The sequence below is a fragment of the Streptomyces sp. NPDC002092 genome (assembly GCF_053593775.1).
Map to the genome: position 1 here is coordinate 1 of NZ_JBSFDG010000024.1, position 113,820 is coordinate 113,820.

General features: G+C 69.4%; 93 protein-coding genes and 3 pseudogenes. 30 read left to right on the forward strand and 66 right to left on the reverse strand.

Annotation, left to right across the window (positions count from 1 at the left end; genetic code table 11):
• Positions 1–269: 269 nt before the first annotated feature.
• From ACWCRD_RS38975 to ACWCRD_RS38995, 5 genes and pseudogenes are all read right to left on the reverse strand, one after another.
• A complete protein-coding gene (locus ACWCRD_RS38975; protein WP_450970423.1) occupies positions 270–1,955 on the reverse strand; it encodes a ribonuclease J in 1,686 nt (561 codons plus the stop codon).
• Between the two features lie 141 nt (positions 1,956–2,096).
• Entirely contained in the window at positions 2,097–2,996 is a 900-nt protein-coding gene (gene dapA / locus ACWCRD_RS38980; RefSeq protein WP_450970424.1) for a 4-hydroxy-tetrahydrodipicolinate synthase, read from the reverse strand.
• 210 nt (positions 2,997–3,206) lie between these two features.
• A pseudogene (gene thyX, locus ACWCRD_RS38985) lies at positions 3,207–3,656 on the reverse strand (FAD-dependent thymidylate synthase); the annotation flags it as partial.
• 3 nt (positions 3,657–3,659) lie between these two features.
• Positions 3,660–4,586, reverse strand: a pseudogene (locus ACWCRD_RS38990) (HNH endonuclease); the annotation flags it as partial.
• Positions 4,566–4,856, reverse strand: a pseudogene (locus ACWCRD_RS38995) (FAD-dependent thymidylate synthase); the annotation flags it as partial. The pseudogenes ACWCRD_RS38995 and ACWCRD_RS38990, both read right to left, overlap by 21 nt.
• Before the next feature lie 202 nt (positions 4,857–5,058).
• Here ACWCRD_RS38995 and ACWCRD_RS39000 point away from each other — a divergent pair.
• Positions 5,059–5,295, forward strand: a complete 237-nt coding sequence (locus ACWCRD_RS39000) for a hypothetical protein (RefSeq protein WP_389078662.1) — start codon at positions 5,059–5,061, stop codon at positions 5,293–5,295.
• Between the two features lie 90 nt (positions 5,296–5,385).
• Positions 5,386–5,937: a PH domain-containing protein gene (locus ACWCRD_RS39005; RefSeq protein ID WP_450970425.1), complete on the forward strand. Its 552-nt coding sequence runs from the start codon at positions 5,386–5,388 to the stop codon at positions 5,935–5,937.
• 82 nt (positions 5,938–6,019) lie between these two features.
• Here the strand turns inward: ACWCRD_RS39005 and ACWCRD_RS39010 are convergent, their stop codons facing one another.
• From ACWCRD_RS39010 to eccD, 7 genes are all read right to left on the reverse strand, one after another.
• Positions 6,020–6,472, reverse strand: a complete 453-nt coding sequence (locus ACWCRD_RS39010) for a tetratricopeptide repeat protein (RefSeq protein WP_099931721.1) — start codon at positions 6,470–6,472, stop codon at positions 6,020–6,022.
• A 7-nt stretch (positions 6,473–6,479) separates the two neighbouring features.
• Positions 6,480–7,232 carry a 4-hydroxy-tetrahydrodipicolinate reductase gene (gene dapB / locus ACWCRD_RS39015; RefSeq protein ID WP_450970426.1) on the reverse strand — a complete coding sequence of 251 codons (753 nt, stop codon included), beginning with the start codon at positions 7,230–7,232 and terminating at the stop codon, positions 6,480–6,482.
• A 25-nt stretch (positions 7,233–7,257) separates the two neighbouring features.
• Positions 7,258–8,637 (reverse strand): M16 family metallopeptidase, encoded by a 1,380-nt coding sequence (locus ACWCRD_RS39020; RefSeq protein WP_450970427.1) that lies wholly within the window; start codon positions 8,635–8,637, stop codon positions 7,258–7,260.
• Positions 8,634–10,880 (reverse strand): polyribonucleotide nucleotidyltransferase, encoded by a 2,247-nt coding sequence (locus ACWCRD_RS39025; protein ID WP_450970428.1) that lies wholly within the window; start codon positions 10,878–10,880, stop codon positions 8,634–8,636. The genes ACWCRD_RS39020 and ACWCRD_RS39025 overlap by 4 nt, the downstream gene beginning before the upstream one ends.
• 312 nt (positions 10,881–11,192) lie before the next feature.
• The gene (gene rpsO / locus ACWCRD_RS39030) at positions 11,193–11,480 is read right to left on the reverse strand and encodes a 30S ribosomal protein S15 (RefSeq protein WP_028802543.1); all 288 of its coding nucleotides are present in this window, start codon (positions 11,478–11,480) and stop codon (positions 11,193–11,195) included.
• Positions 11,481–11,665: 185 nt separating this feature from the next.
• On the reverse strand, positions 11,666–13,183 hold the full coding sequence (locus ACWCRD_RS39035) for an outer membrane protein assembly factor BamB family protein (protein ID WP_450970429.1): 1,518 nt from the start codon (positions 13,181–13,183) through the stop codon (positions 11,666–11,668).
• A gap of 126 nt (positions 13,184–13,309) precedes the next feature.
• The gene (gene eccD, locus ACWCRD_RS39040; RefSeq protein WP_450970430.1) at positions 13,310–14,773 is read right to left on the reverse strand and encodes a type VII secretion integral membrane protein EccD; all 1,464 of its coding nucleotides are present in this window, start codon (positions 14,771–14,773) and stop codon (positions 13,310–13,312) included.
• A gap of 271 nt (positions 14,774–15,044) precedes the next feature.
• Between eccD and eccCa the strand changes: the two genes are divergently transcribed.
• The 3 genes from eccCa (at position 15,045) to ACWCRD_RS39055 (ending at position 19,896) form a co-directional block, all read left to right on the forward strand.
• The gene (gene eccCa, locus ACWCRD_RS39045) at positions 15,045–18,989 is read left to right on the forward strand and encodes a type VII secretion protein EccCa (RefSeq protein ID WP_450970431.1); all 3,945 of its coding nucleotides are present in this window, start codon (positions 15,045–15,047) and stop codon (positions 18,987–18,989) included.
• Between the two features lie 149 nt (positions 18,990–19,138).
• Positions 19,139–19,525: a hypothetical protein gene (locus ACWCRD_RS39050; protein WP_450970432.1), complete on the forward strand. Its 387-nt coding sequence runs from the start codon at positions 19,139–19,141 to the stop codon at positions 19,523–19,525.
• A 77-nt stretch (positions 19,526–19,602) separates the two neighbouring features.
• The gene (locus ACWCRD_RS39055; protein ID WP_389078686.1) at positions 19,603–19,896 is read left to right on the forward strand and encodes a DUF397 domain-containing protein; all 294 of its coding nucleotides are present in this window, start codon (positions 19,603–19,605) and stop codon (positions 19,894–19,896) included.
• A gap of 64 nt (positions 19,897–19,960) precedes the next feature.
• Here ACWCRD_RS39055 and ACWCRD_RS39060 read toward each other — a convergent pair whose 3' ends face one another.
• Positions 19,961–20,395, reverse strand: a complete 435-nt coding sequence (locus ACWCRD_RS39060) for a hypothetical protein (RefSeq protein WP_450970433.1) — start codon at positions 20,393–20,395, stop codon at positions 19,961–19,963.
• Positions 20,396–20,846: 451 nt separating this feature from the next.
• Here ACWCRD_RS39060 and ACWCRD_RS39065 point away from each other — a divergent pair, with 451 nt between their 5' ends.
• The 7 genes from ACWCRD_RS39065 (at position 20,847) to ACWCRD_RS39095 (ending at position 31,588) form a co-directional block, all read left to right on the forward strand.
• Positions 20,847–26,381, forward strand: a complete 5,535-nt coding sequence (locus tag ACWCRD_RS39065; RefSeq protein ID WP_450970434.1) for a toxin glutamine deamidase domain-containing protein — start codon at positions 20,847–20,849, stop codon at positions 26,379–26,381.
• A 16-nt stretch (positions 26,382–26,397) separates the two neighbouring features.
• Positions 26,398–27,216 (forward strand): immunity 49 family protein, encoded by an 819-nt coding sequence (locus tag ACWCRD_RS39070; RefSeq protein WP_450970435.1) that lies wholly within the window; start codon positions 26,398–26,400, stop codon positions 27,214–27,216.
• Positions 27,217–27,258: 42 nt separating this feature from the next.
• Positions 27,259–27,585, forward strand: coding sequence for a hypothetical protein (locus ACWCRD_RS39075; RefSeq protein WP_450970436.1), 327 nt, complete (start codon positions 27,259–27,261; stop codon positions 27,583–27,585).
• Positions 27,586–27,625: 40 nt separating this feature from the next.
• Positions 27,626–29,524 carry an ATP-binding protein gene (locus ACWCRD_RS39080; protein ID WP_450970437.1) on the forward strand — a complete coding sequence of 633 codons (1,899 nt, stop codon included), beginning with the start codon at positions 27,626–27,628 and terminating at the stop codon, positions 29,522–29,524.
• A 137-nt stretch (positions 29,525–29,661) separates the two neighbouring features.
• Positions 29,662–30,417 (forward strand): immunity 49 family protein, encoded by a 756-nt coding sequence (locus ACWCRD_RS39085; protein ID WP_450970438.1) that lies wholly within the window; start codon positions 29,662–29,664, stop codon positions 30,415–30,417.
• A 169-nt stretch (positions 30,418–30,586) separates the two neighbouring features.
• Positions 30,587–31,297 carry a hypothetical protein gene (locus ACWCRD_RS39090; RefSeq protein WP_450970439.1) on the forward strand — a complete coding sequence of 237 codons (711 nt, stop codon included), beginning with the start codon at positions 30,587–30,589 and terminating at the stop codon, positions 31,295–31,297.
• Positions 31,298–31,372: 75 nt separating this feature from the next.
• Positions 31,373–31,588, forward strand: a complete 216-nt coding sequence (locus tag ACWCRD_RS39095; RefSeq protein WP_450970440.1) for a hypothetical protein — start codon at positions 31,373–31,375, stop codon at positions 31,586–31,588.
• A 50-nt stretch (positions 31,589–31,638) separates the two neighbouring features.
• Here ACWCRD_RS39095 and ACWCRD_RS39100 read toward each other — a convergent pair whose 3' ends face one another.
• Genes ACWCRD_RS39100 through ACWCRD_RS39110 form a run of 3 tightly spaced genes read right to left on the reverse strand, consistent with a single transcriptional unit; the run spans position 31,639 to position 33,574 of the window.
• Positions 31,639–32,028 (reverse strand): hypothetical protein, encoded by a 390-nt coding sequence (locus ACWCRD_RS39100; RefSeq protein WP_450970441.1) that lies wholly within the window; start codon positions 32,026–32,028, stop codon positions 31,639–31,641.
• 53 nt (positions 32,029–32,081) lie between these two features.
• Positions 32,082–33,227, reverse strand: a complete 1,146-nt coding sequence (locus ACWCRD_RS39105; protein ID WP_450970442.1) for a WXG100-like domain-containing protein — start codon at positions 33,225–33,227, stop codon at positions 32,082–32,084.
• 20 nt (positions 33,228–33,247) lie between these two features.
• On the reverse strand, positions 33,248–33,574 hold the full coding sequence (locus tag ACWCRD_RS39110) for a hypothetical protein (protein WP_450970443.1): 327 nt from the start codon (positions 33,572–33,574) through the stop codon (positions 33,248–33,250).
• Between the two features lie 168 nt (positions 33,575–33,742).
• Between ACWCRD_RS39110 and ACWCRD_RS39115 the strand changes: the two genes are divergently transcribed.
• The 5 genes from ACWCRD_RS39115 to ACWCRD_RS39135 all read left to right on the forward strand — a co-directional run bounded on the left by ACWCRD_RS39115 (position 33,743) and on the right by ACWCRD_RS39135 (position 36,910).
• Positions 33,743–34,279 (forward strand): hypothetical protein, encoded by a 537-nt coding sequence (locus ACWCRD_RS39115; RefSeq protein WP_450970444.1) that lies wholly within the window; start codon positions 33,743–33,745, stop codon positions 34,277–34,279.
• 31 nt (positions 34,280–34,310) lie between these two features.
• A complete protein-coding gene (locus ACWCRD_RS39120) occupies positions 34,311–34,898 on the forward strand; it encodes a hypothetical protein (protein WP_450970445.1) in 588 nt (195 codons plus the stop codon).
• Positions 34,899–35,027: 129 nt separating this feature from the next.
• Positions 35,028–35,504 (forward strand): hypothetical protein, encoded by a 477-nt coding sequence (locus tag ACWCRD_RS39125; protein ID WP_450970446.1) that lies wholly within the window; start codon positions 35,028–35,030, stop codon positions 35,502–35,504.
• 21 nt (positions 35,505–35,525) lie between these two features.
• Positions 35,526–36,653: a WXG100 family type VII secretion target gene (locus ACWCRD_RS39130; RefSeq protein WP_450970447.1), complete on the forward strand. Its 1,128-nt coding sequence runs from the start codon at positions 35,526–35,528 to the stop codon at positions 36,651–36,653.
• On the forward strand, positions 36,650–36,910 hold the full coding sequence (locus tag ACWCRD_RS39135) for a hypothetical protein (RefSeq protein ID WP_450970448.1): 261 nt from the start codon (positions 36,650–36,652) through the stop codon (positions 36,908–36,910). Before ACWCRD_RS39130 ends, ACWCRD_RS39135 begins: the two co-directional genes overlap by 4 nt.
• A 71-nt stretch (positions 36,911–36,981) precedes the next feature.
• Here ACWCRD_RS39135 and ACWCRD_RS39140 read toward each other — a convergent pair whose 3' ends face one another.
• Together ACWCRD_RS39140 and ACWCRD_RS39145 are read right to left on the reverse strand one after the other, a co-directional pair.
• The gene (locus ACWCRD_RS39140; protein ID WP_450970449.1) at positions 36,982–37,746 is read right to left on the reverse strand and encodes a hypothetical protein; all 765 of its coding nucleotides are present in this window, start codon (positions 37,744–37,746) and stop codon (positions 36,982–36,984) included.
• 404 nt (positions 37,747–38,150) lie between these two features.
• Positions 38,151–38,465 (reverse strand): hypothetical protein, encoded by a 315-nt coding sequence (locus tag ACWCRD_RS39145; protein WP_450970450.1) that lies wholly within the window; start codon positions 38,463–38,465, stop codon positions 38,151–38,153.
• 437 nt (positions 38,466–38,902) lie between these two features.
• Between ACWCRD_RS39145 and ACWCRD_RS39150 the strand changes: the two genes are divergently transcribed.
• The gene (locus ACWCRD_RS39150) at positions 38,903–39,166 is read left to right on the forward strand and encodes a hypothetical protein (RefSeq protein WP_450970451.1); all 264 of its coding nucleotides are present in this window, start codon (positions 38,903–38,905) and stop codon (positions 39,164–39,166) included.
• Complete coding sequence (locus tag ACWCRD_RS39155; protein WP_450970452.1) at positions 39,163–39,534, forward strand: hypothetical protein; 372 nt, start codon at positions 39,163–39,165, stop codon at positions 39,532–39,534. Before ACWCRD_RS39150 ends, ACWCRD_RS39155 begins: the two co-directional genes overlap by 4 nt.
• Positions 39,535–40,306: 772 nt before the next feature.
• Here the strand turns inward: ACWCRD_RS39155 and ACWCRD_RS39160 are convergent.
• From ACWCRD_RS39160 to ACWCRD_RS39185, 6 genes are all read right to left on the reverse strand, one after another.
• The gene (locus ACWCRD_RS39160) at positions 40,307–41,011 is read right to left on the reverse strand and encodes a hypothetical protein (RefSeq protein ID WP_450970453.1); all 705 of its coding nucleotides are present in this window, start codon (positions 41,009–41,011) and stop codon (positions 40,307–40,309) included.
• Positions 41,012–41,576: 565 nt separating this feature from the next.
• Positions 41,577–42,281: a hypothetical protein gene (locus ACWCRD_RS39165; RefSeq protein ID WP_450970454.1), complete on the reverse strand. Its 705-nt coding sequence runs from the start codon at positions 42,279–42,281 to the stop codon at positions 41,577–41,579.
• On the reverse strand, positions 42,278–43,303 hold the full coding sequence (locus ACWCRD_RS39170; protein WP_450970455.1) for a WXG100 family type VII secretion target: 1,026 nt from the start codon (positions 43,301–43,303) through the stop codon (positions 42,278–42,280). Before ACWCRD_RS39170 ends, ACWCRD_RS39165 begins: the two co-directional genes overlap by 4 nt.
• Complete coding sequence (locus ACWCRD_RS39175; RefSeq protein ID WP_450970456.1) at positions 43,300–43,680, reverse strand: hypothetical protein; 381 nt, start codon at positions 43,678–43,680, stop codon at positions 43,300–43,302. Before ACWCRD_RS39175 ends, ACWCRD_RS39170 begins: the two co-directional genes overlap by 4 nt.
• A 335-nt stretch (positions 43,681–44,015) precedes the next feature.
• Complete coding sequence (locus tag ACWCRD_RS39180) at positions 44,016–45,206, reverse strand: S8 family peptidase (RefSeq protein WP_450970457.1); 1,191 nt, start codon at positions 45,204–45,206, stop codon at positions 44,016–44,018.
• 8 nt (positions 45,207–45,214) lie between these two features.
• Entirely contained in the window at positions 45,215–45,913 is a 699-nt protein-coding gene (locus ACWCRD_RS39185; RefSeq protein ID WP_450970458.1) for a hypothetical protein, read from the reverse strand.
• Between the two features lie 691 nt (positions 45,914–46,604).
• On the opposite strand from ACWCRD_RS39185, the gene ACWCRD_RS39190 reads away from it, so the two are divergent.
• The gene (locus ACWCRD_RS39190) at positions 46,605–47,135 is read left to right on the forward strand and encodes an SUKH-4 family immunity protein (protein WP_450970459.1); all 531 of its coding nucleotides are present in this window, start codon (positions 46,605–46,607) and stop codon (positions 47,133–47,135) included.
• 51 nt (positions 47,136–47,186) lie between these two features.
• On the opposite strand, the gene ACWCRD_RS39195 is transcribed toward ACWCRD_RS39190, so the two are convergent.
• Together ACWCRD_RS39195 and ACWCRD_RS39200 are read right to left on the reverse strand one after the other, a co-directional pair.
• Positions 47,187–47,396 (reverse strand): DUF397 domain-containing protein, encoded by a 210-nt coding sequence (locus ACWCRD_RS39195; RefSeq protein WP_450970460.1) that lies wholly within the window; start codon positions 47,394–47,396, stop codon positions 47,187–47,189.
• An 8-nt stretch (positions 47,397–47,404) separates the two neighbouring features.
• Positions 47,405–48,256 (reverse strand): helix-turn-helix domain-containing protein, encoded by an 852-nt coding sequence (locus ACWCRD_RS39200; RefSeq protein WP_450970461.1) that lies wholly within the window; start codon positions 48,254–48,256, stop codon positions 47,405–47,407.
• A 234-nt stretch (positions 48,257–48,490) separates the two neighbouring features.
• On the opposite strand from ACWCRD_RS39200, the gene ACWCRD_RS39205 reads away from it, so the two are divergent.
• Positions 48,491–48,898, forward strand: a complete 408-nt coding sequence (locus tag ACWCRD_RS39205) for an ATP-binding protein (protein ID WP_450970462.1) — start codon at positions 48,491–48,493, stop codon at positions 48,896–48,898.
• 66 nt (positions 48,899–48,964) lie between these two features.
• Here ACWCRD_RS39205 and ACWCRD_RS39210 read toward each other — a convergent pair whose 3' ends face one another.
• The 12 genes from ACWCRD_RS39210 to eccB all read right to left on the reverse strand — a co-directional run bounded on the left by ACWCRD_RS39210 (position 48,965) and on the right by eccB (position 60,818).
• Positions 48,965–49,516 carry a hypothetical protein gene (locus ACWCRD_RS39210; protein ID WP_389078764.1) on the reverse strand — a complete coding sequence of 184 codons (552 nt, stop codon included), beginning with the start codon at positions 49,514–49,516 and terminating at the stop codon, positions 48,965–48,967.
• Complete coding sequence (locus tag ACWCRD_RS39215) at positions 49,513–50,139, reverse strand: hypothetical protein (protein WP_450970463.1); 627 nt, start codon at positions 50,137–50,139, stop codon at positions 49,513–49,515. Before ACWCRD_RS39215 ends, ACWCRD_RS39210 begins: the two co-directional genes overlap by 4 nt.
• A 15-nt stretch (positions 50,140–50,154) precedes the next feature.
• Positions 50,155–50,865, reverse strand: coding sequence for a hypothetical protein (locus ACWCRD_RS39220; protein WP_450970464.1), 711 nt, complete (start codon positions 50,863–50,865; stop codon positions 50,155–50,157).
• Between the two features lie 23 nt (positions 50,866–50,888).
• Positions 50,889–52,151 (reverse strand): tropomyosin, encoded by a 1,263-nt coding sequence (locus ACWCRD_RS39225; RefSeq protein ID WP_389078771.1) that lies wholly within the window; start codon positions 52,149–52,151, stop codon positions 50,889–50,891.
• Positions 52,151–52,471 carry a hypothetical protein gene (locus tag ACWCRD_RS39230; protein WP_389078773.1) on the reverse strand — a complete coding sequence of 107 codons (321 nt, stop codon included), beginning with the start codon at positions 52,469–52,471 and terminating at the stop codon, positions 52,151–52,153. Before ACWCRD_RS39230 ends, ACWCRD_RS39225 begins: the two co-directional genes overlap by 1 nt.
• 816 nt (positions 52,472–53,287) lie before the next feature.
• Positions 53,288–54,634, reverse strand: a complete 1,347-nt coding sequence (mycP, locus tag ACWCRD_RS39235; RefSeq protein ID WP_450970465.1) for a type VII secretion-associated serine protease mycosin — start codon at positions 54,632–54,634, stop codon at positions 53,288–53,290.
• A gap of 88 nt (positions 54,635–54,722) precedes the next feature.
• Complete coding sequence (locus ACWCRD_RS39240; protein WP_450970466.1) at positions 54,723–56,267, reverse strand: hypothetical protein; 1,545 nt, start codon at positions 56,265–56,267, stop codon at positions 54,723–54,725.
• A gap of 37 nt (positions 56,268–56,304) precedes the next feature.
• Positions 56,305–56,673 (reverse strand): hypothetical protein, encoded by a 369-nt coding sequence (locus ACWCRD_RS39245; protein ID WP_450970467.1) that lies wholly within the window; start codon positions 56,671–56,673, stop codon positions 56,305–56,307.
• Between the two features lie 93 nt (positions 56,674–56,766).
• Positions 56,767–58,068: a type VII secretion-associated serine protease mycosin gene (gene mycP / locus ACWCRD_RS39250; protein ID WP_450970468.1), complete on the reverse strand. Its 1,302-nt coding sequence runs from the start codon at positions 58,066–58,068 to the stop codon at positions 56,767–56,769.
• A gap of 189 nt (positions 58,069–58,257) precedes the next feature.
• Positions 58,258–58,548: a WXG100 family type VII secretion target gene (locus ACWCRD_RS39255; protein WP_115905531.1), complete on the reverse strand. Its 291-nt coding sequence runs from the start codon at positions 58,546–58,548 to the stop codon at positions 58,258–58,260.
• Between the two features lie 114 nt (positions 58,549–58,662).
• Positions 58,663–58,974 carry a WXG100 family type VII secretion target gene (locus ACWCRD_RS39260; protein WP_115905532.1) on the reverse strand — a complete coding sequence of 104 codons (312 nt, stop codon included), beginning with the start codon at positions 58,972–58,974 and terminating at the stop codon, positions 58,663–58,665.
• 266 nt (positions 58,975–59,240) lie between these two features.
• The gene (eccB, locus tag ACWCRD_RS39265) at positions 59,241–60,818 is read right to left on the reverse strand and encodes a type VII secretion protein EccB (protein ID WP_450970469.1); all 1,578 of its coding nucleotides are present in this window, start codon (positions 60,816–60,818) and stop codon (positions 59,241–59,243) included.
• 419 nt (positions 60,819–61,237) lie between these two features.
• Between eccB and eccE the strand changes: the two genes are divergently transcribed.
• The 3 genes from eccE to ACWCRD_RS39280 all read left to right on the forward strand — a co-directional run bounded on the left by eccE (position 61,238) and on the right by ACWCRD_RS39280 (position 66,350).
• Positions 61,238–62,563 (forward strand): type VII secretion protein EccE, encoded by a 1,326-nt coding sequence (eccE, locus tag ACWCRD_RS39270; RefSeq protein ID WP_450970470.1) that lies wholly within the window; start codon positions 61,238–61,240, stop codon positions 62,561–62,563.
• Positions 62,563–63,408 (forward strand): hypothetical protein, encoded by an 846-nt coding sequence (locus tag ACWCRD_RS39275; protein WP_450970471.1) that lies wholly within the window; start codon positions 62,563–62,565, stop codon positions 63,406–63,408. The genes eccE and ACWCRD_RS39275 overlap by 1 nt, the downstream gene beginning before the upstream one ends.
• 218 nt (positions 63,409–63,626) lie before the next feature.
• Positions 63,627–66,350 carry an SCO5717 family growth-regulating ATPase gene (locus ACWCRD_RS39280; RefSeq protein ID WP_450970472.1) on the forward strand — a complete coding sequence of 908 codons (2,724 nt, stop codon included), beginning with the start codon at positions 63,627–63,629 and terminating at the stop codon, positions 66,348–66,350.
• A 90-nt stretch (positions 66,351–66,440) separates the two neighbouring features.
• Here the strand turns inward: ACWCRD_RS39280 and ACWCRD_RS39285 are convergent, their stop codons facing one another.
• The 9 genes from ACWCRD_RS39285 to rimP form a co-directional block, all read right to left on the reverse strand.
• Positions 66,441–67,388: a bifunctional riboflavin kinase/FAD synthetase gene (locus ACWCRD_RS39285; protein ID WP_450970473.1), complete on the reverse strand. Its 948-nt coding sequence runs from the start codon at positions 67,386–67,388 to the stop codon at positions 66,441–66,443.
• Positions 67,389–67,503: 115 nt separating this feature from the next.
• On the reverse strand, positions 67,504–71,187 hold the full coding sequence (locus ACWCRD_RS39290) for a trypsin-like peptidase domain-containing protein (RefSeq protein ID WP_450970474.1): 3,684 nt from the start codon (positions 71,185–71,187) through the stop codon (positions 67,504–67,506).
• A 363-nt stretch (positions 71,188–71,550) separates the two neighbouring features.
• The gene (gene truB, locus ACWCRD_RS39295) at positions 71,551–72,456 is read right to left on the reverse strand and encodes a tRNA pseudouridine(55) synthase TruB (protein WP_450970475.1); all 906 of its coding nucleotides are present in this window, start codon (positions 72,454–72,456) and stop codon (positions 71,551–71,553) included.
• Positions 72,453–72,899, reverse strand: a complete 447-nt coding sequence (rbfA, locus tag ACWCRD_RS39300) for a 30S ribosome-binding factor RbfA (protein WP_450970476.1) — start codon at positions 72,897–72,899, stop codon at positions 72,453–72,455. The genes truB and rbfA overlap by 4 nt, the downstream gene beginning before the upstream one ends.
• A gap of 32 nt (positions 72,900–72,931) precedes the next feature.
• Positions 72,932–73,225: a DUF503 domain-containing protein gene (locus ACWCRD_RS39305; protein ID WP_030944944.1), complete on the reverse strand. Its 294-nt coding sequence runs from the start codon at positions 73,223–73,225 to the stop codon at positions 72,932–72,934.
• Positions 73,226–73,369: 144 nt separating this feature from the next.
• Positions 73,370–76,492, reverse strand: a complete 3,123-nt coding sequence (gene infB, locus ACWCRD_RS39310; protein ID WP_450970477.1) for a translation initiation factor IF-2 — start codon at positions 76,490–76,492, stop codon at positions 73,370–73,372.
• Between the two features lie 147 nt (positions 76,493–76,639).
• Positions 76,640–76,918, reverse strand: a complete 279-nt coding sequence (locus ACWCRD_RS39315) for a YlxR family protein (RefSeq protein ID WP_185124210.1) — start codon at positions 76,916–76,918, stop codon at positions 76,640–76,642.
• A 101-nt stretch (positions 76,919–77,019) separates the two neighbouring features.
• Entirely contained in the window at positions 77,020–78,030 is a 1,011-nt protein-coding gene (gene nusA / locus ACWCRD_RS39320; protein ID WP_450970478.1) for a transcription termination factor NusA, read from the reverse strand.
• 2 nt (positions 78,031–78,032) lie between these two features.
• A complete protein-coding gene (gene rimP, locus ACWCRD_RS39325; protein WP_450970479.1) occupies positions 78,033–78,536 on the reverse strand; it encodes a ribosome maturation factor RimP in 504 nt (167 codons plus the stop codon).
• Positions 78,537–78,884: 348 nt separating this feature from the next.
• On the opposite strand from rimP, the gene ACWCRD_RS39330 reads away from it, so the two are divergent.
• Genes ACWCRD_RS39330 through ACWCRD_RS39340 form a run of 3 tightly spaced genes read left to right on the forward strand, consistent with a single transcriptional unit; the run spans position 78,885 to position 80,788 of the window.
• A complete protein-coding gene (locus ACWCRD_RS39330; RefSeq protein ID WP_450970480.1) occupies positions 78,885–79,397 on the forward strand; it encodes a hypothetical protein in 513 nt (170 codons plus the stop codon).
• Complete coding sequence (locus ACWCRD_RS39335; RefSeq protein WP_450970481.1) at positions 79,394–79,852, forward strand: ferritin-like domain-containing protein; 459 nt, start codon at positions 79,394–79,396, stop codon at positions 79,850–79,852. Before ACWCRD_RS39330 ends, ACWCRD_RS39335 begins: the two co-directional genes overlap by 4 nt.
• Before the next feature lie 27 nt (positions 79,853–79,879).
• Positions 79,880–80,788: an aminoglycoside phosphotransferase family protein gene (locus ACWCRD_RS39340; protein ID WP_450970482.1), complete on the forward strand. Its 909-nt coding sequence runs from the start codon at positions 79,880–79,882 to the stop codon at positions 80,786–80,788.
• Here the strand turns inward: ACWCRD_RS39340 and ACWCRD_RS39345 are convergent.
• The 10 genes from ACWCRD_RS39345 to ACWCRD_RS39390 form a co-directional block, all read right to left on the reverse strand.
• Positions 80,785–82,296 (reverse strand): sodium:solute symporter family protein, encoded by a 1,512-nt coding sequence (locus tag ACWCRD_RS39345; protein ID WP_450970483.1) that lies wholly within the window; start codon positions 82,294–82,296, stop codon positions 80,785–80,787. The genes ACWCRD_RS39340 and ACWCRD_RS39345 overlap by 4 nt on opposite strands.
• Positions 82,293–82,490: a hypothetical protein gene (locus ACWCRD_RS39350; RefSeq protein WP_450970484.1), complete on the reverse strand. Its 198-nt coding sequence runs from the start codon at positions 82,488–82,490 to the stop codon at positions 82,293–82,295. The genes ACWCRD_RS39345 and ACWCRD_RS39350 overlap by 4 nt, the downstream gene beginning before the upstream one ends.
• Positions 82,472–83,698 (reverse strand): M20 metallopeptidase family protein, encoded by a 1,227-nt coding sequence (locus tag ACWCRD_RS39355; RefSeq protein WP_450970485.1) that lies wholly within the window; start codon positions 83,696–83,698, stop codon positions 82,472–82,474. The genes ACWCRD_RS39350 and ACWCRD_RS39355 overlap by 19 nt, the downstream gene beginning before the upstream one ends.
• Before the next feature lie 211 nt (positions 83,699–83,909).
• Positions 83,910–85,613: a proline--tRNA ligase gene (locus tag ACWCRD_RS39360; RefSeq protein ID WP_450970486.1), complete on the reverse strand. Its 1,704-nt coding sequence runs from the start codon at positions 85,611–85,613 to the stop codon at positions 83,910–83,912.
• Between the two features lie 73 nt (positions 85,614–85,686).
• Complete coding sequence (locus ACWCRD_RS39365) at positions 85,687–86,253, reverse strand: GNAT family N-acetyltransferase (protein WP_450970487.1); 567 nt, start codon at positions 86,251–86,253, stop codon at positions 85,687–85,689.
• A 78-nt stretch (positions 86,254–86,331) separates the two neighbouring features.
• Positions 86,332–87,180 (reverse strand): GNAT family N-acetyltransferase, encoded by an 849-nt coding sequence (locus ACWCRD_RS39370; RefSeq protein WP_450970488.1) that lies wholly within the window; start codon positions 87,178–87,180, stop codon positions 86,332–86,334.
• A 302-nt stretch (positions 87,181–87,482) separates the two neighbouring features.
• The gene (ispG, locus tag ACWCRD_RS39375) at positions 87,483–88,640 is read right to left on the reverse strand and encodes a flavodoxin-dependent (E)-4-hydroxy-3-methylbut-2-enyl-diphosphate synthase (RefSeq protein ID WP_344404769.1); all 1,158 of its coding nucleotides are present in this window, start codon (positions 88,638–88,640) and stop codon (positions 87,483–87,485) included.
• A 214-nt stretch (positions 88,641–88,854) separates the two neighbouring features.
• Positions 88,855–90,147 (reverse strand): M50 family metallopeptidase, encoded by a 1,293-nt coding sequence (locus tag ACWCRD_RS39380; RefSeq protein WP_450970502.1) that lies wholly within the window; start codon positions 90,145–90,147, stop codon positions 88,855–88,857.
• Between the two features lie 8 nt (positions 90,148–90,155).
• Complete coding sequence (dxr, locus tag ACWCRD_RS39385) at positions 90,156–91,421, reverse strand: 1-deoxy-D-xylulose-5-phosphate reductoisomerase (protein ID WP_450970489.1); 1,266 nt, start codon at positions 91,419–91,421, stop codon at positions 90,156–90,158.
• Positions 91,422–91,756: 335 nt separating this feature from the next.
• Positions 91,757–93,700: an acyl-CoA dehydrogenase family protein gene (locus ACWCRD_RS39390; RefSeq protein ID WP_450970490.1), complete on the reverse strand. Its 1,944-nt coding sequence runs from the start codon at positions 93,698–93,700 to the stop codon at positions 91,757–91,759.
• A 299-nt stretch (positions 93,701–93,999) separates the two neighbouring features.
• On the opposite strand from ACWCRD_RS39390, the gene ACWCRD_RS39395 reads away from it, so the two are divergent.
• Positions 94,000–95,016: a LacI family DNA-binding transcriptional regulator gene (locus ACWCRD_RS39395; RefSeq protein WP_450970491.1), complete on the forward strand. Its 1,017-nt coding sequence runs from the start codon at positions 94,000–94,002 to the stop codon at positions 95,014–95,016.
• 54 nt (positions 95,017–95,070) lie between these two features.
• Entirely contained in the window at positions 95,071–97,146 is a 2,076-nt protein-coding gene (locus ACWCRD_RS39400) for a glycoside hydrolase family 31 protein (protein ID WP_450970492.1), read from the forward strand.
• Between the two features lie 96 nt (positions 97,147–97,242).
• On the opposite strand, the gene ACWCRD_RS39405 is transcribed toward ACWCRD_RS39400, so the two are convergent.
• From ACWCRD_RS39405 to ACWCRD_RS39440, 8 genes are all read right to left on the reverse strand, one after another.
• Positions 97,243–97,821, reverse strand: coding sequence for a chorismate mutase (locus tag ACWCRD_RS39405; protein ID WP_450970503.1), 579 nt, complete (start codon positions 97,819–97,821; stop codon positions 97,243–97,245).
• Positions 97,822–97,856: 35 nt separating this feature from the next.
• The gene (locus ACWCRD_RS39410) at positions 97,857–98,570 is read right to left on the reverse strand and encodes a glycoside hydrolase family 12 protein (RefSeq protein WP_450970493.1); all 714 of its coding nucleotides are present in this window, start codon (positions 98,568–98,570) and stop codon (positions 97,857–97,859) included.
• A gap of 38 nt (positions 98,571–98,608) precedes the next feature.
• Positions 98,609–100,804: a glycosyl hydrolase family 95 catalytic domain-containing protein gene (locus ACWCRD_RS39415; protein WP_450970494.1), complete on the reverse strand. Its 2,196-nt coding sequence runs from the start codon at positions 100,802–100,804 to the stop codon at positions 98,609–98,611.
• A 20-nt stretch (positions 100,805–100,824) separates the two neighbouring features.
• Positions 100,825–102,795, reverse strand: coding sequence for a beta-galactosidase (locus ACWCRD_RS39420; RefSeq protein ID WP_450970495.1), 1,971 nt, complete (start codon positions 102,793–102,795; stop codon positions 100,825–100,827).
• A complete protein-coding gene (locus ACWCRD_RS39425; RefSeq protein WP_450970496.1) occupies positions 102,795–105,014 on the reverse strand; it encodes a 1,4-beta-glucanase in 2,220 nt (739 codons plus the stop codon). The genes ACWCRD_RS39420 and ACWCRD_RS39425 overlap by 1 nt, the downstream gene beginning before the upstream one ends.
• Before the next feature lie 103 nt (positions 105,015–105,117).
• Entirely contained in the window at positions 105,118–106,053 is a 936-nt protein-coding gene (locus ACWCRD_RS39430) for a carbohydrate ABC transporter permease (protein ID WP_450970497.1), read from the reverse strand.
• Entirely contained in the window at positions 106,050–107,084 is a 1,035-nt protein-coding gene (locus ACWCRD_RS39435) for an ABC transporter permease (RefSeq protein ID WP_450970498.1), read from the reverse strand. The genes ACWCRD_RS39430 and ACWCRD_RS39435 overlap by 4 nt, the downstream gene beginning before the upstream one ends.
• Positions 107,085–107,111: 27 nt before the next feature.
• Positions 107,112–108,806 carry an extracellular solute-binding protein gene (locus tag ACWCRD_RS39440; protein ID WP_450970499.1) on the reverse strand — a complete coding sequence of 565 codons (1,695 nt, stop codon included), beginning with the start codon at positions 108,804–108,806 and terminating at the stop codon, positions 107,112–107,114.
• A gap of 326 nt (positions 108,807–109,132) precedes the next feature.
• On the opposite strand from ACWCRD_RS39440, the gene ACWCRD_RS39445 reads away from it, so the two are divergent.
• Positions 109,133–111,973: a glycoside hydrolase family 3 C-terminal domain-containing protein gene (locus ACWCRD_RS39445; protein ID WP_450970500.1), complete on the forward strand. Its 2,841-nt coding sequence runs from the start codon at positions 109,133–109,135 to the stop codon at positions 111,971–111,973.
• A gap of 110 nt (positions 111,974–112,083) precedes the next feature.
• Here ACWCRD_RS39445 and ACWCRD_RS39450 read toward each other — a convergent pair whose 3' ends face one another.
• Positions 112,084–113,544 carry an aldehyde dehydrogenase family protein gene (locus ACWCRD_RS39450; RefSeq protein ID WP_450970501.1) on the reverse strand — a complete coding sequence of 487 codons (1,461 nt, stop codon included), beginning with the start codon at positions 113,542–113,544 and terminating at the stop codon, positions 112,084–112,086.
• Between the last annotated feature and the right edge of the window lie 276 nt (positions 113,545–113,820).

The window sequence follows — 113,820 nt, forward strand, 5'->3', positions numbered from 1 at the left end:
GTCTTGCGTTTCCGACTCTATCAGACCGTTTCCCGATCCGATTTCCTCGGTGCTTTCCAGGTTCCCGCTTTCGCGTTTCCCTTTCCGGCGGCTCCGACTTTATCAGAGATTCTGAGTCGGATTTCCCGCCCCGATCGGGGACTGGTTCCGGCGCACGAAGCGGCCGGGTTCCCGTTCTGGCGGAGCCGTAAACGTACTGGAGCGGGGCGCCCCGATGCAAATCGAGGCGCCCCGCTCCGGGTTCACACGTACGAGGGTTCGTACGCCCGTCAGACCTCCACCACGACCGGCAGGATCATTGGCCTGCGCCGATACGTGTCGGAGACCCACTTGCCGAGGGTGCGGCGGATGAGTTGCTGCAGCTGGTGCGGCTCCACCACCCCGTCCTGGGCCGAGCGTTCGAGCACCTCGGTGATCTTCGGGATCACGTCGCCGAAGGCCGTGTCCTCGATACCCGAGCCGCGGGCCTGGATGTGCGGGCCGCCCGTGATCTTGCCGGTGGACGAGTCCACCACGAGGAAGACCGAGATGATGCCCTCGTCGCCGAGGATCTTGCGGTCCTTGAGCGCCGGCTCGCCCACATCGCCGACCGACAGCCCGTCGACATAGACGTAACCCGCCTGGACCTTGCCCGAGATCTTGGCCTTGCCCTCGACGAGGTCGACGACCACGCCGTCCTCGGCGATGACGATGCGGTCGTGCGGCACGCCGGTCATGGCGCCCAGTTCGGCGTTGGCGCGCAGGTGGCGCCATTCGCCGTGGACCGGCATCAGGTTCTTCGGGCGGCAGATGTTGTAGAAGTACAGGAGCTCGCCCGCGGACGCGTGGCCCGACACATGGACCTTCGCGTTGCCCTTGTGGACCACGTTCGCGCCCCAGCGGGTCAGGCCGTTGATCACGCGGTAGACCGCGTTCTCGTTGCCGGGGATCAGCGACGACGCCAGGATCACCGTGTCGCCGTCGACGATGCGGATCTGGTGGTCACGGTTGGCCATGCGGGACAGGGCCGCCATGGGCTCGCCCTGGGAACCCGTGCAGACCAGCACGACCTCGCTGTCGGGCAGGTCGTCGAGTGTCTTCACGTCGACGACCAGACCCGGCGGGACCTTCAGGTAGCCGAGATCCCGGGCGATGCCCATGTTGCGGACCATCGAGCGGCCGACGAAGGCGACCCGGCGGCCGTACTCGTGGGCCGCGTCCAGGATCTGCTGGATGCGGTGGACGTGGCTGGCGAAGCTCGCCACGATGATCCGCTTGCGGGCGCTCGCGAAGACCTGGCGCAGGACGTTGGAGATGTCGCGCTCGGGCGGGACGAAGCCGGGGACCTCCGCGTTCGTCGAGTCGGCGAGGAGGAGATCGATGCCCTCCTCGCTCAGTCGTGCGAAAGCGTGGAGGTCCGTCAGGCGGCCGTCCAGCGGGAGCTGGTCCATCTTGAAGTCGCCGGTGTGGACCACCATGCCCGCGGGTGTGCGGATGGCCACGGCGAGGGCGTCCGGGATGGAGTGGTTGACCGCGACGAATTCGCAGTCGAAGGGGCCGACGCGTTCGCGGTTCCCCTCCGCCACCTCGAGGGTGTACGGGCGGATGCGGTGCTCCTGGAGCTTCGCCTCGATCAGGGCGAGGGTCAGCTTGGAGCCGATCAGCGGGATGTCCGGCTTCTCGCGCAGGAGGTAGGGGACGCCGCCGATGTGGTCCTCGTGGCCGTGCGTGAGCACGATGCCCTCGATGTCGTCGAGGCGGTCCCGTACGGACGAGAAGTCCGGCAGGATCAGGTCGATCCCGGGCTGCTCCTCCTCGGGGAAGAGCACGCCGCAGTCGACAATCAGAAGACGGCCGCCGTACTCGAAGACCGTCATGTTTCGGCCGATCTCGCCGAGACCGCCGAGTGGGGTGACCCGCAAGCCGCCTTCGGGGAGCGGCGGGGGCGGGCTGAGTTCAGGATGCGGATGACTCAAAAGACTCTCCTCACCACACGCGCCACGTACCGGTGGGCACGTGGCGCGCGTGACGTTCGTGCATGAGCAGTTGTCGTTGTGGGGTGCGGGCACCGGTGGCCCGCCTATTCAGTTGTGAAGCCTGTGGTGCCAAGTCTGGTGTCAGAGCTGTACCCCGCCTGCAGCAAGATCGATCTTGAGCTGGGCGATCTCTTCGGGTGTGCACTCGACCATGGGCGCGCGCAGCGGCCCCGCGGGCAGGCCTTGGAGCGTGAGGGCGGCCTTTGTGGTCATGACGCCCTGGGTGCGGAACATGCCCGTGTAGACGGGGAGCAGCTTCTGGTGGATCTCGGTGGCCTTCTGGACGTCCCCGGAGACGAACGCGTCGACGAGGGCGCGCAGGTCCGGAGTGACCACGTGGCCCACGACCGAGACGAAGCCGACCGCGCCCACCGAGAGCAGTGGCAGGTTCAGCATGTCGTCGCCGGAGTACCAGGCGAGCCCGGAGCGGGCGATCGCCCAGCTCGCGCGGCCGAGGTCGCCCTTGGCGTCCTTGTTGGCGACGATGCGCGGGTGCTCCGCGAGCCGGACCAGCGTCTCGGTGTTGATCGGGACGCCGCTGCGCCCGGGGATGTCGTAGAGCATGACCGGTAGCTCGGCGGCGTCGGCGACGGCCGTGAAGTGCCGGTAGAGGCCCTCCTGCGGGGGCTTGTTGTAGTACGGCGTCACGATCAGGAGGCCGTGTGCGCCGGCCTTCTGGGCGGCCCGGGCCAGCTCGATGCTGTGGTGGGTGTCGTTGGTGCCGACACCGGCCACGACGTGGGCGCGGTCGCCGACCGCCTCCAGTACGGCCCGTACGAGCTCCGATTTCTCCGCGTCGCTGGTGGTGGGGGACTCGCCGGTGGTGCCGTTGACGATCAGGCCGTCGTTGCCTGCGTCCACCAGGTGGGCGGCGAGCCGCTGCGCGCCGTCGAGGTCGAGTGCGCCGTCCGCCGTGAAGGGCGTGACCATGGCGGTGAGGACCCGCCCGAAGGGGGTCTGCGGAGTCGAGGTCGGAGCCATGGGTAACACGCTACTCGGTGCTCAATGCGCGGTCTGCCCTTGGGGTGCGGGATAAGTCCGGACAAATGCGGAGCCCGGTACTGCCTGCTCGGGGGTTCAAGCAGTACCGGGTCCGTTTGATCAGGCTAGATGAACTTCTCCAAATGCCGCAATACGGACACTTCACCAGGCTGACCGTACGGGGCTGCCCGACCGGTGAATGGCGGTGTGCTACGGCGCCACACGGCCGTTCGCGTTGAAGGCGGCGTAGGTGAGCGGCATGAGCCTGGCCCACTCGGCCTCCATCTTCTCGCCGACCATCTCGATCTCCCGCTGCGGGAAGGACGGGACCTTCGCCAGCTCGTGCTGGGTGCGCAGGCCGAGGAAGTGCATCAGCGAGCGGGCGTTGCAGGTGGCGTACATCGAGGAGAACAGACCGACCGGGAGTACCGCACGGGCGACCTCGCGGGCGACGCCGGCGGCGAGCATCTCCTGGTAACGCTCGTAAGCCTGGATGTACGACTCTTGCATCGAGCGTTCCACGATCTCCTGCTGGGCTTCGGTGCCCTGCACGAACTCGTACTTGCCGGGTCGCCCCTGCTGTACGAGTTTGCGGTCCTCTCCCGGCACGTAGAAGACGGGCTGCAATTCCCGGTAGCGGCCGGACTCTTCGTTGTAGGAGTTGTGGACGACGACTCCGTTGGCCAGGAAGTTGTGCCAGGGGCCTTCCACGGTGAGGTCGTACGTCATCTCCTCACCGTCGTCCTCGATCGAAACGACCGGATCGGGAACGGCCACAGCGATTTTTCCGCCGCCACGGGCGAGCTTCTGTTCCGTCGCACTCTTGGTGGCATGGCAGGGCTCGCAGGCGGGTGCCAGATTCCGCTCGTCGAGCGCGCGGGTCAGGTCTTCGGCCACAGGAACGACGTGATCGAGAGCAAGCTGCTCGCGAGGGAAGGACTGTCCGCAGAGGTGGCAGAGATCGGTCTCGCGAATCAGGCGGTCGCGCTGCATCGAGGTCCAGACTCCGACACCGCGACGAAGGCTCGGGGGAACGAGCCTCTCGGAGGGGCGGGGCGCCGTCCCGGCGGACATGACCGCGTCGCCGACCGCCAGCTCACCGGCCTTCCGCCAACCGTCCGGAGTGAGCACCGCGTGGTCGACGGTGGAACGCAGAACCTTGCCACCCGCAGTGGTGATCTTGATCAGTGGCTTGACGCCCGACTGGACGACGTCGAGGATCTGGGCCCGCTGCGCGGTCAGCGTCTCCTCGTCGTAACAGCGGACGTGATTGCGCCGCACCGATTCGAGCTTGCGCAGCCGGGTGGACGGGTGTTCTTCGCGGAATTCGGCGACAGCGGAGTCGGCCGCCTCGCGGTTGTCGTACAGCCCGAGGTAGTGGTTCGTCTCTCCACGACGGACCTGCGCCATCCACTTCTGTGCGCGTGCGTGCCAGGTCACGCCACCCGCCGAGTGCGGCAAGCGGTCCTGCACGCCGAGGTGCCACAGTTTGTAAAGATCCTCGATGGAGCGCCGCCGCAGATTGCCCGCCTCGCTCACCAGCGTGATCTCCGTATCACCCGCGACGCACCAGCCGACGCGGTGCCGCATGAACTCGCGGAAGACGAAGATCGGGGCGCTGACGAAGAACGTCATCGAGTTGTGCTCGAACGGGCTGCCGTGCCGGTCGCGCATCAGGTAGTTGATCAGGCCCTTGGAGCGCTCGGGGTCCTTGCCCAGCTCGTCCAGGGACTGCTCGCCGATGGTCGAGACGCGGGCGGCGAAGAGCACGTCGGCGTCGGACGCGGTGTGCTTGACCAGCTCGACGGTGACGTCGCTGCGGAAGCTGGGCTTGAGGTCGTCGGCGGGGGTGTCGGTCACGACTCGGAGGGTCCCTTCCATCACTTCTCTCGGGCGGCGCCCACTCTACGACCCGGCACTGACAACGGGGCGTTCGGTGCCGGGTCGCGACATACGTCGGCGAATTTCTGTGAATTCGGCGAAACCGGGCACCTTTTGGGGCACTCGACCGTCTGTGTAGATGACAGTCACTCGTTCGATCCCGAGAGGAGAAGCTCCCCTCATGTTCCGTCGGCGTGAACCCGTTCCGTTCGCCTTCGTCGCCGAGGCCGACAGGTTCCGCAGCAATGTCGCTCCCCCGCCCCGTCAGCGGGCGTCCGCCGGTCAGATAGCCGGGCGCTGGCTGCTGGGACTCACCATCGTCGCCGGACTGGTGGGCTCGCTGGTTCTCGGTATGCCCGCGCTGTCCAGTCCCGCTGCCACGCCGGCTCAGCAGTCACAGGCCTCCCAGGGGCACTGACTCCATCCGGACCCCACGAGTGGTGAGCAGGAACACAGACGGATAACCTCACCGGGCACAGCCCATGCATGGATTGAGTGAGGACCAGCCGTGCCCCTGCCCTTCCTGACGGCCGACCGTGCCTATGAGCCGGCGGACGATGCGCTGCCCTTCGACGACCGCGACCGCTGGCGGCGGCCCTACCGCCCCGGGCCGTGGCGCGTGGGTGTGGCGGCCCTGTGGCTGCTGCTCGCCTCCTTCGTGCTGTTCGCCGCGGTCATCATCGCGTTCACCGCTTCGGCTTCCGAGGCCGGTGTGGTCTTCGGTGTCGCGCTGGCCGTCATCGGGGGTTCCCTCAGGCTGCTGCGCGTGGGCGTGTGGGTGAGTGCGCGCGGGCTGCGCCAGGTGGGCTTCTTCGGTACGCGTACGACGCCGTGGGAGCGGGTCGCCGCCCTGCGGACGGTTCAGCAGCCGGTGCGCTGGCTCGGGCTGCCGCGCACGGTGCAGGGGCAGGCCCTGATCCTCGTACGCAGTGACCGTCCGGCGCAGGACGGGCCGGTGCTGCTCACCACGCACGGCGTCGACTTCCTGGCGCGGGCCGGGTCCTTCGACCGGGCCGCGGACACGATCGAGGCGTGGGCGGCGGAGAACAGGCGCGGCTGACCCTGCGCTCGTACGAAGGGGCCGGTCCGCGGTGAGCGCGGGCCGGCCCCTTCGGCGTACGGCTGAGGTGTGGTCGTGGGTCTCAGGCCTCGACCGTTCTGCCCTCGTGCAGGGCGATGGCGCGTTGCATGGCCTTGCGGGCGCGTGGGGTGTCACGGGCGTCGTGGTAGGCGACCGCGAGGCGGAACCAGCTGCGCCAGTCGTCGGGGGCCGCTTCCGTCTCGGCCTTGCGCTTGGCGAAGACCTCGTCGGCCGAGTCGCGGTCGATACGGCCGCCGGGTGTGCGCTTCAGCTCGTCGACGGGCAGACCGCCCTCGGCGTCGAGTTCGGCGGCGAGGGCGTTGGCCTTGCGGACGAACTGGGTGTTCTTCCACAGGAACCACAGGCCGATCACCGGCAGGATCAGCACCGCCACACCGAAGGTGACGGTGAGGACCGTGCCGGACTGGATGAGCATGACGCCGCGGCTGCCGACCAGGACGAAGTAGAAGACCAGGACGGCGGCCGTTATGGCGTAGGACAGCTTGGCTCGCATGACGGTGTCAGCCCAGGTCCAGGAAGTGTTCCAGGCCGAACGTCAGGCCCGGGGCGGTCACCACACGGCGGGCGCCCAGCAGGATGCCCGGCATGAAGCTGCTGTGGTGGAGCGAGTCGTGCCGGACGGTCAGCGTCTCGCCCTCGCCGCCGAGCAGGACCTCCTGGTGGGCCAGCAGGCCACGCAGGCGGACGGCGTGCACGGGGATCCCGTCTACGGTCGCGCCGCGGGCCCCGTCCAGTGCCGTCTCCGTGGCGTCCGGCGCCGGTGCCGAACCGGCGGCGCGCCGTGCCTCGGCGATGAGCTGGGCCGTGCGCGTGGCGGTCCCGGAGGGGGCGTCCACCTTCTTCGGGTGGTGCAGCTCGATGACCTCGACGGACTCGAAGTAGGGCGCGGCGATCTGCGCGAACTTCATCGTCAGTACGGCGCCGATGGAGAAGTTGGGCGCGATCAGCACGCCCGTCTCCGGGGAGGCGGCCAGCCAGCCGCGCAGCTGCGTGAGGCGCTCGTCGGTCCAGCCCGTCGTACCGACGACCGCGTGGATGCCGTGGCTCACGCAGTACTCGAGGTTGTCCATCACCGAGGCCGGCGTGGTCAGTTCGACGGCGACCTGGGCGCCGGTCTCCGCCAGCGTCTCCAGCTTGTCGCCGCGGCCGAGGGCGGCCACCAGCTCCATGTCCTCGGCCGCCTCGACGGCCCGTACCGCCTCCGAGCCGATCCGGCCCTTGGCACCGAGGACCGCCACGCGCAGCTTGCTCATCTTCTTGCTTCCTTCAGGAGGGGACTTACGCGACCGCTTCGTTCAGGCGGGACGCCTGCTTGTCCTTCAGCGGGCCGATGACCGACAGCGAAGGCCGCTGTCCCAGGATGTCGCGCGCGACCGAGCGGACGTCGTCCGGGGTGACCGAAGCTATCTGGGCCAGCATGTCGTCCACGGACATCTGTTCGCCCCAGCACAGCTCGCTCTTGCCGATACGGTTCATCAGCGCGCCCGTGTCCTCCAGGCCCAGGACCGTCGAACCCCGCAGCTGGCCGATGGCGCGGCCGATCTCGTCGTCGGACAGGCCGTGCTCGGCGACGTGGTCGAGTTCGTCGCGGCAGATCTTCAGCACGTCGTGGACCTGCGAAGGCCTGCAGCCGGCGTACACGCCGAACAGGCCGCAGTCGGCGAAGCCCGAGGTGTACGAGTACACGCTGTAGGCCAGGCCGCGCTTCTCGCGGACTTCCTGGAACAGGCGGGACGACATGCCGCCGCCGAGGGCCGTGTTCAGCACGCCGAGGGCCCAGCGGCGCTCGTCGGTGCGGGCGAGGCCCGGCATGCCGAGGACGACGTGTGCCTGTTCGGTCTTGCGGCCGAGCAGTTCGACGCGGCCCGCGGTGCGGATCGTGCGGCGGCCGTCGCGCGGGGCGATGGGGGCCGCCGCGTCGCTCTTGAAGGCGCCCGCCTTCTCGAAGGCCGCGCGGACCTGTCGTACGACCTTGTTGTGGTCGATGTTGCCGGCGGCCGCCACGACCAGGTGGGTCGGGTCGTAGTGCTTCTTGTAGAAGCGGCGGATGCGGTCCGCGGTGAGGGCGTTGACGGTGTCGACCGTGCCGAGGACGGGACGGCCCAGGGGGTTGTCGCCGAACATCGTGTGCGCGAACAGGTCGTGCACACAGTCGCCCGGGTCGTCCTCGGTCATCGCGATCTCTTCGAGGATCGCGCCGCGCTCGACGTTGACGTCCTCCTCGAGTATCAGCGAGCCCGTGAGCATGTCGCAGACGACGTCGATGGCGAGCGGCAGGTCGGTGTCGAGCACGCGCGCGTAGTAGCACGTGTACTCCTTCGCCGTGAACGCGTTCATCTCGCCGCCGACCGCGTCGATGGCGGAGGAGATGTCCAGCGCACTACGGCGGGAGGTGCCCTTGAAGAGCAGGTGCTCCAGGTAGTGCGTGGCGCCGTTCAGGGCCGGGGTCTCGTCGCGGGAGCCGACGTGCGCCCAGATGCCGAAGGTCGCGGAGCGGACCGAGGGCAGGGTCTCGGTGACGATGCGCAGGCCGCCCGGGAGGGTGGTCTTGCGGACCGTGCCGATGCCGTTCTCGCCCTTGATCAGGGTTTGGGTACGGGCGACGGCCCGCGCCTCCGAGGAGGTGCGGGCCGTCGCCTTGAAGCCACGGGGCGTCACTTGTCGCCGTCGTCCTTCTTGCCCGCGGCGGAGCCGCTGTCGGATGCCGTGTCGTCGCCTTCTTCGCCCTCGATGACCGGGATCAGGGAGAGCTTGCCGCGGGAGTCGATCTCGGCGATCTCGACCTGGACCTTCTGGCCCACGCCGACCACGTCCTCGACGTTCTCCACGCGCTTGCCGCCCGCGAGCTTGCGGATCTGCGAGATGTGCAGCAGACCGTCCTTGCCCGGGAGCAGCGACACGAACGCACCGAAGGTCGTCGTCTTCACGACGGTGCCCAGGTAGCGCTCGCCGACCTCCGGCATGGTCGGGTTGGCGATGCCGTTGATCGTGGCGCGGGCGGCCTCGGCGGCCGGGCCGTCGGCGGCACCGATGTAGATGGTGCCGTCGTCCTCGATCGTGATCTCGGCGCCGGTGTCCTCCTGGATCTGGTTGATCATCTTGCCCTTGGGGCCGATGACCTCACCGATCTTGTCCACGGGGATCTTGACGGTGATGATCCGCGGGGCGTTCGGGGACATCTCGTCCGGGGTGTCGATCGCTTCCATCATCACGTCGAGGATGTGGAGGCGAGCGTCACGGGCCTGCTTCAGGGCCGCGGCCAGGACGGAGGCCGGGATGCCGTCCAGCTTGGTGTCCAGCTGGAGCGCGGTCACGAACTCCTTGGTGCCGGCGACCTTGAAGTCCATGTCACCGAAGGCGTCCTCCGCACCGAGGATGTCGGTGAGGGTGACGTAGTGCGTCTCGCCCTCGATCTCCTGGGAGATGAGGCCCATGGCGATACCGGCGACGGGGGCCTTCAGCGGCACACCGGCGTTCAGCAGCGACATGGTGGAGGCGCAAACCGAGCCCATCGACGTCGAGCCGTTGGAACCGAGGGCCTCGGACACCTGACGGATCGCGTACGGGAACTCCTCGCGCGTCGGCAGGACCGGCACGAGGGCGCGCTCGGCGAGGGCGCCGTGGCCGATCTCGCGGCGCTTCGGGGAGCCGACGCGGCCGGTCTCACCGGTGGAGTACGGCGGGAAGTTGTAGTTGTGCATGTAGCGCTTGCGGGTCACCGGGGAGAGGGTGTCCAGCTGCTGCTCCATGCGGAGCATGTTGAGGGTGGTGACGCCCAGGATCTGGGTCTCGCCACGCTCGAACAGTGCGGAACCGTGCACGCGCGGGATGGCCTCGACCTCGGCGGCCAGCGTGCGGATGTCGGTGACACCGCGGCCGTCGATGCGCTTCTTCTCCTTGATGACGCGCTCACGGACCAGGGTCTTGGTCAGCGAGCGGTACGCGGCGGAGATCTCCTTCTCGCGGCCCTCGAACTCCGGCAGGAGCTTCTCGGCGGCGAGCGCCTTGACGCGGTCCAGCTCTGCCTCGCGCTCCTGCTTGCCGGCGATGGTCAGCGCGGAGGCGAGCTCCGGCTTGACGGCACCGGTGAGGGCCTCGAGGACGTCGTCCTGGTAGTCCAGGAAGATCGGGAACTCGGCGGTCGGCTTGGCGGCCTTCGCGGCGAGGTCGGCCTGGGCCTTGCAGAGCACCTTGATGAAGGGCTTCGCGGCGTCCAGACCGGCGGCGACGACCTCCTCGGTCGGAGCCTCGGCGCCGCCCTTGACCAGCTGGATGGTCTTCTCGGTGGCCTCGGCCTCGACCATCATGATCGCGACGTCGCCGTCCTCCAGGACGCGACCGGCGACGACCATGTCGAAGACGGCGTCCTCGAGCTCGGAGTGCGTCGGGAACGCGACCCACTGGTTGTTGATCAGCGCGACGCGGACGCCGCCGATCGGGCCGGAGAAGGGCAGACCGGCCAGCTGCGTGGACGCGGACGCGGCGTTGATCGCCACGACGTCGTACAGGTGGTCGGGGTTGAGGGCCATGATCGTGGCGACGACCTGGATCTCGTTGCGCAGGCCCTTCTTGAAGGACGGGCGCAGCGGGCGGTCGATGAGGCGGCAGGTGAGGATCGCGTCCTCGGAGGGGCGGCCCTCACGGCGGAAGAAGCTGCCGGGGATCTTGCCGGCGGCGTACATCCGCTCCTCGACGTCCACCGTCAGGGGGAAGAAGTCGAGCTGGTCCTTGGGGTTCTTGGAGGCGGTGGTGGCCGACAGCACCATGGTGTCGTCGTCCAGGTACGCCACGGCGGAGCCGGCGGCCTGCTTGGCCAGGCGGCCCGTCTCGAAGCGGATGGTGCGGGTGCCGAAGGAGCCGTTGTCGATGACGGCCTCGGCGTAGTGGGTCTCGTTCTCCACTAGCGTTTTCTCCGATACTTTTCGTCTTTTGTCCTGGTCTGCCCGTGTGGCAGGAGGACCGTCACGGAGAAGCGCTCCACTGGTGCGGGCCGGTCTTCGATCGAAGCACCCGGGGTCTCTTCCCCGGGGGCCACTACCGAGGACCGGCGGCGGCGAGGTGCGCTTCTCGCTGTGTCGTACGTATTGCGTTGTGCTACCACACTACAAAGGGGCAGTGACACTCCGCATGTTTCCGTGCGTACGGACGGTTCCGCACGTACGGCAAAGGGAGCGGTCCCGACCCTTCGGGAACCGCTCCCCCTGCACGGCGTCTTACTTGGCGCCCGCCGCACCACGGCGGATGCCGAGGCGGTCGACCAGCGTACGGAAGCGCTGGATGTCCTTCTTGGCGAGGTACTGCAGCAGGCGACGGCGCTGACCGACCAGGATGAGCAGACCACGGCGGGAGTGGTGGTCGTGCTTGTGGGTCTTGAGGTGCTCGGTCAGGTCCGAGATCCGGCGCGAGAGCATGGCGACCTGGACCTCGGGGGAGCCGGTGTCGCCCTCCTTCTGGCCGAACTCGCTGATGATCTGCTTCTTCGTAGCGGCGTCGAGCGACACTCGTACTCCTCGTAGTCTTCAAGGTTGCCACCGAGTGCCCCCGGTCTTTGTCTCGGGGGAGCTTCCGTTACTCGGGAGGCGGGGATCCGCTGGGCGCGGCCTCCAGGTCCTGCAGGTGAACCTGCGGGGGTTCCGGGGGTGCGTACACAAACGGCCGTCACACAGCGTACCAGCCGGTGGGGCCGCTACTTCACGGCCATGCTCTCGATGCCCAGGACGAGATACACCCACTTGGGCTGTCCCTTGGCGGGTCCGTCGACCTTCTTGACGCCGAAGAAGATGCGGCCGTCCTGGACGACGATGTCGTTGTAGTCCGTCATCGTCATCAGATCGGCCTCCTGAGGGAGGTCGAAGTAGAGGTACGGGTTCTCCGTGCCCTTGTGCGGGTCCAGGCTGACCAGTCCCGACGGCATGACGTGCTGGTCGGTCACGCGTACGGCCAGGAGTGCGTCACCGCTCATCCGTACCGGGTACAGCAGGGAACCTGGGCCGGAGTCGAACTTCTTGGTGGTCTTTCCGGTCGCCAGGTCGAAGCCGATGATCCAGTTGGAGTTGATCAGCTCGCCTGAGTCCTTGCTGCGCAGGAAGACCTGGCCGTCGCCGACGGCGATGGTCGGGCAGTCGTCGGCGGTGAGGAAGTCGTCGTACGAGCACTCGCCGACGTAGGTGCCGTTCTGGAGGCGGATGACGGCGCGGGGCTTGCCCGAGGTGTCCAGGGACAGCATCTCGGAGATGCCGATCCCGCCGGCCTGGACGGCGAGGACGGGCGGCTCGGCGGAGGGGATGTTCAGGTCGCGGATGCCCTTCGCGGCGGAGTACGTCCACAGGACCTTGCCGGTTGTCGGGTCCACCCTGCGTGCCTTGTAGGTGGTGGCGTCCGTGGAGTCGGCGGGGGCCTTGTCGTTCCAGCACTGCTGGCGCACCAGCAGGGCGCCTCCGCCCGCCGCCCCCATGTCCTGGCAGGAGCCGGCGGAAATCGTCTCCCACGCGCGCGTGCCGTCGTTCATGCGGTACGCGTCCGTGCCGCCGCCCCAGGTGACGACGACCGTGCCGTGCACCAGGGTCACGCTCGGGGTGTCCTGGGCATCGCCGCCCGTGGCCATGCCGTGGCCGTCGCCCAGTTGGGAGACGGGGAAGTCGGCGTCCCAGATCTCACGGCCGTCGTCGAGGTCGAAGAAGGCCACGTGGTTGCAGAAGGCGTTGCCCCGGTCGTTGGCGCGGAACAGGACGGCCGTGCGGTGCTCGTTGGTCACGTGGCGGGTGTAGCCGCAGATCGGGCCGTCGAGGGGGAGCTTCCACCTCTCGTCGCCGGGCGCGGCGTCGGTGCCTATGCGCAGGCCGACGACGGTCTTGTTGATGCCCTTGGCGATGATCTTGTCCGTGGCCCACATGCCGGGCATCTGGTAGTGCTCGCCCGGGCTGAGGCCGTCCACGGAGAAGCGGAAGGCCATCTTTCCGGTGGGGTTCGCGGGCTTCTTCTCGACGGTCTCCCGGATGTCGCGGGGGCCTTGGCGGGTGGCCGCCCCGTTCGAGGTCTTCGTACCGTCGCCTGCGGCCCACAGCAGCCGGCCGCCGGTGCCGAGCGCCGCGACCAGCAGGAGCGCGAGCAGCGCCACGGGACACCCCGGGCGGTGCTTGTGCCGTGGCGGCTGCGCGGGCGGGGCGGGCTGGGCGTACATGGGAGGGGGCGGGCCGAAGCTCACGCGCGGGTCCTTTCCCTGTGGAGTTTTCCTGTGACCGGGGGTGCGGATTCCGGTGCCGTGCTCACGCCGACGCCCCACGCCCTGCGTGCAGGGTGTGGGGCGTCGAGGTCTGTCGCCGGGCGGGTCTCAGTTCCCGATGCCGCCGCGGACCTTGCCGTAGACGTCGAGGACCGCCAGGCAGACCGGGACGAGGGAGAGCAGGACCAGCGAGTCCGCGAGGTCGAGCATGCGGCCCCAGAACGGCGAGAGGCCCTTCTGCGGCACGATCAGGGCGATCGCGATCAGGAGCAGCACACCGGCCGCGACCGAGGCGCCGAGCCACAGGGTCCGTACGTCGACCGGGCCGTGGTTGTTCTGGAGCAGCTGGATGATGATGTCGGCCGGCGGCGAGATCGCAAGGCCGAGGACCAGCAGGCCGAGCGTGATGACACCGGCCACGAACAGGCAGGTGACCTGGGCGGTGTAGCGGAACAGACGCGCCCGCAGCATCGCGGCGAGGCCGGTGCACAGGGCCAGCAGCTGGGCCCAGCCGCTGTCGCTGAAGCCGAGCACCGCGCCGCCCGCGCCGACGATGACGGCGGCGCATCCGCCCACCAGGCCGAGCAGCAGTTCGTGGCCGCGGCTGGTCTGGGCGACGATGCGCTGGACGTCGACGGCTTCGAGGTCGCCCTCGCGGCCCTCACGGCGGGCCCGGGCGAGGTCCTCGGGGTTGCGGAAGCCGATCGGCAGCTTGGCGAACCGGGCCGACCAGCCGGGCAGGAAGCCGACGACCGCCAGGGCGACCACCGAGGTGCCCGCGGCGATCTCCCGCGGCGCCGCGTCGGTCAGCACACCGCAGAACACGGCGAGCGTACCGATCACGGAGGCCAGCGCGGCGGCCACGAACGGGGCGTCGCCCTGCGGCAGCAGCATGATCAGCACGACGGAGAACAGCAGTACGGCGACGCAGCCGACGAGGAACTGGAGCCTTCCGGGGCCTTCGTGCGCGCCCTGCGCGAGGACACCGGAGCCCGCGATGAGCGCGTGCGGCAGCGCCGAGATGCCGAGCGCCACGGCGGAGCCCCGGTCGTCGTAGACCCGCGCCCGTACACCGGCGAGTGCCGTCAGGCCGAGCGCGGTCACGCCCGCGAGGATGCCCTGCAGGCCGTGCATGTCGTGCCGGATCGGGTCCGCGAACCAGAAGACGAAGCCGAGCATGACAAGGAGCAGCGAACCGGCGACGAGACCGGCCACCCGCATCAGGTTGTCGTTCCAGCTGCGGATGTCCTGCTTGACCGCGGCGGCGATGGCGTCCACGACGTCGTCGTGGACGGCCGGCGGCAGGGAGTCGGCGAAGGTCCGCAGCAGCAGCACCTCGCCGTCCCTGACCCGGTGCTCCAGCAACGAACGGCTCGCGTCGAGCACCTGACCCTCGCGGGTCACCAGGTGATAACCGGCAAGACTGGTGTCCGACTGGACCAGGCCCGAGAGCCTGATGATCTCAGGAAAGAGGTCCTGGATCGGCAGGTCCTCCGGCAGCGCGACATCGACTCGGCTGTCCGGCGCTGCGATGGTGATTCGGCAGAAACCTGTCGAAGTCCCCGTGCTCACCTGGTGTTCCCCCTGCTAGACAAGGCTGCTTCATGCAGTTCGTACGACGCGAAGCGCCACCCTATCCCTTGCTCTGCGGGGTGTTGGGGCTGCCTCCCTCAATTCTCCCCGTACCCCCTCCGCATCTCCATCCTCCTGGCTCTCCTGCTGACCGGGGGCATCAGTAGGATCGACGACTGCACGCGAACGACGCCTACGCGAACGGGAACACGTCGCGGTACACGGGGGCGTCGATGCCAAGACGTTTCAATCACGAAGGATGAGTGCATCGGTGAGCGTCGTCATCATCAAACGGCCACCGCGGATACCACCCCCGGTGGTGCCGGACGGCGAGGTCAAACTGGAGACGCCCCCCGAGATCCCTCGTGAGGGCGACGAGAGCATGCTGATGAACCTGCTGCCCATGATGGGCATGCTGGGTTCCGTCGGCTTCTTCTTCATGCCCAACCTCCCCCCTTACATGAGGGTGGTCGGCGGGCTGATGCTCGCCTCGACGCTGGCCATGGCCATCGCGCAGTTCGCCAAGTCCCGGCAGGGCGGCGGCGCGGGGATGGCGCAGGACCGTCGTGACTACTTCCGCTATCTGGAGCAGGTCCGCAAGGACGTGCACAAGACCGCGGAACTGCAGCGGCAGAGCCAGCTCTTCCAGCACCCGGACCCGGAGCAGCTGTGGGCGGTGGCCGCCGACGGCAAACGGCTGTGGGAGCGGCGCCCGACCGACGCGGACTTCGCCTCCGTACGGATCGGCCGCGGCATCCAGCAGCTGAACACGCCGCTCGTCGCCCCGGACACGGCGCCCAAGGAGGAGCTGGAGCCGCTGACCGCGGCGGCCATGAAGGCGTTCCTCGACGCCCACGGCAGCCTGCACGACCTGCCGGTCTCCATCTCGCTGCGCGCCTTCTACCACGTGACGATCGCCGGCGACACGGACACGGTCTACGGCAACGCCCGTGCGGCCATTTGCCAGTTGGCGACGCTGCACTCGCCGGAAGACCTGATGGTCGCCGTGGTGGCACACCCGTCCGCGGCGGCGGACTGGGACTGGATCAAGTGGCTGCCGCACAGCCAGCACCCGAAGGCCAAGGACGGAGCGGGCTCGGCCCGGCTCCTCTTCGACGACCTCGGGGAGCTGGAGGAGGCGCTGGCAGGCCAGTTGGACGACCGGCCCCGCTGGAACCGTGAGGCGACCCCCGTCTACGACCAGCCACATCTGATCGTGGTCCTCGACGGCGGCACCGTGCCGCCGGACTCCGAACTCGCCAGTTCCGAAGGGCTCCAGGGCGTCACCTTCCTGGAGATCGCCCCGGGCGAGCTGGAGGAGGAGCTGCGCGCCGGTCTGACGGCGTATGTGAAGCCGGAGCGGATGCAGCTGTTCGTCGGCCACGAGTCGGCGTACACCGGCAAAGCCGATGTGCTGAAGACGGAGCAGGCCGAGTCCCTGGCCCGGCAGCTGGCGCCCTTCCGGGTCGGTTCGGCGGAGGAGGGTGAACCCCTGCTCTCCAACCTGGACTTCACCGACCTCATGGGTATCGGCGACGCGGGCACCGTCGAGGTCTCCCGCACCTGGCGGCCGCGCACGCTGCACGAGCGGCTGCGGGTGCCGATCGGTGTCGGCGAGAACGGCGAGCCGGTCATGCTGGACCTCAAGGAGGCCTCGCAGGAGGGCATGGGCCCGCACGGCCTGTGCGTCGGCGCCACCGGTTCCGGCAAGTCCGAGGTGCTGCGTACGCTGGTGCTCGGTCTCGCGGTGACGCACTCCTCGGAGACGCTGAACTTCATCCTCGCGGACTTCAAGGGCGGTGCGACCTTCGCCGGTATGGCGGACATGCCGCACACCGCGGCCGTCATCACCAACCTCGCCGACGACCTCACCCTCGTCGACCGCATGCGCGACTCGATCATGGGTGAGACGCAGCGCCGCCAGGAGCTGCTGCGCTCGGCGGGCAACTACGCCAACCTGCACGACTACGAGAAGGCCCGGGCCGCCGGCGCCGCCCTCGAACCGATGGCGTCGCTGGTGATCGTCCTCGACGAGTTCTCCGAACTCCTCACCGCCAAGCCCGACTTCATCGACATGTTCATCCAGATCGGCCGTATCGGCCGTTCGCTGGGCATCCACCTGCTCCTGGCCTCGCAGCGCCTGGAGGAGGGCAAGCTGCGCGGCCTGGACACCTACCTGTCGTACCGGATCGGTCTGCGGACCTTCTCCGCCGCCGAGTCGCGTACGGCGATCGGTGTCCCGGACGCCTACCACCTGCCGTCGATCCCCGGTTCCGGTTATCTGCGCTACGACACCGACACCATGGTCCGCTTCAAGGCGGCGTACGTGTCGGGGCCGTACCACGGCGAAGGCCCCTCCCGGGTGCACCGCTCGACGCAGCTGCGGCCCGCGCTGTTCACGGCGGAGCATGTGGCGCTGCCCCCGCAGCCGGTGATCGAGGAGCCGGAGCCCGACAACCGGGTGGACGACGCGCTCGCCGACACCGTCCTGGACGTCCTCGTCGGCCGGATGGTCAACCAGGGACCGCCCGCACACCAGGTGTGGCTGCCCCCGCTGGAGGAGGCGCCCTCGCTGGAGCAGCTCCTCCCCCAGCTCGCCGTGCACCCGGAGCGCGGCCTGACCGCGCCCGACTACACGGCGCTGGGCCGGCTCAATGTGCCGGTCGGCCTGGTGGACAAGCCGTTCGAGCAGCGGCGTGACGTGCTCTACCGGGACTTCTCCGGCGGTGCCGGCCACGGTCTGTTCGTCGGCGGCCCGCAGTCCGGCAAGTCGACACTGCTGCGTTCGCTCATCTCGTCGTTCGCGCTCACCCACACCCCGTCCGAAGTGCAGTTCTACTGCCTGGACTTCGGCGGCGGCTCCCTGATCGCGATGGAGGACCTGGCGCACGTCGGCGGGGTCGCGAACCGTCTCGACGCGGAGAAGGTGCGCCGTACGGTCAGCGAGGTCGAGGGGATCCTCAACGCGCGCGAGGAGTACTTCCGCACGAACAACGTCGACTCGATCCAGACCTACCGGCAGCGCCGGGCCGCGGGCCATCTGCCCGACCAGATCTGGGGCGATGTCTTCCTCGTCATCGACGGCTGGGCCACCTTCAAGCAGGACTACGAGCTGCTGGAGTCCACCGTCACGGAGATCGCGACGCGCGGTCTCGGCTTCGGTGTGCACGTGATCCTCACCGCGAGCCGCTACACCGAAGTGCGGCCCGCGCTCAAGGACATGCTGCAGAACCGCATCGAGCTCAGGCTCGGTGACCCGACGGAGTCCGAGGTCGACCGCAAGATCGCGCAGAATGTCCCGGCTGCGGTGCCGGGCCGTGGTCTGACGCAGGAAAAGCTGCACTTCATGACCGCGCTGCCCCGGGTCGACGGCTCCTCGGCGACCGAGGACCTCTCCGAGGCGACGTCGATCCTCATCCGCGGCATCAACGACAACTGGCAGGGCAACCACGCTCCGGCCGTACGGCTGCTGCCCACCATGCTGTCCTCGGACCGGCTGCCCAAGGGGTTCGAGCACCCGGACCGCGGTGTCGCCATCGGCATCGACGAGTCCTCGCTCGCGCCGGTCTTCGTCGACTTCGAGACCGACCCGCTGTTCATCGTGTTCGGTGAGAGCGAGTCCGGTAAGTCCGCGATGCTGCGGCTGCTCATCAAGCAGATCACCGAGCGCTACACGCCGGACCAGGCGAAGATCGTCATGGGCGACTACCGGCGTGCGCACCTGGAGGGCGTGCCCGACTCGCATCTGTCGCGGTACTGCGCGTCGGCGCCCGCCCTGACGGAGACGCTGGAGGGCCTGGCCGGTTCGATGCACCGGCGTATGCCGGGCCCGGACGTCACGCCCGAGCAGCTGCGCAACCGCTCCTGGTACAGCAGCCCGGACGCGTTCGTCATCGTCGACGACTACGACCTGGTGGCGACCGGCGTGAACCCGCTGGCCCCGCTCCTGGAGTACCTGCCGTTCGCCCGTGACGTCGGTCTGCGCATCATCATCGCGCGATCCTCGGGCGGTGCCAGCAGGTCGCTGTACGAGCCGGTGATGCAGCGGATGCGCGAGCTCGGCGCCCAGGGTCTGGTGCTCTCCGGCGACCGGTCGGAGGGTGCGCTGCTCGGCAACATCACGGCGTCCCAACTGCCGCCGGGACGTGGGTACTTCCACACGCGGCGACGCGGTGGACAGCTGATTCAGACGGGCTGGCTGCCGGCCCGGTTCTGAGGCTGCGGTTGCAGCTGTGGCTGCGGGAGGGGGCGGTACCCGCGCGGGTACCGCCCCCTCCTGCGTTGTCAGTGCAGGCCGCTAAGGTGGCGTTGCAGGAGAGAACATGAACGGACGAGCCACGGGGGGCAGTTGTGCCGTCGGACCACATGGATTCCGATCCCAAAGTCCTCAAGACCGAGGGCTTCAACATGTACTCGGTCGGCCAGGACTTCTCGAAGGCCGTGACCGCGCTGCAGAACGGACTGACAGCGCTGGAACAGGGCGACACCCCGCCGTGGGGCGACGACGACATCGGCGAGAAGTTCGGCGTCGCCTACGAGGGTCTGCGCGACGGCATGTACCAGTCGATGGGCAGCCTGGCGGAGCGGCTGGCGGGCATGGGCGTCGCCTTCACCAAGATGGGCGTGGCCCACGAAGAGAACGAGGCCGAGCAGGTCGACATCTGGCGGAAGACGACCGCAGAGTTCGACGGTCAGGTGAAGCTGCCGCCCGGGGTATCACAGACCATGGTCGTCAAGGCGCAAAACACCTGATCCACGGCGGATGCGTGGTGCCCGCACGTAGGGTGGGACGCGTACGTGGTTCACATGTCAGGAAGAGGCCCCGCACCATGGCGGAGACGGCAGAACAGATCAAGGCGCGCAAGGAGCGGGAGCGGGACGAGCTGTACGCCCTCGACATCTCCGGCGTGGAGTGGCACAGCGCGCCCGGTACCGAGGAGCACGAGGAGCGGGTCGAGATCGCGTACCTGCCCGAGGGCGCCGTGGCCATGCGGTCGTCCCTCGATCCCGACACGGTGCTGCGGTACACCGAGGCGGAGTGGCGGGCGTTCGTACTGGGCGCACGGGACGGGGAGTTCGACCTGGAGCCCGCCCCGCACAACGGCGGGGTTTCGGCCGACTAGACACTACGGCCCCGCGTCCCCGAGGGGGCGGGGCCGGGCACGGCGCCGCTGGAGGATGCGGTGATCAGTACAGCGAGAAACCGCCGCTGTGGCGGCCCTGGTTCTTCTTGCCGGTGGGTGACGACTGGCCCTCCGCCTCCGGCCTCCTCGGCTCGGACGGGTCGCCGGGCCGGCTTGCGCCGGTCAGCGGCTCACCGTGCCTGACCTGGTCGCGTTCCTCCTCGGAGAGCGACTCCCACTGGCCGCGCAGGGACGCCATGCCACCGCCCAGGGCGCGGGCCACCGCGGGGTCGTCGAGGGCGTCGCGCAGGGGCAGGCGGCCGGAGAGCAGCTTCTTCGCCGCGTCCTGGAGGTCCTTTCCGACGCCGTCGTTCTCGGACAGCTTGCGCAGCGCGGAGTTCAGGGAACGAATCTGCTCCGGTGCGAGCGCCTCGTCCAGCACGCCTCGCTCCGGCGAAGAGCCGGACGGGGTCGGTGAGTTCTCGGTTCGCCTGGTCATGTCGCTCCGCTTCTCTCGCCGGCGTCGTCTCTCGGACGTTCTCGGACACCGGCAGTATCTCGCGTCACGCGCGAGTGTCGTGCGGGCGGCGTGGGAACACGCCGGCCGCGGCGTCCGCGCAGGCCTCCCAGGACGCGACGCACGACCCGGACTCGGCGACTGCAACTCCCCTGAGGCCGAGTACAAGACGGCCCACACGCTGCTCGGCACGACCTGAAATGCGACTCCAAGTACGTCCACGGGATCCAGGTCCGCCGAAGCCATCACGCGCCGAACACACCGTCAGGATCTGCGCAGGACCTGCGACGGATTTGTGACAGCAGTCCTCTGAAGTTGTCCACGGGTGATTCCGTAAGCTTTACCAACGGCTGTACTTCTGTGTGACTTCCCTTGACCGATGAGGGAGTTGTACGGCCGTGTCATCTGACGGGGGGGACTTTCTGCTGTGTCCATGATGCTGCCGGACGAGCTCGAATGGGTTCTCGAGATGCTCGGCTACAACTGGCCGACGGCAGACGAGGACAAGCTCAAGGACTGCGCCAAGCTGTGGCGGAAGTTCGGCGACGACGTCACCGAACTGCACACCAAGGCGAACACCAGCGCCCGCCAGGTGGTGGCCCACAACGCCGGTGAGTCGATCGACGCGTTCACCAAGACGTACGCCAAGTTCGACGGCGGGGGCGGTGGCGGGTACCTCCAGAACGCCGCCCAGGCCGCGTACATCATCGCGACCGTACTGGAGGCGTGCGCCTACCTCGTCGAGTTCGCGAAATGGGCGGTCATCGCCCAACTCATCGCCCTGGCCATCGAGATCGCCGCGGCCCAGGCCGCCGCGCCCTTCACCTTCGGCCTGTCCGAGGTCGGCGCGCTGGGCGCGACCCAGGCCGCCCGGCTGATCGTGCGCCGGCTCCTCAAGGAGCTCAAGGACGCGCTGCTCGAGGCGATCGTCGAGGCGATGAAGGAGCCCGCGATCTCGATGATCGAGGCGATCATCACCGACCTGATCCGCCAGACGGTGAACGTCGGCTTCGGCGCCCAGGAGGGCTACGACCTCGCCACCACCGCCAAGCAGGGCGCCGGCGCCGGCTGGGACGCCATCAAGCAGACCCCGCAGACCCTTGCCGAGGGTGTGCGGGACAGCCTGGGCGAGAAGGCGGGGCATCGGGCCCACCATGCGATCGACAGCCGGATCGACGGGCACGGCGGGGGGTCCGAGGGCGGGCACGGGGACGGGGACTCGAACTCGTCCGACGCTGATGGTGACTCCAACTCATCCGGCGGTGACGGGAGTTCGAACGGGGCCGACTCGTCGGTCGGTGAGGGCGGTTCGAACTCGTCCTCCGACTCGTCCTCGTCCGGCTCCGACTCCAACGGCTCGCACTCGTCGGGGCCGGACTCCTCGACGTCGACGCGTTTGGGCGGCGATGTCGGCACGAACATCGGTGGCGGGATATCCGCCGACACCGGCGGCAACGGCATCGGCGGGCCGGATCTGGGAGCGGGGCCGGGATCCGACTCGGGACCGGACTCCGGATCCGGCACCGACTCGGGTACCGGGTCCGACTCCGGGACCCCGAGGCCGACGCTGTCCCACTCGGGTCCGACGCTCTCCGACTTCGATGATCCCTCGCCGGACGGAGCGTCCCCGGGCGGCGCGGACTCCGGGGGCGCGTCCGACGGTCCGGGCGCCTCCGGTCCGTCCCACTCCGGCGGCGGCTCGTCCGTGTCCGGCCTCTCGTCGCCGACGGTGCATTCCGTGGCGGCCTCCGCATCGTCAGGGGGGATGCCTCCGTCGACGTCGACGGGCGGCCACGGCGGAATCAGCACCAACATCGACAGCCTGGCCGCCAGCACCCCCACGCACACCACCGCAACGCCCACCGCTGCTCCGACGACCAGTGATCCTTCCCCCAACGGTGGGGGCCCAGGCCGCGCGGACGGCGGCTCCGGCATACCGACATCGCCCGTCGCGCCTGCCACGGCAGGAGGGGTCGGCGGCGGCTCGCACCACGGCGCTGCGGCCGGCAGCAGCGCGCCGTCCGGCGCGAGCCCGAGCAGCTCTGCGCCCAACTCCGTTACAGCAAATACCACTTCGGCTACGGGGTCCGGTACGACCGCGTCGGCATCGGCGTCAGCGACGACGGATGGTCGCGTCAGCGGTGGTGCGGGTCTTCGTGTCTCCGGTACGGGGGACGGGCGCATCCCCGGTACGACGGACGGCCGCACTCCCGGCACCCCGGACGGGCGGACACCGACCCAGCGCACCCCCGGAAGCACGACGCCGGGGGACGGCACGACACCGAGGAACACGCCCGGTACGAGACCGGGCGACGGCACCACGCCGCGCACCCCCACGGACACGAGGCCGGGCGACGGCACCACGCCCCGCACCACTCCCGGCACAAGGCCGGGCGACGGCACCACGCCCCGAACCTCCGCGGACCCGACCGGTAGCACTCGTCCCAGTACCACCGGCCCGGCCGGTAGCACCCGTACCAACACCACCGACCCGACCAGCGACGCTCGCAGCAACGCCACGGGGCAGAGCTCGAACCCGAGCACCGCGACTCAGAACCCGGCCCAGTCCTCGTCCTCCAGGACCACATCGCCGTCCACCGGCACCTCCACGACGACGCCCTCCACCTCGACCGGCTCCGGTTCGGATCGCACCTCGACGCCGGGCAACGGCACCTCGGGCTCGTCGGCGCCGAGCGGTCGTACGCCCAACTCCTCGAACCGGCCCGGCCCCGCCGACACCCCCGGCACGCCTGGCGGCACGTCCAGCACTCCCGGGTCCCAGAACCGGCCGGGCACCGGGGCCGACCCCACTCCCAACAGGCCGCCGCAGCAGCCCGCGGGCAGTCCGCCCGGCTCCCCGCCGCAACCGACCGCGCAGCCCAACAACCCGCAGCAGCACCAGCAGCAGGTGACGCCGATCCCGGTCCACACCGTCGTCCGCACCCCGGCGGCACCGGCGGCACCGTCGCACACGGGCCTCGCCACGCCGCAGGCACCGGGCTCGCCCCAGGCCACCCCGGGCGACGCCGGCAACCAGCAGCACCCGCAGCAGGACAGCCTCCAGGACATCCGTTCCGACCTGGACCACCACCCCGGAGGCCTGACGGAGCCCGACCCCGCCGATCAGCAGGCGCTGGTCGACGCGGTGCCGCACAACGAGGACGGCACCCCGCAGCGCTTCCCCGACCCCTTCGAGGGCAACTGGTCCCAGCTCCAGAACGACGGCGGCGTCAACGTCCCCGGACGCAGCAACAACTGCGCCGACTGCTCCCGTTCGTTCCTGGAGACCTGGTACGGAAACCCGCAGGTCTCGGCCCCGCGCACCCTGGACACCGACGCGAACGGCAAGCCGGACCACTGGTCCCCCGAGGACGACGCGAACGAGAACCAGATCCGCTGGACCGGCGCCGCCCACACCTACGCCGGTCCCGGCGGTGACCCCGCCACCGCCGACAACATCGCGAACACCCTCCAGCAGGCGGGCCCCGGCTCGGCAGCCATCGTCCAGGTCGACTGGCCGGGCGGGGGCGGCCACGCCTTCAACGTGGTCAACCACAACGGCAACATCGTCTGGGTCGACACCCAGAGCGGCCAGGTCAGCAGCCAGCCCCTGCACATCGACCAGGCGGCGCACGTGTGGCACATCCCGCTGGACGCCGACCGCAACCCGATCGACACCGGCCAGCCGCAGACGAACGGCACGGAGAGCCAGAGCGGCGAGTCGCAGAACGAGAACGGCGACGGCTCCCAGCCGGACAACGCCCAGAACGACGGGCAGCAGGAAAACGGCCAGGCCCCGCAGAACGAGGTCTCGGCCGACCCCCCGAAGCAGCACGACGACACCGACACGGGAACCGACGCCCCTGCGGCGGCGGACCAGGACTCCTCGGCCGACGCCGACCCCGCCCAGCCGTCGACGGCCGACCCGAACACCTCGTCGCCGGACCCGGCGAACAGCGAGCCCGGCGACGAGAACGGCCGCCCCCGGAGCGAGACACCGAGCACCCCGGACCAGCAGGCGCACCCGAGCGAAGTGGCGCATCCCGACGAGCGGGACCACACTCTCCGCAAGGACGAAGAGCAGCCGACCGCGACGACCGAAGCTCCGTCCCGGCCCGACCCCTCTCCCGAGCAGCGGCCACCCGCGCACGCCACGTCCGACGCCACCGACAACGGCACCCCGGACAAGACCTCCACCCCCGCCCGGACCGAGACGGACACCCCGACCGACCCCACCACGGACCGGCACACACCTCAGCAGACCACCGCGCCTTCGGACCCGCGCACCACCGACCCGCGCGCCGCGGATCCCCGTGCCCAGGACCCGCGGGCGTCCGACCCTCACAGCCCGGATCCCCGCGCGCACGACCCCCGTACGTCCGATCCCCGTACGTCCGATCCACGTACGTCCGATCCACGTACGTCCGATCCACGCGTTCAGGACCCGCGCACCTCGGACCCGCAGACGCATACCCCGCCACGGAAAAGCCCGGAGACCGACGAGCGGTCCGACGGACGGCGTGCGGACAACGAGCCGATGCCGGACCGGGAACACCCCGATCACGCCGAAGATCCGCGGCCGGCGGCACCGGACGCGGACCGGCCCGACAGCTCGGACCACACTCGTCCCGAAAGCCCGGACCAGTCCCCTGCCGACGACCACCGCGACCACCCCGGCAACATGACCAAGGACTCCGCGGTTCCCCAGCGCGAGAGCCCGCCGGACGGCAGGAACGCCGATGCCGCCCACTACGTCAAGGACTCCGTCAACGGGAAGAAGCCGCTGTACGGCGACATCGCCGCCGAGCAGTCGGCGCAGCCGCCCAGGCCCGCGCACCCGGAACACCCGTCCGGTCCGGCGGAGCCCGCAGGCGACGGTTCAGGCGACCCGGACCAGCGCAGGCAGCGTGATCTGGACATGCTCGCGCGGGCCAATTCGAACGACCCGAAGGACAGGGCCTGGTTCGAGAAGTACTACCACCCGAGGAGCGGCTACCGCCGGAGCGTGACCGCACCCGCCGAGGACGGCCGTCCCGTCCCGCAGTTGCATCCCACGAACGATCCGAACGCTCCCTGGATGCTTGCCAACGACGCACCGGAGGCCGATCCGGAGTCCTATATCGACGAGGGCGCGGGTTCGGGTGAGCGGCACACGGAGATCTCCGACGACAACCTGAAGCGGCTCGACCGGGCCGCCAAGGAACGTCAGGATGCGATCGACGCCGACAACCAGCCGCACAAGGACCGCAAGGCGGCCAAGGACGCCTACGAGGCGAACAAGACCCCGGAGAATCTGAAGAAATTCGAGGAAGCCGACGCGAGGCACAGTCCTCTGCACGGGAAGATGACGCGGGCCAGTGAGGACTACGGCGAGGCCGTCGCCGAGCACCACGTGATGCCCCGGCACTTCCCGGACTACGACCGCGTCGACGACCGGGCCATGGGAAACAACCGGTTCGACCAGATCTACCGGGACCCGAACACCGACCCGCCCCACTTCGTCGTCGTGGAGGCCAAGGGCTCCCTGACCGCCGATCTCGGCGAACGGCGGGGGCTCGCGCCGGAGACCGGCTCCGACCAGTCCGTTTCACCGGACGATCCGGGCCAGAACCAAGGCGACGGCGCGCGGAACGACGACGGCCAGGACAGCCAGAACGCTCCGGGTCCCGGTGTGCCGAGGGTCCGGCAGGGCACTCGCGCGTACTTTGAGACGATCCTGCATGAGATGGATGCGCGCGCACGCCGGAACCTGGACACGGCCCGGACCGACGCCGATTTGGATGCCGCCAGCGCGGAGCGGCAACTGGCACGCGACCTCAGAAAGGCGCTGGAAGCGGACCCGTCGCGGGTGAAGTACATACTCGTCAAGGGCAACTCCTCCGGGGGCAAGCACCAGGGTTACGAGATGAAGCAGTTCGACATCAGAACGGAAGAAGAGAAGGCACGCGATGCAGATTCCGCGACATGATTTCCCGACGCGAAACATGGCGAGGATCCTCCCGACTCTCACCGACGACTTCTGGGAGGACGTCGACGGACTGCAGAACCAGCCCTCGTGGTTCTCGAACGTTCTGGCAGACGCCATCGGGCTGCTCGGCCGGCACTGCGTCCTGGACCCGGAGTCCGACAAGCTCGAGACCTGGGAGGCCTGCGTCACCGCGATGCAGGTCGGCTCCGCCCTCTTCGTGTCGGCACAGGCCCCGGCCGGCACCGCCTTCGAGTACCGCATCGGTCATGAGATGCGGACCGTCCGCGCCGGCGCCCTGCCCCGCGCCCACGCCGGCAACTGGCTCAATGCCTTCTGGCTCGCCTGTGTCTGCCGTGAGAAGAAGCGGATGACCGAGCTGTGCCACTTCCCCGTCTCGCGTCTTCGGCAGGCCGACGGGGTTCTCGACGAGTACGTCTACGACTGGGTGGAAGCGCTCCAGGCCTATTGGCTCAAGCGCCCGGAGTTCGGCGACAAACTGGTGGCCGCGGTGGAGGGGACGGATCCCGCCGCGCTGCGGCACGCGCCGCGCGACGGCGTACTGCAGATCATGTATCCGCCGATGAACCTCCTGACCCAGCTGGCGCGCGGTGACCAGGAGAGGTTCAACGCCGAGCTGGCCAAGGCCGTGGAGTGGCACAAGGAGTACTGGACCCGTGACGAGGACCGCGAGCTGACCACCGAGGGCCTCGTGGCCCTGGGCCCGCTGGCCGTGTCCTGCCTCGCGGTCGATGCCGGCTTCACCATCACCGTCGAGTCCGAGTACCTGCCGAAGCATCTCCTCGAAGGTGCCTGGATCAACGAGTTCCCCACCTGACCCCAGCCGCCCCCGCCCCCAGGCGCCAGACGAAGGAAGCCCATGACCTCGGACACCCCGCCCCCGGCACCCCACACCCCGCCCACCACCCCGGACCAGGCCCTCGGGATCGTCCGCTCGCGTTACGCCGAGCCCAAGCTGCCCGACGGCACGCCCGCCGAGCTGCGGGTCCACGAGTTCGACATCGGCTACCTGGTGTACGCGGTCTTCCCGCCCACCACGGACGCGGCCGGCCGGCCCCGGCCCGCCCCGCCCGGCGGAGCCAAGATCGTGGTCTCGAAGGAGACCGGCGAGAGCGTGACCGTCCCCAACTACCCGACCGAGCAGGCGATCGCGCTGTACCGGCAGAACCTCGGTCGCAACTCCTAGCCTTCGTCCACCACTCCGGCACCCGCGAGGTCCCCCACCGATGACCGCCCCGACCAACGGCTACGCACCCCATCCCTACCTGGGCGGACGCACCGCCGTACTGCGTGCGCTCGCCGCCTGGCGGTCGGGCCGGCCGGATGCACCCCGGGTGATCGTCCTCACCGGCAGCCCGGGCAGCGGGCGTTCGCATCTGCTGACCGGCTTCCTGATGCTGTGCGACCCGGAGTTCCGCGGACGGCTGCCGCTGTCGGACCTCGACCCGTCGACCGTGCCGCCCGACCTCCCCGCCCCGGCGGTGCCGAGCGCGGCGGGGCTGACCGCGGCGCAGCTCGGCTGGCTCATCGCGGACCACTACGGCCTCCGGGCCGGCCGCCTCGAAGAGGTCTACGCCGCCGTCGGCGCCCTCGGCCGGACCGAGACGGTGGTTGTGCCCGATGTCGACCGGGCGGGTCCGGTGCGTACGGCGGGCGAGCCGGCCCGCGTCGTACGGGAGGTGCTGAGGCCGCTCGCTGCCACCGCGAACGTGCGGCTGCTCGCGGACGTACCGCGCGAGCTCGTCACCGAGCTCGAAGGTGAACTCCCGCCCGGCACGGTGCAGATCATCGACCTCGACGACCCGCAGTGGGCCGACCCGCGCGGTCTGGTGCTGCAGGCGTACGCGCTGCTCAGACCGGAGTCCGGCGCCCCGGAGCCGCCCTTCGCCTCGGACGCTGCGGCGAGGCGGACCCTGGCCGAGGCGATCGGACGCCGGGCCGGAACGAGCCCCCTCACCGTGCAGCTCGCCGTCCGGAGCCTCCTGATGAGTCCGGGCTCGGCCGCCCCGTACGACGAGACCCTCCTGCCCTCATCCCTCGGCCAGGCACTCGACCTGCACGCCCGGCGCCTAGGAGCGGACCCGCTGGCTCTGCGTCAGCTCCTGGCGCCGCTGGCCCTCGCGGAGGGCGACGGTCTGCCCGTCGACCTGTGGACACGGCTCGTCAACGCCCTTGCGGACAAGGACATGAGCGGCGTCCTCGCGGACAGCGGCGCGCTGGCCGGCCCGTTCGTCGAGTCGGTCCGGCGGGACGGGGACGGCAGTACGCGGACGCTGCTACGGCTGCTGCACCCGGCCATCGGCGAGGAGCTGCGCGCCGGCCTGCCGAGCGTCCGTGCCGCCCAGACGCAGATCGCGATGACGCTGCTGGAGGCGGTGCCGGACCAGGACTGGAGCAGGGCCGACCCGTATGTACGGGACCACATCGCGGGCCACACCCTGGAGGCGGGCCTGCTGCCCCAACTCCTCACGGATCCCGGGCTGTTCGTCCACGCCGCTCCGGTGCCGCTGCGGGCCGCCGTCGAGGCGGTACCGGCCGAGGAACTGGGTGCACCGGCCAGGACGTACCTGCGTACGGCGGCCCTGCTCACCCGCACCCAGGTGCCTGCGCCGCAGCGTGCCGCCCTGCTGGAGACGGCCTTCGTGGAGGACGGCCTGCTCGAGTACGCCGACGCCATCCACGGGCGGCTCGGCCTCGACCTGCCCTGGCAGACCCTGTGGAGCCTGCCCGCGCCCGGCATCAGCGCGGTTTCCGCCGGCAGCCTGCCCGGGGCCGAGGGACAGCCCGTCCCGGTGGCCGTCCTCGTCGTACCGGCCGATTCCGCGGTGCTCGTGCACCGCCTCGTCCGATCCGACGACTCCGGCCCTGACCCCGACCCCGGGCAGGTCCAGCACCCGTCCGAGGAGGAGCGGGCCGCCGCCCCACTGGGCCTGAGCCGCGGCGCCGACTACGTGCGCGTCTGGGACCGGGCAACTCGCAAGGTCGTGGCAGAGCTGCTCTCGGACGTTCCCTTCACGGCCGTGGACCTGTCCCCCGACGGCATCCTCGTCGCAGCCACCGAACGCAGCGCGAAGGCCCTCCGCATCCAGCCGGCGGCTGCGGGAGCCATGCGGCGGGCCGCGTGATCTCTCCTACTCGGTTCAGATCCGAACAGGCGGAAATGACTACGCAAGTCACACGACATGAAGTGCCTGCCGACCGTGTTCTCGGTGCGCAAGCACTCGTTGACGACGCCGAGGCGCGGGTCCGGAAGCTCGAGACCATGCCCAGCACGTTCAACACCGGTCTGAACAGGGCTCTCGCGAACGCCAAGAGCCATTGCGCTCTTGATCCCCGCGCCGCCCGGATCGAGACCTGGGAAGCCTGGGCCGCGGCCATGCAGATCGGCTCCGCCCTGTTCCGGTCCGCCACCTCACCGGAACCCACCGTGGAGTGCCTGATCTCGGGTATGCCGCGCACGATCCGCGCCATCAGCCCACAGCCACCCGCCAACGCGGGCAACTGGCTCACCGCCTTCTACCTGGCGCTCGTCTGCCGCGAACGCGAACGGCTCACAGAACTGAGCAACGTCCCCCTCTCGCTGCTGCGCGAGTCCGGAGCGGTGTTCGACGAGTACATCTACGACTGGGTCGACACGCTTCAGACGTACTGGAAACAGGGCCCCGGCATCGGCGACAAGCTGATGGCCGCAATCAACGGCACCGATCCGGACGCTCTGCAGGTCGCCGACCGCAGCCTGATGCTGCGCATCCTGTACCCCCCGCTCAACCTGTTCCACCGCCTGGTCACAGGCGACAGCGAGCGCTTCGATGTCGAACTGGTCAAGGCCCTGGAGTGGCACAAGGAGTACTGGACCGCGGAGGAATCCACGGCCGCCCAGGTCAGCGGCCTTGTCGCACTGGGACCGCTGGCCATGGCCTGCCTCGCCCACGACGCGGGGGTCCCCATCGACGTGGAGTCCGGCTACATCCCCAAGTACCTGCTGGCACGCGGCCGGGTCGGCGACTTTCCGACCTGACGAGAGCCGGTTGCTCGTCGAACCGGTCGACCGGCGCGGGCCGCTCCGGCTCGACACTCGACGAGCCGGCACCCTTCACGCAGCCCGCTCCTGCTCCACCACCCCCCTCCTGATCTCACTGATAACTTGCTGCTTCTGCCAGTCAACTCCATTGAGTCCACGGGGAACCATGAGCCAGCCGCCCTTCCAGCCGCCGCCGCAGCCACCACAGCCGCCGCAGAACCACCCGAATCCCTACGCCCAGCCCGTCCCCCCGCAGCCGCAGCCGGGGTTCGGGCCACCGGCTCCTCCGCCCGGGCAGCCCCCGATGTACGCCGGACCGCAGCCCGTGGGGCCGCCGCCGGTGCAGCCGATGTACCCGATGCAGCCGACACCGCCGTTCCAGGCGCCGCCCTTCGGGCAGCGGCCGAACGGGGGCGGTAACGCCGTCGGCGCGGTGTTCCTCGGGTTGTTGGTCTCCTTCGTCGTGTCGGCGCTCTACACCGGCCTCATCCTGGCCACGTACAAGGACATAACATCCAACGCCGTGGCCAACGCCCTCTCCTTGGGCCACGCACTTCTCAATGGCGCGATTGTCGGCGCACTGGTCGGCAAGGTGGGGCGCGGCAGCAACGGTGCCCGGATCGGCGGGGCCGTCATCGCCGCGCTCGGCGCCTTCTTCGGCGACGCCAACGCCCTCCCGCTCATCATCGCCAAGGAACAGTCGTTCATGGCACTCAAGGACATGCTGGAGTACAACCCGTTCCTCCCGGCCAAGGCCTGGTGGCACAGCGATGCCACCGGTGGAGTCGACTGGTTCTCCCTGCTCAGCCTCGTACTCGCCGCCGGCGCCGCCTGGGGCGTCGCGTACCTCGTCGGCAAGAGTCGCCGTCCGGCGTGACGTGTCAGCCGGAGGGCCGGCGCCGGTGCAGCCACGGCCGCGTTCGGCCGCTGCGGATCGCATAGCCTGCCGCCCATGCTGATGAACGGCATGGGTGACGAAAGCCGGGCGCAACGGCAGACTCGCATCTGGCGCAGTGCGGCAGGCGGCCCCCTGGCTGTCGTCGCCGCCACCGGCATCTGGCAGGCCCTGCGCAGCTACCGCAGCCGCAGCGGCAAACACCTGGCACTCTCCTTCGCCTGCGCTCTGGGGATCTGTGCGGTGCTGGTGACACTCGGCAGCATGGCCTGAACCGGTGCTGATGAGCAGCCACGCGCATGCCCCGGCGCCCCGCCCGCGCCTCAGCGCCGGCCCGACCGCTTTCCCCCTACGGAACCGTGCACGGGCGCGTCCCGCTCGGCACGTTCGCGGTCGAGTTCGGCCTGCTGCCGTGCGTCCCAGTCCGCGAACCGACCCTTGGACTGCTGGCGTTCGGCATACGTCTGGTCGTCGGCCGCCCGGCGCATCTCGTGGAGCCGCTGGTACACGGCCTCGGTGTAACGGGGGTCCTGGAAGGCGTCCTTGACGTCGAGGCGTCCGCTCAGCACCTCACCCGCCATCTCGCGCAGGGCGGGGTCGAGCGAGCTCGCGCCGGCGATGGTGCGCAGGGAGCGGCGCAGCCGCAGGGCCTGTTCGGGGTCCTGGGCGATCCCCATGAGTTCCTCGTCCTGGATCTCCCGGTCCGCGGTCATGGGTCCGGCCGTCCTTCCTGTCGTGTGTTGTCGTTCGCTACCGGGGAGGGGCGTCACCCGAACTCGCTTCGAGCCCAATCCTGTGCGCCCCCGGAGGCGTGCGCAGAGCCTGAGCCCACCGTCGAGGCGGCTGCCGCGGTCCTGCGGGAGGACGCCTGCGTGGCGTGGGCGGAGTCCGAGTCCGCCTCGGAGGAGCTGTCCGCGGCCCCGTCGGACGACTCCGCGGCGTTGCCACCGTGTCCGGACAGCGTGTCGACACCGTGCTGTACGCGATTCCCGACCGCCCCGGTGGCCTTCTCCGTCGCCTGGTCCACGGCGTTGTCCACGTGCCCCTGCACGTCCGTGTAGCCCGCGAGGGTCGACCCTTCGCCGCCCTTGACCTCGTTCTTGAGGCCGTCCAGGTATTCGCCGCCCGCCTTCTCGGCGACGTCCGTGGTCTCTCCGAGGTTGATTCCGGACCGCTCGTCGAAGTGGGTCTCGATGCTCTGCTGGGCGATGTTCTGCGCCATTCCGACGGCGGCTTCCTTGGCCTTCTCCTTGGCCGCGTCCACCACCTTCTCCTGGACGAACTGCTTCGCCTCTTCCTTGATCTTGTCCTTGGCGAACTGCTTGACCTTCTCCTTGGTGATCTTCTCGAGCTGCTCCTTGGCGATCTTCTTGAGGGCGTCCATGGTGGCGTGCTCCATGGCCTTGGTGATCGCCTGCATGACCTCCGTCCTGAGCTTGTTGAGCAGCTCACGGACGATCACCCGCGCGGCCTGCGTCGCGCCCAGCGCGCCGACCTCGGACAGCCCGAAGGTGAAGGGGGCCGCCGCCTGCGCCGCGATGATCTCCACGGCCAGGGCGACGAGTTGCGCGATCACGGCCAGCTTCGCCGTGAGGACAGCGATCGCGGCCGCGTCGAAGGCGAGGGCGATCACCTCGCACGCGGTCTTCACGTCGGGGATGTAGCTGTCCTGGCCGCCCGCGCCGGTGTAGGCGCCCCAGCCCTTGGTGAATTCGTCGACGGCCGTACCGGCGTTGCTCGCCAGGATGGTGCGGGCGAATCCGTCGCCGTCCGTCTGGATCGTTTCGAGGTCCTTTCCGAAGGCCCGCCAGGCCTCGGCGACATCGTGCAGTGCTTGTTCATCGGCCTCGGGCCAGCTGTAGCCGAGGAGATCGAGCACCCAGACAAGCTCGCTGGGCAGTGTGAGCGACATGCCAATATCCCCGAATTTAATTAGACTCGGCCCGAGATCCCGTCCATCAGAACATAGTTCGACGATTCCGATTCGTCGTAGTTATGCGCCATGTCCTGCAGGTTGTGCCCGATCTTCTCCAGCCGCTTCCCCAGGCTGTCCATCGATGTGAAGATTCCGTCACGAACCGGCGTGTAGACCTGCCCGAAGATCTCCCCGAAATCAGCGTCCGCCCACGGTTCCCCAAGCCCTTCAAGGGTGTCCTGGAGCCGCTTGGAGGCCTTCGTGAAATCGCCTCCGAGTTCGGCGAAGTTCACTCCCTGCTTGCGGAGTACGTCGGTGTCCACAGCAAAGGCGTCGAACGCCATAAATCTCCCCCGTACTGCTTGGCGCATTCATATAGGACGACAGGCGGATACCTTAGACTCCTCGCGCACGGCCCGGCAAACCGTCGGTCAAGATCGTAAAGCTTCCCAGGGGGACGACCAACAGTGGTGACAACACAGCCGCGTTACGGCAGTACAGGCAGCCTTTGGGTGGGCAGACTCGTCGGTCTGGGGCTGCTCCTCGTGGCCGCGGTCGTCGCCGTGGTGACCATTCCGGAACTGCGCAGTGAACTCGCCGGTGACGGCACCGAGGGAACCCTCACGGTTTCTTCATGCGAAACGCACACGAGGACCCACTACGGCACGCACAGGCGTACGACACAGCTCGAGTTCAGCTGCACCGGAAACTGGGCCGCGCAGGACGGCAAGGCCAGTTACCAAGACGTCGTGGTGAACACGTCTTCGCGTTTCGAGACCGGTTCGAAAATCCCCGTCGTACAAGCGGACGGCACGTTCGAACTGCCCGAGGACCGGGCCCCAGGAAAAGACGCCGCAATTCTCGCGTTCTGCCTCTCCCTGGTGGCTTTCGGCATTTTCTGCCTTCTCACCGGTTTCGGCGCCCGCAACGGCCCCGCCCTCTCGGAGTCCTGGCAGCGTCTTCCGGCCTCACGCGTCACCGGGCCCGTCCTGGGCGGCGTATTCGCCCTGGGCGCCCTGGCGGCACTCGTCTGCGCACTCGCCCTGTAACGCCCGCCCGTATCCCTCCTGAGGAACCCCCATGACACAAGTACACGGGAACGCCGCGACGAACGCCGCCGCACCGGGAGACCGCACGGGCCTCGGCCGCCTCATCGGCGCGGGCCTGATCCTCGTAGGCCTCGTCGCCCTGGCCCTCGGCGCCTACCTCGGCCCCTACACCTACGCCACGTCCACCCCGGGCAAGCTCACCGTCCAGACCTGCACCGTCGAGTACAAGTACCGCAGCTCGTCGAGCACGTCGAGTTCACGGAAGAAGACCAGGACCAGGTGGTGCTACGGCACCTTCACCTCCGCCGACTCCACCGTCAAGGACCTCAACGCCGAACTCAAGAGCGACGCCCTGTACACCCGCGGCCACGTCATCGAGGCCCGCCGGACGAGCGACACCTCGTACATGCAGGACCACGGCTGGACCCGGGCCATCGCCGTCGGCTGCGCCTGGGGATTCGGCGCCCTGATCGCCCTGGCCGTCGGCCTCTTCTGCGCCGTCACCGGCTTCCCCTACGGCCAGGGCGAGAGCCGGGGCCTGTTCCGCACCGCCCTGGTGACGGTCGCGGTGGGCGTGCTCGGCCTTGTGGTCAGCCTGTTGGTGGTGTTCTTCACGTGACGGAGGGCCCGGCCCCGGTGGGCGCACGGGGATGACGGTGGCACATCAAGTGACGGCTGCCCTACGCTGATCAAGAACGTTCCTTCTGTACGGGGTGAGAGCCGGCAACCGGCTCTGGAGGAGACGGCGATGAGCCATGCAGTCGATCCGAGGCTGGCGTATGCCCAGGTCTCGGCGCCAGCGACCACCGCGGCACCAGCCATGACCACGGTCGCGCAACCCGAGCCGTCGCCCTCACCGGGCCCTGCGCCCACGCCTCCGCCGCCCGCGCCGCCGGTCTGGGGCGGCGACCCGGACGTGGGAGTCAGCTCGTCGTTCCTTCGGGCCAGGGCCGACGACTGCGACACCGCCTCCGGGTTGCTCCGCAAGACCGGCGGCCCGGCCGAGGACTCCTTCCGCGATCTGGCGAAGGCGGCGCCCGGCTGGTCGTTCGTCGACAGCATCGACGCCATGCAGCACCGCTGGGAGGACCTGCTCAAGGTCGTCACGGACCGCCTGGACACGGCCGCGCGGAACTTCCGCGACAGTGCGGACGCGTACGACGGCAACGAGGTGTCGACCGCCTCGCAGTTCGCCGACCCGCACGCCCCGAACCCGTCCCGTTGAGCCTGAGGAAGCAGCAGCACCATGGTCACCTTCCACCAGCTCATCGAGCTGGACGTGCACGCCCTGGAGACGTTCGCCGACAACTGGAACGCCATCCACCGCAAGATCAAGGACGCCCGTACGGAGTTCCACGACGGCGTGGTCCAGAAGCTGCACCAGGACCACTGGCAGGGCGAGGCGGGTGAGCGTGCACAGGCCTACTGCGACCGCGTGCAGCTGGACATCGACGCCCTGGACCAGGAAGTCAGGGGGTTGCGCGACTTCCTCGACCAGGAGGCCGACGGCGCGAAGGGCACCGGCGGGACCAAGGGCCTGGAGGAGCTCCAGCGCAAGGCGCTGCAGCTTCAGCAGGAGGCGCTGGAGAACGGCATGACGATCAGCGCGGACGGCCGGATCGAGATGTGCGTGGTCGACAACCCCGACGACCCCGAGGTGCACGAGAACTACGAGCAGCACCAGCACACCGCCGACGGCCTCCAGGAGCGGCTGAACCGGGTGCTCGGCCAGGCTGCCGAAGAGGACGAGTGGCTGGCCAAGAGCCTGAAGGTGGTGTTCGGCACGGCCCACAACTTCGAGAGCGAGAACCGCAGGTTCAACATCGACAAACCCGACGCCGAGGACCACAAGGTCCGCAACCAGCTGAACAACGTCGCCGCGTACTTCGCCACGGTCAAGGACTGGCCCACGGCGGCCGGGCTGGTCCAGCACTACCTGGACGGCAGCGGCAAGACGGTGGAGGTCGAGCCGCAGACCATGATGGACCAGATCCCGGCCTTCCGGTCAGGCGTCGACGAGACCCTGCGCAAGGACGTCCACGGCCGCCCGGACGGCCCGTTCACCACCGAGTGGAAGTCCACCGCGCCCAACCCCGCGGACGGAGACAGCAGTTCGGAGTGGTACTACGCGCTCAACCACTTCCAGTACCGGCTGACCGGCTACGTCCACGACGGCGAGGTCACCTACCGGGTCGAGGTCCAGAAGCGCTACGACTGGGGCGTCCCCAGCGAACACCGGGCCAACGCCACCGGAGGCTGGGGCCCGGCCAGCATGAACCTGGAGCAGGCCGACATCGCCCACCTCAACACCGTGGGCCTGGGACGTGACTTCGACGTGGTCGGCACCTCCGACGAAATAACGTCCTGCGCATGACGACCGGCCGGCACACCCCGCGCAACACCGGGCCGAGACCGCCCCGGGACCGCGAGCCCGCCCGCCGCCGGACGCCGCGGCGGGGCGTACCGCGGGTCGTACGACGGATCGCACTGTGGTTGGCGGCGCTGGCCGCCGTGGCGTTCACCGTCGTCGTGGTCTACGGGTTCATCCAGTTCAACCATGCCGTCGACCATCCCGGGGACGGGTTCTCGGGGTGGCAGTGCGCGGCCGAGTCGGGGACCTGCGGGCCCTGAGCCCGGACGGGACGCGGCCCGGCGGACAACTGCCCGCCGGGCCGACGACCGCGTAACCAGGGGTTACCGGATCACTTCTTCGGTGCCTCTTCGACCGGGCCGGAGGGCGCCTGCGCGCCTACCGGCTTGCCGAAGTCCGAGTACACCAGGTTCTGCATGTCCGCACGGCTGCTGGCCTGCTTGAAGTAGTACGGCTTGCCCGTGGTCGCCACGTACCAGGTGACCGAGTCCCCCTTCGCCGTCATGACGACCGGCACCGCCGGCTGCCCGTCCACCGCGGTGACCTTCCCCTTGGTCACCTTGTTGCCCGCGTCGAGCGTGTCGGGTGCGGTGAACTGCTCCTGGTGGCACCAGCTGGCGAAGCCCTTCATCAGCGGGTTGCTCGGCGTGCCGTGGAGCCACTTGTCGGCGGAGAGCGTGTTGGCGCCGAGGTCGGAGTTGAACTCCTTGACGATGGCCGAGTCCGGCTTGGCCCAGACGTCGTTGCCCTTGCGGATGACCTGGAAGGTGCCCTTCGACATCTTGACGGTGCCGACGCATTCCGTGGCGGACAGCAGCATGTCGGTCTTGGTGTCCCCGCGCGTCATCTGCTCCCGGAAGGAGCCGGCGGCGGCGTTGGCCTTGTGGCCCGAGTCGTAGATCTCCTTCGCGGAGAGTTTCTCGATGCCGTTCGGCTTGGCAGCGGGACTGGCCTCCGTGCTCTTCGACGGCGTGGAGCCACCCGCGGCCCCCGCGGAGCCGGTGTCGCCGTTGTTGCAGGCCGCGAGCGACACCATCGCCGCGGCGCAGGCGAGGGCGGTGGCGGCGCGTCGGACGGTCAGGACACGCGTGTGCATGAATACCCCGTGATGATTGATTGCGTGCAAACGTGCTTGATCATCTAAGCAAGGGCCTGTCCGAGAACTCGAACCAAGCGTTGCATAAGCGGATTTGTCGGCAAAATCCCCTCCGGGTCTTCACGGCTTGACCTCATTCGGGGGGGCGGGGCGACGGGTGCCTGGGCGTGCCGAGTTGTCGCCGGTGTGCAGGGGCGCGGGGGTGGGCAGTAGCCGATGCCAGTTCATGGAGCTCACCGAAGCGACGACCGATGGCCTGAAGATCGCGCAGCTGCGTGGGTTCAGGGACTCCGCCCTGCGCCAGCCCTCCGGAGACCCGGAAGTTGATCCTGGCCCCCAATGGCTGCTCTGGCCGTTTGACCGGTGTTCTCGTCGCGAGGACAAGTCCCGACCCGGCCAGGCGCTCACGCAGCCCGGAACTTGCGCACCAGCTTCACGACGCCCCAGACAATGAGTCCGCCGAAGAGGAACAGGACGACGAACGCCTGCCACAGAGGCATCTTCCCCTTCCCCGAGTACGAACTCCCGTTGTTGTCGCGGTAGGAGTAACCACCGCTCGACTTCCGGTAGCCGCCGCGACTCTTGCCGATGCCGACGCTGGTCCGCGTCGACGACAGCGAGGCGTGCTCGACGGAGTCACGCCCCGGCGCCGCCTGAGCCAGAGCAGGGGCGGACCCGAGCAGGGCGGCGATCAGGACGATTACTGCCGCGAAACGCATAAGAGATCCCCGTGATGGTGAGCAGTCTGGAAGTGGAGTCACGCCAGGGCGTGCAACGTTGCACCCTAGGACATGGCCAGTGAAGCTTCGGCCTGGCCACCACTTCCGGACACCCCGTGCACCGGCGCGTCCGCTCTGCGTGTTCACAGTCCAACTCGGCCTGCTGCCGTGCGTCCTGCTCCTAGAACCGGACCTGTGCCTACGGGAGTTCGGTTCACGTCTTGTCGTCAGCTGCCCAGCACATCTCATGGAGACGGGGATGTCCCGGAACTCGCCCACAAGAAGATTTGGCCCGACGTGCAACTGCCCTCAGGGCCGTCGGCTGCGCGACTGGGGGACTACTCCTTCGGCGCCTCTTCGACCAAGCCGGAGGGCGCCTGCGCGCCTACCGGCTTGCCGTCTTCGCGCCTCTCGGTATTCACCTGTATTCTGAGGGTATGGCTGACACCACAATCAAGATCAGTGAGTCGATAAGAGACCGCCTGCGCACGCTCGCCGAGGAGCGCGGCCTGAGCACACGCGCCTACGTCGAACGTGTGGTCGCCGCAACCCCGACGGAGGCGGAGCGCGCAGAGCGTTCCGCGCGAGGCATCGCATACGTTCGGGCGAACCTGCGCGAGGACTTCAGCGAGGCTGATGTACGGCAGGCGCAGGAATGGCGTGCCGCGATCGCGTCCAGGCAAGTGGGGGAGCGCCGGTGATCATTCTGGACCACACAGCTGTAGTGGCTCTGTGTCGTGGTCATCGGCTGCTGTCCGGCCTGGCTGTGGTTGAGGTCGATGATCCCGACCAACGCGCCCAGATTCCAGCGCTGTGCCTGGTGGCCGCAAGTCTTCAGCTCCCTGGCGCAGCAGCACATGTCGGAGCGCTGCCAGGCCTCGAATTCGTACCGCTCGACTTCGCCGGCACGGCAACGGTGGAACAGGTAGTGGCAGCCGGTCTGGAATGGGCCTACGGCCACGCCGTCCACGCCGCGATCGCTGGCGCCGTCGAGGGGCAGGTTTTGACAGCCACGCCCGAGGCCTACAACGGTACGGGCGTGTGGGCGGTCGACATCGGCAAGGCCTGAGCCGTCGGGGCCCCGGGCCACAATGACACCCTCGGTTCCGCTTCCCCAGTTGTGGCCGAGGTGACGTCCGAGACCGCCCTGCCAGACAGTGGGACGCGCTGAACGACGCCGGTAAGTCCTGAATCCCGCTGTTCACCGCCTGTATCGCCATAGCACGCGGTGGCGAGGCAGACGTTCGCGGCCTGCCCCCCCCCTTCAACCATGAGCGGCACCGGCAGCGCACGGCAACCGAAGATCCATGACTGCGGCCTGCCGGCGACCGGGCCTGAACCGGAAGGTTCCACAATTCCGCGGTAAGTCCGTCGCAACCAGTTCGCGGCCTGCGTTGTTGGATCGTCCATGGGCTCAGAAGGGCTTCCTGGGCCGCTGCCCCGTGGCCAGCCAAGTCTTCGACTGTTCAGTGGTGTAGGCGGAAGGAGGGAATCCCACGAAAGAACCGTCCTTGAACACGACGACCATCCGCACCATCGGCGCCTGGGTGATATCGCCGGTGTCGAGATGTTCCCGACAAACCGCACGGCCCACGCCATGTCGTGCTCGACCGTGAGTTCCGGATGCATCACGATGGTCGGCGGACCGTCTCCGTAACTCTCCCGCAGGTGGACACGGGCCACCTCGACGGCTTCGTCTCTCGTCATTCTCAGGACTCGATCGTTCTTCCCACAGGACTTGGTGCTTCGAGGGAACTACAAACAGGCCGGACAACGAACTTCGCCGACGTTCTTCTCAAGGTCGCCCGCGATGCTCAGCCACTCATGCGTCCCGCCCCCGCTCAGTCCATTGGACGCGACAGCAACTCGGCGAAACGCGCACCCGCGATGGCGTCTGGAGCCGCGGTGACTGACGACCCGTCACGAAAGACCAGGGCGACGTGCGGCTCCGCTTTGCCCTTCGCGCTGCGCTCGGTAGGGACGACCCGCACGGACACGATCTCACCGGGGGCGTACTGGAGCAGCGGATACAACGGATCACGTCTGTTGTGCGCATGGCCAAAGAGCAGATGCCTGCGGTCCGTCGCCGCTACGACGAAGCCGCTGCTGTAGCCCTCCAGTTGCTGCACCGCGTGGGTCAGCAGGATCAGCCGGGCCGCAGTGGTGGACCAGTCGACGCGCCGCTCGACGGCCAGGTGATCGATGACCTTGCCAGGCACATACCAGAGGGCATCCGAGAGCGCGTCCGTGAGGACCTCTCCGGCAGCCTGGAATGGGTGCGCGGCCAGGTACGCCCAGCCCGCGGCACGGGCGAGACCCGATGTTCCGGCCTGCTCGGCCGGCGCGACTGCGGGTGGCGGCAGGCGGGGGATGAGCCGGTCCGTGGGCGTGGGGACGGCGACCAGGTCGGCCTGGGCGGTGCCGACGAGGGTTTCACCGGGTACGAGGAACGCCGACACGCGGGCTGCGTGCTCGGCGAGACGCTGCCCACGCAGCCGTTCGATGTCGTCGGTCGTCACGCCCAGCAGCCTGCGGATCATGCCCATGACCCGAGCCTATCCGTCGAGGCCGCCGCCAACGTGTGGGGCTGCGCCTCTCCCGCCGTCGTTGACCTAGCCTTCCGCGGTGGCCTTCTCAATCGAGGCAGCAAGGTACACCTGTCGAAACTCTGTACGGCGTACACAGCCCGTTGAGCCCGATACGCGTCAGCTACGGCAACTGGCCTTGTGCCATGGTGGCCTTACGGCCGCCGCACATACCGCCCGTCGAGGCACGCTACGTCGTGGGCCCTCACAAGCTCCAGGAGCTGGTCCAGTCGCAGTCCGGCGTAGACCTCACACGGGCCCTTCGCCTCGGCGGACCGGGACGGCGCACCCGAGCCACGGGTACGCTCGCGCCCTCCCCGCGGACCTCCCACACCGTTTCGTCTCGGTGGGAAGAGAAGGTGATCCCGAACGGATTGAGCGACTCGATCACCGGGACACCCTTTCTTCGGTCTCCACGCTGCGCCTCGCCCGGCGGCGCACCTCACACGTTGTGCTGTTTAGCGTGCGGCTCAAGTTGCCGCTGGCCGGAGGATGCCCCAGAGCGCGCCATGGTTCTGCTGGCGCGTCAGGATCGCGGAGAGGGGGCGATCCCCTGGCTCAGCGCCTCCAGAGCTTGGGCATCCTTCTCAGACAACTCGAGCGCAGCCAGGGAGCCGTCGGCGAAGTGCAGGTCCACGCGGTTCGAGAGCCAATTGTGCCGGATGGCGACGCTCCGGAGCTGTCCTGGCAGGAGCTCTCCCAAGCACCTGGCCTCCTTCCTGCTCAGCTTCTCTCCGGGCGGGACCTTGCCGAACAGTGGCACCTTCTTGTTAGGGATGGAAACCGTGCGCATCAGAAGGATCCTGCGATCGGTGAAGACCATCAGCGCCCGTTCGTTGTCGTAGCCGCTGCGCGAGGGGTCGGGTCCGGTGCGCACAGCGATCACGAACTGGCCGGCCACGCTCTGCCATCCGCCCTTGAGACCGGCCCCGCGCACGGTGCGTCGGATCCTGCGGATGATGCCGAAGTCGAAATCCTCGAAAGCATCTCCGACCGAGGCGGCAACTTCGGTGGCGCCCTCCACCGCGCCGAGCATGCCCGTCCACTGCTTGCCCGGCCGTACCTTGCGGGGTAGGGAGCGGCGGATCACATCGCTCAGCCTCACTTCGACGATCCCGAGCAGACGCTCGTGCGGCTGCAGCCACGGCGCAATCAACGGCACGTGGGAGCCGCCGCCGAACAGGCGTGGTTCGAAGATGGCCTGTGTCGGGCCGTACTGGCCAGCGCTCACCCGAAGTCCTCCTCGATCCGCGTCTTCGGCACACGGTACGGAGTCTCGTTCTTGCGGCCGTCGAGCTGACCGGCCACGGCATCGATGGCAGGGTCTTTACTCAGCCCGTCCGTGACCGGGCTCATCGGGCCGTCGGCACCGATCACCACTCCGACGCCCCCTGAGAAGATGCCCTTCTCGGCGCCGATTACGGCCTTGACGCCCCTGGCGGCAGCGAACTCCCCGAGGTTGTCCATCGACGGGGACATGAGCAGGTTCTTGGTGGTCTTGGCCGTGTTGCGGAACTTGCCGATCGTTCGCACCTCCTTGGCCAGCGCCCGGGCTTCCTTGAAGCTCTTCTTGATCTCGCTGAAGGACTTGCCGGCCTTCCTGAGCTCGCGGACCTTCTCCATCAGCTTGTCCAGCTTCTCCGCCAGGTCGGCTGAGACCTTTGCCACCCGTTCGATGAACCTGGTGATCTCAGCATCCGCCACGAGAGCGTCGGCAACGGTCGCGAGGCCGACAGTCAGGATATCGACCACGACCATCGCAGCGAGCGAGATGAGCAACGCCTCGATCGCCTCCCGGATGATCTCGATGATCATGTTCTCGGCGAGCTGGCAGGCCGCAGCCGCCTGGCTGATGATCTGTGCGATCTCGTCCATGTCCTTGGCGGTGCCGTCGATGGCCTCGACCACTTGGCCCATGTGCCGGCCGAACGCGTTCGACGCCGCGCCTTCCCATTGCCCGGCGAGTGTGCCGCCGCCCTCACGCAGAGCAGTGCTGACCGCCCGCATCGCCTTCGCCTGAGTCTGCCACTCGTGGGCGGCCGCAGTGAGTCCGGAGAGGTTGCCGGTGACCTCCTCCAGCATGCCCATCAAACCGCTGGAGTCCAGCGCCCACTTGACGGCACTGTCCAGACCTGCGTCCAGGCCGTCCGCAACGGGATTGTTGATCTCGGGCAGTGGGATCAACGGCTCGTCGACGAAGTCCCGCGTCCACTTGTACGCGTCGCCGACCTGTTGGAAAGTGCCGCCACTCACTGTCCGCCTCCGAACGAAGCGTCGATGTGATGGTCCTGGCTCTCGTAGTTCGTCGCCGAGTTCTGGAGACCCTCACCGGTGCCGCGCAGGATCTCGAGCAGGTCGGCGAAATTGTGCTGCTCGGCCTCCACGTGCTCGTGGTAGGCCTGGTAAAGGTTGTGCGCGTTCGGCAGTTTGCCGAAGTCGTCCGACGAGAGCGGCACCGCCGCCAGCTTCGGCCAGATCCGCTCGATCTGCTCAGCCTGCTCCTGGATGACCTTGTCGTACGACTTCAGCGCATCCGGATGGACCCGAAATCCTTCATCCCCCACAGCTTCTCCCTGATCGCGGAACCGGCACATCATCGTACTGATGATCTCTGCAACGTCCGTCGGCATCGGGGCTCTGGCCGTTCCTCCCAGAAGGGGGCAAACAAGCTGCTCGCCGCCGCTCGGGCGGCCGTAAACACGCCTTCACACACCTGAACTATAGGCGGATCTTTACCAAGTTCGGTCCGTCGGTGTCGGTATCCACCCACGACCCTTCGAGCCCTGCTCGTGCCGACCAACACCGAAGTCGCCGTATGACAGATGAGCTTGATCTCCGGCACCGCTTGCGGCCAAACCGAGCCCACCACGCGTGGCTCATCGGCCAAGGAAGCGAAAGCCCCCGCTGAACGGAAGGCCAAAATGGCTTCCAGCCAAACAGGAGCTTTCTGCCACCCGCCGAAGAATCAGCCTGGGAAGGACCCCTGAGGCTGCACCATGCCGACCGCTCCCGCCGAGGCCTTGCGCCGGCCGGACAGTGCCAGGAGTACACCGCCGAGCAGAAACATCAGCCCCACTCCGGCAGCAACCAGGCCCGTCATCCACAGGCTCTGCTCCATTGGCACGTGCTTGGTCTTCGGTGTGCCGTCTGGAGTCGCCAGGTGCTCCTTGCCCTTGTAAGCCACCGACCCCGTCATGTCCTTGGGGGGCGAGGCGGCGGACTTGACAGCGGCGGCCGCGTTGATCAGGCCGTAGCCGAGCACAGCGCTGCCGCCACCCGCGGGACGGTGGGTGGTGGCGATCAGGACGTCGTTCACCTGGGCCGGGGTCAGCTTCGGGTTCTTCGCGTACATGAGCGCCACGACGCCGGCGGCGAGCGCGCAGGCCGGCGAGGTTCCGTCGACCGGCCTGTAGCCGCCGGTGTTCGACGCGCTGATGATGGCGATGCCGGGCGCGGCCACGTCGTTGTAGGTGTGCACGGTGGAGAACTCGGCGCGCCTGCCATTCTGCTGGGTGGCGGCCACCGCGATCACACCCGGGTAACCGGCCGGGTACGACACCGCGTTGAGGACGTCGCCCGCATTGCCGGCCGAAGCGAGGACCGTCACACCCTCGCGAGCGGCATGGGCCAGAGCGGCGGCCTCGTCCTTGTCGTAGGAGCCGAACATGTCCTCACTGCCGAGCGACATGGAGATCACGTTGGCGCCGTGCTGAACCGCGTACTCGATGCCCTCGGCGATCGGGTTGCCCTTTCGGGACTTCTCCAGCTCCTTCTGGCTGCGTTCCTCCTCATGCTTGTCGTCAATGACGCGCACCGAGAGGATCTTGGCTTTCGGGGCCACCTTGAGGACGTCCGAGGCCATGGCGGTCCCGTGCCCTCCCCACTTCGGGTCGCCCTCCTTCAACCCGTCCTTGCGGTAGTCGGGTCCGGTGGTGACTTTGCCCTTCAGGGCGGGATGGTTCGCGTAGACACCGCTGTCGAGGACCGCGACCGTCACTCCCTCGCCCTGGCTCATCTGTTGTGCCGCGGGCAAGCCGAGGGCGGTACCTTCCCATCCGACCGGCGTGGCCGCCTGCGCCTGCGCGGTGGCCAGCGTGCAGAGCAGACCGGTGAGAGCGACCGCAGTGCAGGTGGCGCGTAGGATCCGGAACTTCACTGCAGGGCTCACTTCTCCAGCTTCCCGATGTTGTTGTAGACCATCTCGCTGAGGGCATGGGCCGCGTCCATCCACGGGAGCTTGTCCTCGTCGTCTGCGGCGTAGCTGCCGAAGTCACCGGGCAGGTTGCCCGACGTACGGCCGTCGACCGCGCCGGTCGTGACGGCGACGGCGTACGGAAACGTGTCGTCTCCCAGGCCGTATCCGCCCATGCCGTTGCGCCGGTTTTCCTGCCACTTCGCCGCGAGCGTGCCAGGCACCGAGAGCGGCACCACTGCGGCGTCGGGGACGTCCTCGTGCTCCTGGCCAGCGAGATACTCGCCCATCTTCTGGGCGCCGGTCGTACCGGTGGGCAGCACGATGATCGCGACGGTGGCGACCATCTCCCCGGTGAGATCGACGTACGTCGCGCGCAGCACGGCCTGGCAGCCGAGCCGTTTCGCGGTCTCCTTGGTCTTGCCGCTCAGTCCCTTGGCGCAGGAGGTGTCCTGGGAGATGCCCATCCGACTCCACTGCGCGATCTTCTTGTCCGACGCCTTGTACGTGTAGTTGGGCGGATCGCCGATGGTCGCCGGGAAGACCTTCTCGGCTGGCTCGTTGCGCCACACCACTGCGCCGTAAGCGGAGTTGGGTATCGACTGTCGGCTGTTGCTGTACGCGTGAGCCGCGAGCGCGCCGCCACCGAGCATGCCGAGCACTCCGAACACCCCGAGCAGACTTCCTATGACCTTTCGAGCAGCGCCACCCCCAGTTGCGGGGGGCACCGGCACCCCGGGCACAGGGTTCCCAGGTAGATAGGGCGCACCATACTGAGGCGGCCCCGGGTGGCCCGGAACAGTCCCCGGAGCCACCCCTGGGCGTGCCCCAGGCATGCGAGGCACGGGTGCCTGCCCTTGCCACTGCGGGGGATGTTGCGGTTGCGGCTGCCAAGCACTCTGCGGGGGCGGCTGCCCATACGGATTGCCGCTTCCCGGCGGCGTCGGGTAAGACATGAGCTCCCTCTCACAGGTCAATCTGCGAGGGAGCACGATGGGTGGTCCGGCCCTTTAGCGACAGAGCCCGCATCTCAACTGACCCGCACCCCAGGTTGCTGCGAGGCACAACTACAGCCACTCGCGCACCTTCCGGCGCCCCCGCGAATCTCACGACAGCTTATGACCTTCGCAGACGCAAGGCTTGCCCTGCCTGTGGAGCTCAGATAACGATCTGATTGAAGGGCTTGGTTGAGCGTCTCCGGAGTACGCGCGGCTCGCGCTGGTCGACAACGAGCTGGTGGAGTACGACGACTGGCTGAAACTGCTGCGTCGAGCCGGTCTCGCCCCCTGAACCGCCGGCGCACCCTGGAAATGGCCGGCCCCAGCCGGACGAGTGCATGACGAAAAGGGATCAAGAGGACGCATGGCCACCCATGACGAGATGACGGAGCTGTTCGGCGCTGGCCACGCGGTCACGCTTGACCGTTCCGCCACCGAGGAGCGCGGGCTGTCCGAGGCTGACGCCGAGGTGCTGTGCGACGTCGGAGTGCCCAAGTACGTTGACGTCCTGTTCACCCTCGACACCGCCGAGGAGGGCCCTGATCCCTTCACCGTGGTGCCGGTGGCTGCCGGCGGCGAGGAGACACGCATCCTCGTGCTGGGCGGCCCGATCGACGACCCCGCGATGCGGTACTGCCTCGACATGGAGCGCGGCTACGTGATTCTCATGTCCTTCGGGGAGGAACCACAGGCCGAGATCGTTAACCGGACCATTGCCGACCTCGTCGAATTCCTGTACCGCTTCGCACTGCGCTCCAAGCACCTGGAGCGCGCCGCGCCACAAGACCGCGGCCCGTACACCGATAAGCTCGTGGATTACCTCCGTGCCCGCGACCGGTATGCGTTCGCGCAGCCGGACAGCTGGTGGTCGATGGTTTACGAGCAGGTCGGCTGAGCCCTGGGCGGATCGGCAGGCGGCCAGCCTGGAATCCCGGCCCTCAGCACGCTACGGACCTTGGAGGTCACGACCGGGGTTGGCTTTGAGGTCGCTGATGAACGCCGCGAAGGCTCCGACCGGGAAGGAGAGCGTGCCCCATGTCGCGGCCTTTGAGTCGCGTATCGCGACTCGGGGGTGGAGGTTCGCTATCTCTACGCAGTTGTTGCCGTCGCCGCTGCCTGAGTACGACGACTTCCGCCAGTTGTCGGGGGTGGTCACAGCGCGTCTCACAGCTCCTTCGCCAGCCTGTGGATGAAGTCACGCGACCTCTCGGGGTCAAGCGACACAGCCTCCACCTTACGGAAGAGCGTTCGAAAAGCGCCGAGCTGAGCTTCAGAGTCGATGAAGCCGGCGCCCTGCGGCGCGTCGCGTACCGCCGTATCCAGCTTCGGTACGACGCCTCCAACGTACATCATTGAGTTTGTGGCCCCGGCGAAGCCGTCCAGGTCGAAGGAGATGGCCCGCACCGTGATGTGGTCCGCTTCGGACAGTTCGAGGATGCGGGCGAGTTGAGCCCGTGTTGCGGTACGGTCACCGACCCTAATGCGCAGAGCCGCTTCGTGAATCACGGCTTCGTACGGGACAGGGGCCGGATCCTCGATAATCACCTTGCGCGCCATCCGATGGCGCACCCTCCGCTCAAGGTCGTCATCGGGTAGTTCGGGGACTCGGTACGAGAAGACGGCGCGGGCGTAGTCCTCTGTCTGAAAAAGGCCGGGGACGTGCAAGAACTCCACATCCAACCGATATGTGCAATGGTTTTCCAGCTCGGCAAGGTCCAAGAACGCGTTGGGGAGCTTGCCTCGATACTCCTCCCACCAGCCTCGCGACCTATCGGTTGCCATGGCCACCAGAGCAGCGATCAGCTCGACGTCAGAGCAGGAGTAGTTGGCCGCAAGGCGACGCACCGTGTCCTCACTCACTCCACCGACGCCAGACTCGATCTGACTTAGCCGAGCTGCGTCGGTTCCGAGCAACGCGGCCGCCTCACGGCCCTTGAGCCCTGCCGCCTCGCGCAGTTTCAGCAGTTCGGCACCCAGCCGTGCCTGCCGCGCTGTGGGCTGTTTCCTGCGCGCCATCACTTCCTCCTCGCCCCCAACTGCCTGGGGCCAGTGCCTCGTTCGGGCTCAGATTACGGCAACGGCTTGCCGTGTTCCAACATTGGACCCTACTGTCGGTGACGCGACGCACACTCTGCGGCACCCGGGACTGCCGGAAGCGCACCGCTCCGTCCTGCCATGACGGCTGCGGCAATGCCACCGCTCGCCACCCGCAGATCTCCGAAAACCCCACCATCGAACCGGAGTTGCCGCATGCCCGAAACCGAACCCTGGGAGTACTCCCTGTACATCCCGAACGACCCACGGGCCGTCACCGTCTGCCGCCGCACCGTCCGACTGATCCTCACCATGCACGGCTTGATCCACTGCGTAGACATCGCCGAACTTCTCGCGACGGAGCTGACCGCCAACGCCGTACTACACACCAAAGGTCCGGCCGCCCTGCGCCTGCGGTGGCGCAACGGAGTGCTACGCATCGGTGCCTGGGACGCCGACCCCGAGCCGCCCGAACCCCCGTCGAACCTGAGCGACTTGGTCGACTCAGAGCGAGGCCGCGGCCTTGCAATGGTCCGTGCCTGCTCCGACGTATGGGGCTGGCAGCCGCTGACCAGAAACGGCAACCGAGGAAAATACGTATGGTGCGAGGTCGCCGCCGCGTAAGTCGCGTGGCCAGGCTGGTGGCAGCCAACCATCCGGCCCGGGCAGACGATCAACGTGGCCGACCTTTTACGGGGTCGGCTCCGCGAGCATGGCGATCCAGCTCAGGATGCCCATGGGGATCGCGACCGAGACGACGTAGACCATCCAGTCGGCCGCCCGCTGGCGCCGCGAGCGCTGCCGGGTATGGGATTCCCGGCGCCGGGACGCTCCACGTGGCTTGAACGCTTGGTACGCAAGGCAGCCAAGGACGGCCACGCAGATCGAGACCTGCCACAGCTCGCCCACGACGCCCCAGAACCCGACCCGCTGAATCGTGTCTGGCTCCACTCCCTGCCGTGCGTCGAACTTGGTGCCGTCCGGGTAGTCGTGCCCGGTGTCTTTGAGGTGCACGTAGACGGCGTCGCCAGCAGTGCCGCCGTCCGGCGTGAAGTGCCCGTAGCAGTCGTAGTTGGAGTGCCTACGGCTGTTGCTGGTGTTGACGCAGTCGTCCACCTTGTACGTGCCTGGGGTGCCGTAGGCTCCTACGGACAGGGCGAGGTCGGCTGTCGCGTTGACGCACCAGAACGCGGTCACCAGGGCGAGGACGGCACCGCACACCCAGCCGAAGACGCGCATCATCCGTGAACCAAGATCCTCGGCTCCTTCTCCAACAGCCTGGAGATACCGGCCTGTTCGGCAAGAGCCCTGCGCTGCGGGTCGGCTTGGGCGCGCTCCTGCTCGTACTTCTCCCAGTCCGCGGGCTGCACGAAGAGCATGTCGTTGCTGCCCGGCACGATCATGACGCCGCCAAAGGCCAGGTCACCGGCGAACCAGGCACCGCCCTCCTCGGCCTCTTTCGGCCAGCGGCGCACCGTTGAGGCGTTGATCGCACGAAGAGAAGGAGCGCCGTGCTGCCCGCGCACCGACAGCCGGACCGTGTGCACATCTCCGAGGTACTTCCACTCCGTGTCCTTCTTGGACACCCGGGTTCGGTACTCGAGGGGGTAGGTGTGCAGCACCTTCTCACACACTTTGATTCGCGCCCCGTGGCCCAGTCGGAGAGCGAGGAAGATCAGCACCAACACGCCAGCAGGGACACCGAACACAGGCAAAGCAGCGTCCCAGCCGACCAGATGAGCTACCAACGGGACGGCAAACAGGACCAGGGCAAGCGCTAGGCGCGTCGCGATGTGCCGATACAGGAGCGTGCGGTTGTGTTTGAGGACCTGCGCAATATCGGGCACCTTGGGCGGATTGTCCATGAACGGGCTCCGTCCTTATCCGAAGTCGTTACGCATGGCCGCCTCGGCTGAGCCCGCTCGCGGCTCGTCGGGGTCGGACGCTGATTTTGTCGGGTCAGTGAACGTCAACGTACGGGCAACCCCAAGAAGGATGTCCCGGTACACGTCCGCAAGATGGAGAGCAGGTGTCACCAGCTGAACCAAGATGATGTCGGGCGTGCCCGAGCCGGCGACAGCGACCGTTCCCTGCCACACGTCGCCACGCAAGGGACCCTCAGGGCTGTCGGGGTCTCTGCCAGGCGCGACGGTGCGCTTCTTCTCCTCTGCGAGATAGCCAAGACCGCATGGCAGTTCAAGGGGGCGCATCCCGGAGTCCGGGTCGTCAGCGGCTGTCCCAGCAAGACCGGCGATCACCAGCTTTGCGCTGTGACCCGACGTCGAGACAGTGGAGATTGTGAGAGTGGACGTCACGATGGTGCCGTCGTCATCTGGGTGATAACCGACCGCGCACATATGCACGTTCTGCGCATTGAGCGCGGTGACCATCCCCGCATAAAACTGAAGGGCTTGCGAGGCTTGCGCCCGCTGTTCTGGGGGCAGCTTGTTCAGTTCCCGGACTAGTTCCTCGATACGCTCACGCGGCGGTTCGAGCTCCAGTTTCGCGTAGCCGTGCGGAATTCCGTACCAGAAAACAGGTTCTGCAGCACCGCTCACGGCCGAGCGCGATAGGGCGGCGGTCGTAGTCATCCTTCGTTCACCTCTCGGTTCAGCTACCTTGCCGCCAGGAGGGATCGCACGATGTCCTGCCCGGCCCAGACTCCGCCTCCGACGTTGATGCCAGTGGCTACATTGCCCGCCGTGCCCTCGTCAGGCATGAAGTTCGCAGCGACGCTGAGGCCATTAACGCTGAGGTCGGTCATGAGTTTTGCCGAGCCTGCGGCACTCTCGCCAGCTGCCTGCCACGCATCTGCCGCGGCGGTTGTCGGAGCCGTGCGCAGCACGTGGCCCACTTCCCGCACGAACTCGGTGCCGACCTCGCGGCTCGTGACGCTGACGCCCATCTCTGCTGCGTCAGCGAGCCCACCGCGGATACCTCGGGCCGCACCGCTCAGCGCCCTACCGCCCGGCACAAGACCAATGGCATCCCCACCGAAGGAGGCCCAGGCGGAGAGAGTGTCCTTGTTCCAGCCGAACTTGTCGCCCCAAGGGAGAAAAGCGTCTCGGAAGTCCCGATCAGAGAAGTTTTTGGCCATGTCCGCCGCGCTGGCGGCAAGCGCAATGCCAGCGAACAGCGGGGCAAGCGGAGTCGGAAAGAGAGCGAGCAGCCCGGCAATGGCCCCAATCGTGCCGGCATTCTCCAGCAAGAAGTCGCCGACCGACTGGAGGATGTCGCCGACCTTGTCCCAGAAGCCCGGCTCGTCCGGAGCCTTCTTCGCCGAGCCCTCCAAAGCCTTGGCGATGGTTTCAGCATCGCTGGCGTGCTCAGTCTCCAGCTCAGTGACCTTGCGGTTGAGCGACTCGTACTCATTGTTGGCCTTGGTGAGGGCCGTGCTCGCCGCGTTCAACTCCCGCTCCGCGGAGCGGAGCCGAGCGGTCGCGGCGTCGGCCTCCTCCTGCGAGGGGAAGGTCTGGCCCGCGAGCTTCAGGTCCGGGTGCTGGGCCGCCTGGTCGTACGCGCTCTTGGCCTTGTCGGCCGCGGCCTTCTTCTCGGCCGCCGCTTCGTCGTACTTCTTCGCCAACTCTCGGTTGGAGGTGAGGTGGCCTTCCCATTTGTGCAGTTGGGTTGCGGCACTGCGCAGGGAGGAGGCAGCATCCTTGATGTACTTCGGCAGGTCGCCATCGAGGGACTCGCGGAACTTCTCCGCCGCGTCGCCTTCCCAGTAGCTACTCTCGCCGGTGAGCTTCGTCAGCTGCCGATGCGTGTTCTCCAGCGCCGTCGCGGCTGCAGCCACCTTCTGCTGCAACTTCGTGACCTCTTCGGGGACGCCCGGCACGGGGTTCCATCCGATGTTGGGGTACGGGTTTGTTGCCATTACTTACCGCCCCCTGTGGTGCTCTCGCTCGCGATCTGCTTCAGGACCTTCTCCAAGGCCTCCTCGACCTCTTCGTAACCCTTCTTGTTGGACTTCACGCCCTCTTTAATCGCGTCGATCATTTTCTTAGTCTTGTCAGCCCCGTACTTCCACTCATCCTGGAACTTGTCACAGGCCTCGTCGAGCCGGGCAGTGCCGATCTGGTCGGCACGCACGTGGTCCAGGGCAGACCGGGCCTCGTTCAACTCGTTGACGCATCTCTCCAGATCCATCAGGAACTGTTCGAGTTGCCCGATGTCTGTCTTAAAGTGGTCCCCCATGGGCCGCTTTCTCCCCGCTCGGCTCTGGACGCATTGTGCCCAGAGAACTCAACTAATCACCCAGGCCTTCCTAGCACCTTACATGCACTGCCAAAGCGTGCCGTACCGGGTTCCGGTGGCCCCTCAGCGCTTCAAAAATTCGCCACATGAGCGCCACGAGACCGTTGCCCACGTATGACATGGGCCTACACCTGGAAGCCGTCGCCGAGACGCAGCTGTACCAACCCGGTTTGCAGTGCCCCAGGGGCATGTGTCACGTCACAACGAAGCGGTTCCAGGTGTTAATCGTCGTGATCGCAACGATGAGACGGGCCAGTTCTCGCTCGATGAAGTGCGCAGCCGCTCATTCGCGCACCTCGTCAGGACGAAGGCATCAATCGATATCACGCCCACATGCGAACCTGACTCTTCTACTGACCCTGGTGCGGTGGCTGTTGGGCATAGAGGTTGGGGTGCTGCTGCGAATGTCCCGGAGGAGCGGGGTACCCGTACCTCTGGTTGGGTGTCGCAGTGGGGTAGGGCTGTTGAACGGTTGGGTACATCCCTTGCTGAGACGAATAGCCCATGTTCTGTGGGTAAGTTCCGCTCATGGGCCCCGCGTTACCTGATTTGCGGCGGCTACGGGAAATCGTGAAGACGGTGACGGCGGCAATCACGGCTCCGATACCGATAACGCCGATGAGAAGGACGATGGCGCCCATTGAAGAGGTTCCATTCCAATCTTTTCTCGGGCTGACTCCCTGCGCCGCCGTTGTGATTGCCGCGGAGGACTGTGATACCAATCATCCCCGCCACCACTGGACGGTGAGTTGACTCCTACTGCCCCTGGTGCGGGGGCTGTTGGGCGTACGGGTTGGGGTGCTGCGGTGACTGGCTGGGAGGCGTGGGGTAGCCCTGGTTGGGAGGGGTGTTGGGGTACGGCTGCTGGTAGCCCGTCGGAGGCTGGGGCGGGTAGCCCGTGCCCTGCGGGGGCATTCCGCCACCGTTGCCGCCGCCGCCGCTGCCGCGGTTTCGGCGGCTGCGGATTACTGCGAAGACGATTGCGATGACGACCACTGCGCCTGCGATGCCGGCAATGAGGAGGATGCTGCCGGACGAGGAGTCCTTCTTGCCCTTGGCCTGCCTCGTGCTGCCGGAGTCCTTGGAGGCAGCACCGGACTCCGTGGAAGTTGACGGTGATGCCTGGGCGAGCGGACCTTGCTTGGGGCCCTTGGGAATATTCCTTGTCAGAGCCGCGTACGGTCGGATGATGCCGTAGCCATATTCCTCGTCGGGCACCTTCTTGACGTCATGATTGAGGAATGTGGCTGACTTAATCATGCGGTTGATGACCTGGCCAGCGGTGAGGTCGGGATACTTGGCGCGGATAAGGGCTGCGGTTGCGGACACATAGGCAGTTGCGTCAGACGTGCCAGTCCCCGACGAATAGTCATTCGTCTCGCTGGGATCCGCCGCCACAATACTCACGCCCGGAGCCGCGAGTGTCACACCTTCACCGAAATTAGAATTGGACCAGATCTTAAGTGACTCGTCGACGGCACCCACTGCCACCACACCAGGAAGCTTCGCTGGATAGTCGATACCAGCGTTCCCATCATTTCCTGTGCCGGCCACGACTACAACATCGTGCTGCTGGGCATACTTGATAGCCTTCGCAGCCTCCGAACCGGGACCCGCAGAGGAATCAACAAGTGACAGATTAATTACCGATGCCCCGTGATCGACTGCATAGCGTACACCAGATGGCCACTGCTCCCCCGCATTGCCATTTCCGGCTTTAATCGGCAAAATCCTAGCCTTCGGCGCCAACCCAATCACGCCTGCAGAATTGTTCGCTCCGTGTCCATGGCCAGCGATGAGACTCGCCATGCCGGTACCATGACCGTCATTGTCGTCTTGGGCGTTTCCACCTCCCGTGAAATCCTTGCCCTTCAACACCTGCCCTGTCAGGTCGGGGTGACTACCGTCCACACCGCTATCTACGACTGCAACAGTGACACCTTGCCCCTGCGACTCTGACCAGACTTTCTTGAAGTCGATGACGTCAATTGCCCATTGCTTGTCTCGAATGTAATCCGCTGACGCAATGGGAGCCGAGGTGAGGAGCAAGGCTCCTGTCAATGCCACAACACCTGTCGTGGACCAGACTCGCTTGAAACCCAATTGCTTGCTCCTCACTCAGCTGAGGCTGGGGGGCGCCAGCCTCTATATATGGGCAGACGAAGAATTTTCGTCCCGCCCGCTCACATGCTTACTCGATCGTCCGCGGTACGTTCCGGTTGCGGTCATCTTCCGAGATCCAGGTCTCTTCGTCCTCGACCAAGTAGTCGGGGCGGTCGCCCTGGCTGTTCTCCTTCTTGCGGCGGTCCTTGCCACCTGCCCCAGCTGCGCCGGCCTGCGTTCCACCCCGGCTGCCGTGCAAGCCTGCACCGCCACCATCGCCCTTACCGACTCCCTTGGCTGAACCGACCACACCGCCACGGGTCCTCGCAAGGGCCCCACGGCCGCCAGCGCTGGCACCACCTCGGCCAGCTGCACCGAGGCCTCCGCCGCCCATACCGCCCATGCCGGCCCGACCTCCGGCACCACGGCCTGCTGCTGCGCCAGCCAAGCCGCCGCGACCAGCTAGGGCCCCGAGTCCGCCAGCAGAGCCCTCCGCAAGGCCAGCAGCTCCGCCAGGCACCCCGAGACCTGCGCTCCGCGCTCCACCGATACCGAGGCCACCGCCACCACCGACGCCAGCTTCGCCAACACCTGTGCCGGAACCAGTCCCAGAGAGGCCAGGAGGGATGCTGTCCACATTCGTCCTGGCCGTCGGAAGCTCCGACGTGGCCGTGGGAAGCTGCGAACCGCCCGTGATGCCCGGGTTACGGGGCGCTGCGGGGGCTGGCTTGATGCTCGCGGTGGAACCTGCGCTCCACGGCTTGTTGGCCACTCGACCAGCGCTCGGGCTCCCAGCCGCAGCACTCGGCGCTGGGATTGGAGGAGGCATTGACACGTTATTATCCGGCGGACTGATATGCTCTCTTTCGTTAATCCACTTGTTTTTATCGAGGTTCTGCGTATAAACCTTGTAGTTGGTCGCCAGGGTCTCCATCACGCCTATGGCCTGAAGCTTTCGCTCCATCCCCAGGGACAGATTATCCTTGTTCGCCTCGGCAACAGTTTTGGCACTGACACCCGCAGCCAGGTCCTTCTTCGCCTGGGTATCATCGTAATCGCCACCGTCAGTCATTTTGCTCCAGCCGCTCTCGAGCGAGGACGGCTCGTGGATGCCGCTCATCTCGGTCTTGGCCTGCTCGAGGTCCGTACTGACGGCAAAAAGTTGCTCAGCCGTGAAGTTGGCGTACGCAGCCCCATTCCGAAGCTGGACGCCGATATCGCTAGCCCTGCGCTTAAAGGCTTCGGCCGCCTGGCCGTCCCAGTGTTGCAGGACGTCATCGACGGCTTTTTCGAGGTCCCCGGCGATACTGCCAGGGACGGATTGTGTGTCCACAGCACCGGTCTTTCCGTCGCCGTCGCCGCCGGAAAGGATTTGATGGACGCTCTTCCAGTGATCGCCAACCGTCGAGATAGTCCCAGGATCGGAGTCCAGGATCATCTTGCGCAGGCCGTTGACCGAGTACTCCATGAACTGCGTCTTGAAGGCCTTGCGATCGATGGCCTTGCCATGGCGTTTGACCGTATCGGACTCAACGAGACGGTCATGCTCGTTCCGCTGTTCCACCTTCCTTTCCTCGTCCTGGCTTTTCGCGTACTGCTGGCTGGCCCTGTAGTCCCCTGCCGCATCGCCCATGCCCTACTCCCCTCGTCGGTGCTGTTCCGGAACTCGACTAGCTAGAAGCCAACTGGCCCTTGGCAGAGCCACCCGAGCCGCTCCCCATGCTGTGTTTGATCTCGTGCTCCTCGTCGTTGTACTTGTCCCGAACCTTCGAGGTCTTCGTGCTGAAGTCGTCGATCAACCCGTGGAGCTTCTCGATGATCCCCTCGATCTTGGTCTTCATGTCCCTATGAGCCCCGTGCAGCTCCTCGGCTTCATGGAACTTGCAAGATTCCTCCGAAACCTGACCGAAGGCGTTTTCCGGGATTTCCGTGGCGTACTTCGACGTGGTGCCGGCCTTCTCCATGTCGTCCAGCAACCTCCAGAGCCTCCGGATGACCTCATCCAGCGCGCTCAGATCAACCCGCATCCCGTCGCTCATACCCCGTTGTCCTCTCCCCTGTACTTCAAGTTGTCAGCACCGCTCGGTGCCCAAGTCATCGCCCGCATCGGCCGATTCGGCCGACGAGGCCGCCTACCCGACCCGCCCAGCTCTTCCTACCCGCCTGCTCCGCCAGTCCCGCACAGCCACCCCGCTCCCCGCAATCACCAGCACCGCCGCGAGCCCTGCCCCCACCACATAGATGGCCGTCCGGCGCTCTCGCTCCGCCTCGCTCTCCCCCATGGTCACGGCCATGGGAACGACCCCGCCGGAGCCGGCCTTCACTGCCGGATCCGGGGTCGGTGAGGAAGCCGGTTTTGAGGTGTCCGACAACGCAGCCACCGGATCGATCACGCCCCAGCCGATGTAGCGGTTGGGGCCGCGGCCCGGGCGTTGGGCCGTTTCCTCGATTCGGGTGGCGATCTGGTCCGCTGTCCAGCCCGGGTGCTTCTGCTTCAGCAGAGCCGCGACGCCCGCGACGTACGGCGCCGCGAAGCTTGTGCCGTCGGCCGTGCACTGGCCCTTCTTGGGGACCGTCGAGACCATGTCGACGCCCGGTGCCGCGACGTCCACGAAGTCGCCTGCCTGTGAGAAGTAGGCGCGTTCGTCGTTGCGGTCCGAGGCGGCGACCGCCAGGACGCCCGGGTACGACGCGGGGTAGGTGTTCGCGGACTTGCCGTCAGCTCCGTCATTGCCGGCTGCCGCCACGACCAAGGCTCCCGAGTTCACGGCCGCCGTCACGGCGCTCTCGAGTGTGGGGTCGGTTTTTTTGTTCGCCGTGTCGGAGGAGATGTTGATGATCTCCGCGCGCGCGGCAACCGCAGCCCGGATCGCGTCGGACATGGTTCCCGCGTTGCCCTGCTTGTTCTCTCCGCCCGCGTAGCGGAAGGAGAGGATCTTGGCGGCTGGGGCGATGCCCTCGAAGCCGGTGCCCTTGAGCGGACGGGCCGCGATGATGCCCGCGACCCGAGTGCCGTGGCCTTCGAGGTCCTGGGTGCCTGAGCCGCCGACGTAGGACTTACTGCCGGGGGCCATCGCATCGCGCAGCTGCGGATTGGAGCTGTCCACGCCCGTGTCGATCACCGCGACCGTCACGCCCTTGCCCGTCGCCTGCCCCCACATCTGGTCCAGCAGGATCCGCTGGAGGGACCAGGGCGTGGACTTGATGACGTCGCCGCCGAAGACGCATTCCGTGCTCGCCGCCAGGCCGAACTTCGCGCCGCCGGAGGCAGGGCCGTCGGAAGCGAGGGCCGGCGGTGCCGACACCACGCACAACCCGGTCACCGCAAGCACGCCGAAAACCCGCTGCAGTGCGCGGGTTCCACCGTTGCGGTCGTGGCGGTCGTTGCGGCTACGCGAACGGGCTCTGCGGCCCTCCACGTTCAGGCCCCTCATGTTCAGGCCCCCAGGGCTTCCTGACGTACCGATCTCGGACGTCCCGATGACGAGTGTGAAGATTTGCTGAATTTGCTGTGTGCGGGCCCGAAGCAGAGGACGGCCCAGCTGACGCTGTGGCGTCGGCTGGGCCGATTCTCTTCATCTCAGGTCCCTCAGGTCCCTCAGGTGCCTCGGGTCGCCGACGGCTCAGCCCCAGGTGGAGGCGTTGCTCTTCTCCGTGGCCTGGTAGTTCTCGGCGGCGCTCTGCAGCGCCGTGGAGATCTTCAGGAGGGTGTTGTGCAGGTCCTGAGCGGTCTTGTCCCACTCGGTCTGCTTGCGCTGGTAGCCCTCCTGCGCCTCGCCTTCCCAGGTGGCGGCGACGCGCTTGACCGCGGCCTCGAGGTCGTCGAGCTGCTGCTTGATGCGGCCGGCGGTCGTACGCACGTCCGTGGAGGCGTTGGTGATGGTTGCGTAATTGACGAGGATCGACATCGTCATTCCCTTTCAGGAAGAATCGTTAGGAAGTCGTTCGGGATCGATCAGGATCAGTGGAACCCCATGGGCCCAGTGGACCCCATGGGCCCAGTGGATCGGTCGGAGCCGGGATACGGCTCAGCCGAAGTCCGACATGATCTTGCTGATCTCGGAGTTCTGCTGCTCTTCCGACGCGGAGTAGTTGCTCCGCGTGGAGTCCACGGCTTCCTTGATGTCGTTGAGGATGTCGCTCATCTTCTTCGCGTCCTGGTTCCAGCGCTCCTGCAGCTGGTGGTAGGACGTGGCCGCCTGGCCCTTCCAGCCGCCGGCGATCTGCTCGATGACGCCGTTCAGACGGCGGATCTCGCCCTGGAGCTGGCCGTTGACAGTGCTGATGTCACCGGAGAGCTTGGTGAGTTCGTCCTCTGTTACCCGGAACTGGCCGGCCATGATGACCTTCCCCCATGTCGTCGTTCATGTTGACTGATCCGGGAAACCTACTTGGTGCCCGGAGAAGCTTCGCACCGTTGAGCGCTGCAAACACTCTATCGTCAGCCTGTCTCACATCCACAGGCAAGACCAATCAGTTACACGGCTCACACACTTGAGCGATCATCTTGTGATCAACAACTCCGGGGCGCTCAAGTGCCCGCGCCTTTCCGCGCGTTGACAGTCGGCCGACTGCAACCGTCGGCCCGCCTACGGGAGTTGCACGATCACTGGCTCTGTTCCTGCGACGCGCTGCCCGTGTCCAGCGTCGGGCCCTTGGGGATGAACTCCGCCCAAGTCTGCGGCACCAGCGCGGGGTTGGTGATGTCCTCGTAGCCGAGTCGCGCGCGGGCCTTGTCCGTCTCGCTCGCGTTCTGCGACGACCCGTCGGAGCCGGAGGAAGGCGATCCGGCGACCTTGCCCTTCGCCGTGCTGTCGTTGTTCGACGGCAGCGAGTAGCGCAGGCCCGTGTCCGTCAGCAGGTACTGCGCACCGCCGCCGCCCGCCACGCCCGTGAGCTCCTTGAAGAGCAGGCCCGAGCCGGAGGAGACGTAGGCGCTCACCGAACCGGAGACGACCTTCTTGGGGTACGCCGTTCCGGCCCAGGCGGCCAGCTGCGGCTTCTTGTCGGCGCCGAAGGTGCCGTCGTAGACGCTGCACGAGGTGGTGCGGGCCTGGCCGTTAGCCGTGGACGCGGGGTTGGCCTGGTGCGGGACGTCGTCCGGCCAGCCCTTGTCCCCGTAGAACTTGTCCGGCGCGCCGCCGTTGGCCGCGATGATGACGTTCTGGGGGACCTTGGTGGTCCCGGTCGCCTGGGCCTGGGGTGACTGCTTGAGCAGCTCCGCGACGAACGGCGTGACGGAGGCGACCTTGTCCTGGAGCACCACGTAGTACTGCTTGCCCTGCGCGTCCTCCGACTCCAGTACCTGGCCCACCGTGGTCGCCCCGGCGGGCAGGCCCTTGGCCGTCGTCGTCCTGCCCGCGCCCGGGACGGTCGGGAAGGTGATGGCCCCGCCGTTGTTGAAGGTGGCCAGCCACTCCTGGCTCACCGGCTGCGGCTCGGCGGACGTGCCGATGACGGCCGAGAGCAGCTGCGCCATGGTCGTCTTGTCGAAAGCCGGTCCACCCAGCAGGAATCGGTTCCCGTCGCGGTCGATCAGGTAGCGCGCGCCGGTCTTGCTGTCCTTGACGTACAGCGCCTCACTGGAGTCGACCTTGCCGGAATTGTCCAGCGTCTTGGCGTCGTCGGCATTGAGGACGAAGACGGCGCGGTCGATGGAGTCGGCCGAGCCTCCCGGCGCCGGACGCTCGCACACGGCCCACGTCTTCGCCTTCTCCGCGTCGTCCTTGGAGGGCAGGCGGTCCGGGGCGTAGGGGATGCCGATGGTCGCGCCGTGCGGGATGTTGCTCTTGTCGATCTCGCTGCCGGAGACCTCGAGGACGCTGCCCTTGCCCTTGTCGAGGAGGAGCTTGGCGGAGGCGTAGTTGAGGACCGGGTGCAGCGTCGCGACCTCCTTGCCGTTCGACGTCTTGTCGTTGATGACGACGTAACGCGTCGTGGAGTCGCTGTCGACGATGATGTACTCGCCGGGCTTGTCCCAGCCCGCCGGTGCGGCCGGCTTGATCACGCCGTAGGCGATGAAGCCGATCACCAGGACGACGCCGAGCGCCAGGCTGGGCGTCACCGTGCGCATGGGACGCGGTGCGCCTTCCTCCGAGCCGCCCGGTGACGGTGCCAGGAACGCCGCGACGGTGCGCTTGCGAGCGAAGTTGTAGGCGGCGAGCTCGTCCTGACGCTTGGCCATGGTCCCCGTTTCTCCCGTTTTTGTACTGCTCGATCGTGACTGTGCTGCCGGCACTGCTCGATACTGCTCGATCGCGCCTGTGACGCCGGATCGCGTTCGTACGGCAGCCTCGGCCGCCCGCAGGCACCTGCTCGGCCGCGCAGGCACCTACTATGCCCTGCGCCACCGGACGCCGGTTCACCAGGTGTTGGGCCGCCCCCGCATCTTCACAGAGCTTCACCACAGCGCTTCACCAAGCGGGCCCGGTCCGTGAAAGGCTGACCACCTGTGGTTTCGGTGTCCCGTGTGTCGCCTCGTGTTGCGCAGCGGGTACCGTGAGCCGCCCACACGGATGTTGTGGGCCCAGTCATGGCCCAGTTCATGGCCCAGTGATGGCCCGGTGAGCGGCCACATAGTTCGCGAAAGGGATGTCCCGGGGGATGAGCAGCGCTACGAGCACTCGGCGCGGTCGCCGCGCACAGCAGCAACAGGGAGGGCCCGGCGACAGACGTCGTACACCCGCCGCTCCTGCCGCCCCCGCCGCCGCGTCGCCGCGCACGCTGCCCCGCCCCGGCGGTCTGGGTCCGGTGCGCTTGCAGCAGCTCATCCTGGTGGAGCTCGCGGCCGCGGTCATGCTGGCGGCCTGGGCCGCCGACACCTCCTGGCTGCTGGCCCCGGCCGGTGCCGTGGCGGTGCTGCTGCTTCTGCTGGCTGTGCTGCGCCGGGGACGCCGGCCGCTGCCCGAGTGGTACGAGACGACGCGCGCGATGCGGCAGCGCCGGCGCGACGCCAAGCTGCCCGTACCGCCCGGGACCGATGCGATGCTCGCCCCGGTCGTGGAGTGCGACCCGGCCCTGCGGACGTACGGCTTCGTCTCCCGTGACAACCGCTCGATCGGCATGATCGGCGACGGGACCTTCCTGACCGCCGTCCTCTTCGTGCAGCCGGCGGACGAGCCGCTGCGGCCCGCGGCCGCCCACCGTCAGCTGCCGCTGCGGCTGATCCAGGACGCCCTGGAGGTCGACGGGATCCGCCTCGCCTCCGCGCAGGTCGTGCAGCACACCCAGCCGGCGCCCGCGCCGCATCTGCCCGCGCAGTCGCTCGCCGCCCGGTCGTACGGCCCCCTGCAGGCGCAGGTCGGTTCGCCCGCGCTCCGGCTCACCTGGGTCGCCCTCAAGCTCGACCCGGAGCTGTGCCCGGAGGCGGTGCAGGCGCGCGGGGACGGTGTCCCCGGGGCGCAGAAGGCGCTGCTGCGGGTGGCCGACCAGCTGTCCAGCCGACTGGCCGGCGCCGGATTCAAGGCGACCATCCTGGACGAGAACGAGCTGGTGCAGGCGCTGGCCACGTCCAGCTGCCTCAACCCGCGCGCCAACGCGCAGCACGGCCAGGAGGGACGGGCGCCCCAGCGCCGTACCGTCGAAGCGGTGAAGTCCTGGCGGGTCGACGACCGGTACCACGCGACCTACTGGGTCTCCCGCTGGCCGCAGTTGGGCAACGGCGGTGTGGCGCTGCCCGAGCTGGTCACGCGGCTGACCTCGCTGCCGGTGCTCGCCACGACGTTCAGCATGACCCTGAGCAAGGCCGGGAACCGCGGTGTCTCACTCACCGGGCACATCCGGGTCACCGCCCGCGGTGACAGCGAACTCGGCCAGGTGGGACGGGAGTTGGAACGGGCCGCCAGTGCCGCGAAGGCCGGTCTGGTCCGTCTCGACCGGGAACAGGTCCCCGGAGCCCTCGCCACCCTGCCGCTCGGAGGTACCTACTGATGTCCTACCCCCCGCAGACCATGCCCCCGGGACAGCAGGGCCGCACCCCCGGCCGTACGACGCCGGCCCACGTGGCCTCGCCGACCGACACCGGCATGATCCCGATCATCCGCCAGCCGGAGACCCCGCAGCAGCAACGGCGCATCGTCAGCCCGGGGTTCGGACTGCGCGGCCCCCGCCGCAACCGCCATGTCGTCACCGCCGACGAACTCGCGGCGATCAGCATGCCCATCGGTGACGACGGTGTGCTCATCGGCACCGACCCGGACTCGCAGCCGGCGGTGCTGGGCCTGTCCCGGCCGACCGCCTTCGACGTCGTCCTCGTGGGTGGTCTGTGGCTCGCCCAGGTGCTGGCGCTGCGCGCCGCCGCGACGGGTGCGCGCGTGGGCGTCGAGACCGGACGTCCGCAGGTCTGGCAGCAGTTGGCGCAGGCGGCGGGCGGCGGCCAGCAGTGCGTGACGGTCTATCCGGTGGGCCGGGTGCCCGCGCAGGGGCCGTCGGTGTCCAGTCCGGTGGTGCTGATCCGGGACTGCGGTGTGCGCCCGCCGCGCGGGCGGGTGACCTCCGTGCCGTGGCAGGCCGTGGTGACGGTCCTGCCGTACGTCAGCGAGCACGCGCCGCGTTGGCTGTCGCAGGCGCAGCTGGTCGGCATCCAGCGCATCTCGCCGCAGGAGATCGAGGTCGTACGCGACACCCTGGGCGTCCCGAACGAGCATCTGCAGCACCTGCCGGGGCTGCACGAGGGTGCCGCCCTGTGGTGCACCCGCAAGCACCACAAGTTCGTGATGACCGAACCCACCGATGCGGAGACGGGCCTGCTCGGCGTGGCCCGACGGATGGACTGACGCGTCGTCGTCACCGGGGGAAGGGTGCGAACGGTGCGAACCGGCCGCACCCGTGAGGCTGTTGAGTTCGCACCCATGGGGGCTTTTCCGTCCCGCCATGTGAGTGATTAGGCTTCTGGTGGTGCGGTGACGATCGCAGTCGCGTGGGACTCGCCACTCGGTCCGCCCGGCCGCGACGACGACCAGCTCAGCAGCAGTGGCTGACCAGGAGGCAAGCAGTGAACAGGGATCGGTCCGAGTACAACGGCGGCAGCCCTTCCTCGGACGGGGACGATCACGAGGTGGACCTCACGGGCGAGTTCGAGATCGTCTACGAGCCGCCCGCCTGGTACGCCCAAAGCACCCAGGGTGGCTCCTCGTCCGGCGGCCAGCAGGACGGCGGGCGAACCTCTCCCCCGCCGCCGAGCGGGCCGCCCATCGGAGCACCCACGGGACCCCCGGGCGTCACACCGCAGCGTCCCGCGCCACCCGCCCCCGCACCGGCACAGCCGCCCGCCCAGACCGCACCGCAGCAGCCCGTACCGCCGTCGCAGCCCACGCAGCCCGCTCCGGCCCAGGGCACGGGTGGCTACGGATTCCCGCCGCAGCAGTCCGCGCCGGCCACCGCCCCCGCGACGACGCCCGGCGGGTACGGCTACCCCCAGCAGACGGGCGCGGTTGCCCCGCCCCAGCCCGGCCAGGACACGTCCGGCGGTTTCGCAGCACCGCAGCAGCAGCCGCCGGCCGCGCCCCCCGCCGCGCCCCAGCAGCCGACGCCCACCCCGCCGCCCGCGGCACCCCAGCAGTCGGCGCCTGCCGCGCCGCCGGCCGCCGCGCCCGGCTTCCCCGTGCTGCAGCCGGTCGACGAGGACGCGCAGACCGCCACCCCGGCGGCGGGCGTACCGGCGGCCGCCGACGCCGAGGCGGCGCGTCTGTTCGGCGACGACGACGTCGAGTCGGAGGAGCCGCACGGCGACGAGCCGGAGCCGGCTGACCCCGCCGCGACCGGTGCCGACGAGCCGGCGCCCGAGGCGGACTCCCCCGCGCCGGCCACGGCGGAAGCAGAACCGGAGGCCGAGGCGGCGCCCACCGCTCCTCCGCCCCCGCCCGTCGCCCAGCCGCAGCCGCAGCCCATCGCGCAGGCCCCCACCCCGCCCCAGGCCGCGCCGGGACTTCCCCCGCTGCCGCAGGGCTTCGCACCCGCACAGCCCGGCCAGGCGGTCCCGCAGCCGGACCCGCAGGCCGCGGCCGGTTACGGCTACCCGCAGCAGCCCGGCCAGCCCCCGGCCCAGCCGCAGCCCGGCCAGCCGGCCCACCAGGCGCCGCCGCAGGGCGCGTTCGGCCCGGCCCAGCCGCAGCCCGGATACCCGGCGCAGGGCGGACAGCCCGCCCCGGCCGACCCGCGCCAGGCCGCCCAGCCGCAGCCCGTACCGCCGCAGCCCCAGCCCCAGCCGCAGGCCGCCGGATACGGCTACCCGCAGCAGCAGCCGCCCCAGGCCGCCCAGCCGCAGCCGCAGCCCGCACCGCCGCAGGCCCCCGGTTACGGCTACCCGCCGCAGCCCGAACAGGCCGGTTACGGCTACCCGCCCCAGCAGCCGGGTTACGGCTATCCGCAGCCCGCCCAGCAGCAGCCCGCACCGCAGCCCCAGCCTCCGGCGCAGCCCCAGCCCCCGCAGCAGGCGCCGCAGCCGCACCCGCCCCAGCAGCAGCAACCCGGTGCGTACGGCAACCAGGGCTGGACCGCCCCGCCCGGCCCGCAGGCCGGACCCGGTGCGCCCCAGCAGCAGCAAGCCGCGCCGGGCACCCCGCTCGGCTACAACGCCGCCGTGGAGCTCTCCTCCGACCGGCTGCTGCGCAACCAGCCGAAGGCCCGCAAGAACAACCAGGCCCCCTCGCGCTTCAAGCTCGGCGCCAAGAAGGAGGCGGCGGAGCGGGAGCGGAAGCTGGGTCTGATCCGTACGCCGGTGATGTCCTGCTACCGGATCGCGGTGATCAGCCTCAAGGGCGGCGTCGGCAAGACCACGACGACGATGTCGCTCGGCGCCACGCTCGCCACCGAGCGCCAGGACAAGATCCTGGCGATCGACGCCAACCCGGACGCCGGCACCCTCGGCCGACGGGTACGGCGCGAGACGGGCGCGACCATCCGCGACCTCGTCCAGGCAATCCCGCAGCTGCACAGCTACATGGACATCCGCCGCTTCACCTCGCAGGCGCCCTCGGGCCTCGAGATCATCGCCAACGACGTGGACCCGGCGGTCTCCACCACCTTCAACGACCAGGACTACCGCAGCGCGCTCGACGTGCTGGGCCGGCAGTACCCGATCATCCTCACCGACTCGGGCACCGGTCTGCTCTACAGCGCGATGCGCGGGGTCCTCGACCTCGCCGACCAGTTGATCATCATCTCCACCCCCTCGGTGGACGGTGCGAGCAGCGCCTCGACCACGCTCGACTGGCTGTCCGCGAACGGCTTCGCCGATCTCGTGCAGCGGTCGGTCACCGTGATCTCCGGTGTCCGCGAGACGGGCAAGATGATCAAGGTGGAGGACATCGTCGCGCACTTCGAGACCCGCTGCCGCGGTGTCGTCGTGATCCCCTTCGACGAACACCTCGCGGCGGGCGCCGAGGTGGACCTCGAGATGATGCGGCCCAAGACCCGCGAGGCCTACTTCGATCTCGCGGCCCTCATCGCCGAGGACTTCGCCCGTACCCAGCAGGGCTTCGGCAACCCGAACATGCAGTACCCGCAGCAGCCCCAGCAGGGCTACGCACCCCCGCCGCAGGACCCCCAGCAGCAGCTCTACGGCCAGCAGGGCGGCGCCCCGCAGCCGGGGCAGGGCTGGGGGCAGCCCCCGCAGCCGCCGGGACCTGGCCAGGGCTGGCAGCAGCAGCCCCAGGACCCGCAGCAGGGGCAGCCGCCGCAGCCGGGCGCCATGCCGCCCGGCTGGACCCAGCAGTAGCGCTCCGCTGCAGCCGCGATGGGCCGAAGGGCGCCGGTGCCTCAGGGGCACCGGCGCCCTTCGGCGTCGTAGGAACGAATCCGGAAACGGCTATTCGGCGGCCGTCACCAGTTCGCGGCACCGCTTCACGTCCTCGGCCATCTGCTCCAGCAGGGCCTCCAGGGAGTCGAACTTCGCCTGGCCGCGGACGTAGGCCAGGAAGTCGACGGCCACGTGCAGGCCGTACAGGTCGAGGCCCACGCGGTCGATGGCGTACGCCTCCACCGTGCGCTCGGTGCCGTCGAACTGCGGGTTCGTGCCGACGGAGATCGCGGCCGGCATCGCCTCGCCCGCCACGTGCAGCCAGCCGGCGTAGACGCCGTCGGCGGGGATCGCGGTGTGCGGCAGCGTCTCGACGTTGGCGGTCGGGAAGCCCAGCTCACGGCCCCGCTGCGCGCCCCGTACGACGACGCCCTCGACGCGGTGGGGGCGGCCGAGGATCTCGGCGGCGCCCTCGACGTCCCCCTCGGCGACCAGACGCCGGGTGAGGGTGGACGAGAACGGCTCGCCGCCGCCCGCCTCACCGCGCACATAGAGGTCGACGACCTCGACCTCGAAGTCGTAGACCTTGCCCTGCTCGGCGAGGAACTCGACGTTCCCGGCGGCCTTGTGGCCGAAGCGGAAGTTGGGGCCCTCGACGACCGCCTTGGCGTGCAGCTTGTCGACCAGGACCTTGACGACGAAGTCGGCCGGCGAGAGGTTCGAGAACTCCGTGGTGAAGGGGAGGATCAGGACCGCGTCCACGCCGAGGTCCGCCATGAGTTCGGCGCGGCGGTGGTGCGGGGCCAGCAGCGGCGGGTGGCTGCCGGGGCGGACGACCTCGCTGGGGTGCGGGTCGAAGGTGACGACCACGGAGGGGACTCCCAGGTCACGGGCGCGGTCCACGGCATGGCGGATGATCAGCTGGTGCCCGCGGTGCACCCCGTCGTAGGAACCGATGGTGACGACGCTGCGCCCCCAGTCCTCGGGGATGTCCTCCAAGCCACGCCAGCGCTGCACTGTGACCGCTCCTCGAACCCGTGTCCGTGTCTACCGACCTCTTACGCAGGTCTAAGGGTGCCATGCCCGGCCCGAACGGCCCGCATCGGCATGGAGGCTGTGACCCGACGCACGCTCAGCGCTCCGCGAGAAGGGCCGAGATTGGCCGTGGTTCGTCTGCGGCGTCGTCGTGGCCGGTCGCGCCCCGCGGCGGAGCCGCAGATCGATACAGCCCCGCGCCCCTGAAAGGGGCGCTCACGCCCGCCAGGTTCTCGATCATCCGCCTGGTGCTCGGGCCCACCACCGCCGCCCACGCCTGCGGGGTCTCGGTCAGCCAGCCGGCCATGCGGGCGGCGAAGCCGGGGAGCCGGCGGGCGAGGTCGACCAGGCCGCGGTCGAAACGGGCCGCGCCGTCCGGGGTGCGGACGAGGAGCAGTCCGGTGCGGTGCACCAGCTCGCGCGCGTCGTCGCCGGCGTGCCGGGCCGCGGCGTGCAGCAGGGTGTCCAGGACGGCGGGGGCCTGTTCGTGGGCCAGGAGGAAGTCGAGGAGTTCGCGGCGCAGGACGCGGGAGGCGGGGGTGCCGGGAGCGGCGAGTACGGCGGCGAGCGCGACCCGCACCTGCTCCGGGCCGCCGTCGAGGAGACCGGTGACCAGGGGGAAGAGCACGGCGCGGGCCTCCGGTCCCTGGTCGAGCCGCCGGTCGACGTACGCGGCCACGCCGGCGGCGTTCTCCGGGCGCCGCTCCACCGCCTCCCGCACCAGCGTGGCGACCCTGCGGGCCAGCGGGGGCGTGGTGACGTCGGCGAGCGTGCGCAGCGCCTGGCCGGCGTCCGGGCCGCGCAGACGCTCACGGAAGGCGTCGAGGACCGGTTCCGGATGCGTGGTCAGGGCGGCGACCAGGGCGCTCGCCGGGAAGTGCGGGTCACCGTCGGCGAACTGCCGCAGCGCCTGCGGGAGATGGCGGGCACGCGTGCGTGGATCGCGTACGAGGAGGGCGAGCGCGCCGCCGTGCAGGGTGCAGTCGGCGGGGCGGGCGAGGAGGGCGAGGGCGGCGTAGCGCAGGAGTTCCCGGTCGGCGTCGGTACGGACGTGGGGCGCGGCGCGCAGGCCGTACGCCACCGCCGCCACCCGCCGTGCGGGCCGCTCGTCGTGCGCCCACCGGTCGACGGCCCGGCAGATGGTCGAGGGCTCGTCCTCCGCGAGCACGGCGAGCAGTTCGTCCGCCCTCGGGTGCGCACTCTCGACCAGCACCTCGGTCAGGTCGTCCAGAGCGAGGTGCCGGTGGGTGTGCAGCAGGGCCTGCGCGGCTTCGGCGACGGTCGCGTGCGGGGTCGCGGGGAGCGGGCGGTCGTCGTCGAACCAGCGGGTGAGCAGGGGTTGCAGGGCGGTGGGGTCGTCGGCAAGGAGCCGGGAGACGGCGTCCAGACAGCGGGGGCCGGTGTCCTGCGGGGGGCCGTCGGCGAGGAGCAGGTGGCGCAGCAGGTCGAGGCGTTCGGTCTGCGGGAGCGGCAGGGCGGTCCAGAAGCCGGGGGCGAAGGGGCCCGTGGCGGTGGGGGCCGGACCGGAATCGTCCTTGGTTTCCCGGGAGTTGGGACCCTCCTGGCGGCGAGCCGCCACGAGCCGGTCGGCGAGCCTTCGCAGGACCGCCAGGTACGGGGTGGCGTCCGGTACGCGCAGCAGGGTTTCGGTGAGGAGGCGGGCGGGCCACCAGGAGTGCGGGTCCGCATCCAGGACGTTGGCCAACTCCTCCATTCTCACGGCAAGTTGGGCGGTCCCCTCCTGGCGGGCGAGGAGCAGCAGGGCCTCCACGACGGGGCCGATGCGGTGGTGCGGCACGGGGAGGGGGTGGGTGCCGCCGTCAGGGATGCGGCCGTGGTGGACCAGGGTACGCAGGGCCTCGTCGAGGTCGAGGTGCATGCCCTGGAGCCAGTCGGCGAGTTCCTCGTGGGCGAAGCGGTAGCCGCTGCCGGCGGGGACGAGCAGGCCCTCGGTGAGGACCGCGGACGCCCAGCCGATGCCGCCGCCCAGCCTCGCGGGGGCCGCTCCCCAGGGGAACACCGCCTCGAAGGTCTTCCGGTCCAGCTCGCCGTGCCCGGGGCCGAGGCTGCGGCGGGCGGCTTCGTGGACCTGGCCGGAGACCTTTGCGGCGAGGCGGCGTACGGCGGTGCCGCGCAGGCCGTTCTCGGCGGCCAGTCTGACGGCGATGCGCAGGCACATCAGGTCGAGATGGGCCGCGAGGACGTCGTTGCGGTCCACGCGGGCGGTGGGGGCGTCCTGGAGGGCCGCGTGGATCTCCGAGAGGAGGCGGAGGGTGAGGGGGTGGCGGGCGTCGGGGGGTTCGAGGGTGCCCTCGGGGATGCGGTAGCGCGCGCGGGCCCTGCGGGCCTCGTCCTCCGTGAGGTCGCCGAGGCGTACGCAGGGGAGGTCGCCCCCGCCGCCCCTGCCCGTCCCGTCCCGGGGGCTGCGCCCCCGGACCCCCGCTTCGGCCTGAACGGCCTCGTCCTCAAACGCCGGACGGGCTGAAAGGTGCCGCCCAGCCGAGAAGACCTCCCAGTACTCCGCCCTGCACGCCACGATCAGCCGCGTCCCCGTCTCCCGCAGCCATTCCGCCGTTCCCTCGGTCCACTCCGCTAGGCGGTGGGTCAGGGCGGGCGGCATTTCCTCGGGGCCGTCCAGGAGGAGGAGCAGGGGGCGGTCTGACGTGCGGGCGGCCTGGGCCAGGCGGTTCGGGCCGGTGTCGCCGAGGGCGGCCGCGCAGGTGGACTTCGCCGCCGCGACGATGCGGGCGGCGCGGGCCAGTGCACGGGCGGCCGCGTCCGCGACCGAGGTGTCGTCCTCCTTCAGGTCGGCGCCGCGCAGCCACAGCGTCGGGGCCGGTTCGGGGCCGCGGTTGCGGCGGGCGGCGAGGGACGCGAGTTCCGTCGTACGGCCGCTGCCGGGTGGCCCGACGAGACCGAGGACGGCGGCCGGGCCCTGCACGAACGCGGCCAACTCCCTTGCCGTGTCCGTTCGTTCGACCGGTTCTACGCCCGTCCGGCCGACGCAGCCCTCCAGCGTCCCCGGAGGGCCGTCCTGGCCCACCGACGTGGCCGTCAGCTCCAGCACCCCGGCCAGGTTGAGGTCGGCTCCGTATGCGGGCACCGTCGCCGCGTTCCGGGCCAGCAGGTCGCCGAGGGGGCCGCTCGGTGCGGGACGGAGCGGGACCGCGAAGCCGACCTCGCGGTGGCCTGAGTGCAGTGCGGTGCCGAGGACGGCGACGACGGCGCCGGTTTCGGCGTCCAGGACCGGTCCGCCGGCCGCCCCGCCGCCCAGCCGCAGGGCGTCCCGGCCGGTGGTGCCGATCGCCAACTCCAGGGCCTCGTCGAGGAGATGGAAGCGGTCCGTCGCCGCATACGTCACGGAGGTCGCGCCGAGCACGCGCGCCTCGCGCCAGCAGCCGGCGGCGAGGCGGACGTATCGGCCGGTCTCGACCCGGTCCCGGACCGTGACCGGCAGCGGTTCGACACCGAGGTTCTCGGTGCGTACGAGGGCCAGGTCCAGGTCGGGCAGCGGGGTCACCGCGTCCGCGGTCACCAGGCAGGTGCGGTCCCCGGCGGTGTGCAGGACGAGCCTGGGCAGCCCGTCGACGGCCTCGTGGCTGGTGATGACGGTGCCGTGGTGGTCGGCGACGAAGCCGGTGCCGCGGGGGCGGCCGGCGAGGTCGTGGACGCGGACCACGGCGGCGTCGTGGGCCGTCGGTTCCCCGTCAGGGGTGTGTCCCGTTCGCGTGTCCTCCGCCGGCCGGTGTCCGCCCCCGGCCCGCGGGCCCCGTCCCGCCATGTTCGAGCCTCCCCGCCGTACATCTGTGCCCTCAGTTCGACGTTAGGGCCGCGATGATCAGCGGGACAGATCACTTGGCGAACGCGCCCCCTTCCGCTCCCTCGGTTCACTCCGAGCGCCTGCCCGGACGGGTGAACAGGCGGGGGTCGGTGGATACACCCTAGGGGTGGGGGAACCGAGGGGGGACCGTGGAGCGGCGGGCACAACCCCGTGACCGCCGCTCCACGGGCAGCCCCTGAGCTGGTCGGGCGGATTACGCTGCGGTTCCGGGAGCGCCCCTTTAGGGGCGCGGGGAACTGCGCGACCAGCCACAACGGCGCCGCAGCCAACGAACGACCTGACGCGGCACACTCAGCGGAGCGCTCAGCCGAAGACGGCCAGGCTCTTCGCCTTGCCCTTCTGTTCCTCGACGAGCGCGAGGAAGTGTCCCTCGGGGTCGAATACGGCCACCGGGCCGCCGCCCGCGTACACCTCGGGCATCTCAAGCCTTACGCCGTTGGTGAGCAGCCGGGCCCGCTTGGCGTCCACGTCCCAGCGCGGGAACGCGGCCGTGGCCGCCTCGGCGATCGGCATCACCGTCAGCTCCTGCTGGAGCTCGTCGAGCGTCTTCGCCGCGTCCAGCTTGTAGGGGCCGACGCGGGTGCGGCGCAGCGCGGTGAGGTGGCCGCCGACGCCCAGGCCGGCGCCCAGGTCGCGGGCGAGGGCCCGGATGTAGGTGCCGGACGAGCAGACGACGGAGACCACCAGGTCCAGCACCGGGGTGCCGTCCTCGGCGACGGCGTCCCGGACGTCGTACACCGCGAAGGACGACACGGTGACCGGGCGGGCCGGGATCTCGAACTCCTCGCCCTCGCGTGCCCGCTTGTAGGAGCGCACACCGTCGATCTTGATGGCGCTGACCTTCGACGGGACCTGCATGATGTCGCCGCTGAGCTTCGCGATCCCGGCGTCGACGGCCTCGCGGGTGACCTTCGAGGCGTCTGCCGACCCCGTGATCTCGCCCTCTGCGTCGTCGGTCAGGGTCGTCTGCCCGAGGCGGATCGTGCCCAGGTACTCCTTCTCGGTCAGCGCGAGGTGACCGAGCAGCTTGGTGGCCTTCTCGACGCCTAGGACGAGCACGCCCGTCGCCATCGGGTCGAGGGTTCCCGCGTGCCCGACACGGCGGGTGCGGGCGATGCCGCGCATCTTGGCGACCACGTCGTGCGAGGTGAAGCCCGACGGCTTGTCCACGATGACAAGCCCGTCGGGCGTCCGGTTCTTCTGGGTCATTCGGCGGTGTCGTCCTCGTCTTCACCCGGCTTCTTGTACGGGTCCGCCTCGCCGGCGTAGGCGGCGCCGGCCGAGACCTCGCGCACCTTCTGGTCGGACTGGCGGGCCTTGTCGAGGAGGTCCTCGATGGTCCGGGCGGTGTCCGGGAGGGCGTCCGCGACGAAGGTCAGCGTCGGCGTGAACTTCACGCCCGCGGCCGCGCCGACCGCGGAGCGCAGGACGCCCTTGGCGCTCTCCAGACCGGCGGCCGCGGCCGCCCGCTCCTCGTCGTCCCCGTACACCGTGTAGAAGACGGTCGCCTCCCTCAGGTCCCCGGTGACCCGGGTGTCCGTGATGGTGACGTGCGAGCCGAGCCGCGGGTCCTTGATCCCACGCTGCAGCTTCTGGGCCACCACCTCTCGGATGAGGTCCGCCAGCCTCTTGGCACGCGCGTTGTCGGCCACTGGTCCGTCTCCTTAAGTGCTTACTTCTTGCTTCAGTCTTCGTCGCTGTGGAGCCTGCGTCGAACCGAGAGCAGTTCCACCTCGGGCCGTCCCGCGACCAGCCGCTCGCAGCGGTCCAGCACGTCGGAGAGGTGTCCCGTGTCCCCGGAGACCATCGCGAGCCCGATCTCGGCCCGGCGATGGAGGTTCTGGTTGCCCGTCTCCGCCACGCTCACCGCGTACTTGCGCTGGAGCTCGGCCACTATCGGACGGACGAGAGAGCGTTTCTCCTTGAGCGAGTGAACGTCGCCGAGGAGCAGGTCGAAGGACAGAGTCCCCACATACATGTGTGTCCGGATGTCCCGCCGGTTCGGGGTACGGGCGCCACGCTTCGACGCCGATACGGGAACCGTACACGCAACGGCCGGGGCCGATCGACGGAAATTCCGTGGAGGAACTTCCCCGCCGATCGGCCCCGATCGCGTGCTGGATCAGACGCGCGGCTTCTCGCGCATCTCGTACGTCGCGATGACGTCGTCGACCTTGATGTCGTTGAAGTTGCCGAGGTTGATACCGCCCTCGAACCCTTCGCGAATCTCGGTGACGTCGTCCTTGAAGCGACGCAGACCCTCGATGTTGAGGTTCTCCGCGACCACCTTGCCGTCGCGGATGAGGCGCGCCTTGGTGTTGCGCTTGACCTCGCCGGAGCGGATGAGAACACCCGCGATGTTGCCCAGCTTGGACGACTTGAAGACCTCGCGGATCTCCGCCGTACCGAGCTCGACCTCCTCGAACTCCGGCTTGAGCATGCCCTTGAGGGCCGCCTCGATCTCCTCGATCGCCTGGTAGATGACCGAGTAGTAGCGGACGTCCACGCCCTCGCGCTCGGCCATCTGCGCCGCGCGGCCCGCCGCACGGACGTTGAAGCCGATCACGATGGCGTCCGAGCCCATCGCCAGGTCGATGTCCGACTCCGTGACCGCACCGACGCCGCGGTGCAGGACGCGGATGTCGACCTCTTCGCCGACGTCCAGCTGGAGCAGGGAGGACTCGAGCGCCTCGACGGAACCAGAAGCGTCACCCTTGATGATGAGGTTGAGCTGCTGGACCTCGCCGGCCTTGAGCACCTTGTCCAGGTCCTCGAGGGAGACACGGCGCGTGCGCTTGGCGAACGCGGCGTTGCGCTCACGGGCGGCGCGCTTCTCGGCGATCTGACGGGCCGTACGGTCCTCGTCCACCACCAGGAAGTTGTCGCCCGCACCCGGGACGTTGGTCAGGCCCAGGACCTGGACCGGCGTCGACGGGCCCGCCTCGGCGACGTTGTTGCCGTTGTCGTCGAGCATGGCGCGCACTCGGCCGTAGGCGTCGCCCACGACCATCGTGTCGCCGACCCGCAGGGTGCCTCGCTGGACGAGGACCGTCGACACGGCACCACGGCCGCGGTCGAGACGGGACTCGATGGAGATGCCCTGCGCGTCCTGGTTCGGGTTGGCCCGCAGGTCGAGCGAGGCGTCCGCGGTGAGGACCACGGCCTCCAGCAGGGAGTCGATGTGCAGACCCTGCTTGGCGGAGATGTCGACGAACATCGTGTCGCCGCCGTACTCCTCGGCCACCAGCCCGTACTCGGTGAGCTGACCGCGCACCTTGGTCGGGTCGGCGCCCTCGACGTCGATCTTGTTGACCGCGACGACGATCGGGACGTCGGCCGCCTTGGCGTGGTTGAGCGCCTCGACCGTCTGCGGCATGACGCCGTCGTTGGCCGCGACGACCAGGATCGCGATGTCGGTCGACTTCGCACCACGGGCACGCATGGCGGTGAACGCCTCGTGACCCGGGGTGTCGATGAAGGTGATCTTGCGCTCTTCGTCGTTGACCTCGGTCGCGACCTGGTAGGCACCGATGTGCTGGGTGATGCCGCCGGCCTCGCCCGCGATGACGTTCGTCTTGCGGATGGCGTCGAGGAGCCGGGTCTTACCGTGGTCGACGTGACCCATGACGGTCACGACCGGCGGACGGACGACCAGGTCCTCTTCGCCGCCCTCGTCCTCGCCGAACTCGATGTCGAAGGACTCGAGCAGCTCGCGGTCCTCCTCCTCGGGGCTGACGATCTGAACCTCGTAGTTCATCTCGCCCGCGAGGAGCTGCAGCGTCTCGTCGGAGACGGACTGCGTGGCCGTGACCATCTCGCCCAGGTTCATCATGACCGCGACGAGCGACGCCGGGTTGGCGTTGATCTTCTCCGCGAAGTCGGTGAGGGAGGCACCGCGCGACAGGCGAATGGTCTCGCCGTTGCCGCGAGGCAGCATCACGCCGCCGACCGACGGGGCCTGCATGGCCTCGTACTCCTGGCGCCTCTGCCGCTTCGACTTGCGACCGCGGCGCGCGGGACCACCGGGACGACCGAAGGCGCCCTGCGTGCCACCGCGACCGCCCGGACCGCCGGGACGGCCGCCGAAGCCGGGACGGCCACCGCCGCCACCGCCGGGACCACCCGGACGGCCGGCGAAACCGCCACCGCCGCCACCGGGACCGGCGGGACGACCGGCGAAGCCGCCGCCGCCACCGCCACCGGGACGACCGGCGAAGCCGCCGCCGCCACCCGGACGACCGCCGCCGCCACCGGGACGACCGCCGCCGCCGGGACCGCGGCCGCCGGGGCCACCGCCGCCGGGACGCGGGCCGGCAGCCGGACGCTGCGGCATCATGCCGGGGTTCGGACGCGGGCCGCCGGGGCCGCCGCCGGGACGGGGGCCGCCGCCCTGCGGACGGGGCATGCCGCCCGGAGTCGGACGCGCGCCGCCCGGAGCCTGCGGACGGGGACCGCCGGCAGCACCCTGGGGACGCGGACCACCCTGGCCGGCACCCTGCGGGCGCGGAGCGCCACCCGGGGCACCCGGGCCGCCGGGACGCGGAGCGCCACCCGGACGGGGCGCCTGCGGGCGCGCCATGCCGGTGGAGCCACCGGAGGTGAAGGGGTTGTTGCCCGGACGGGGACCGGCCGGACGGGCACCGGGACGCGGGGCGCCGCCACCCTGGCGCGGGGCGCCACCGGGACGGTCGCCGCGCTCACCACGGCCCTGGCCACCCTGGCCGGGACGCTCGGGACGGGCGCCCGGACGCGGGGCCTGGCCTGCCGGACGCGGGGCGCCCGGACGGGGGCCGGAGCCCTGGCCCTGGGAGGCAGCCGGGGCGGCGGGAGCCGCCGGAGGCGCCGTGAACTCGGGCGTGGTCGGAGCCGGGGACGCCGGGGCGGGCCGCGGCGCGGGCTTCGGGCCCGGGGTGGGACGGGGGCCGGGAGCGGCCGGCGCGGCGGGAGCCGCGGGCTTCTCCTCGGCGGCGGCCGGCTTGGGGGCCGGCGGGCGCGGGGCGGCCGGACGGGCTGCCTGCGCCGGAGAGGGGGCTGCCGGACGAGCCGGGGCAGCCTTGCGTGCGGGGGCGGACTTGCCGCCTCCGTTGCCCTGCTGGAGGGCGTCCGTCAGCTTACGGACGACGGGCGCTTCGATGGTCGAAGACGCCGAACGGACGAATTCACCGAGTTCCTGGAGCTTGGCCATGACGACCTTGCTCTCAACCCCGAACTCCTTGGCGAGTTCGTATACCCGGACCTTAGCCACTTCGCTCCTTTTAGGTCCGGGTTGCGTCCGGACCGTCGCTACTTCATGGGCGTACTCATCGCGTGCTCATCGAGTGCTCATCGCAATCTCGACCTACTTCCAACTCGCGGGGTACCAGGGCCGCACGGGGGTTCCGTACGACGCGTCTTACGGTGTTGCCTGCTCGACATAGAGGCGCAACGCCTTTGTGTCGAGCGCTCCCGGGGCGCGCAGCGCCCGCGTGAACGCCCGGCGGCGTACCGCCAGGTCGAGACAGACCAGGGCGGGGTGCACATACGCACCCCGGCCGGGCAGCGTACCGCGATGATCGGGGACACATTCACCCTCGACCGCCACGATGCGCAGCAGATCCTTCTTGGCCGCTCGCTGCCTGCACCCCACACAGGTGCGCTCAGGGCATGCGCGGGCGCGCGTCCGGCCAGACACTCTTAAGTCTACCTCCCCGTGGCGACCTCACCCCTTTGGGGCAAGAATCGAACAGTTCCGCGCATGCAACTGTCGTGAACTGAGCCATGCGCGGCTTGGATCTATTCCCCGCGCGGCTCTCCGCGCTGCTCCTCGGCCTGCTCGGTGTCCGGACGGATGTCGATCCGCCAGCCGGTCAGCCGGGCCGCGAGGCGGGCGTTCTGCCCTTCCTTGCCGATCGCCAGGGACAGCTGGTAGTCCGGCACCGTCACCCGCGCGGAGCGGGCGGCGAGGTCCACGACCTCCACCTTGGACACCCGGGCCGGCGACAACGCGTTGGCGACCATCTCCGCCGGGTCGTCCGACCAGTCGACGATGTCGATCTTCTCGCCGTTCAGCTCGCCCATGACATTGCGCACACGCCCGCCCATGGGGCCGATGCAGGCGCCCTTGGCGTTCAGGCCCGAACGGGTGGACCGTACGGCGATCTTGGTGCGGTGACCGGCCTCACGGGCGATCGCGGCGATCTCCACGGACCCGTCGGCGATCTCCGGCACCTCCAGGGCGAAGAGCTTCTTCACCAGGTTGGGGTGGGTGCGCGAGAGGGTCACGGACGGGCCGCGGACGCCCTTCGCCACTCGTACGACGTACGAGCGCAGCCGCATGCCGTGCGGATACGTCTCGCCCGGCACCTGCTCCTGCACCGGCAGGATGGCCTCCAGCTTGCCGATGTCCACGAGCACGTTCTTCGGGTCGCGGCCCTGCTGGACCACTCCGGTGACGATGTCGCCCTCACGACCGGCGTACTCGCCGAGCGTCGCGTCGTCCTCGGCGTCGCGCAGCCGTTGCAGGATGACCTGCTTGGCGGTGGTGGCGGCGATACGGCCGAAGCCTGACGGGGTGTCGTCGAACTCGCGGGGCTCCTGGCCCTCCTCGAGGTCCTCGGGATCCTCCTTCGCCCACACCGTCACGTGGCCGGTCTCCCGGTTGAGCTCCACGCGCGCGTGGCGGCGGCTTCCCTCGGTTCGGTGGTAGGCGATGAGGAGGGCCGACTCGATCGCCTCGACCAGCAGGGGGAAGGAGATCTCCTTCTCCCGTACCAAGCCCCGCAGGGCACTCATGTCGATGTCCACGGCTACGCCTCCTCTTCCTTCTCGTTCTTGTCCTTGCGGTTGAACTCGACCTGCACGCGCGCCTTGTCGACGGCGTCGAAGGCGAGTCTGCGGCTGGTCGCCCTGCGGCCCTTCACCCCGGGCACTTCGAGGTCAAGACCTTCGTCGTCGACCTTGAGGATCCTGGCGACCAGTTCCCCGCCCTCGGCCAGCTGGAACTTCACCAGCCGGTCCACGGCGCGCACATAGTGCCGGTGTTCCTTGAGGAGGCGCTCCGCGCCGGGGGTTCCGACCTCGAGGGTGTACTCGCCCTCGCCCATCGCGTCCGTCTCGTCGAGCTTCGCCGAGAGCGCGCGGCTCACATCGGCGATCTGGTCCAGATCGGCACCGGTGTCGGAGTCGACGACCACGCGCAGCACCCGCTTGCGTCCGACGGAGTCCACTGCGATCTCTTCGAGATCCAGGCCCTGGGAGCTGACGAGCGGTTCCAGGAGCTCTCGCAGCCTCTCGCTCTGGGTGGTGCTCATCCGGGTGACTCCTCGGCCGCGTGTGCTGTTGTGGGATGGGTCGCGTGTCTGGTCAAAGGGTATCCGGTCGCAAGGTGTGTTGCCGTACACGTACGGACGTGCGGTGCCGGGTGCCTCCGGCGGTGGTGCCGGGTCGCCTATTGGCTCGGGGGCTGTGGCCTATTGGGCGAGTGCGGGTTGTGTGCGGCTTGTCGCGCCCACGCGGCGGAGCCGCATATCGACACTCGCGCCCCTTCAGGTGGCTGTCGAGCCGGTGACATGACTGCGATGGATGCGCGGGTACCGTGATCACACGCGGGGCGCTCTTCCCGCGAGCGTGTTCGTACGAGGCCCCCGAGGACGTCAGCCGTGTCGTACCCCCCGCCCTTGCGCGCCCCCTCGGGGCCGCGCAGAAGATCCGTGCTTGCTTCGGCCGCCGGGGCCGCCCTGTTGGTGGGGTGCTCCGGCGGGCGGTCCGAGCAGAGTGCCGGTGGCAGTCCGTCGGTCACGGAGAAGGCACGCGCGCGTGCGGCGCGGGACAGTGTGGGGCTGCTCGGGCGGTACGACGCCGTGATCGCCGCGCATCCCGCCGTGGCGGAGCAGTTGGGGGCGCTGCGGGCGGAGGTCGCCCGGCATGTGGAGGCCTTCGGCGGGACGGTGGCGCAATCCTCCCCCACGGCGCCGGAATCGGCTTCGCCCTCCGCCGCCGCGCCCGTGAACCAGAAGGACGCCCTCGCCGGGCTTGCCGCCGCCGAGCGGGCTCTGGCCGACCGGCGGATCGCGGCGCTCCTCGACGTGCCGGGCGAGTTGGCGCGGCTGCTGGCCTCGGTGGCCGCGGCCGGGGCGGCGCATGCGTATCTGCTGACGGAGGGTGCCGGGTGAGCCGGGAGAAGGAGCTGAAGGCCCTGCAGGCGGCGCTGGCCGCCGAGCATGCGGCGGTGTACGGCTACGGGGTCGTCGGCGGGCGGATCCGCCCGGGACGGCGTACGGAGGCCCGGGCGGCGTACGACGCGCACCGGGCCCGGCGGGACGCGCTCACCCGCGAGGTACGGGACCTGGGCGGCACGCCGGTGGCCGCGGCGGCGGGGTACGCGTTGCCGTTCCCGGTGCCGGACTCGGCCGCAGCCGTGCGGCTCGCCACCGAGCTGGAGGACCGCGTGGCCGGGGTCTACTCCGACCTGGTCCGGGCGACCGCGGGCGAGCGGCGGCGGGCGGCCGCCGGGGCGCTGCGGGAGGCGGCGGTGCGGGCGGTGCGCTGGAGCGGCGAGAGCGTAGCCTTCCCTGGGCTCGCCGAGCGGGCGGCCACCGCCCCGGCCTCCGCGGCACCCACGGCATGACCCGTACTGGAAGGGAACGACTCGCGCATGGCTTTCGCACCGCCGCAGCGTCTGGTCAGGGCGCTCGGTGAGACGGCACCGGACGGCGACGACTGGCTGGAGAAGCTGCCCGAGGCGGCCCGGCAGGCGGTCGCGCTACGCGAGTTGACCGTGGAGCGGGTCCAGGTGCCCGGCGGGCGCAGCAGCCTGGTCGTGCTGGTGCGGCGCCCCGACGGGACGCCCGCCGTGCTGAAGCTGGCCCCGCCCCGGGCCCGTCCGGAGAGCGAGCGGGCGGCGCTGGCGCACTGGGGCGGTATGGGCGCCGTACAGCTGGTCGAACCGTTCACGACGGAGGGTGTGTTGCTGCTGGAGCGGCTGCATCCGGATGTGTCGGTGCGGTCGTTGCCGGAGGCGAAGGCGCTGCTGGAGGCGGCGGGGACCTTGCGGCGGCTGTGGGTGGAGCCACCTGCCGACGAGGACGCGCATGTCTTCGAGACCGTGGCCGAGCGGACCGGGCGGCAGGCCGAGGCCATGCGGGCGACCGCGGCGGGCTTCGCCGAGGTGGCCGTGTTGGTCGACGCCGCGGTCGCCGCCCGCGAGGGGCTGCTGGCGGATCCGCCGGAGCAGCGGCTGCTGCACGGGACGTTTCGGCAGAGCAAGGTCCTCGCCGGTGAGCGGATGCCGTGGTTGGCCGTGGGGCCCGATCCGGTGGTGGGTGAGTGTGCGTTCGATCTGGCTCGGTTGGTGCGCGATCGGGTGGAGGATCTGATCGCCTCGCCGGCGGGGGCGGCGACGACGCGGCGGCGGGTGAAGCGGCTTGCCGAGTCGTTGGATGTGGATCAGGAGCGGTTGCGGGGGTGGACGTTGTTCCGGGCTGTGGAGTCCGGGGTGCGGGCGCTTCGGGTGGGGCGGGGGAAGGATGCGGAGTTGTTGCTTGAGTTCGCCGGGTGGCTTTAGCTCGGAAGAGCTCGGGGCTGCGGGTCGTTTTCGGGCTGCGGGTGTGTGGGGGTTGATCGCGCCACGCGGCGGAGCCGCAAATCGACACGGCCCCGCGCCCCTTTGGGGCGCTTCAGTGCGTCCGCGGCTGCCGCGACGGCGAGTACGGCGATGTTCGCGGCCAGGCCCACCAGGCCGGCGTTGACGTTTCCGGCCAGGCCCTTCTGCCAGAACGTCAGCCAGAGCACGACCAGTTCGCCCACGAAGAGGCCGGCCAGGACGGCCGCCTTGCCCACCGGGCGGCGGGCCAGGAAGCCCAGGGCGATGGCGGGGGCGAGCTGGACCGTGCCGCTGTAGGTGAGCAGGAGGAGGTTGGCGAGCAGGTCGGGGCGGTAGACGGCGAGCAGGAGGGAGAGACCGCAGGCGGCCACCACCGTGCCGTGGTTGATCCAGAACTGCTTCCGCTCGTCCCGCACCCGGGCGATGTTGCGGGCCACGAGGGACGAGATGCCGATCAGGATGCCCGCCGCCGGCACCATCGCCGTCGCGATGGCCGCGACGACGACCAGGCCCGTGGCCCACGTCGGCAGCACCTGCTTGCTGAGCGTCAGCAGGATGCCGTTGGCCGGGGTGCCCGGCTTGAGGACGAGGACGGCGGCGAAGCCGACGATGACCGGCATCAGGAGACAGAGTTCGTACAGCGGCATCCAGGTGTAGTTGCGGCGCAGCACCTTGGGATCGCGGGCGGACATCACGGCCGGCCAGGCGTGCGGCAGGCACATCAGGCCGACGCCGACCATGCTGACCAGCATGCTCGTGGTGAACCAGACCTGGTCGGACGGTCCGGCGTGGATCGTGAGCAGCTGCGGGTGGAGTCTGTCGATGCGGTGGAACATGGCGCTGACGCCACCCGTGAAGTGGGCCGGGACGGCGATGAGCAGCACGGCCAGGACGACCAGCATGACGACGTCCTTGAAGTACGACGTCATCGCGACGCCGTGCAGGCCCGCCCACAGCACGAAGGCCACCACCAGCACACAGCCGATGATCATGCTGAGGGTGCCGGAGGCCGAGTCGCCGGTGACCAGCTGGACGATCAGCCCCAGGCCGGTGATCTGGAGTTGGAGATACGGCAGCACGAAGACCACTCCGAGGACGGCCGCGACCGTGCCGAGCAGTTTGCTGTCGTAGCGGTCCTCCAGGTAGTCCCCCTGGGTGAGGTAGCCGCGCTCCTTGCCCAGCGACCACAGGCGCCTGGCGAGGAAGAACAGCACCATGTAGCCGATGGGGACGTACGGGAGGGCGTAGAGGGCGGCGACTCCGCCGCTGAAGGCGAGGCCTGCCATGCCGAGGAAGGTGAAGGTGGTGAACACCTCTCCGGCCTGCAGGAACCACATGCTCAGTGCGCCGAACCGGCGTCCGCCGACGGCCCATTCGGAGAGGTCGGCAGCGGGCTTGCGGCGGCCGACGAAGCCGAGGACGCCGATCAGGGCGATGCCGGTGAAGGTCATGACCAGGATCGTCGTCACTCGTCGACCTCCTCACGGTTCATCAGGCGCTCCGTGAGGAGCAGTGCGGGTGTGCACATCACGCACCACACCGCGCCCCACACCAGCATCCGGGGCAGCCCGAACCACAGCCCGCCGGTGTTGACGAACGGCAGGAACGGCATGAGGACCAGGCCGAGGGCGGGCACCGCGGGGATCAGGTGGTACGGGCGCACTGTGCCTCCTCGGCGAGACGGTCCAGCCGGCGGACGGCGAGTTCGGCGAGCAGGGCGGCTCCGTCGGAGAGCACCGCGTCGTCGAAGGCGGCGAGCGGGGAGTGGTTGGTGGGGGCGGTCTCCGGGTCGCCGGTGGCGTCGGCGCCCAGGAAGACGAAGGCGCCCGGCACCCGGTCCAGGATCCGGGAGAAGTCCTCCGAGCCGGTGATCGGGTCGCTGAGCTGCTCGAAGCGCTCCTCCCCGAAGGCCTCGCGGACGGTGTCGGCGAGGAAGTCGTGCTCGCCGGCGTGGTTGACGGTGACCGGGTATTCGGGGACGAAGTCGACCTCGGCGGTGAGGCCGTGGGCGGTGGCGATGTCCTGGCAGAGGCGTACGGAGACCTCCGCGATGCGTTCGGCGGCGGCCGGCGAGAAGGTGCGGACGGTCGCCTCGAAGGCCGCGTCGTCGGGGATGATGTTGCGCCGGGTGCCGGCGTGGAAGGTGCCGACGGTGACCACGACCGGGTCGAACACGTCGAAGCGCCGGGTCACCATCGTCTGCAGCGCGGTGACCATCTCGCAGGCCGCCTGGATCGGGTCGAGGGAGTCGTGCGGGCGGGAGCCGTGGCCGCCGGCTCCGACCACCCGCACATGCAGGCCCGCCGAGGCCGCCATCAGCGGGCCGGGGCGGGAGGCGAAGACGCCGGTGGGATACGAGGACGAGCTGACGTGCAGTCCGTAGGCGGCGTCGACCGGGCGTCCCGCCGCGTCCAGTACACCCTCCTGGACCATGTGCCCGGCGCCGTCCCAGCCCTCCTCCCCCGGCTGGAACATGAACACCACGTCCCCGGCGAGGCTCTCGCGCCGGTCCGCGAGCAGCCGGGCGGCGCCGACCAGACCGGCCGTGTGCAGGTCGTGGCCGCAGGCGTGCATGGCGCCCGCGATCCGGGAGGCGAACTCCGCGCCGGTGCGCTCGGTGACGGGCAGGGCGTCCATGTCGCCGCGCAGCAGTACGACGGGGCCGCCGGGCACAGCGCCGCCGCGCAGCACAGCCGTGACGGAGGACAGCGAACTGCCGGTGCTGATCTCCAGCGGCAGTCCGTCGAGGGCGGCCAGCACCTTCTCCTGTGTGCGCGGCAGGTGCAGCCCGATCTCCGGCTCCCGGTGCAATGCCCGGCGCAGGACGGCCAGTTCACCCTGGAGCTCACGCGCATCGTCTCTCAGGCTCATCCCTCTCCCCTCACCCGTGCACCACCTGTTGCATGTACTGCCCACGTGGCCGGAAATGATGAGGGTGCGAGGCGGAGACGCGCGGAAATTGGCGGAAAAGGCCGCTCAGGTTGTGCTCGGGGCGCGGGTTCGTGGGAGTTGATCACACAGTCCCCGCGCCCCTTCAGGGCGCTCCCCTGCCGTCAGGTCGAGGCGAGGGCACGCCACCCGGTCAAGCAGTCAGGCGGGCGATCGCCTCGTCCACCGTCAGCTCCTCGCGCTCGCCGGTCCTGCGGTCCTTCAGTTCCAGGACGCCCTCGCCGGAGCGGCGGCCGGCGACCAGGATCTTCGGTACGCCGATGAGTTCCGCGTCCGTGAACTTGACGCCCGGGGAGACGCCCGCCCGGTCGTCGACCAGGACGCGCAGTCCGGCCGCCCGCAGCTTCTCGGAGACGTCGAGGGCGAGTTCGATCTGCAGGGCCTTGCCCGCGGCGACGACGTGCACATCGGCCGGGGCGACCTCGGCGGGCCAGCACAGGCCCTGCTCGTCGGCGGTCTGCTCGGCGAGGGCCGCGACCGCGCGGGAGACACCGATGCCGTAGGAGCCCATGGTGACGCGGACCGGCTTGCCGTTCTGGCCGAGGACGTCGAGCTTCAGCGCGTCCGCGTACTTGCGGCCGAGCTGGAAGATGTGGCCGATCTCGATGGCGCGGTCCAGCTTGAGGCCGGTGCCGCACTTCGGGCAGGGGTCGCCCTCCTGGACGACCACGACGTCGACGTACTGGTCGACCTCGAAGTCACGGCCCGCGACGACGTTCCTGGCGTGCGTGCCCGCCTTGTTGGCGCCGGTGATCCAGGCGGTGCCGGGGGCCACGCGCGGGTCGGCGATGTACGTGACCTTCTCGCCGCGGCCCTGCGGGCCGACATAGCCGCGGACCAGGTCGGGGCGGCCCGCGAAGTCCGCCTCGGTGACCATCTCGACGACCGCCGGAGCGAAGTGCGCCTCGACCTTGTCCATGTCGACCTCGCGGTCGCCGGGGACACCGACGGCGACGATCTCGCCGTCGACCTTCACGAGGAGGTTCTTCAGGGTGGCGGAGGCCGGGACCTCCAGGAAGGCGGCGAGGGTCTCGATGGTCGGGGTGTCGGGGGTCGGGATCTCCTCCAGCGCGGGCACGCCTTCGGCGTCCACCGGCTTGAGCTCGTAGGTGATCGCCTCGGTGTTGGCCGCGAAGTCGCAGTTCGGGCAGTCCGCGAAGGTGTCCTCGCCGGCTTCGGCGGGGGCGAGGAACTCCTCCGACTTGGAGCCGCCCATCGCGCCCGCGGTCGCGGCGCAGATGCGGTAGTCGAGGCCGAGGCGCTCGAAGACGCGCTGGTAGGCCTGGCGGTGCAGGGCGTAGGACTGGGCGAGGCCCTCGTCCTCGGTGTCGAAGGAGTACGAGTCCTTCATCAGGAACTCACGGCCGCGCAAAATGCCGGCCCGCGGACGGGCCTCGTCACGGTACTTGTGCTGGATCTGGTAGAGGATCACCGGCAGGTCCTTGTACGAGGACGCCTGGTCCTTCACCAACAGGGTGAAGATCTCCTCGTGGGTGGGGCCGAGGAGGTAGTCGCCGCCCTTGCGGTCCTTGAGGCGGAACAGCTCCTGGCCGTACTCGTCCCAGCGGCCCGTGGCGTCGTACGGCTCCCGCGGCAGCAGGGCGGGGAGCAGCACCTCCTGGGCGCCGATCGCGTCCATCTCCTCACGGACGATCCGCTCCACGTTGGCGAGGACCTTCTTGCCGAGGGGCAGCCACGACCAGATACCGGCCGCCGTGCGGCGCACATAGCCGGCCCGGACGAGCAGCTTGTGGCTGAGGACCTCGGCGTCCGCCGGGTCGTCACGCAGCGTCTTCGCCATCAACTGGGACATGCGTTGGACCGGTGCGTTCGCCATGGTTCTCGTACTCCTGCTGCGTAAGGGTGATGGCAAGGAGGTTAGCCGGGGGGCCGGTTCCGGTGGAAATCCGTTAACGGCGCCGCAGGGGCAAGGGGGCGCCCATCACGGCGTACGGCTTCGGGGCGCTCGGGAAGAGGACCTGGCGGGCCAGGTCCCGGTAGCCGAGGGAGTGGTAGAGGCCGCGGGCCGGGCTGTCGACGTCGATCGCCGACAGGATCGAGCGGGGCTCGGTGGCACCGTCGGTGATGGTCGTGATCAGGGAGCGGCCGATGCCGCGGTTCTGGTGGCGCGGGTGCACGTGCAGCTCGGTGATCACGAAGGAGTCGTCGAGCCAGCCGTCGTGCCCCTGCGCGCGGAGGTACGGCTCGACGACCGTGGACCACCAGTGGGTGCGGTCGTTCGGCATGCCGTAGACGAAGCCGACGAGGCGGCCTTCGACGGTGGCGCCCAGTGCGCGGGCTCCCGGGTAGGTCATGTGCCGCAGAACGATCTGCCGGCGTACGGCGACCTCGTCGGCGCCGAGTCCGAAGGCCACGGCCTGCACGGCGAGCGCCTCGTCGACCCGGGCGGACAGGTCGAGGGTGCCGATCACGACGTCTTCGGGATGGCGGTGTCCGTGACCGGGAAAGCGCAGCATGCCGGGGAGACTACAGGTCTCGTACGGGGCTCAGAACAGCGCTGTGAACTGCGGCTGGGAGTCCGGCCGGAAGTGCGGCTAGAACAGAACGCTCATGAAAGCGCCGACTTCCTGGAACCCCACCCGCTGGTACGCCCTTCGCGCGGGGGTGTTGAAGTCGTTGACGTAGAGGCTGACGATCGGGGCCACGTCCGCCAGCGCGTAGCGGAGGACCGCGGCCATGCCCGGGGCGGCGATCCCCATTCCCCGGTACTCGGGGGCGACCCACACCCCCTGGATCTGGCAGGCCTGGGGGGTGGCGGCGCCGATCTCCGCCTTGAAGACGACCTTGCCGTGTTCGTCGAGGCGGGCGAACGAGCGGCCCGAGCCGACGAGTTCCGCGACCCGGGCCTGGTAGAGCAGCCCGCCGTCCCCCGCGAGCGGCGAGACGCCGACCTCCTCGGTGAACATCGCCACACAGGCCGGCATGATCGTTTCCATCTCGTCCTTGCGGATGCGGCGGACGTACGGATCCGGGGCGATGTCGGCGGGCATGCGGTCGGTGACCATGAGCGGCTGGTGGGCGCGGACCTCGCGGGCGGGGCCCCAGCTGGGTTCGAGCAGGCGCCAGAGCAGGGTGGTGGCCTCGACGGGGCCGACTATGGACGAGCAGCGGCGGCCGGCCCTGCGGGCGCGGTCGGCGAAGGCGCGTACGGCGCGCGGGCCGGCGCAGATCGGGACGAGGTTGGCGCCCGCGTAGCAGAGGGCGGTGAGCATGCCCTCCTCGTAGAAGCCCCACATCTCGCCGCCGAGCCGCCACGGGTCGAGGCCCGCGACCTGGACCCGGGAGGTCACGAAGGCGTTCGCGACCGGCTCGCGGTCGAGGACGGCGAGCGCGGCGTCCAGGTCGCTCGGTTCGAGCACCCGTGAGGTGGTCTGCGTCAACACGTGCGGGCCTCATCGTGAGGTTCTGCTGATCTCCGCACTGTACCTGCGGAGGCTGGGCGGTGCCGCCCCCGGTTGGCGTACTGCCCGTTGCCCGGTGGGGCTCGGCCGGTGTGCCGCCGCTGGGGGCTGCCGCCCCCGGACCCCCGCTTTCGGCCTGAACGGCCTCGTCCTCAAACGCCGGACGGGCTGAAGGACCAAGCCCCGACCGGCGCTGGAAAGTCGCCTCAGCCCGAAGTCCCCGGCCCGAGGATTCCTCAGCCCGAAGATCCCTCAGCTCGAAGTGTCCTCGCGCCGAAGTGTCCTCAGCCCGCCACCGAGACCGACGGCTCGCCCGAAGGGGTGCCGTCCGCCTCCATCTGTTCGGCCAGCTTCATGGCCTCCTCGATGAGGGTTTCCACGATCTTGGACTCGGGGACCGTCTTGATGACCTCGCCCTTGACGAAGATCTGGCCCTTGCCGTTGCCGGAGGCGACGCCGAGGTCGGCCTCGCGGGCCTCGCCGGGGCCGTTGACGACGCAGCCCATGACGGCGACGCGAAGGGGGACCTCCATGCCGGTCAGGCCCGCGGTGACCTCCTCGGCCAGCTTGTAGACGTCGACCTGGGCGCGGCCGCAGGACGGGCAGGAGACGATCTCCAGGCCGCGCTGCTTGAGGTTCAGGGACTCCAGGATCTGGTTGCCGACCTTGACCTCCTCCACGGGAGGCGCGGAGAGGGAGACGCGGATCGTGTCGCCGATGCCCTGCGAGAGCAGCGCCCCGAAGGCGACCGCCGACTTGATCGTGCCCTGGAAGGCGGGCCCGGCCTCCGTCACGCCGAGGTGCAGCGGGTAGTCGCACTGGGCGGCGAGCTGCTTGTACGCCTCGATCATCACGACCGGGTCGTTGTGCTTGACCGAGATCTTGATGTCCCGGAAGTCGTGCTCCTCGAAGAGGGACGCCTCCCAGAGGGCCGATTCGACCAGAGCCTCGGGGGTCGCCTTGCCGTACTTCTGGAGCAGCCGGCGGTCGAGGGAGCCGGCGTTGACGCCGATGCGGATCGGGGTGCCGTGGTCCTTGGCGGCCCGCGCGATCTCCTTGACCTTGTCGTCGAACTGCTTGATGTTGCCGGGGTTGACGCGGACGGCCGCGCAGCCCGCCTCGATGGCCGCGAACACGTACTTCGGCTGGAAGTGGATGTCCGCGATCACCGGGATCTGCGACTTACGGGCGATGGTGGCGAGGGCGTCCGCGTCGTCCTGCGTGGGGCAGGCGACGCGCACGATCTGGCAGCCGGAGGCGGTGAGCTCGGCGATCTGCTGGAGGGTCGCGCCGATGTCGGACGTACGGGTCGTGGTCATCGACTGCACGGACACGGGCGCGTCGCCGCCGACCGCCACGGATCCGACCTGGATCTGCCTGCTCTGCCGACGCTCGGCAACCCTGGTCGGAACGGACGGCATGCCGAGAGAAATCGCAGTCATCTGCTGTGCAACCCCAAGTCGTGGATCAAGGTCCGGTCCCGGATCAGCGGGCTCCAGGCTTCGAGATTACGGCACCGGTGCAGGGCCCAGCACGCCCCCACCTCAAACACACTCGGCGGGGGGACCCCCTCGCCGGTAAACCCACTCAATGGAATGCGGCCCGGCACAAAACGTGCCGGGCCGCCACGAACTCCGCGTGACCAGTTGATTTCCTCTAGGTGATTTTCACGGGGTTGACCACGTCCGCGATCAGCACCAGCAGTGTGAAGCAGACGAAGACGCCCGCCACCACGTACGCCACCGGCATCAGCTTCGCCACGTCGAACGGGCCCGGGTCCGGGCGTCGCAGCACCCTCGCCAGATGGCGGCGCAGCGACTCCCACAGGGCGCCCGCGATGTGTCCGCCGTCGAGCGGGAGCAGCGGGAGCATGTTGAAGAGGAACAGGGAGAGGTTGAAGCCGGCGATCAGCATCAGGGCGGTGGCCAGCTGCTGGGTCGGCGGGATGTCCATGGTGAAGATCTCGCCGCCGACGCGGGCCGCGCCGACCACGCCCATCGGGGAGTCGGGCTGGCGGGGGGCGCCGTCGAAGGCCGCGTTCCACAGGGCGGGGATCTTGCCGGGCAGGTCCGCGATGGAGCTGACGGCCTCGCCGAGCCGGTCGCCCATCCAGGACACCGACTCGCCGAAGTCCTGGCGGACGACGCCGTTGGCGGCGCTGAAGCCGAGGAAGCCGGCGGTGACGTACTTGCCCGGGACGACGTGGCCGGTGGAGTCCTTCTTCGCGACCTGGTTGGTGGCGATCTTCGCGTGCAGGGTCGTCTCCTGGCCCTTGCGGTCGACGACGATCGCCACGTCCTTGCCCGGGGTGGCCCGGATGAGGTCGGAGAGCTTGTTCCAGTCGTCGGTCCGCACCCCGTTGAAGGACACGATCTTGTCGCCGGCCCTGAGGCCCGCCGCGGCGGCCGGGGAGGCGGCGTCGGACTTGGTGCACTTGTCGCGGTTCTCGCTCTGGGCGATGACGCACTGCGAGACGGAACTGACGGTGGTGGTCTGCTGGGCGATGCCGAAGCCCATCAGGACCGTGAGGAACAGCGCCACGGCCAGGATCAGGTTCATGAAGGGGCCCGCGAACATCACGATGACCCGCTTCCAGGGGGCGCGGGTGTAGAAGAGGCGGTTCTCGTCCCCGGGGCGGAGTTCCTCGAAGGCCGCCGAGCGGGCGTCCTCGATCATGCCGCGCCAGGGCGAGGTGGAGCGCGCGGTGATCCGGCCGTCGTCGCCGGGCGGGAACATGCCGATCATGCGGATGTAGCCGCCGAGCGGAACGGCCTTGAAGCCGTACTCCGTCTCGCCCTTCTTCCGCGACCAGAGGGTCGGGCCGAAGCCCACCATGTACTGCGGCACGCGGATGCCGAAGAGCTTGGCGGTGGACAGATGCCCCAGCTCGTGCCACGCGATCGAGACCAGCAGGCCGACCACGAAGATCACTATGCCGAGGATCATCATCAGGGATGTCATGCACGCGCCTCCGCGGCAGAAGTCGTCTGCGCCGTCAGTTCCCGGGCCCGGGCCCGTGCCCAGGTCTCCGCTTCGAGGACGTCCGGCACGGTGAGGGAAGTTCCCGTGGGCGGGGTGCCGTGCTCCTCGACGACCCTGGTCACGGTCTCCATGATCCCGTTGAACGGCAGCGCGCCACTGCGGAACGCCTCCACGCATTCCTCGTTGGCCGCATTGAACACCGCCGGGGCGGTGCCCGCGAGTTCACCCACGTGCCGGGCGAGGTTCACCGACGGGAACGCGTCATTGTCGAGCGGGAAGAACTCCCACGTCGAGGCGGTGCTCCAGTCGAAGGCCGGTGCCGCGTCGGGGACGCGCTCGGGCCAGCCCAGGCCGATGGCGATGGGCCCCCGCATGTCGGGGGGCGTCGCCTGGGCGATCGTCGATCCGTCGGTGAACTCAATCATCGAGTGGACATACGACTGGGGATGCACGACGACCTCAATGCGGTCGAAGGGAATGTCGTACAGCAAGTGTGCCTCGATCACCTCGAGGCCCTTGTTGACGAGGGTCGCCGAGTTGATCGTGATCACCGGGCCCATGGCCCAGGTGGGGTGGGCGAGGGCGTCCTGGACGGTGACGTTCGCCAGCTCGGCCCTGGTACGGCCGCGGAAGGGGCCGCCGGAGGCGGTGACGACGAGTTTGCGTACGTCGGCCCGTGTGCCGGCCGCCAGCGCCTGGAAGAGGGCCGCGTGCTCGGAGTCGACCGGAATGATCTGCCCGGGCTTGGCGAGCGCCTTGACCAGCGGGCCGCCGACGATGAGCGACTCCTTGTTGGCGAGCGCGAGGGTGCGGCCCGTCTCCAGGGCGGCGAGGGTCGGGGCGAGGCCGATGGAGCCGGTGATGCCGTTGAGCACGGTGTGGCAGTCGGAGGCGGCGAGCTGCGTGGCCGCCTCGGGCCCGGCGAGGATCTCCGGGAGCGGCTCCCCCGCTCCGTACTGCGCGGTGAGCGCCTCGCGCAGTGCCTCTACGGCGTCCTCACGGGCGACCGCGACGGTCCGTACCCGCAGCCGGTGCGCCTGCTCGGCGAGGAGGGCGATCCGGCCGCCGTTGGCGGACAGGCCGGTGACCCGGAAGCGGTCGGGGTTGCGCAGCACGAGGTCGATGGCCTGGGTCCCGATCGACCCGGTGGAGCCGAGGATCACCACGTCCTTCGGGCCGGTTCCCGCCACAGGGTCGTAGACGAGATGGGGGTCGGCGAGTTGGGCTGGACTGTCGCTCATCCCTCCATTGTTGCCGAGCCGGAGCGCCGGGAGGACAGTGCGTCGCTCGGGTGGGTGGCTTGTCGGGCTCTGCGGGGGTCGGAGCGGGATCTTTCCTGGGGCTGCCCGGCGGTCGAGTCCGGCGTCGCGGGCCCGGCACCCGCTCCCCCACCGCCTTGGAGGCGGGGGCTCCGGGCCGTGGCGTTGTCGGTCGCTGCAGCTGCACGCGCCAGGCCCCGCTCGGGTCGGCCGGCAGGAGTCCGTTCCTGCCGGCCGACCGGATCCACCGGACAGCTCCCGGCGAAACGCCGTGAAGATCAGGCGCCGGAGGGATCCCTTCGAAAGGTGCCGGGAGGTCAGCGGATGGGGCGGTGCTGGTTCTCCTTCGCCGAGGCTCCGGGGTCGGCCGCGGCGATCCACGGTCCCTCGCCCGACGGGTCGACGATGCCGTCCTCCAGCCACTCGTACGTGCCCGACATGATGCCCTTGACCAGCTTGCGGTCGAGGTCGTCGGTGTTGGTCCACAGGCGGCCGAAGAGTTCCTCGACGCGGATGCGGGACTGGTGGCAGAAGACGTCGGCGAGCTGGTAGGCCTCGCGGCCGTGGTCGCCCTGGCTGCGCAGGAGTTCGGCCCGTACGCAGGCCGCGCTCATCGCGAACAGTTCGGCGCCGATGTCGACGATGCGGCCGAGGAAGCCCTGCTTGGTCTCCATCTTTCCCTGCCAGCGGGACATGGCGTAGAAGGTGGAGCGGGCCAGCTTGCGGGCGTGCCGTTCGACGTAGCGCAGGTGCGGGGAGAGGTCCACGCCGTGCTTGAACTCGCCGTAGGAGACGGGGAGTTGGCCCGGACCTGCGACGAGTTTCGGGAGCCACTTGGCGTAGAAGACGCCGGCGCTGGCTCCTGCCTTCGCCTTGTCCTGCAGGGACTTCTCGGGGTCGATCAGGTCGCCGGCCACCGACAGGTGGGCGTCGACGGCCTCGCGCGCGATCAGCAGGTGCATGATCTCGGTCGAGCCCTCGAAGATGCGGTTGATGCGCAGGTCGCGCAGGACCTGTTCGGCCGGGACCGCCCTCTCGCCGCGGGCGGCGAGGGACGCGGCCGTCTCGAAGCCGCGGCCGCCGCGGATCTGGACGAGTTCGTCGGCGATGAGCCAGGCCATCTCCGAGGAGAAGAGCTTGGCCAGGGCGCCCTCGATGCGGATGTCGTTGCGGTCCTCGTCGGCCATCTGGGAGGACAGGTCGAGTACGGCCTCCAGGGCGAAGGTGGTCGCAGCGATGAAGGAGATCTTCGACCCGACCGCCTCGTGCCGGGCGATCGGCTTGCCCCACTGCTCACGGGCCGCCGACCACTCGCGGGCGATCTTCAGGCACCACTTGCCGGCGGCCACGCAGGACGCGGGGAGCGAGAGCCGGCCGGTGTTGAGGGTGGTGAGGGCGATCTTCAGCCCTGCGCCCTCCGGGCCGATCCGGTTGGCCGCCGGGACCCGGACCTGGTGGAAGCGGGTGACGCCGTTCTCGATGCCGCGCAGGCCCATGAAGGCGTTGCGGTTCTCCACGGTGATACCCGGCGAGTTGGTCTCGACCACGAAGGCGGTGATGCCGCCCTTGTGGCCTTCGGACTTCGGCACGCGTGCCATGACGACGAGGAGGTCGGCCACCACGCCGTTCGTGGTCCACAGCTTCACCCCGTCGAGGACGTAGTCGTCCCCGTCCGGCACCGCGCTGGTGGCGAGCCGGGCGGGGTCGGAGCCGACGTCCGGCTCGGTGAGCAGGAAGGCGCTGATGTCGGTGCGGGCGCACCGGGGCAGGAACTGCTCCTTCTGCTCCTGGGTACCGAACAGCTTCAGCGGCTGGGGTACGCCGATCGACTGGTGCGCCGACAGCAGTACGCCGATCGCCGGACTGGCCGAGCCCGCCAACGCGAGTGCCTTGTTGTAGTACACCTGGGTGAGGCCGAGGCCGCCGTACTTGGTGTCGATCTTCATGCCGAGGGCGCCGAGTTCCTTGAGGCCGTTGATCACCTCGTCGGGGATCCGGGCCTCGCGTTCGATCAGCGCGCCGTCGACCTTCGTCTCGCAGAAGTCGCGGAGCTTGGTGAGGAACTGCTCGCCGCGCTGCACGTCCTCGGTGGCGGGTGTGGGGTGCGGGTGGATGAGGTCGAGGCGGAAGCGGCCGAGGAAGAGTTCCTTGGCGAAGCTCGGCTTGCGCCAGTCCTGTTCGCGGGCCGCCTCCGCCACCTGGCGGGCCTCGCGTTCGGTGACGGTGGGGCGTCGGGAAGAGGGTGCGGGTGCTGCGGACATCAGGGCCACCTCGCCGCGAATCGGGATCTTGGTCGACTTTGGTTACCGACGGGTGCTACCCGATCGTATGTACCCGATTCGGGGCGAGGCCACCACCCTTTGTGCAGCCGTTCGGCGGATGTTTCTGGTACGACCTCTTCCGTGGGACTCCACCTCTAAGAGAAAGCCGAGAAGAAAGCTGTCGAAGCGCTTCGACTCCTATGGACACCCACCCTCGCTAGAGCTAGTGTCGAACCACCCCCACCCGCCCCTGTTCGCAATGCGCACTGTCGAAGCGCTTCACACGCTTGGAGAGCTGGATGGTCACCCTCGCCGAGGTCGCCCAGCACGCCGGAGTCTCGGCGAGCACGGTGAGCTATGTCCTCAGCGGCAAGCGGTCCATCTCCACCACCACCCGGCTGCGGGTCGAGGAGTCCATCCGCGAACTCGGCTACCACCCCAACGCGGGCGCGCGGGCCCTGGCCAGCAGCAGGTCGAACATCATCGCGCTGATGGTGCCGCTGCGCACCGACATGTACGTACCGGTGATGATGGAGATCGCCATCGCGGTCGCCACCACGGCCCGCACGCACGGTTACGACGTCCTGCTGCTGACCGGCGAGGAGGGCCCCGACGCGGTGCGCCGGGTCACCGGCAGCGGACTCGCCGACGCGATGATCCTGATGGACGTGGAACTCGACGACGAGCGGCTGCCGTTGCTGCGCGGCACCGACCAGCCCTCGGTCCTCATCGGCCTGCCCGCCGACACCTCCGGACTGACCTGCGTCGACCTGGACTTCAAGGCGACCGGCGCGCTGTGCGTGGAGCACCTGGCGATGCTCGGCCACCGCGACATCGCTGTCATAGGAGAGGCCCCCGCCGTCTACGAGCGGCACACGGGCTTCGCCGAGCGCACCCTCGACGGACTGCGCTCACGCGCCCAGGAGCTGGGCGTACGGCTGCTGCACCGGCCGTGCGAGGGCGGGTACGACGCCATGGCCGTCACCCTCGCCCGCATTCTCGACGAGCGGCCGGGCACCTCCGGCTTCGTCGTGCAGAACGAGTCGGCGGTCGAGCCGCTGCTCGCCCTGCTGCGCCAGCAGGGCCGTGCCGTGCCCGAGGACGTGTCGGTGGTCGCGGTCTGCCCGGACCAGGTCGCCGTGCAGGCCTCGGTGCGGCTGACGTCCGTCGCCATCCCCGCGCAGGAGATGGGCCGGCACGCCGTGGAGCGGCTGGTCGCCAAGCTGGACGGCCGGGGCACGGACGAAGTCGTGCTGCTCGCCCCGGAGTTGACGGTCCGGGCGAGCACGGGCCCGGCACCCTCCGGTACTTCCTGATCCCGCTCTTCCGTGCCCTCCGCGGCACCCTCATGTCTTTCGGGAGCACCCTTCGTGAACCAGTCTGCCGAAAACCAGCCACCGGCCGGGGGCCGGCCCCAGGTCAGCCTCGCCCAGTCGTCACCCACCGTCGGCACCTTCCGGGAGCGGGACGGCGCGCTGGAGTGGAGCGGCCGTCAGGAGACCCTCCGCATCGAACCCTGGGGCCCGGACGCGGTCCGGGTGCGGGCCAGGCTCGGCGGCCCGATCCTGGAGGGCCTGCCGGGTGCCCTGCTCGACGAGGCGCCGGCCACCGAGAGCAGCGTCAAGATCGGTGACGGGGAAGGCCAGTTGACCGTCGGCGCGCTCACCGTGGAGGTGAGCGCCGAGGGCCTGATCCGCTTCCTGCGCACCGACGACGGCCACGAGGTGCTGGCCGAGGAACGCGCCCACTTCTGGTGGCCGGGCTCCCGCCTCTACACCGCCGTCGGCAACGGCCACCACCGCCTGGAGCAGCGGTTCGCCGCCTACGACGACGAGAAGCTGTACGGCCTCGGCCAGCACCAGCACGGCCGCCTCGACCAGAAGGGCCTGGTCCTCGACCTGGTCCAGCGCAACGCCGAGGTCGGCATCCCGGTGCTCTCCTCCAGCCGCGGCTACACCCTGCTGTGGAACAACCCGGCGATCGGCCGCGTGGAACTGGCGCACAACGGCACCCGCTGGGTGGCCGATTCGGCCCGCCAGATCGACTACTGGATCACCGCGGGCACCCCGGCCGACGGCCAGCGCCGCTACAGCGCGGTCACCGGCCGTACGCCGATGCTGCCTGAGTGGGCGGCCGGCTTCTGGCAGTGCAAGCTGCGCTACCGCACCCAGGACGAACTCCTCGCGGTGGCAAGGGAGTACAAGCGCCGGGGCCTGCCGATCTCGGCCATCGTGTGCGACTTCTTCCACTGGACGCACCTGGGCGAGTGGAAGTTCGACCCGGCCGAGTGGCCGGACCCCGCGGCGATGGTGCGCGAACTGGCGGAGCTCGGCATCAAGCTGGTGGTGAGCGTGTGGCCGTCCGTGTCACCCCTGAGCGAGAACCACCCGGTGATGGAGCAGCGCGGCTACTTCATAGGCACCCAGTACGGCCCGATGGCGCACGCCGACTGGCCCGACAAACAGGTCGCCTCCACCGTCCAGGTCGCCTTCTACGACGCCACCAACCCGGAAGCCCGTGAGTTCGTGTGGTCCCGCGTGAAGGAGAACTACCTGGAGCCGTACGGCATCACGGCCTTCTGGCTGGACGCCTGCGAGCCCGAACTCAAGCCCGGCTTCCAGGAGAACCTGCGCTACTGGGCGGGCCCCGGCCTGGAGGTCGGCAACAGCTATCCCGCCGAGAACTCCCGCACCTTCTACGAGGGCCTGCGCGCATCCGGCGAGGACGAGGTGATCACCCTCAACCGCTCGGCCTGGGCGGGCAGTCAGCGCTACGGCGCCGCCCTGTGGTCCGGCGACATCGGCACCGACTTCCCGACCCTGCGGCGCCAGATCGCGGCCGGCCTGAACACGGCCCTCTCGGGCATCCCCTGGTGGAACACCGACATCGGCGGCTTCCACGGCGGCGACCCGGACGACCCGGCGTACCGCGAGGTCATGGTGCGGTGGTTCCAGTTCGGGGCCCTGTCTCCCCTGATGCGGCTGCACGGATTCCGTGACCCGGGCATGCCACTGGGCCCGGAGATGACCGGCGGGCCGAACGAGGTGTGGTCCTACGGCGAGGAGGCCGGGGCGATCCTGGAGCGGTATCTGCGGCTGCGGGAGCGGTTGAGGCCTTACGTCCTGGACGTGATGCGGGAGGCGCACGAGGAGGGGTTGCCGGTGATGCGGCCGCTGTTCCTGGAGTTTCCGCAGGACCAGGCCGCCTGGGCCGTGGATGATGCGTATCTGTTCGGGCGGGATCTGTTGGTGGCGCCGGTCCTCACCGCCGGCGCTACGGCCCGGACGACGTATCTCCCGGCGGGGGCCAGGTGGACCGACGCGTGGACGGGAGAGACCTATGAGGGCGGTGCGGCTGTGACTGTCGATGCGCCGCTGGACCGCATCCCGCTGTTCCTTCGGGACGGGGCGCAGCTGCCTGTTGCTTCGCAGGATGTGCCGCGATAGGGCGGTCGTCGGCTGCGGCGCCGTCGTGGCTTGTCGCGCAGTTCCCCGCGCCCCTGGAGGGGCGCGGTAGAACCGCACGGTCGATTGCCCCGCCTGTCAGTTCCTGCAGACGGACTCCAGGGAGCGGACCAGGGCCTTGGTGTGGAGCAGGTCCGGGTGTTTTTCGTGGTGGACCTCGATCACCGCCAGGGTGAGTTCCGGGCGGCAGGTCAGGGTCGTGCGCTCCGGGGTCGTGTCTGCGACTGCCTGGACCAGGTCCGTGTTGATGCGGTTGATGGTCTGGCGGATCACGTTCAGGTCGGGCCTGGTGGTGGGGGCCTGGTCGGGGTGGGCGGTCCAGCGGGCGTAGAGGGCGCGCTGGACGTCCTTGTTGGCCTCGATCTGGTCGCGGAAGATACGGCGGACCTCGTCGGGGTCGGCGCCGATCTGCTTGGCCTGCGCGGCGACGTTGTCGAGGACCACCTGCTCGCGGGCGGGGTCGTCGATGGGGCTGTCGGTGCCCCACTTGGCCGCGGCCACCAGGTCGGCGGTGGCGAGGCGTTCGGCGGCGAGGGAGGCCACCGGGTGCAGGGGCGAGGACCAGGGGGACGCGGGTGCCGCTGCCGCGGTGCCCGGTATGGCGAGCACTGCGGCAGCGGCCGCCAGCGTGGTGCGGAGGGGGGTGAGGATCTGCATGGGGTCCATGAAACCTCACCCGGCCCGCATCAACATCAACTGCTGCTGACGCTTTCGCTGTTGACGATGAAGTTCAGGCCACCGGACGATGACGTGATCTCGAAGCCGAACTGCACGTCCCCGACGGTCACGTTGCCGAACCAGCCCTTGGTGTCCTTGATCCACTTCAGGATCGGCAGGATGTCGACCGTGCCGGAGCTCGAGTTGGAACTGCGGACGAACGAGAACACGTCGTTGGAGCCGTTGTTGCCCTTGTAGACGGTCCAGGAGTGACCGCCCAGCGTGACGTTGCCCTGCGAGGTGCCGAGCGGGCCGACGGCGCCGGTCTTGTTCATCCAGAGCATGATCTCGTACCTGTGGTTGGTGTCCCAGATGTCGTACGCCGTCTCGTACGCGCCGGACGACGGGACGCTGACGTTGTAGCTGCTGGAGAGGGAACCCAGCGAGGTGATCGACTTGTTGATCGCCTTGGTGGCGTTCGGGTAGGACTTGATGCCGCCGGTGTTGGGGTGGTCGGCCCAGACACCCCAGTTGGTGCCGGAGTTGGCCCAGATGCACTGGCTGCCTGCGCCGGAGCCCCAGACGTCGTTGTAGAGCGTGTAGCCGTTCAGGCTCGTGCTGCCGTACTGGGCGCAGGAGTTCCAGACCGCGGCGGAGGCGGGGGCGGACGCGAGGCCGACGGTGGCGCCGAGGGCCATCGCCGGGGCCAGTACGGCCATGGTGACCTTGCGAAGAGTGCTCTTTGCCATGGTGTCCCTTCCATGGGTGGGGGGAGTTGCGGGGGTGGTTACCACGCCCCTGGTGCGAGGACGTGGTCTTCTCCGGCGACGAGGTCGAGCGGCCGCGTGCCGGAAGAAGTCCTGAGTTCGATGCGGTGCGTACGGGTGGGGCGCAGCACCGCTGTCGCTTCTTGCGGGTTCCAGGTGAGGTCGAGTTCCGCCCCGAACCGGGTGCGGATACCGAGGAGTCGGCCCTTGGGGCAGGCCTTGGGGAGCGCGGGCAGCAGGACCAGGCGGTCCGGGGTCGACTGCACGAGCATCTCGATCAGCACTGCGGGCAGGGTGTGGGCGGCGTCGGCGTTGTAGACGTCGCGGTCCGGGTAGTGCGCGCTCATCAGGGAGGCGTGGAAGAAGTCGCCGTTGAGCACCTGGCCCAGGGCGTGCGCGACCCGTTCGCCGTCGCACAGCCGGGCGGCGACCAAGGCGTGGTGCAGATGGCCGTGCGCGGAGTCGTTCTCGGCGCCGCGCAGTTCGAGGGCACGGTGGGCGGCCGCCGCGAGGTCCGGGGTGTCGTAGGGGTTGATCTCGTCGAGCGGCCAGACGCCGTAGAGGTGGCTGAGGTGACGGTGGTCGTAGCTGTCGTCCAGGCCGGGCCAGGCCCATTCGGCGAGGGCGCCGTCGGCGTTGATCCGGTGGGGCGGCAGCCGGTCGGCGAGGGCATGCCAGCGGTCGGCCTCGGGGGTGTCCGGGTGGTACTCGGCCGCCGTCTGCAGCGCGTGCCGGGCGGCGGAGAGGTCCATGGCGGCGTTGATCGCACCCCAGCTCGCGTTCGCCGGGCGGTTCTCCGGCGAGTAGGACGGGACGACGACCAGGTGGCCGTCCTTGTCGGTCCGGGTGAGGAAGTCCTCGTAGAACAGGGCGATCTGGGCGAGCGCATGGGCGGTACGGGGGTCCCGGGCGCCGTTCGTCTCGTCGTGGTCGACGAGCGGTTTGAGCAGCCAGTCGGCGCCCGCGGTCCACAGGTGCAGGGGGTATTCGCGGCTGAAGTGGTACGAAAGGCCGGACTCGCCGTCGGTGTGGGCGGGGGCGACCACGCCGCGGGCGCCGAAGACCGCGCGGGCGTTCTCGGCCCAGTCGGAGAGCTGACGCTGGATCAGGGATGCGTGGGCTTCGGTGACTTCGGGGAGGGCGGCGGCCGCTGCGGACGCGGTCTGGAGGTTGAGGTTGGCGTCGTTGGTGAACGCCCCCGACCACGCGGTGTTCCAGTCGCCGGTCCACAGGCCGACCAGGCGGGGCGGGAGCAGGCCGCTCGCGGAGAGCAGGTGGTAGCGGCCGGCGGCGAAGAGGCGCTCCAGGAGGGCGGGGCTGTCGGGGTGCGCGAGCAGCTCCGAGCCGGGCAGGGCGCGCGCGGCCGGGTCCGCGTCCAGATCGAGGGTGACACGCTCGTAGGCGGTGCGGTGCAGGGCGGTGTGGCGGTCCAGGAGGAGGGTGTACGGGTCCTCGCCGGCCGGCAGCAGTTCGCGCAGGTCACGGGCGTGGGGGTTCGTGTCCAGCTCGCCGGTGTGCCGCAGCACCCTGGTCAGCACCAGGACCGACTCCGCGCCCGCGACCCGTGCACCGGGGGGCGTGAGCGTCGTACGGCCGCCGGTGACCACGACGAGCGTCACCCCGGTGTATGCCGTGTCGCTGCCGGGGTAGCGGACGCGCAGGGTGAGCAGGGCGCCCTCGGGAGTGAGGACCGCGCCGTCGCCGACGGCGAGGCCCGGCGGTGCGCCCGGCAGGCGGTGGTCCAGGGCGATGTCGAGGTCGGCCGCCGTGACGTGCTGGACGATCACGTCGTCGGCGCGGGACACGAAGACCCGGCTGCTCCAGCCCTCGCAGACCGCTTTCACCACGCCGGTGGTGAAGTCGACGGAGCGGCGGTAGCGGAGCGGCTCATCGCCGGACCGTCTGCGCAGTCGTACCTGGAAGGCGGGGTGGAAGGGCTGGACCCACTGGAGGTCTCGGCCGTCGGTGAAGGTCTCGGCGGCGCGCAGTTCGCCCGCGAGCAACTTGTCCTGGAGGAGCGGTAGTCGGTCGGCGAGGCGGGGCGGACGGGCCTTCTCGGCGCCGTTGGGGCGGACCAGGGTGTGATGGGTGACGACGATCCGCTCGTCGTTCGGGTCACCGAACACAAGAGCGCCGTGGCGACCGTTGCCGCTCAGGAAGCCGTCCTCCCAGCGGGTGGCGGGGAGGGGTTCCCAGGTTCCGTGGACAATGTTCATGGACGAGATCATCGGCGTGTTCATGGGCGCAACACCATCACGCCGTACCGGCCGAGGGTGACCTGGCCCTCGATGGTCCCGCCGGTCAGCAGGTCGCGGTGGGTGCCCGGCACCCGCACGGTCACCGACTCCCGCCCGTGGTTGAGCACGAAGAGCAGGTCGCCGCGGCGCACCGCCTCCACCCGGTCGGGCAGGCCGTCGAGGACGGGGCGGGCGCCCGCGTCGGCCGCGATCCCGGCCAGCAGAACCCGCAGCGCGTGCGGCTCGGGGAGCGTGGAGACATACCAGGCGCGGCCCTTGCGCAGCACGGCGGGCATGCCGTCGAGCTCGCCGCCCTTGTACCTGGCCTCGACCGAGGCGTCCTCGGCGGCCTCGATCTCCTCCGACCAGAGGGTGCCGTGGAAACCGTCGGTCTCGACGGTCTCGTCCGCGTCCAGCGGCCACCACTCGTGCAGCGTGCGGATGCCGAACAGCTCGCGCAGACGGGGGTCCATGCCGCCGGGGCGGACCCGGTCGTCCTCGTCGGCGACACCGGTCAGGAACCCGCAGACGAGGGTGCCGCCGCCGCGGATGTAGGCGAGGAGGTTGTCGACCGCCGCGTCCGTGAGGGCGTACAGCTGGGGGACCACGACCAGCTTGTAGGCGGTGAGGTCGTGTTCGGGGTGGGCGAAGTCGGTGGTGAGGTGGGCCTGCCACAGGGCGCGGTGCCAGGTGGTGAGGACCTGGGTGTGGTCGACCCGGGTCGAGAGCCGGCCCTCGTGGGCACCGGCCCACCACGAGTGCCAGTCGTGCAGGATCGCGATGTCGTTGGTGCTGTGGCTGCCCGTCACCTCGGCGCTGATTCGGGCCAGTTCGGCGCCGAGCTGCTTGACCTCCTGATACGTACGACCCTCCGGCCCGGCATGGCTGACCATCCCGGAGTGGAACTTCTCCGCGCCCTGCCGGGACTGACGCCACTGGAAGTAGCAGACGGCGTCGGCGCCGCGGGCCACCGCCTGGAGGGACCAGAGGCGGTTGAGGCCGCGTGGCTTGGGGTGGTTGACGCCACGCCAGTTGACCGGGCCCGCCGCCTGCTCCATCAGCATCCAGGGGCCGCGGGCCTGCGAGCGGGTCAGATCCTGGACGAGGGCGCCGTGCTGCGCGCCGAGGGGGTCGCGCGGGTCGGGATAGAGATCGACGGAGACGACGTCCTCCTCCTCGGCCCACCGCCAGGCGTCCTGCCCGGCCCACAGCGGCATGAAGTTGGTGGTGACCGGGATGTGGGAGGGGGTGTGCCGGCGGACGATGTCCCGTTCGGCGACGTAACACTCCAGGAGCATGTCGGAGGTGAACCGCTTGAAGTCCAGCACCTGGCCCGGGTTCTTCAGGTAGTGGGCGTGGCGGGGCGGCAGCACCTCGGCCCAGTCGCCGTAACCCTGGCTCCAGAAGGCCGTGCCCCAGGCGGAGTTGAGGGCGTCGAGCGCGCCGTACTTGATCTGCAGCCAGCGGCGGAAGCGGGCTGCGGCCTCGTCGCCCCAGTCGTAGGTGCAGTACTCGTTGTTGATGTGCCACATGGTGAGGGCGGGGTGGCCGCCGTAGCGGGCGGCGAGGTCCTCGGTGATGGCTGCGGCGTAGCGGCGGTAGGCGGCGCTGGAGTGCGAGAAGTGCTGGCGGCCGCCCCACCATTCGGTGCGTCCGTCCTCGTCACGGGGCAGGGTCTCGGGGTGCAGCCGGCCGAGCCAGGGCGGCGGCGAGGAGGTGGGGGTGGCGAGCACGACGCCGATGCCGTTGTCGAGCATGAGGTCCATCAGCCGGTCGAGCCAGCCGAACTCCCGCTCCCCTGGGCGGGGTTCGAGTTTCGCCCAGGAGAAGACACCGAGGGTGACGGAGTTGACGCCGGCGTCCCGCATGAGCCGTACGTCCTCGGTCCAGGTCTCCTCGGGCCACTGCTCCGGGTTGTAGTCGCCGCCGAAGAGGATGCGGCCGCGGGTGGCGGCGCCGAGCGCGGGCATCAGACGGGGTCTCCGTACTGGATCCCGCGCCCGTTGGTGGCGAGGTAGACGCGACCGTGGATGCGCGGGTCACCGATGACGGCCGTGCCGATCCAGCCCCACTGGTGCCTGTCGTCGTTGATCCGCACCCAGGTCTTCGCCTCGTCGTCGGAGCGGTGGACGCCGGTGACGGTCCCGATCGTGCCGACCTGGTAGAGGGCGGGGTAGTCGGCGCCCTTCGCGGCCCTGCCGAAACCGAGGCACTCCGAGGCGCCGACGCCGGCGGTCTTCGAGAAGCTCGCGCCGCCGTCGGTGGACCGGTGCAGCCCCTGCCCCTTGGCGCTCAGCCACAGATCGCGGGACCTGCCCGGCGCGGCGACCAGCGTGAACTGGCTGTCCCCGGAGGGGAGTCCGGTCGCCCGGGCCGTGAAGGTCCGGCCACTGTCGGTGCTTGCGTACAGCGTTCCCGTGTCGGTGTCGTACGCGTAGAAGAGCGTCGGGTCGGCCGGGTCGGCGACCGGCGTGGCGCCCTTCGGGAAGGAGGAGACCTCGGACCAGGTGGCGCCGTGGTCCGTGGAGCGGTGGGCGGGGTACTTGGTGCCGTCCGAGTGCACGAAGACCCACAGCAGCACGCCGCCGTCGGCACTCACGGCGATCGGCCCCGGCCCGTCCTTGGCGATGGCGGGCTGAGCCTCGAAGGGCGTCCAGGTCTGTCCGCCGTCGTTCGAGCGGGCACCGTTGCCGTGGTCGCCCCAGCCGGTACGGACGACGTACGACGGCTTGCCCGCGGCCTGGGCGAGCCCCATCGCCGACCCGAACACGGGGTTGGTCGCCATGCCGCGGGACGGGGACGCCGTGAGCCGCTCGTGGTACAGCACGCCGATGTCACCGCAGCCGCTGATCAGGTGCGCCTGGCCGGCCGGGGGCGAGATCAGCAGGCGTACGGCCGTCTCCTCCAGGCCGCGGATCTGCGGGGCCCAGTGCTTCAGGTCCCGGGTGCCGTAGAGGGTGGCGCCGGTGCCGTACACGATGTGCCGGGAGTCGTACGGATCGAGGGCGACGGCCTGGATCCACCAGCCGAACTTCGGCTTGTCGGCACCCCACTTGAGATAAGGGGTCTCGGACACGTCGAGGACGGCGGAGTCCTTGAGGGACGTCCAGGTGCGACCGCCGTCGGTGGTCCGGTAGAGGGTGTCGATCTCGGCCCATCGGTTGTTGGTGGAGACGACGACGGTGCCGGGGAGGCGGGCGTCGACGGCGACGCCGCCGTACCCGAAGGTGTCGGCGGAACCGTCGGATGTGGTGCCGCCCGGGTTCACCGGGGTCACGTCGGTCCACTTCCCGCTGGTGGTGCACAGCTTGTGCACACTGCCGTCGGACTGGCCGTTCGGCCCTGGCGCGTTGGCGTACGTCACGTAGAGCTCGCGGGTGTGCCGGTCGTACGCGGCGCGGATCGGCACCTTGGCGGCCGTGCCGGTGGGCCCGCCCGGGACGGCTTCCCAGGTGGTGCCGTCGGCGGTGCGGAAGAGGTGGGCGGTGCTGCCGTCGGAGTCGCCCCAGCCGGCGTAGAGGGTGCGCCCCACGGCGACGAGGAAGGTGATGCCCTGCCCGGAGGCGCTCGGGGTGCCCGGGAAGCCGCCGGCAGCGGCCCAGGTGGCCCCCCGGTCGGTCGACTTGAGCAGCCCGTCGTGCCGGGTGCCCAGCCACAGGGTGTCGCTGTCCCGCGGATCGACGAGCAGCCGCTCACCCGCACCCCGCCCGTCCTCGTTGGCGCCGAGCTTGACGCCGAGGTCGGTGCGGGTCCAGGTGGCACCGCGGTCCTCGGAGCGCAGGACGGCCCCGTTGCCGGCCCAGGACTGGGTGTAGGTGCCGAGGGCGAGGTAGACGCGGTCGGGGTGGGCGTGGTCGATGGCGATGGCCTCGACGCCGAGGAGGTTCCAGTCGTCCGCGCCGAGATGGTCGGTCAGCGGGGTCCAGCGGGCGGCCTTGTCGTCCCAGCGGTAGGCGCCACCGATGTCGGTACGGGCGTAGGCGAGGCCGCGGACCGAGGGGTGGAAGAGGACGCCGGTGACGAACCCGGTGCCGCCTATGACGGCGTTGCGCCAGCGGTAGGCGGGTGTGGCGGTGGCGGCCCGTGCCGCTGCCTGCGCCCGCCCGGGGAGCAGCGGAACGGCGGTGAGCGCGGCGGTCGCCGCGGTACCGGCGAGAACGGCACGTCGGCTCGGAGCGAACGCGGACATGACATACCTCGTTCTGTGCGGTGGGGCGGAAGGGAGGCTTGGGGCCGCCGCGGCCGACCGCTGATGGAGGCAGGTCGGCCACGGCGGAGTCGAAAGGTGCGGCTCAGCCCTTGATGGCGCCGGTGAGCATGCCCTTCCTGAAATGCTTCTGGACGAAGGGCGACAGCACGGCCACGGGCAGCAGGGCCATCACCATGACCGCCATCTGGATGGCGAGCCCGGACAGCTGACCGGTCCTGATGGCCTGGCTCAGGCCGACCGGCGCCTCCTGCTTCTGCACGAGCTGGATCATGACGTTCTGCAGCGGCATCATGTCCTGGTCGTTCAGATAGAGCGACGCGTTGAACCAGGCACTCCAGTAGCCGACGGCGTAGAAGAGCGTGATCACCGCGAGCACGGCCCGCGACAGCGGCATGACGATCCGCCAGAGGATCCGCAGGTCCCCGGCACCGTCGATGCGCGCGCTGTCGATGAGCTCCGGCGAGATCTCCATGAAGAAGCCTCGCAGCACCAGGATGTTGAAGACGCTGATGGCGCTCGGCAGGATCAGCGCGAGATAGCTGTCGGTCAGACCGAGGGACTGCACCAGCAGATAGGTGGGGATGAGTCCGGCGCTGAAGAACATGGTCGCCAGCAGCAGCATCAGGATCCAGCGGTGGCCGAGGGACCCGCTCCGGGACAGGCCGTAGGCACACAGGACGGACACGGCCATCGAGAACAGTGTGCCGACCAGGGTGACGAGGATGCTGATGATCGCGGCGCGGGTGACCTGGCCGCCGCTGAGCAGTTCCCTGTAGGCGACGAAGGTGATGCCCTTGGGCACCATCACCAGGCCGCCCGCCTCGTTGATCGTCTGGCGCGAGGACAGGCTGGTGACGACGACGATCCACAGCGGGAAGAGGATCGCCAGGCAGGCGAATGTCAGCGCGACGCCCTTGCCCGCGAGACCGGCCTGGGAGGGCTTCTCCTCCCACGCGGGGCGCTCCGGTGCGGTCCACCGGCGTGGCCGGCTCGCCGGTTTGTCGATGACGGCGGTCACTTCTTGTACACCCCCTTCTCGCCCATGAGATGGGCCACCTTGTTCGCGGCGAGGACCAGGCCGATGCTGACCACGCCCTTGACGAGTCCGGCGGCGGCCGCGTAGCCGAAGTTCTGGTTGCGCACGCCGTTCCACCACACGAAGGTGTCGAGGACCTCCCCCGCGCCCGGTCCCACGCCGTCACGTTGCAGCAGGATCTGTTCGAACCCGACGGTCAGGGCGTCGCCGACGCGCAGCACGAGGAGGAGGGCGATCACCGGGCGCAGGGCGGGAAGCGTGACGTGCCACATGCGGCGCCAGCGTCCGGCGCCGTCCATCGCGGCGGCCTCGTACAGATCCGGGCTGACCGAGGCCAGGGCGGCGAGGAAGACGATGATCCCCCACCCGGCGTCCTTCCACACGCTCTGCGCGGTGAGCAGGAAGGGGAAGGTGCTCGGGTTGGTCATGATGTCGAGGCCGTCGTACCCGTGCTGCCGCAGCAACTGGGACAGCATGCCCGCGCCGCCGAACATCTGCTGGAAGACGGCGATGACCAGCACCCAGGAGAAGAAGTGCGGCAGATAGAGAACGGCCTGCGCGAACGCCCGCACCCGGGGCCGGACCACGCTGTTGATGAGCAGCGCGAGCAGGATCGGGATCGGGAAGAACAGCAGGAGCTGGACGAAGAACAGCACGAGCGTGTTCTCGACGGCGTTCCAGAAGGCGGAGTCCTCGAAGATCTGCTGGAAGTTCTCCAGGCCCACGAAGGGGCTGTTCAGCATGGAGATGATGCCGTTGTCGCTGATGTAGGGGTCGTAGTCCTGGAAGGCGACGATGTTGCCGAGGATCGGCAGGTAGTTGAAGACCAGCAGGAGCACGACGGCCGGCAGCGTCATGAGGATCAGCAGGCGGTCGCGTCTGAACCTGAGCCGCAGGCTCAGTTTGCCCGAGCCTCGTTTCTCCCGGGGGCCGGTGGCGCCCTCGGACGCCGTCTGCGTCTTCACCGGCGTGCTGGCCTCGGCCTTGGTCCGAGGCACCGTGCTGTAGGACACAGCCGTTCTCCTTGCCTCAGAGCCTCGTCAGCTCGCCGCCGTACCGTTCTCGTCGAGGAGCTTCTTGTACCAGTCGCGCAGCTTGTCCCCGCCCTTGCTCTTCCAGTCGGAGATGGCCTGCTGCATGTCGCTGATCTTCTTGTGGCCGCGGATGATGTCGTCCTCGAGCTGCTCGAAGTCGTTGACGAGGTTGGTGTAGCGGGAGGGCTCGGTGATCTGCAGGCCCCAGAACGACGACTTCTTGGTGAAGGCGCCCATCCGCTGCTCCCACTCGACCATCGCCTTGGTGTAGTCCGGCAGGTCGGGGTGGGCGGTGGTGGCGGCGGGGCTCGCCACCATGACATAGGCGTTGAGTACCTCGTTGTTGCCCCTGTCGTTCTTGACGGGGACGCCGTCCTTGAGCGTGTAGTGCGTGCCCTCGACACCGTAGTTGGTCATCATCCACTCCTTGGTGCCGTACGGCGCCGCGGTGACGTTGGCGACCGCCAGCACGTCGCGGATGACGGACTCGGAGGCTTTCTTGTTGACGAAGGCGAAGATGCCGGCCGGGTTCTGGGCGTACAGCGTCGGGGCACCGCCGTCATGGCCCCAGATGTCCATGCCCCAGACCTTGACGCCGGGGTTCTGGGTGGCCAGGGATGCCTGCTGTCCGTACCAGTTGACGATGTTGTTGTTCCAGATCAGGAACTCGCCGGCGGCGAACTTGGGGGCCGGGTCGGCGATCTGGCTCTTGCCCAGCAGGAAGTTGGGGTGGACGACGCCGGCGGCGAACAGCTTGCGCGTCCACTCGATGGCTTCCAGATACTGCGGGGTCTCGATGCGGTTGATCAGCTTGCCGTCGGCCATGTTCCACCAGAGCGGCTTCTCCCCGCCGCTGAGCACACCGAAGTTGCTGAACGCGGTCCACTTCATGTCACCGCAGGCCCACCGCTTGGCCCTGGCGCTGGTGATCTCCTTGCACAGGGCCATGAACTCGTCGGAGGACCGCGGGATTTCGTAGCCCCCTTTGTCGAAGATGTCCTTCCGGTAGAGGGGCACGATGTTCGGGACGGACGAGGAGGGCATCGGCAGGCCCATCAGCTTGCCGCCGAAGATGGAGCGCTGCCAGGCCTCGCTGGGGATCGCCGCGAGGTTGGGATACTCCTTGACCTTGTCCCCGGACAGGTACGGCCCCAGGTCCGCGAACTTGCCGATGATGGCGCTGGGTATCTTGCCCAGCATGTTCCAGCCGGGGACGACGACCACGTCCGGGACGTCGCTGGAGGCGAGGACCGCGCCGAGCTTCTGGTCGTAGGTGTTGCCGTCCTGGTTGCGCCACTGGACGTCGACACCGATCAAGTCGTTCATCGCTGTGTAGTAGGGGTTGTTCTGCTTGGGCGGCGAGCCCCAGAACGGCGACATGATGGTGACCTTGCCGCCCTTGCCGAGCTTCTTCGGGACAGAGGTCTTGAGGGTGGCGATGTCGAGCTTGGCGGTGAAGCCCATCGACGAGCCGTTCTTGGACGGGATGTCCGGCGTCACCACGCTGCTGGCCACATAGGCCGGCAGAAGCTTCTTGGCGTTCTTGCCCGACGTGGTCCCGTCGCGCGACCCGCCGTCCGAACCACCACAGGCGGACAGCAGTGGCATCCCTCCCGCCACCGCTGCGGTGGCGACCGCTGTTGAGGCGAGGAAGCTTCTCCGGCTCTGTCCGGAGGAGGCGGAGGCGGCGTTCGGCGTCATTGCGTCAACCCTTCGTGGCGCACCTGGACACCCGGCGGAGGCCGTCGGCTGCGGTGTCTTAAGTGGAACTGGCTGAGCTGAAGCGTTTCTTCGACGAGTGAACGGGAGGCGCAGTCGAAGCGCTTCGATGTTGCTGCGAGGTTAAGTGAACACACAGGGGCGCACAAGGGTCGCTTCCAAGATTCCTACGAGGCTCGGGATCGCCTTCCTTTCGTATGCACCCCTTGAAGTCAAGGTGTTGATCTCTTGACACTCGGCCCCGAGTCGAATGAGCATCGAAGCGCTTCGAAAGCCTTCCCGTCGATCCATCGCAGGGGGATCCCCACGTGACCGCACACACGCCGCACACGCCGCCTTTTCGCGATCCACACCTGCCCTTCGCGAAGCGCATCGACGACCTTCTGTCGCGGCTCACCCTCGATGAGAAGATCGGATTCCTGCACCAGTTCGTCCCCGCCGTCGAGCGCCTGGACATCCCCGCCTTCCGCACCGGCCAGGAGGCGCTGCACGGCGTGGCCTGGATGGGCCCGGCCACGGTCTTCCCGCAGGCGGTCGGTCTCGGCGCGACCTGGAACACGGACCTCGTACGACGGGTCGGCGAGGCCGTCTCCAAGGAGACCCGCGCCATGCGCGCCCGTGACGACCGCGTGGGGCTCAACGTCTGGTCCCCGACCGTCAACCTCCTGCGCCACCCCCTGTGGGGCCGCAACGAGGAGGGCTACTCGGAGGATCCGCGGCTCACCTCGGCCATCGCCACCGCCTACACGCACGGCCTGCGCGGCGAGCACCCGACGTACTGGCGCACGGCGCCGGTCCTCAAGCACTGGCTGGCGCACAACAACGAAACGGGCCGCGACGTCACGTCCTCCTCCGTCCGCCCCCGGGTCCTGCACGAGTACGACCTGCGCGCCTTCCGCGAGACCGTCGAGGCGGGCGCGGTGGCTGGTGTCATGCCCGCGTACAACCTGGTCAACGGTCGCCCGAACCATGTCTCGCCCTATCTGCGCGAGCACCTGCGGGCCTGGACCGATGAGGATCTCCTCGTCTGCTCGGACGCGGGCGCGCCGTCCAACCTGGTCGACTCCGAGCACTACTTCGACACGCACGAGGAGGCGACGGCAGCGGCGCTGCTGGCCGGCGTCGACAGCTTCACCGACCACGGCACCGACAACTCGAAGATCACCGCGCGGGTGCGCGGGGCCCTGGAGCAGGGCCTGCTCACCGAGTCGGACATCGACACGGCCGTACGCCGCCAGCTCTCGGTGCGTTTCCGCCTCGGCGAGTTCGACCCGCACTACGACCCGCACGCCGGCACCGGAGAGTTCGACACCCCGGCCCATCGTGCGCTCGCCCAGGAGGCCGCCGAGCAGGCGGTCGTGCTGCTGAAGAACGACGACGGTCTGCTGCCGCTCGCCGAGGACGCCCGGATCGCGGTGGTCGGCCTGCTCGCGGACGAGTGCAAGCTCGACTGGTACAGCGGCACGCTCATCCACCGGTCCACACCTCTGGAGGGCCTGTACGAGCGGTTCGGCGCGGAGCGCGTGGAGTTCGCGGAGGGCGTGGACCGCGTCCGCTTCAAGACCGCTGCCGGTACGTTTCTCCATGTCCCGGCGGCCGACGGCGCCGAGGAGCAGGTGCGCGGCGCCGAGGGTGCTCTCGACCCGGCCACGCTCACCGGCCGCACCGATCTGCCCCCGCTGACCACCGATGCGACCGGTACCGAGTTCGCGCTCATGGAGTGGGGCGAGGGCGTGCTTACGCTGCGCGCGCCCGACGGCCGCTATCTCTCGGTCGCGGAGGACGGCTACCTGCGCGCCTCCGCCGACCAGCCCGGAGGCTGGATCGTCCAGGAGACATTCCGCCTGGAACCCCATGAGAACGGGCACCTCCTGAAGCACCTCGGTACGGGTCGCCACGTCTGTGTCGCCGCCGACGGCGTCAAGGTTGCCGAAGCGAACCCGGAAATCCTCGAGGTGATCATCACCGAACGCGGTGAGGACGCGGTCCGCAGGGCCGCCGCCGGGGCCGACGTGGTCCTGGTGGTCGCGGGCAACGATCCGCACATCAACGGCCGCGAGACCGAGGACCGTACGACCCTGCGCCTCCCCCGGCACCAGGAGCGCCTGCTGCACACCGCGCGCGCCACCAACCCGCACACGGTGCTGGCGCTGGTGTCGGCGTACCCCTACGCGTTCGACTCCGCCCGCCTCCCGGCCGTCCTGTGGACGGCGCACGGCGGCCAGGCGGCCGGCACCGCCCTGGCCAGGGTCCTCGCCGGCGACGTCTCCCCCGCCGGCCGCCTCCCGCAGACCTGGTACGCCGACGACGCCGACCTGCCCGACCTCCTCGACTACGACGTGATCGGCAGCCGCCAGACCTACCTGTACTTCGAGGGCACACCCCTGTTCCCGTTCGGCCACGGCCTGTCGTACGCGTCGTTCGCCTACGCGGACCTGAAGGCGAAGGCGGGGGGCGCCGCGGTGTCCGTCTCCTTCACGGTCACGAACACCGGGGCCATGGCGGCGGACGAGGTCGCCCAGCTCTATCTCCGCGCCGTGGACCCGGCTCTCCCGCGTCCGCGGCGCGAGCTGGCGGCACTCGAGCGGGTGCGTCTGGAGCCGGGCGAGCGCAGGGAGCTCTCCTTCGAAGTCCCCTTGTCCGCCTTCGGGTTCTGGGATGTGCACCAGGGCCGCTGGCGCCGTGAACCGGGCCCCTACGAACTGCTGGCCGGTGCCTCCAGCGAGGATGTGCGGCTGCGCACGACGGTGACCCTCGACGGCGAGGCGTCCGCACCGCGCCCCGTCCTGAGCCGGGGTCTCGACGCGGCCGACTTCGACGAGCAGAGCAGCATCGAGATCGTCGACCGCACCAAGGCCGCGGGCGACGCGGTGACCCCGGTGGAGGGCAGGGCGGGTGAACTGGTCTACCGGGACTGCGACTTCGGGAAGGGCGTCAGCGAGGTGTCCGTGACGGTGGCGGGCCAGGGTGTGGTCGATGTGTCACTGGACGGCGGTCCGGTGCTCGCGTCCCTGACGCCCGGGACGCCGACGCCCGGGCCGTACGACTACACGACGGTCACCGCCGGGATCCTCGCCGAGGGTGTCCGCGACGTCCACCTCAGGCTGCGCGGCCCGCTGCGGCTCGCGCACGTCGTCTTCTCCGGTTGAGGGTCCGCAGAAGACGGCCCAGGGGCCCGGCACCGGAAGGCATCGGTGCCGGGCCCCTGCGGGAGCCTATATGAAAATGGTTCCCATTTACTAGAGGAGTCCCAGAGGGCCTAGAGTGCGAGCCCGGTGAGGACCAGCACCCGCTCGTACGTGTAGTCGTCCATCGCGAACTTGACGCCCTCGCGGCCCACCCCGGACTGCTTGGCGCCGCCGTACGGCATCTGGTCGGCCCGGTAGGAGGGGACGTCGCCGATGACCACGCCGCCCACCTCCAGTGCACGATGCGCCCGGAAGGCCACCTGGAGGTCGTGCGTGAACACGCCCGCCTGGAGGCCGTACTTGGAGGAGTTGACGGCGGCGAACGCCTCGGCCTCGCCGTCCACCTTCTGCACGGTGAGGACGGGCCCGAAGACCTCCTCGCAGGAGATCGTCGTGTCGGCCGGTACGTCGGTGAGGACGGTCGGCGCGTAGGAGGCGCCGTCGCGGTCGCCGCCGGTGAGCAGGGTGGCACCGGCCTCGACGGCCTCCTTCACCCACGACTCGACACGCCTGGCCGCGTCCTCGCTGACCAGCGGGCCGACGTCGGTCTTGTCGTCGGCCGGATCACCGGTGACCTGGGCCTCGACGGCGGCGACGATACGCGGCAGCAGTCGGTCGTACACCGACGCGTCCGCGATGACCCGCTGCACGGAGATGCAGGACTGGCCGCCCTGGTAGTTCGAGAAGGTCGCGATGCGGGTGGCGGCCCAGTCGAGGTCCGCGTCGGAGGCGTAGTCGCCGAGGACGACGGCCGCGCCGTTGCCGCCCAGCTCCAGGGTGCAGTGCTTGCGCGGCACCGAGTCCATGATCGCGTAGCCGACCTTCTCGGAACCGGTGAAGGAGATGACCGGCAGGCGCTCGTCCTGGACGAGGGCGGGCATCTTGTCGTTGGCGACCGGGAGGATGCTCCAGGAGCCGGGCGGGAGGTCCGTCTCGGCGAGCAGGTCACCGATGATCAGGCCGGAGAGCGGGGTGGCGGGCGCCGGCTTCAGGATGATCGGCGCGCCGGCCGCGATCGCCGGGGCGACCTTGTGGGCGCACAGGTTGAGCGGGAAGTTGAAGGGCGCGATGCCGAGGACGACGCCCTTGGGGAAGCGGCGGGTGAGGGCGAGACGGCCCTGGCCGCCGGCGTCGGTGTCGAGGCGCTGGGCCTCGCCGCCGTTGAAGCGGCGGGCCTCTTCGGCGGCGAACCGGAAGACGGAGACCGCGCGGCCGACCTCGCCGCGGGCCCACTTGATCGGCTTGCCGTTCTCGGCGGAGATCAGCTGTGCGATCTCCTCGGTGCGCTCGACGAGCCTGCGGCTGACGTGGTCGAGGGCGGCGGCGCGGACGTGGGCCGGGGTGGCGGCGAAGTCCTCGCGGACGGCGTGGGCGGCGGCGACGGCCTCCTCGACCTGGGCGTCGGTCGGCACGCTCACCTTGCCGACGAGGCGGCCGTCCCAGGGGGAGGTGACGTCGAAGGTGTCCTCGCCCGTGGCCTGGCGGCCGGCGAGCCAGAAGGCGGTGGTGGCTGCCGCATTTTCTTTGGGCATGTCGTCCCGGCCCTTCCGCGTTAGGGGGTGTGCAGGGTGGTCAGGTCCACGGTAGGGCGGTGGGGGTGGGGGTGTGTTTGGCCGGGGTGTAGTGGTGGGGGCGGAGGGTGCGACGGTTTGGCAGGGTGGGTGGGCGCGGCCGGAATTTTTTCGCCCCCGCCGCCCCTACCCGTCCCGACCCGGGGGCCAGCCCCCGGACCCCCGCTCCTCAAACGCCGGAGGGGCTGGATTCGGCTCAGCCCATTCCAGCCCGTCCGGCGTTTGAGGACGAGGCCG

What these genes read in the sequence shown, in the direction of transcription:
- dapA (WP_450970424.1), bottom strand. Translation starts at nt 2,996, where the DNA reads ATGGCTCCGACCTCGACTCCGCAGACCCCCTTCGGGCGGGTCCTCACC.
- ACWCRD_RS39000 (WP_389078662.1), top strand. Translation starts at nt 5,059, where the DNA reads ATGTTCCGTCGGCGTGAACCCGTTCCGTTCGCCTTCGTCGCCGAGGCC.
- ACWCRD_RS39010 (WP_099931721.1), bottom strand. Translation starts at nt 6,472, where the DNA reads ATGCGAGCCAAGCTGTCCTACGCCATAACGGCCGCCGTCCTGGTCTTC.
- dapB (WP_450970426.1), bottom strand. Translation starts at nt 7,232, where the DNA reads ATGAGCAAGCTGCGCGTGGCGGTCCTCGGTGCCAAGGGCCGGATCGGC.
- ACWCRD_RS39050 (WP_450970432.1), top strand. Translation starts at nt 19,139, where the DNA reads ATGGATTCCGATCCCAAAGTCCTCAAGACCGAGGGCTTCAACATGTAC.
- ACWCRD_RS39055 (WP_389078686.1), top strand. Translation starts at nt 19,603, where the DNA reads ATGGCGGAGACGGCAGAACAGATCAAGGCGCGCAAGGAGCGGGAGCGG.
- ACWCRD_RS39060 (WP_450970433.1), bottom strand. Translation starts at nt 20,395, where the DNA reads ATGACCAGGCGAACCGAGAACTCACCGACCCCGTCCGGCTCTTCGCCG.
- ACWCRD_RS39065 (WP_450970434.1), top strand. Translation starts at nt 20,847, where the DNA reads ATGATGCTGCCGGACGAGCTCGAATGGGTTCTCGAGATGCTCGGCTAC.
- ACWCRD_RS39070 (WP_450970435.1), top strand. Translation starts at nt 26,398, where the DNA reads ATGGCGAGGATCCTCCCGACTCTCACCGACGACTTCTGGGAGGACGTC.
- ACWCRD_RS39075 (WP_450970436.1), top strand. Translation starts at nt 27,259, where the DNA reads ATGACCTCGGACACCCCGCCCCCGGCACCCCACACCCCGCCCACCACC.
- ACWCRD_RS39080 (WP_450970437.1), top strand. Translation starts at nt 27,626, where the DNA reads ATGACCGCCCCGACCAACGGCTACGCACCCCATCCCTACCTGGGCGGA.
- ACWCRD_RS39085 (WP_450970438.1), top strand. Translation starts at nt 29,662, where the DNA reads ATGCCCAGCACGTTCAACACCGGTCTGAACAGGGCTCTCGCGAACGCC.
- ACWCRD_RS39090 (WP_450970439.1), top strand. Translation starts at nt 30,587, where the DNA reads ATGAGCCAGCCGCCCTTCCAGCCGCCGCCGCAGCCACCACAGCCGCCG.
- ACWCRD_RS39095 (WP_450970440.1), top strand. Translation starts at nt 31,373, where the DNA reads ATGCTGATGAACGGCATGGGTGACGAAAGCCGGGCGCAACGGCAGACT.
- ACWCRD_RS39100 (WP_450970441.1), bottom strand. Translation starts at nt 32,028, where the DNA reads ATGACCGCGGACCGGGAGATCCAGGACGAGGAACTCATGGGGATCGCC.
- ACWCRD_RS39105 (WP_450970442.1), bottom strand. Translation starts at nt 33,227, where the DNA reads ATGTCGCTCACACTGCCCAGCGAGCTTGTCTGGGTGCTCGATCTCCTC.
- ACWCRD_RS39110 (WP_450970443.1), bottom strand. Translation starts at nt 33,574, where the DNA reads ATGGCGTTCGACGCCTTTGCTGTGGACACCGACGTACTCCGCAAGCAG.
- ACWCRD_RS39120 (WP_450970445.1), top strand. Translation starts at nt 34,311, where the DNA reads ATGACACAAGTACACGGGAACGCCGCGACGAACGCCGCCGCACCGGGA.
- ACWCRD_RS39125 (WP_450970446.1), top strand. Translation starts at nt 35,028, where the DNA reads ATGAGCCATGCAGTCGATCCGAGGCTGGCGTATGCCCAGGTCTCGGCG.
- ACWCRD_RS39130 (WP_450970447.1), top strand. Translation starts at nt 35,526, where the DNA reads ATGGTCACCTTCCACCAGCTCATCGAGCTGGACGTGCACGCCCTGGAG.
- ACWCRD_RS39135 (WP_450970448.1), top strand. Translation starts at nt 36,650, where the DNA reads ATGACGACCGGCCGGCACACCCCGCGCAACACCGGGCCGAGACCGCCC.
- ACWCRD_RS39140 (WP_450970449.1), bottom strand. Translation starts at nt 37,746, where the DNA reads ATGCACACGCGTGTCCTGACCGTCCGACGCGCCGCCACCGCCCTCGCC.
- ACWCRD_RS39145 (WP_450970450.1), bottom strand. Translation starts at nt 38,465, where the DNA reads ATGCGTTTCGCGGCAGTAATCGTCCTGATCGCCGCCCTGCTCGGGTCC.
- ACWCRD_RS39150 (WP_450970451.1), top strand. Translation starts at nt 38,903, where the DNA reads ATGGCTGACACCACAATCAAGATCAGTGAGTCGATAAGAGACCGCCTG.
- ACWCRD_RS39160 (WP_450970453.1), bottom strand. Translation starts at nt 41,011, where the DNA reads ATGGGCATGATCCGCAGGCTGCTGGGCGTGACGACCGACGACATCGAA.
- ACWCRD_RS39175 (WP_450970456.1), bottom strand. Translation starts at nt 43,680, where the DNA reads ATGCCGACGGACGTTGCAGAGATCATCAGTACGATGATGTGCCGGTTC.
- ACWCRD_RS39190 (WP_450970459.1), top strand. Translation starts at nt 46,605, where the DNA reads ATGGCCACCCATGACGAGATGACGGAGCTGTTCGGCGCTGGCCACGCG.
- ACWCRD_RS39200 (WP_450970461.1), bottom strand. Translation starts at nt 48,256, where the DNA reads ATGGCGCGCAGGAAACAGCCCACAGCGCGGCAGGCACGGCTGGGTGCC.
- ACWCRD_RS39205 (WP_450970462.1), top strand. Translation starts at nt 48,491, where the DNA reads ATGCCCGAAACCGAACCCTGGGAGTACTCCCTGTACATCCCGAACGAC.
- ACWCRD_RS39210 (WP_389078764.1), bottom strand. Translation starts at nt 49,516, where the DNA reads ATGATGCGCGTCTTCGGCTGGGTGTGCGGTGCCGTCCTCGCCCTGGTG.
- ACWCRD_RS39215 (WP_450970463.1), bottom strand. Translation starts at nt 50,139, where the DNA reads ATGGACAATCCGCCCAAGGTGCCCGATATTGCGCAGGTCCTCAAACAC.
- ACWCRD_RS39220 (WP_450970464.1), bottom strand. Translation starts at nt 50,865, where the DNA reads ATGACTACGACCGCCGCCCTATCGCGCTCGGCCGTGAGCGGTGCTGCA.
- ACWCRD_RS39225 (WP_389078771.1), bottom strand. Translation starts at nt 52,151, where the DNA reads ATGGCAACAAACCCGTACCCCAACATCGGATGGAACCCCGTGCCGGGC.
- ACWCRD_RS39230 (WP_389078773.1), bottom strand. Translation starts at nt 52,471, where the DNA reads ATGGGGGACCACTTTAAGACAGACATCGGGCAACTCGAACAGTTCCTG.
- ACWCRD_RS39240 (WP_450970466.1), bottom strand. Translation starts at nt 56,267, where the DNA reads ATGGGCGATGCGGCAGGGGACTACAGGGCCAGCCAGCAGTACGCGAAA.
- ACWCRD_RS39245 (WP_450970467.1), bottom strand. Translation starts at nt 56,673, where the DNA reads ATGAGCGACGGGATGCGGGTTGATCTGAGCGCGCTGGATGAGGTCATC.
- mycP (WP_450970468.1), bottom strand. Translation starts at nt 58,068, where the DNA reads ATGAGGGGCCTGAACGTGGAGGGCCGCAGAGCCCGTTCGCGTAGCCGC.
- ACWCRD_RS39255 (WP_115905531.1), bottom strand. Translation starts at nt 58,548, where the DNA reads ATGACGATGTCGATCCTCGTCAATTACGCAACCATCACCAACGCCTCC.
- ACWCRD_RS39260 (WP_115905532.1), bottom strand. Translation starts at nt 58,974, where the DNA reads ATGGCCGGCCAGTTCCGGGTAACAGAGGACGAACTCACCAAGCTCTCC.
- eccB (WP_450970469.1), bottom strand. Translation starts at nt 60,818, where the DNA reads ATGGCCAAGCGTCAGGACGAGCTCGCCGCCTACAACTTCGCTCGCAAG.
- eccE (WP_450970470.1), top strand. Translation starts at nt 61,238, where the DNA reads ATGAGCAGCGCTACGAGCACTCGGCGCGGTCGCCGCGCACAGCAGCAA.
- ACWCRD_RS39275 (WP_450970471.1), top strand. Translation starts at nt 62,563, where the DNA reads ATGTCCTACCCCCCGCAGACCATGCCCCCGGGACAGCAGGGCCGCACC.
- ACWCRD_RS39290 (WP_450970474.1), bottom strand. Translation starts at nt 71,187, where the DNA reads ATGGCGGGACGGGGCCCGCGGGCCGGGGGCGGACACCGGCCGGCGGAG.
- truB (WP_450970475.1), bottom strand. Translation starts at nt 72,456, where the DNA reads ATGACCCAGAAGAACCGGACGCCCGACGGGCTTGTCATCGTGGACAAG.
- ACWCRD_RS39305 (WP_030944944.1), bottom strand. Translation starts at nt 73,225, where the DNA reads ATGTATGTGGGGACTCTGTCCTTCGACCTGCTCCTCGGCGACGTTCAC.
- rimP (WP_450970479.1), bottom strand. Translation starts at nt 78,536, where the DNA reads ATGAGCACCACCCAGAGCGAGAGGCTGCGAGAGCTCCTGGAACCGCTC.
- ACWCRD_RS39340 (WP_450970482.1), top strand. Translation starts at nt 79,880, where the DNA reads ATGGCTTTCGCACCGCCGCAGCGTCTGGTCAGGGCGCTCGGTGAGACG.
- ACWCRD_RS39355 (WP_450970485.1), bottom strand. Translation starts at nt 83,698, where the DNA reads ATGAGCCTGAGAGACGATGCGCGTGAGCTCCAGGGTGAACTGGCCGTC.
- ACWCRD_RS39360 (WP_450970486.1), bottom strand. Translation starts at nt 85,613, where the DNA reads ATGGCGAACGCACCGGTCCAACGCATGTCCCAGTTGATGGCGAAGACG.
- ACWCRD_RS39365 (WP_450970487.1), bottom strand. Translation starts at nt 86,253, where the DNA reads ATGCTGCGCTTTCCCGGTCACGGACACCGCCATCCCGAAGACGTCGTG.
- ispG (WP_344404769.1), bottom strand. Translation starts at nt 88,640, where the DNA reads ATGACTGCGATTTCTCTCGGCATGCCGTCCGTTCCGACCAGGGTTGCC.
- ACWCRD_RS39380 (WP_450970502.1), bottom strand. Translation starts at nt 90,147, where the DNA reads ATGATGATCCTCGGCATAGTGATCTTCGTGGTCGGCCTGCTGGTCTCG.
- dxr (WP_450970489.1), bottom strand. Translation starts at nt 91,421, where the DNA reads ATGAGCGACAGTCCAGCCCAACTCGCCGACCCCCATCTCGTCTACGAC.
- ACWCRD_RS39390 (WP_450970490.1), bottom strand. Translation starts at nt 93,700, where the DNA reads ATGTCCGCAGCACCCGCACCCTCTTCCCGACGCCCCACCGTCACCGAA.
- ACWCRD_RS39395 (WP_450970491.1), top strand. Translation starts at nt 94,000, where the DNA reads ATGGTCACCCTCGCCGAGGTCGCCCAGCACGCCGGAGTCTCGGCGAGC.
- ACWCRD_RS39405 (WP_450970503.1), bottom strand. Translation starts at nt 97,821, where the DNA reads ATGCAGATCCTCACCCCCCTCCGCACCACGCTGGCGGCCGCTGCCGCA.
- ACWCRD_RS39410 (WP_450970493.1), bottom strand. Translation starts at nt 98,570, where the DNA reads ATGGCAAAGAGCACTCTTCGCAAGGTCACCATGGCCGTACTGGCCCCG.
- ACWCRD_RS39415 (WP_450970494.1), bottom strand. Translation starts at nt 100,804, where the DNA reads ATGAACATTGTCCACGGAACCTGGGAACCCCTCCCCGCCACCCGCTGG.
- ACWCRD_RS39420 (WP_450970495.1), bottom strand. Translation starts at nt 102,795, where the DNA reads ATGCCCGCGCTCGGCGCCGCCACCCGCGGCCGCATCCTCTTCGGCGGC.
- ACWCRD_RS39425 (WP_450970496.1), bottom strand. Translation starts at nt 105,014, where the DNA reads ATGTCCGCGTTCGCTCCGAGCCGACGTGCCGTTCTCGCCGGTACCGCG.
- ACWCRD_RS39440 (WP_450970499.1), bottom strand. Translation starts at nt 108,806, where the DNA reads ATGACGCCGAACGCCGCCTCCGCCTCCTCCGGACAGAGCCGGAGAAGC.
- ACWCRD_RS39450 (WP_450970501.1), bottom strand. Translation starts at nt 113,544, where the DNA reads ATGCCCAAAGAAAATGCGGCAGCCACCACCGCCTTCTGGCTCGCCGGC.